The sequence below is a fragment of the Thiomicrorhabdus chilensis DSM 12352 genome (assembly GCF_000483485.1).
Taxonomy (GTDB): domain Bacteria; phylum Pseudomonadota; class Gammaproteobacteria; order Thiomicrospirales; family Thiomicrospiraceae; genus Thiomicrorhabdus; species Thiomicrorhabdus chilensis.
The window spans coordinates 624,072-739,414 of the sequence record NZ_KI519609.1; the positions used below are offsets into that span (position 1 = coordinate 624,072).

Here is a 115,343-nt window from a genome sequence, read left to right on the forward strand (position 1 = left end):
GCTCAGCATGACAAGAGGGGGGCTCAGCATGACAGTTGGTGAGGACTCAGCATGAAAAAAACGGTTAAGAATTTAAACAAATCTTTCACATTATTTGATTTTACAATTGTTATAAAAAACACAATTAAACCTTAAAACGAGAGTGTTCATGAAAATATTGTTTGCCACTTCGGAAGCGCATCCATTGATTAAAACCGGTGGATTGGCGGATGTTTCAGGGAGTTTGCCGGATGCGTTGGCGGCATTGAAGCATAAGGTGCGTCTGGTGTTGCCAGCTTATCGGGATGTGTTGCAAAAAGTACCGGCCAAGAGCGTGCGTAAGGTCGCTGAGTTTGAGGTGGGCGGATGCGGCCGGGAGTTTGTGGCGACCATTTTGCAGGTCAAGGCCGGTGGGGTGGAAGGTATCGATGTGCCGGTTTGGCTGGTGGATATTCCAGAATTGTTCGATCGCTCAGGTAACCCTTATCTGGCCGAGGATGGCACCGATTGGTGGGACAATGGCGAACGTTTTGGAGTGTTTTCCAAGGTGGTGACCGAGCTGGCGATGGACCGAGTCGGTTTGAAGTGGGTGGCCGATGTGGTGCATGTCAATGATTGGCAGACCGGCTTGGTGTCTGCCCTGTTGAGTATGGAAAAGAAACGTCCCAAAACCGTATTTACGGTGCATAACATGGCCTATCCGGGCAACTTTCCGCAGTCGTTGTTTGCGCAGTTGAAACTTCCCCCTTCCCTGTGGGGTATGGAAGGCGTCGAGTTCTGGGGGCATTTCTCCATGCTTAAGGCAGGCCTGCTCAAATCCGATTGGGTGACCACGGTGAGCCCGACCTATGCCAAGGAGATTTGTTTTCCGGAGTTTGCCTACGGTTTCGAAGGGGTGTTACAGAAACGTTTTGAAGAAGGCCGACTGATCGGGATTCTCAATGGCATTGACGAAGAAGTCTGGAACCCGGCAAAAGATGAATTGATCCACAAGAATTACTCGCTGGAAAAAGGTCGGGTGGCCAATAAAAAACGCAATAAGGCCTTTTTGTTAAACGAATTGTCGACCCTTAAAGGGTTGGATGAAAGCGCAATGACCAGCCAGATGGAAAATTGGCTGGAAGCACCGTTGATTGGTCTGGTGGGGCGTCTGGTGGAGCAGAAAGGCATCGATCTGGTGTTGCAAGTATTGCCGGATATGCTCGAACAGACCCAGGCCAATTTCGTGTTTGTCGGAAGTGGAAATAAGGCTTATGAAGCCGAGCTTTCCCGTTATGCCCAACAGTATGCCGATCGCATCTGGACCTATATCGGTTATTCCGAAAGGCTGGCTCATCAAGTGGAAGCGGGAGCGGATCTGTTTTTGATGCCGTCGCGTTTCGAACCTTGTGGGCTCAATCAAATGTATAGCTTGGCGTATGGCACGCCTCCGATTGTCCACCATACCGGCGGACTGGCAGACACCGTTGTCAATGCCACGGATGAACATTTAAAGCAGGGCACCGCTACTGGATTCGTGTTTTACGATCCCAGTCGTTATGCCTTGAAATCGACCTTATTACACGCTTTGCACCTGTTTGGCAAAAAGCGCAGCTGGCAACAGTTGCAGAAAAACGGCATGCAACAGAATTTTGGCTGGAAGGCCAGCGCAAAGCATTATGTGAAACTGTATTCAGAGGAAAAATGAGATGCCAAGTTCAATTGAAGCCAAACGCATGGAGCTGATCGCCGACATGTTGCAACATGTGGGCATGGAGAAAGAGGACATTGAGACCGATTTCCTGAAGTACCTGTGCCACACCCTGGGACGCAACATCAGCTCGGAAGACTATTACCTGTTCAAGGCGCTCTCCTATGCCACACGCGACCGTCTGATGACCCACTGGAAATGCACCTGGGAAGCCTACAACGCCAAGAAACTGAAAAAAGCCTACTATCTGTCGATGGAGTTTCTGATCGGGCGTTCCCTGACCAATAACCTGTTGAACCTAGGAATCGAAAATGAAACCGAACAGGCCATGTATGATCTGGGCTTGAGTCTGGAAGAGATTGAAGAGACCGAACGCGATGCCGGTTTAGGCAATGGTGGTTTGGGGCGTTTGGCGGCCTGCTTCATGGACAGCTGCGCCACCTTGCAGCTGCCGGTGATGGGTTACGGCTTGCGTTACGAGTACGGCATGTTCCGCCAAATCATCAAAAACGGGTATCAGGTTGAGGAACCCGATCACTGGCTGGGCATGGGGCCTTACCCGTGGGAAATTCAACGTGCCGAATACACCCAGGTGGTCAAATTCGGCGGCGAATCGCGCCAGTACATCGACCCGGTGACCGGAGAAAGAACGGCGCACTGGGAGCATGCCGAAGTGGTGCTGGCGGTGCCGTTTGACGTGCCGATTCCCGGTTTTAAAAACAGCACCGTCAACACCTTGCGCTTGTGGTCGGCGATGGCTCAGGAAGGGTTCAATCTTTCCGAATTCAACGCCGGTTCATACGATGAAGCCGTTGCCAGCAAAGCATCTGCCGAGAATATCACCATGGTGCTCTACCCGAACGACAGCAGTGAGAACGGCAAAGAACTGCGCTTGAAACAGCAGTATTTTTTGGTCTCCGCCAGTTTGCAGGATGTGGTTCACCAGTGGAAAAAACGTTACGGCAATTTCGACGATTTTGCCGAATACAATGCCTTTCAGTTAAACGATACTCATCCGAGTTTAGCGGTGGCCGAATTGATGCGTCTGTTGGTGGATAAGGAAAAACTTGGTTGGGAGGAGGCTTGGACGATCACCTCTAAAACCATGGCCTACACCAACCATACCTTGTTGCCCGAGGCGCTTGAAAAGTGGCCGGTGAGTCTGTTTTCAAGACTGTTGCCACGCCCGTTGGAAATCATTTACGAAATCAATCGTCGTTTTCTGATTGAAGTGGCGATGAAGTGGCCGGGCGATACCGATCGTCAGCGTCGTATGTCGATCATCGATGAGCACAATAATGTCAGTATGGCGTATTTGGCGATTATCGGCAGTCACTCCGTCAACGGCGTGGCCGCTTTGCATTCGCAACTGTTAAAAGACGGTTTGTTCAACGATTTTTACCAGTTGTGGCCGGAAAAATTCAACAACAAAACCAACGGCGTCACCCAGCGTCGCTGGTTGGCAGGATGCAATCCGGGCTTGCGTAGCCTTCTGAAAGAGCACATTGGCGAAGGCTGGATCACCCAGCTGACCGAACTCAAGAAGATCGAACCTCTGGCCGAGGATTCCGAATTCCAGAAGGCCTGGTATGAGGTTAAGCAGACCAATAAACAGCGTTTGGCGGATATGGTCAAAAAGGAGACCGGGGTCGAGTTGAATGTCGAGTCGATGTTTGATGTTCAGGTCAAGCGCATCCATGAGTACAAACGCCAGTTGTTGAATGTATTGCATGTGATTCATCTGTATTCGCGCATCAAACGCGGCGATGCCGAGAACTGGACCAATCGCAGCGTGATTTTTGGCGGCAAGGCCGCGCCGGGTTACGCCATGGCAAAACAGATCATCAAACTCATCAATAACGTCGCGGCGGTGGTTAACGCCGATCCGGATGTGGGGGACAAGTTGAAGGTGGTGTTTTTCCCCAATTACCGTGTCTCCGCTATGGAGGTGATCTGCCCGGGAACCGATCTGTCGGAACAGATCTCCACCGCCGGTAAGGAAGCGTCGGGAACCGGGAACATGAAGTTCATGATGAACGGGGCCCTCACTATCGGCACGCTGGACGGAGCCAATGTGGAGATTCACGAAGCGGTCGGCGACGAAAACTTCTTCCTGTTCGGTTTGCATACGCCGGATGTGGAAGCCTTGCGCGGCGAGTACCACCCGCAAAGCTACATTGATCAGAATTACGATTTGCAGGCGGTCATGGGCTTGTTGGAATCCGGGCACTTCAATCAGTTTGAACCGGGAATCTTCAATGAGATTATCCAGTCGATAAAAAGCCCGAGCGATCCGTGGATGACCTTGGCCGATTTCCAGAGTTACGTGACCGTTCAGGATGAGGCCGCACAGGCCTATCAGAATCGTCAAAACTGGGTGAAGAAAAGCATCATCAACTCCGCTCGTAGCGGCATCTTCTCCACCGACCGCACCATGCAGGAATACAATGAGGATATCTGGCATTTAACGCCCTTGACAGAAGAACAGTTGGATTCTTGTATGAGAGTATAAGGGTCAGACATCCAGAGTTTTATTCTATGTCACCCTGAGCTTGTCGAAGGGTCTCCAGCCGCCGTGCACACTATTGGAAGATGCTTCGTGAGGCTCAGAAAGACACGAATATTGTCATCCCGAGCGAAGTCGAGGGATCTCTAACCACCAGCAAGTGCCCTTGGAGTGCTCAGCATGCCGCTACTTTTCACTCTGAATAAATGCGTATTATTTTAATATCCGCCAAAAAACACACTTATGACATGGTATAATTTTCCACTTATATGTTTTAGACGGTTTTTGGAAGAAAGTGTATGTGCGGAATTGTAGGCGGAGTCGCTGAGAGAAACATTGTTCCCATTCTATTGGAAGGACTCAAAAGGCTGGAGTATCGCGGTTACGACTCCTCCGGTATCGCCATTTTGGATACAGAAGAGCAGATTCAGCGCATCCGTTCGCTGGGTAAAATCAAAAACCTCGAGCAAAAGATCAAGACAATAGATGCCAGCAATTTAGTGGCTAGGCGACGTGATGATCAAAACTTTCAAGGCAAGATAGGTATTGCCCACACTCGTTGGGCCACGCACGGTGTGCCTGCCGAAAACAATGCCCATCCTCACATCTGCAATAATCGGGTTGCCGTGGTGCATAACGGCATCATAGAAAACTACCAACAGCTCAAAACCCAACAGCTGGAACAGGGTTACCGCTTTACCTCGGAAACCGATACCGAAGTGGTGGCGCATTGCGTGCATCGTGAATTGGTTAATGTCATCAATAATATCACCCTGAGCAATACTACCTCTGTCAGCCCTAACGTTACCCCAACTGTCATCCCGAGCGAAGCCGAGGGATCTCCAACCGACAATACACAACAGCAAAAGATCCTTCGGCAAGCTCAGGATGACAGTGACCTACTATTACAGGCCGTAACCAATGCCCTAAAACACTTTGAAGGCGCTTATGCATTGGGTGTCGTCGCCACCGATGATCCAGATACCCTGATTGCGGCACGTAAAGGAAGCCCTTTGGTCATCGGAGTCGGAATCGGCGAACATTTCATCGCCTCCGATGTCTCCGCGCTTTTACCGGTGACGCAAAGCTTCATTTTTCTGGAAGAAGGGGATGTCGCCAAAATCACCCGTGAAGTGGTGACGATTTATGATGTCAATGGTGAGCAAGTGGAGCGTCCCGTCAAAATTTCCAACCTCACGGCTCATGCAGTCGAGTTGGGTGAGCACCGCCACTACATGCACAAAGAGATTTTCGAGCAACCGCAGGCGGTGATTGATACCTTGGAAGGGCGCATCACACAAGATCATGTTTTAGTGTCTGCATTCGGCTATGAAGCCGAGGCCATTTTCAAAACCATTCAACAAATCCAAATCATCGCCTGCGGCACCAGTTATCACTCCGGCTTGGTGGCCAAATACTGGTTCGAAGACATCGTTGGTGTACCGTGTCAGGTCGAAGTCGCCAGCGAATACCGCTACCGCAATCCCGTCATTCAAGACAATACCCTGTTTGTCACCATCAGCCAGTCCGGCGAAACGGCCGATACCTTGGCCGCTTTGCAACAGATCAAGCTGCTTAAGAAAGTCAAAAACATCCCAACCCTCACAATCTGCAACGTCCCGGAATCCAGTCTGACCCGTGAAAGCGATTTAACGTTCCTGACCCATGCCGGACCGGAAATCGGCGTGGCCTCCACCAAGGCGTTTACCACCCAGTTGGTAGCCCTATCTTTGTTGCTCACGGCGGTTGGTAAATCAATGAGTCTGATGTCAGAAGAACAAGAGCAGAAAATCGTGCACGGCCTGCAAAAACTACCAGGCCTGATCAGAAAGGCTTTGCAGCATGAAGAGAAGATCATTGAAATCGCCCAGTGTTTTGCTGAAAGGGAAAGTGCGTTGTTTCTAGGGCGCGGCACTATGTACCCCATTGCCATGGAAGGTGCGTTGAAACTCAAAGAAATCAGTTACATTCACGCCGAAGCCTATCCCGCAGGTGAACTCAAACACGGGCCTTTGGCCTTGATTGATGAGCACATCCCGGTGGTGACCATCGCGCCGCATGACGACCTGCTCGAAAAGCTCAAATCCAACCTGCAAGAAGTCAAAGCCCGCGGCGGCCAGATGATTGTGTTTGAGGATGAGCAATCCAATATCAGTTCTGAACCAGGGTTTAGGGTCATTAAGGCTACGACTAACGTAGGGCGTATCACCGCACCGATTACCTTCAACGTTCCATTGCAGCTACTGAGTTATCATGTTGCTTTGATTAAAGGTACAGATGTGGATCAGCCTAGAAATTTAGCGAAATCAGTAACGGTAGAATAAGTAGAGAATAATGAAGATATTAATAACAGGAACAGCAGGGTTCATAGGATTCCATCTTGCCAATAAACTTATCGCACGTGGTGATGAGGTTGTAGGTTTAGATGCGATTAATGATTACTACGATCAAAATGTTAAATATGGTCGCCTTGAGTTTGCAGGGATTGATCAATCTCAAATTGAATATAATAAGTTAGTTAAATCGTCTAAAAACCCAAACTATCGTTTTATTCAGCTTCAGTTAGAAGATAAAGAAAATCTCTATAAACTATTTGAAGCTGAAAAGTTTGACGCAGTATGTAATCTAGCGGCACAAGCTGGTGTGCGCTATTCAATTGAAAACCCAATGGCGTATATTGATGCCAATATTGTCGGTTTTATTAATATATTGGAAGCTTGTCGTCACTATGGTGTAAATAACTTGTCGTACGCATCCAGCTCCTCGGTTTATGGGTTAAATGAATCCTATCCTTTTTCGACATCAAATAATGTTGACCATCCAATGAGTTTGTATGCAGCTTCTAAAAAATCAAATGAGTTGATGGCGCATACCTATTCTCATTTATATGGGATTTCTACAACAGGTCTTCGGTTTTTTACTGTATATGGCCCTTGGGGTCGCCCAGATATGGCGTTGTTTTTATTCACCAAGGCAGCGCTTAAAGGTAAGCCCATTAAAGTTTTCAATAATGGTGAAATGCTTAGGGACTTCACTTATGTGGATGACATTGTAGAAGGCATCACTCGTGTGATTGATAATCCTGCACAGCCTAACACGGAATGGTCAGGCAATAATCCAGACCCTTCGACCTCTTCAGCGCCGTATAAGATATATAACATTGGTAATAATAATCCAGTAAAACTTATGGATTTTATAGAAGCGATTGAAAAGGCCTTAGGTAAAACGATTGAAAAGCAAATGCTCCCTCTTCAAGCCGGTGATGTGCCAGCAACTTATGCTAATGTTGATGATTTAGTTGAGAATTTGGGTTACAAACCAAGTACGCCAGTTCAACAGGGTATTGATAACTTTGTTGCCTGGTACAGAGATTTTTTTAAAGTTTAGTAAAAGTTATTTAAGATTGAATTAAGGAAACAGAATGTCTGACTATAAAATTGCAGTTATTGGTCTAGGTTATGTAGGTTTACCACTTGCCGTTGAATTTGCGAAAAAATATTCGACTATTGGTTTTGATATTGCACAGTGGCGAGTCGATGAGTTAAACCAAGGGCACGATCGAACTTTAGAGGTGGAAGACGATTATTTGGCAAAAGTTAATAAAGAGTGCGGCTTTAAATCTACTGCAAGTCTTGACGAAATCAAAGACTGCAATGTTTATGTTGTAACCGTTCCAACCCCGATTGATAAAAACAAACGACCAGATTTAACGCCTTTAATCAAAGCTTCTGAGTCGGTTGGTAAAGTGCTTAAAAAAGACGATATCGTCATTTACGAATCAACAGTTTACCCAGGCGCGACTGAAGAAGATTGTGTACCAGTATTAGAAGAATTCTCTGGATTAACATTCAATAAAGATTTTTATTGTGGTTATTCACCAGAACGAATCAATCCTGGCGACAAGGTGCACACGGTTACTAAAATCAAAAAAGTCACATCAGGCTCTACACCCGAAATTGGTTTGAAAGTAGACGCACTTTATAAAGAAGTCATTACAGCAGGCACGCATCTAGCACCAACCATGAAGGTTGCTGAGGCGGCTAAAGTCATTGAAAACTCTCAGCGTGATTTGAATATTGCCTTTGTAAATGAGCTGGCGGTTATCTTCAATAAGATGGGCATTGACACCAGTGCAGTTTTGGAAGCGGCGGGCACCAAGTGGAACTTTCTACCATTCAAACCAGGCCTAGTCGGTGGACACTGTATCGGGGTTGATCCATATTACCTGACCCACAAAGCACAAGAAATTGGGTATAACCCAGAGATTATCTTGGCTGGTCGTCGCCTGAACGACAATATGGGTGTTTATGTGGCTAACCAAGTTATTAAGTTGATGATTAAAAAAGGTCAGAAGATTGAAGGGGCTAAAGTCTTAGTGTTAGGGATTACTTTCAAAGAAGATTGTCCAGATATCCGTAACTCAAAAGTAATTGATGTCATTAATGAATTAAAAGATTTTGGTACACAAGTTGACATTTACGACCCTTGGGCTGAGGCAGATGAAGTTAAGGAAGAGTATGGTGTTGATCTCTTGGCCAAAACTGTTCAGCCAAATTATAAAGATTACCAGGCCATTGTTTTAGCCGTATCTCACAAAGAGTTTGAAAATATCTCTTTAACAAAGAATGATCACCAGGTGATTTATGACGTTAAAGGGTTTTTAGAAAGTGCAGATGCAAGGCTTTAATTTAATGGCAAGTAAAAAAGTTTTAGTCACCGGTGGCGCAGGCTTTATTGGTTCTGCCGTTATAAGGCATTTAATCGATGATACAGACCATTCGGTTGTTAATGTCGATAAACTTACCTACGCGGGGAATTTAGAGTCGCTTAACAGTGTTAGCGATAATCCACGGTATGCTTTTGAGCAAGTCGATATTTGTAATGGCGTAGAATTAAAGCGTGTATTTGCAGAATATCAGCCTGATGTGGTAATGCATCTGGCGGCAGAATCACACGTAGACCGTTCTATTGACGGCCCAGGTGAATTTATCCAAACCAATATCGTCGGAACCTACACTTTGTTGGAACAAGCACGAACCTATTGGATTCAACTCGAAGGCGACAAAAAGGCAAGCTTCCGCTTTCATCACATTTCTACCGACGAAGTATATGGTGACCTACCGCACCCGGAAGATGACATCCTGAGCGCTAACCCGGCTGTCATCCCGACCGAAGCGGAGGGATCTCTAGCCGGCAAAAACCTACCGCTTTTTACAGAAAAAACGGCCTATGCCCCTAGCTCACCTTACAGTGCCTCCAAGGCAGGCAGTGATCATTTAGTAAGAGCGTGGCAACGAACTTACGGCCTGCCAACCCTAGTCACCAACTGCTCAAACAACTACGGCCCATATCATTTTCCGGAGAAACTCGTTCCGTTAATGATTTTGAATGCTCTTGAAGGCAAGCCCCTGCCGGTTTATGGCAAAGGCAATCAAATCCGAGATTGGCTTTATGTCGAAGACCATGCCAGGGCACTGGTTCTCGTAGCCACACAAGGCAAAGTAGGCGAAACCTACAATATCGGTGGCCACAACGAAAAACAAAATATTGAAGTGGTCAAAACCATTTGCGATATTTTGGATGAACTGGTTCCACCTCAAAACGTCATCCCGAGCGAAGTCGAGGGATCTTCAAACGGTGCTAAGCCAATTAATTCTTATCAAGAATTGGTTACTTATGTAAGTGATCGCCCTGGCCATGATATGCGCTATGCCATTGATGCCAGCAAAATCCAACGCGAACTCGGCTGGACACCACAAGAGACCTTTGAATCCGGCATCCGTAAAACCGTGCAATGGTATTTAGACAACCAAGCCTGGTGCCAACATGTGCAAGACGGCAGTTATCAAAGACAAAGATTAGGAAGTAAACAATGAAAGGCATCATCCTAGCTGGAGGCAGCGGCACACGACTCTACCCCATTACTAAAGGTGTATCCAAACAGCTCCTGCCTATTTACGATAAACCGATGATCTACTATCCCATCTCGGTACTCATGTTGGCGGGGATTCAAGACATCCTGATTATCACTACACCTGAAGATCAAGCTGGATTCATCCGTATGCTTGGCGATGGTTCAGAATTTGGTATTAACCTAACTTATGCCGTGCAGCCAAGTCCGGATGGATTAGCCCAAGCTTTTACCATTGGCGAAGAGTTTATTGGCAATGACAGCGTATGCCTTGTTTTGGGTGACAACATATTTTGGGGCCAGGGGTTCACTCCAATTCTCAAACGTGCGGCACACCGTCAAACAGGTGCGACTGTTTTTGGGTATCAAGTAAAAGACCCAGAACGTTTTGGTGTAGTGGCTTTTGATGAAAACCAAAAAGCAATCAGCATTGAAGAAAAACCAGAAGAACCAAAATCCAACTTCGCTGTGACTGGACTGTACTTTTATGATAATGATGTCGTCGAAATGGCAAAAAATGTTAAGCCTTCTCACCGTGGTGAGCTAGAAATCACCACCATCAATCAAATGTACATGGAACGTGGTGATTTGAATGTTGAGTTGTTGGGGCGTGGTTTTGCCTGGCTAGATACCGGTACCCACGAAAGCTTGTTAGAAGCGGCCATGTTTGTTGAAACCATAGAAAAACGCCAAGGCTACAAAATCGCCTGTTTAGAGGAGATTGCATGGCGCAATGGATGGTTAAGCGATGAACAAGTTATGCAAACAGCCAAGGCACTTTCCAAAAACAGTTATGGGGAGTATTTAAGTGATTTGCTCAAAGGCGAACTAAAGTGATACCCGTCACTAAGTCTTATTTACCAAATAAAAAAAAATACAAAACTTATGTGGATCGTATTTACGAATCTGCCTGGTTAACCAATAACGGTTCTTTGTTAAGAGAGCTTGAACAGCGGTTGGCTGAATATTTAGGCGTAAAGCATTTGATCTGTGTGGCCAACGGGTCACTAGCCCTGCAATTAGCTTACAAGGCACTCGATTTAAAAGGTGAAGTCATTACCACGCCCTTTAGCTTTGCCGCCACCACCAGCACGCTGGCTTGGGAGGGCTTGACGCCAGTATTTGCTGATATTGACCCTAACACATTTAACCTTGATCCAAACAATATTGAGCCATTGATTACCAAAGACGCCAGCGCAATTGTACCGGTACATGTGTTTGGCAATCCTTGTCAGGTTGAAGTAATCCAAGCCATTGCCGATAAACACAACCTAAAAGTCATTTACGATGCCGCCCACGCCTTTGGCACAGACTATACCGACCAAAACGGCCATACCCAAAGCGTGCTCAACTACGGTGACATCAGCACCATTAGTTTTCACGCCACCAAACTCTTTCACACCATCGAAGGCGGGGCGGTCATTACCAATGACGATGACATCGCCAGAAAAGTCCGACTACTGATTAACTTTGGTATTACCGGTCCCACCACCATTGAATCGGTCGGCACAAATGCCAAAATGAACGAATTTGAAGCGGCAATGGGTTTATGCGTGCTCGATGAAATCGAGACCATCAAAAGCGAACGCCAACGAATATGGCAGACCTATCAACAACAATTATCAGGCTTGGTGCAATTCCAACAATGGAATCCAAAAAGCCAAAACAACCATGCCTATGCGCCCGTTTTATTTGAAAGCGAAGCACAACTGCTTCAAGTCGAAGCCAAGTTGAAAGAAAACAACATTCTCGCAAGACGCTACTTCTACCCAAGCTTAGATACATTAGATTACCTAAAAAATAACCAGGCCTGCTTAAACTCAAGAGATATTGCCAGTCGGATTTTATGTTTGCCTATTTATCCTAGCTTGTTAGTTGAGCAGCAACAAAAAGTCATAGATATTTTAAAGGGTGGGTTATGATCTGTTCAGTAATGCAGCCCTATTTATTCCCGTATATAGGTTATTACCAACTGGTACAGTCGGCAGATGTGTTTATTTTTTATGATGATGTTACATTTATTAAACAGAGTTATATAAATCGTAATTCAATTTTAGTAAATGGCAAACAACAGCGATTTACCCTCCCTGTACCAAAATTATCCTCAAATATTTTGATACAGGACTTACTTTATGGTCAGGATAGAAAAGTATTAAAATCCATTAAACAGTCCTATTCAAAAGCACCATTCTTTAAAGATGTATATCCAATTATTGAATGTGTGTTTAACCAGCAGAACCGGTCAATTAATCACGTAAATCGACTGAGCATAGAGTCGGTTTTTAAGTACTTAGGCGTTGAAAAGCAACTCTTTAATGCAAGTGAACTCGATTACAATAGAGAATTAGATAGGGCTGATAGGCTTATTGAATTGTGTAAGCACTTCGGTTGTAAAGAATATATCAATTCACCTGGTGGTCGTGAATTGTATGAACCTCAATACTTTACTGAACATGGTATTAAACTCGGGTTTATTGAAAATATGCAAACGCAATATCAACAATTAAAGTCTGATGAATTTGTACCTTATCTTTCAATAATTGATGTGTTAATGAATTGCAGTAAAGACCAAGTTATTGAAATGTTAAATAACTATGAAGTCTCACCAATCTAATGAGAAATAATTTAAAAGTGATTGTGGAATGAAAGAGTTAGGCGGTTATTTTGAATTAGAGCTGAATCAAGGCGAGCCTTATCATAAAAATGCGCTTGCCTTAAATAGTGCCCGAAATTGTTTTAAATACATTTTAAAAGCAAAGCAGCCTCCTAAAGTTTACATTCCGGCTTATTGTTGCGATAGTTTGATTGAGTCGCTGCAAGCTGAAAATATCGACTATGCGTTTTATCACATTAATGAACAATTTGAATTGCTTGATTTACCACAACTCAAACCGAACGAAAAACTACTTTATATCAATTACTTTGCGCTGAAATCAGAATACGTTAGAAATCTGCATTCGCAATATGGTGAGGCTTTGATTGTTGATAACACTCAAGCGTTTTTTGAAATGCCAATTCAAGGTGTCGATACCTTTTACAGCCCAAGAAAGTTTTTTGGGGTCGCTGATGGCGGTTATCTCTATACCGATAGGTTACTTGAACAAGACTTGGAGCAAGACCATTCCGCCAGTCGTTTTACCCAACTGCTAGGGCGCTATGAAAACACAGCTAGTGAGTTTTATAACCACTATCAAACATCAGAAAACGCACTCATTAACCAGCCGATTAAATGGATGTCTAAACTCACGCAAGGGATTCTAAAATCACTCGACTATAATAAAATCGCCCTAACTCGGCAACGCAATTTTTGGGCGTTAGAAGCATTTCTTGGTGAAAAAAATCAGTTTAAAGGCATTTGCTTAACTGACTTTGTGCCAATGGTCTATCCTTATTTAACGGACGATTTAAAGTTAAGAAGTCGCTTAATTGAAAATAAAATCTACATTGCAAAATATTGGATGGATGCGATAGAGCGAGTGAATGAACAAGAAAAGCATATGATTGAAAATGTCGTTTACCTACCGATTGATCAGCGCATCAAATTTAACGGGTTAAATAAGATAAAAAAGGTTGTGCAAAATGAAGCCATTTAGTGAATTGAAATCGAGTTATCGAATTTATTTGCGGGCATTTACCGTTGATGACGCTAAAACTACCCATGCTTGGCGTATTGACGATGAAGTGACCGAAACACTTGTTGGGCGGAAGTATTTTGTTTCGCCCGATTACGAAAAAAAATGGGTCAATGATGCCATTTTTTCACCCGGCAACAGTGTCAAACTGGCGGTCTGTTTTAAAGATACACATCAACATATAGGAAACGCCTATTTTGATAATGTTGATACCTTTAATCAAAATGCAATGTTCAGTTTATTGATTGGTGAAAAATCCTTTTGGGGTAAAGGGATAGGCACAGAGCTGACTATGCTGATGCTGAATTACGGTTTTTACGAAATGAACCTAAAGCGAATTTACTCTTATCAGTTGAAAGATAATATGGGTTCCATCAAGGTGCATGATAAATGTGGTTTTGTGCAAGAAGGTGTCTTACGAAAAGCAGTGTTTAAACACGGCGAACTCGTTGACTTAAATGTCATGGGGATTCTAAAAGAAGAGTTTGATCAAAAAGTCATGGCAATGCTCGAAGAGAAAGCTTGAAGTGCAAACTTTATTTCGATTTACTCCGCATAACACAGCTTATAAAGATGAGGTGATAACTCATCTGCGATTATGGTTCTCTAAGCCTGATGCCTTTAATGACCCCTTGGATTCAAGACTAGATTATCGTCAAGTGTATTATAAACAAGAGATTGAAGATTTTTGGCATGGTTTTTTGCAAAGCAAGCCAGATCATCCACAAACAATCGATGAAATATTGCAACGCTGGGCTAGTAATGCCAGTTTTGTTGAACAGCAGAATAAGGTCTTTAATCAGTTCCGAACCCAAATAGGGGTGTGTTGTTTTTCAGCATCACCCTGCAACATCTTGATGTGGTCGCATTACGCTAACAACCATAAAGGGATTGTTTACGAATTTAAGCCAGATTTATTTATGGATTCAACAACAAGCAGCTTTAAAGGTCATCCTCTAAAAGTCGATTATGCAGAAGATAATGAATACGATTTACTTTCTTATACGCTGACAGGCAAGCCCAAGCAAGACCAGTTTGTTACCGAGCAATTAACCAAAGCAAAAGATTGGGAATATGAACAAGAGTTTCGTTTCATTGACCTGAATGGAAATGGTAATAAATCGTTTAGAAAAGAGTCTTTAAAAACGATTGTTTTTGGTGCAAAAACGTCAACAGATGAAATTGCAAGAATACAGAACTTGTGCAGTCAACAAGGTTTAGACCATTTAGCATTTCAGCAAGCTATTTTTAAATCTGGTAAATTTGAACTTGAGTTGATTGACTTATAAAAACCACCAGGCCTGGCGGTTTTTGGATGTAAATGAGAAAAAATTGAAGCCCGTATCCCTAAAGAAAAACATTATTGCCTCTTATATCAGCCAAGCTTATGTGGTGTTAGTGGGTATTTTGGTATTGCCGTTTTACATTACCGAAATGGGCGCAGAGGCCTATGGCTTGGTGGGTTTTTTTGCTATGTTGCAAGCCATGTTTGGCTTGCTGGATTTAGGCTTAACCCCGACTATTGGGCGTGAAACGGCTCGATACCGCGCTGGGGTGCATAGCGATGTCATGTTTAGCCAGCTTTATCGTACGCTGAATTTGATTTTTATCGGCATCGCTCTATTAGGCGGTGGGGTTTTATTTTTATCCGCTGGGACGATTGCTGAAAAATGGCTCAATATCGAAGCGCTAACCTTGCAAGAAGTCGTATTTGCGCTGCAAGTGATGGCGATCAGTGTCGCTTTGCGTTGGATGACAGGGCTTTATCGTGGTGTGGTGACTGGAAGTGAACAGCTGGTATGGTTGAGCGGGTTTAATGTACTTATCGCTACCTTGCGTTTTTTACTGGTGTTTCCAGTCATGTGGTCATGGGGCGCAACCCCAACGGTGTTTTTTAGTTATCAACTGGGCGTGGCGTTATTAGAGTTTGTTGGGTTATGGCTAAAAGCCAATCAACTCAAACCCAAGCTTACCGCAGCACAAAAAGCGCAACTGGTGTGGTCGTTAAAGCCGATAAAACCTTATTTAACGTTTGCATTAAGCATAGCCTTGACCTCGGGCTTGTGGGTGGTCGTCACACAAACCGATAAATTGATTATGTCCAATTTATTAACGCTAGAAAACTACGGCTATTTCACGCTGGCGGTATTAGTAGCTAGTGGCATTATGATGATAGGTGGGCCAATTAGTGGTGCAATAATGCCAAGAATGGCAAAGCTAGAAGCAGAAGGTAAACGTGACGAATTAATAAAAGTGTATCGTAATGCCACCCAGATTATTACCGTCATCGCGGGTAGCGTCAGCATTATGCTTGTGGTTTTTGCAGAGCCGATTTTATATGTTTGGACAGGTGATCAAAAAATCGTTGAAACGGCCGCGCCGATTTTGCAACTCTATGCCGCAGGTTATGGGTTGATCGTTGTGGGAGCGTTTCCTTATTACCTGCAATATGCACTAGGTAAACTCAAGTTGCATATAATAGGAAGCTTGCTATTTATATTAATTCTGCTCCCTGTACTTTGGTATGCAACTGAGAAATATGGAATGGTTGGCGCTGGTTATGCATGGTTAATTGTTAATTTAATTTACTTTGTCATTTGGACAGCCGTTGTGCACATGGCTTATGCGCCAGGCTTGCATTTTAAGTGGCTAATAAACGACATTGCTAAACTTCTCGTCTTGCCAGTTAGTACTGCTTTGATATTAGCGACTATATTTATTGACACTAACCGATTAGTAATGTTGCTTGAACTTGCTGTGATTGGAGGAGTCATATTAATGATAGCAACTGTTTTTTCAGAAGAAATTAAAAGTAGATTTAAATTAAAGAGTTTATATGGAAGATAAAATTAAACTGAAAAAAGAAGCTGGTTGTATTGTCTTTTTAGGAGGCATGAATGCCATGCCTATGATGTATGCTCTTGAGCTAAAAACACTAGGTTATGAAGTTCTTTATATAGTAGACGCCCCCGCCTCGAACACATTAAGTAGACCTGAAAATCATTTTAAAGATATTGCTTACCCTTACCCTAAATGGATAATTGAGTATCAATTAAAATCGCAAATGCTTCTACCCATTTTTAGAGCATTTTTTGCAACTAATTTGAAAAAGAAAATTTTTAAAAAATGTAGCAAAGTGCAAGCAGTTTTTTTTAATGGGTTCTTTACTTCATTAATACCAGCATTCAACGATTGTCAAAATAGAATAGCTTTATCTCATGGTTCTGATTTAGATTCATGGGCCGATTTGGAAGGTCGTGAGAAACTGTCGAATCACTTTTATAAACAATCATTTTTCAAATATCTTCCTAAAAATTTGGCAAAGTATCTAATAAAAAAAGTTGTTAATAATCAATATCAGGGTTTTTTAAATGCCGAAAGAGTTATTTATTTTCCGCAGGGTTTTAATGCAAATGGTGACAGGGTTCTAAACTCGTTAACCAAAAAAGGCGTGAAATGCTTAGAACGGTATGATGCATCTTTTGAACCTTTAAAAGAACAGAAAAGAGGTATTAACGAAAACCCAGGCAAATTAGTCATTTTTTCAGGTGTTCGCTTTACCTTTAAGACCTTTACTGAAGGTAATGACGGTTACAGTAAAGGCAATGACATGATGATCGAGGGGCTTGCTAAATTTTACAAAAACTATCCAAATATAGAAATTCATTTTGTAGAAAAAGGGCCTGATGTAGGAATTGCTAAGAGCTTAATTAATACACTGGGTTTGGAAAAAGCAGTGATTTGGCATAAAGAAATGAAGTTTCTTGATTTGCTAAGGTTGTATAAAAAAAGTGATATTTGTTTTGACCAAGTTGGTAAACACTGGATTGGTGCTATTGGATTTTATGCTCTGTGGCTAGGCAAACCATTAATTGCTAACGACGAACTACCTGTGCAGCTTGGTGTTTGGCCTAAAGATAATCCAATATTATCTGCCAATACAGGTGATGCTGTTTTTAAGGCACTTGTTACCTTAGCTGAAGACGGAGTGAGACAAGAGTATTCAGTGCAATCAATGGATTTTGCAGAGAGATATTTGTCACCTCAGAAATTAATGGATCAACTTTTTGACTATGAGTTTTGAATTCCTTTTAAGTTTAAAGTTAGGATTTATAATTGCCAGTTTTTAATCAAGCAGCCAACTGTAATAAGTTAAGTGTGTATCTCAATTTTTTTGCAGTTTTTGCAATTTCAATTGCTTATGCTTTTGTGTTGGCCAACATTATCCCGATGGACGAATCAATAAAAGATAGGTTGAATTATCTAAATTATGCTGGTTCTTCCGAAATAGTCTTTTTAAGGTATTTATCAACAGGATACCTGCCAGTATTGATGAATGAGCCTTTATGGCTTTCTATTAATATAATTCTAAACCAGTTTTTTGAACCTGAAGCTACAGTTAGATTAATCATATTCTTTTCTGCATTTACAACGTCTTTTTTAATTTTAAAATCTAATCCAAGATACTTTCTATTCTTAATTTTTTTACTAATTTTTCCTCAGGTTATTGGCAAGTTTGTTGTGCATTTACGACAAGGTTTAGCAATAACTATATTTTTGCTTGCTTGGTTTACATTGAATAAGCAATTGCGTTGGTTCTTGCTTGCTATGACACCATTTATACACGCAAGTTTCTTTTTTGTCCTTTTGCTATATGGCTTCACATGGTTTTTAGAGAAGTTAAAGTTAGCACTTGATTTAAGAACTATTGCGGTTGTTATGCTTGGGTGCATGGTTGTTATAAGTCTCGGAGTTTTAGTGAGCTTTCTCGGTGCTAGGCAAGCTGAGATTTATGATTTTAATTCCACGGAAGTTAGTGGTTTAGGTTTTTTATTTTGGCTCGGTATTTTTGCTGTTTATTACAGTCAAGGCCGCAGTTTTGCCAAAAAGCATGTGTTTGCAATGTCAGCAATTGTCTTTTATTTAACTACATATTTTTTTATTGAAGTAACAGCTCGTATTTTTGAAAGTATGGTGATAATTGTTTTGTTAGCCAGTGTTGATCTTACTTCGTGGCGTAGAAAACTGTTTGTTACGACATTAATGGCATTTGTAGGTATAGCTTGGCTATTAAAATTAAGCGAACCCTGGTTAGGTTGGGGGGGAGGACTATAAATGAAATATATTTACACAATAGCCAGCTTAAATACACGGAGAGCTGAAAAAGTTTTATATCGTTTATTAGTTTCTTCAGGTTTTAAGGATGTCATTATTATTTCATTAACAACTAAAAGCGTTATTAGTCAGAAGATAGAAGAACAGAGATTTAAAGCACATGCTTTAAATCTAAAGGTGTCAGGAGATAAATGTCAAATTTTATAATTTCTTTAGATTTTGAAATGTTTTGGGGGGTTGTAGATTCTAAAACGATTAATAATTATTCCAATAATATCCTTGGGGTTAAATGTTCCTTGCCTAAAACCCTTACATTATTTCGTGAGTATCACATTAATGCAACTTGGGCGACGGTGGGTATGCTGATGTGTAATAATTTTAATGAGTGGGTAGATTATAAACCATCAGAACTGCCAAATTACACTAGATCATCATGTTCTACTTATGGTGTTCCAGATTGTTTTATAAAAGAATCTCCCGATCTTTTTTTTGCGCCAGATCTTGTTAACTTAATTTTAGATACAGAGGGGCAGGAACTCGCTAGTCATACTTATAGCCATTTTTTTTGTGGCGAACAAGGGGCTTCTGTTGAGGCGTTTAAAGTGGATTGTCAGATCCAAAGAGATGTTTTTTCAAAATATGATTTAACTCCTGAGTCGATTGTATTCCCTAGAAATCAAGTTACAGATGAATATGTTCAAGCTGCTAGTGAATTTGGATTAAAAACTTTTAGAGGAAATTCGCAGCACTGGGTATATAAAAAGGGCCACTTTGTTCCTTATGGGGGGTTAGGGAAAGTTATTAGGAAATTAGATAGCTATATTCCATTGACTGGCTTTAATAATTTTGTAACCAATACAACAACATATCCTATAAATGTTCCTGCGAGCCTGTTTTTTAGGCCTTCTGCATCATATTTATTGGATACATTACAAATTATGAGGATAAAGCGTTCTATGTTAGCCGCTGCAAAAACAGGTAAAAATTTTCATTTGTGGTGGCATCCCCATAATTTTGGCGTAAATATTGAGAGTAACCTATACAATTTAGAGGAAGTTTTAAAGTTTTATAAAAAACTTGAACATGAATATGGCATGCAATCAAAGTCAATGAAGGATGTTGCCAATGAGGAGTAAAGGGAAGGTTGTTGTCTTGGCTACTGATAGTATAACAACCCGTATGGTATTAAATGAACTTAATAATGAGTTTGAATTTTTATATGTTGCTTTTGAGAAACCAATATCAAGAAAACGGTTACTAAAAAAAAGGTTGGCTAAACTTGGCTTTTTAACTGTTTTAGGTCAATTAATCTTTATGGCCTATACATCGATTATCAAGTTTATTTCAAAGGCTCGAATCAACAGTTTAATTGGAGAGTCTGGTTTTTCCTATCAGCCGATTAATAAGTTTGATATTCAAATCTTTGATTCTGTAAACTCTGAAGCGTGTATTGAATGGGTCAAGCAAATTAAGCCTGATGTCGTAGTGTTGAACGGTACACGTATTGTCAGTTCTGATTTATTAAATTCATGTGATGCAACTTTCATTAATACTCATTGCGGAATAACACCAGCTTATCGTGGTGTTCATGGCGGGTATTGGGCTTTAGTAAATAACGATGCAAAAAATGCAGGCGTCACTATACATGTTGTAGATACAGGAATTGATACAGGAGATATAGTTTTTCAAAAAAATATAAAGGTGAGTAAGAGCGATAATTTTTTGATTTACCCTGTAAAACAATATATTGAAGGAATTCCTCTATTAAAAAAGGCAATAAGGTTGTGTTTGGCGGATCAGTTGAGAACGTTTAAAAGAGATGATTTAATTTCTAATCTTTGGTATCACCCTACCATATGGGAGTATTTTTACAATTTTATAAGGTTTAGGGTTAAGTGATGTTGAATATTTGTCATGTTTTAAGTGGTTTGAAAGTTGGCGGTGCTGAAATGATGCTGCTTAATTTGATTAAGAACTCTAGCAGTAATTTGTCACACTGTGTTTTGGTGCTTAGTCCTGAAGGTGATATGTTATCTCGTTTTGAAGCAATTGGAGTTTCTGTAATTGTTGTAGATTTTAAAAAACGACCAATTCATTCGTTTATACAGTTAGTAAAAATATTTTCAGAGGTAAAGCCTGACATTGTGCAAACTTGGCTTTATCATGCCGATTTATTGGGTGGTTTAGCGGCTAAATTGGCTGGGATTAAGCATATTATTTGGGGTATCCGTACAACCGAATTAAAAAAGGGGTCTTATATCACTGCTAGCATTCGCAAACTGTGCGCTTGGTTGTCTTATACCGTACCTTCTAAAATTGTTGTTGTGGCAGCAAAGTCCAAACGAAAGCATATTGAACTTGGATATGATGCATCTAAAATGTTGGTGATACCGAATGGTTTTAATGTTGAGGCATTTAATGCTTCATCTACAGATGATAATGAATTGAAACAAGCCTTTGGTATTTCAGAAAATGATTTGGTCATAGGTTGTGTGGGACGTTTATCACAAGTTAAAGGGCAGGATGTGTTTATTCAAGCCGCAGGTCTTGTGCTTGAGGGCTTTCCCGAAATTAAGTTCTTAATGGTGGGGCGAGGTTTAGAAAGTAACAATGAATCGGTTGTTTCAATGATTCGCCAATATGCAAATGACGACAACTTTATTCTATTGGGTGAGCGTTCGGATGTGCCGGTGTGTTTAAGTGCAATGAATATATTTTGTTTGCCTTCTCGTAGTGAGGGCTTCCCCAATGCTCTTGGTGAGGCGATGTTGGCGGGAGTTCCTTGTGTATCAACTGATGCAGGTGATGCATCCGTTTTAGGTGGTGCAGACGTGCCTATTGCAGAGGTGGATAATCCTGTGGATTTGGCGAACCAGTTAATTTATATGATAGAAAAAACGCCGCAAGAGCGGTATGAAATTGGGCAAAGATTACGCCAGCGCATTATTGATGAATACTCCATTGAAAAAATGGTTTCTCGCTATAACGAACTTTACAGCGAATTACAAAATCAAGATTTAAAAGGGCAAGCAAACTAATGTGCGGCATAGCAGGATTTTTAGGACAAGTTTCAACGCCGATTGACCGATTAACTTCTATGGCACAAGTCATCAGGCATCGTGGACCGGATGATAAAGGAGTATGGTTTGATGAAGGTATTGACATTGGTTTGGCGCACGCACGTTTGTCGATATTGGATTTGAGCCCGGCTGGTCATCAGCCGATGCAATCGGCATCCGAACGCTATGTGATGGTGTTTAATGGTGAAATTTATAATCATCATGCGCTTCGCTCTGAGCTTGAGTTGATTGCCTCTAGAGCCTGGCGCGGTCATTCAGATACGGAAACCTTACTTTCAGCCATTGAGCAATGGGGGTTAGAAGCGACACTTAAAAAAGCTAAAGGTATGTTTGCAATTGCTTTATGGGATAAACAAACTCAAACCTTGTCTTTAGCGCGTGACCGCATGGGTGAAAAACCGCTTTACTATGGTTGGATAAATGGTGTGTTTGTTTTTGCCTCTGAATTAAAGTCCCTGAAAACCTTGCCTGATTTTAATAACCCTATTAACCGCGATGCTTTGGCGTTGTATTTGCGTTACAGTTCGATACCTGCACCTTACTCTATTTATGAGAATGTTTATAAACTTGAGCCCGGTTGCGTTGTTTCTACCAGGCCAGGTGAAAATGAACTGAATAAAACCGTTTACTGGTCAACGGTTGATGTTGTGCAGAATGGTTGGAGGCAACCCTTTTCAGGTTCAGCGGATGAAGCGGCAAACCAACTAGAAACCAAGCTTAAAGAAGCGGTTGCTTTGCAAATGGAAGCGGATGTGCCTTTGGGTGCGTTTTTGTCTGGTGGTGTTGATTCCAGCACAATTGTCGCATTGATGCAGGCGCAGTCTAGCCAGAAAGTGAAAACCTTTTCCATTGGTTTTGACAATAAAGCCTATAACGAAGCGGAACACGCGCGTGCGGTGGCGAAGCATTTGGGTACAGAGCATTTCGATATGTATGTGTCTGGGCAAGATGCATTGGATGTGATTCCGCTCTTGCCGCAAATCTATGATGAGCCTTTTGCCGATTCGTCACAAATTCCAACCTATTTAGTTTCACAAATTGCTAAACAAAAAGTGACGGTTAGTTTGTCGGGCGATGCGGGCGATGAGTTGTTTGGTGGCTACAGTCGGTATGAGTTAGCCAATAACAGCTGGGGTAAACTGAATAAGATTCCTCACGCCATACGGCATGGTTTGGGGGCTGGTGTTGATCTTTTACCAGACAGTTTTTGGAAAGGGGTGTTTAGTCCGTTAGATGCGCTGAATAGTAAAAAAGCTAAACCCTTTTCTTATGGAGATAAATTTTTAAAAGCCAGTGCTTTATTAAGTTGTAAGAAGCGCCGCGATTTTTATCACAAAGGCTTTATGTCGCATAACTTGAATGTACAAGATTGGGTGTTGGGTGCAAAACTTTTGCCAACGCAGTTTGATGAAGTCGATTTTAGCCAGGCCTCTTTTTTGGAAGAGATGATGGCACTGGATATGGTGCATTATTTGCCTAACGATATTTTAACCAAGGTAGATCGTGCGGCGATGGCAGTTTCGTTAGAAACGCGTGTGCCTTTACTTGACTCGAATGTAATTGAGTTTGCCGCTTCGCTTCCGTTGGAATACAAAATTCGTGATGGTGTGGGTAAGTGGGTATTGAGAGAGGTGCTGTATAAATACGTGCCAAAGGATTTGATAGAGCGCCCCAAAATGGGCTTTGGAGTGCCTTTGGCTGAATGGTTGCGCGGGCCATTACGAGAGTGGGCGGAAACTTTGATTGATGAAAAACGATTGCATGAAGAAGGTTTTTTCAATGTTGCGCTTGTGCGTAAGAAGTGGCATGAACATTTAACTGGTAAGCGAAATTGGCCGTATCAGTTATGGGATGTGTTGATGTTTCAAGCGTGGTTGGAACAAAATAAATGACAACTATGCCAACCGTTTTATTTGTTGTGAATTGTCCAAAGTTTTTTATATCACATCGCTTACCAATTGCAAAGTCTTTGATAGAAAAAGGCCATGATGTTCATGTGGCTGCTTCTGGTGAAACTCTTCCTGTTTTTCAAGAAATGGGTATAAAATTTCATCACGTTAGCTTTTCACGCAAGGGTAAGAATCCTTTAAATGAATTGAGAGTTATTTGGCAGTTATTTCACTTGTTTAGGTCGTTGCACCCCGATCTTGTTCATTTGATTACAATTAAACCTTATTTATACGGAGGTGTTGCAGCTAAGTTGGCAAGAGTTCCAGGCGTGGTTTCTGCTGTTTCCGGGCTTGGGGTTGTTTTTATTTCATCAGGGATAAAAGCAAGGCTTTTAAGACTGGTTTTGTATCCTCTCTATCGATTAGCTTTTAGTCGTAAAAATCAATCGGTTATTTTTCAAAACCAGGATGATGCAAACCTATTAGTTGAATGGGGTGTGGTTCAGCCTGTAAAGGTCAAATTGATTCGTGGTTCTGGTGTGAATTTAAGTGCTTATCCATTTACAACTGAGCCAGCGGGCAAAACAGTTGTAACATTTGCAGCACGTTTGTTAGTAGACAAGGGTATAAGAGAATTTATTGCTGCTTCTCGTATGATTCATGATAGAGGTATACAGGCTGAATTCTGGGTTGTGGGTGACGTGGATGAAGGTAATCCTGCTTCTGTTACACAATTAGAGATGGACTCATGGCGTATGTTGCCTAATGTTAAGGTATTGGGTTTCCAAAGTGATATTGCTAACTTATATCAAAAATCTAATATAGTGTGTTTGCCCTCTTATAGAGAAGGTTTGCCAAAGTCTTTAGTTGAGGCAGCGGCTTGTGGGCGTGCAGTTGTCACGACTGATGTTCCGGGTTGTCGCGATGCCATTGAGCCTGGCGTGACAGGTGTAATTGTGCCTGTTCGTGATGCGGAGGCATTAGCGGATGCGATTCAAGATTTAATTGAAAACCCCGTGAAACGAAAAACTATGGGAAAAGCTGGTCGCGAACTAGCTGAGAAAGAATTTGCGATTGAAAGAGTCGTGGATGCGCATTTACAGATATATGATGAACTCTTAACCAAAGAGGCAGAAGTTTGAAAATTTTTTTGACGGGTGTAACTGGGTTTGTCGGTTCGGCTTTGTTGCAGCGTTTTGTTGCGGATGGTGTTGAGGTTAAGGCCTTGGTTCGCAATGAAGCAGCTGTGTTGTCGAACGGGGTTAAGAGGGTTGTTGGGGATTTGAGCGCCTTATCGTCTGCTGGAGATCCTTCGGCTTTGCCTCAGGATGACAGTAATGATTCGCACGGGATGACACTGCAAGATTGTGATGTGGTGGTGCATGCGGCGGCTCGTGCGCATATTATGCGCGATGAGGTGGCGGATCCTTTGGCGGAGTATCGCAAGGTGAATCGAGATGCGACTTTGGCTTTGGCTCGTTTGGCTGCTGAAGTTGGAGTTAAGCGGTTTGTGTTTGTCAGTTCGGTGAAGGTAAATGGTGAAGTGACCAGGCCTGGTCATTGTTTTTCACATACTGATGAACATGTACCTTCTGACCCCTACGGATTATCTAAGTATGAGGCGGAGCAGGGTTTATTGCAAATTGCACGCGAAACCAGCATGGTGGTAGTGATTATTCGTCCGCCGTTGGTCTATGGGCCGAATGTGAAAGGCAATTTTGCGTCGATGGTGAATTGGGTTAAAAAGGGTATTCCTTTACCGTTAGGTGCGGTTCATAATTTACGCTCTTTGGTGGCGCTGGATAATTTGGTGGACTTTATTGCTTTGTGTGCGGATCGTGAGCGTTCACCTAAAGCAGCGAATGAGGTGTTTTTGATTTCGGATGGAGAGGATGTGTCCACCAGCGATTTGTTACGAAAAGTGGCTAAAGCGTATGGAGTTAAGTCGCGCTTGTTGCCAGTTCCGGTCGGTTTAATGAAAGTTGCGGCTAAATTACTGGATAAAGGTGCGGTTGCAGATCGGTTGTTTGGTAATTTGCAGGTGGATAGTTCTAAAGCACGTGATTTGTTGGGTTGGCAACCCGTTATCACGATGGATGAGCAGTTGGCTAAGATGGCGGCGTTGGATAAGTCAAAGTAGAGAGTCTTAGGGCTGCATAGCGTCTGTCTGGAAGGGATTCTTTAACAAGCCAAGGTTGAAAATAACGCCGGCTGGAGATCCCTCCACTACGTGCCGCGAAGCAAATGCCCTCGGGGTAGTCGGGATGACAGGCTGACAGTGAGCTTTTGGGATGACAGTAATGGTTCGCTTTGAATGACAGAGATAGTTACGTTTGATTGGTGCATCCGTCCAACAAAATACAAAATAATTATAGGTAGATAGGTTGTGATTCGTTTTTTTGATGTGGTTTTTTCATTGTTTGGCCTGGTAGCAGGATTTCCTGTTTTGGTGATTTTGTTTGTAATCGGGTTATTTGACACGGGTTCCCCATTGTTTCGTCAGGAACGGGTTGGGCGTCATCAGAAACCGTTTACATTGGTGAAGTTTCGAACCATGAAAAAAGACACGGCCTCCGTCGCTTCGCATTTAGCAAATACGGCTTCAATCACCAAGTTTGGACATTTCTTGCGCCGCACTAAATTGGATGAATTGCCGCAATTGTGGAATGTGTTGAAAGGGGAAATGAGCCTGGTGGGGCCAAGACCTGGCCTGTTTAATCAGCCAGAGCTTACCGATGCGCGTTCGGCACAAGGAGTGTTTGATGTGCGCCCCGGCATTACCGGCTTGGCTCAAGTGAGTGAGATTGATATGTCTACTCCTGAGTTATTGGCAGAAACGGATGCCAAGATGATTGCCACTTTATCAATCAAGGATTACTTCAAGTATATTTTGATGACGGTTTTAGGCAAGGGTGCTGGGGATAGGGTTAATAACCAATAAAGCATATAGGCGCACATTCTGAGTAAGGTGTGACATTTTACTGGCCGCATTGTTTGAATGTGTATTTTGAAAAGCCGTTAGACTAAATTTTTTTATCATTTTTCATGTAAAATGTATTATCTGATTGTTTTTCATATTATGTAACGGGTTTTCATGAAAATTATTCCTCCCAGCGGTGCAGCACAGTTAGCGGGTTACAGTGAGCTGATTACGCGATATGCGTTGTCGGTTCCCTTGCCGGATCGTTTGTTTGCGATTGGGGGGAAGCATCGTGTGTGTACGGCGGATGAGTGGACGTTGCTTACGCCACGCCATAAACCGGCTGATTCGCTTTTTGGGCATTTGGTGTTTGCCCTGAAGTATGAGGGAATTCACCTTTGGGTTTTAAAAGCGTTGTTTGATGCGCTTGTTGGCCGTGAGGTTGAAGCATTGGTTTTATTGGAGCCAACCGGGGCTTATGCACGACGCATTTGGTTTTTGTATGAGTGGTTGACGGGTAACACTTTATCCCTGCCAGATACAGTGTCAGGCGGTTATGTGAATTTGGTCAATGACAAACTTCAATATGCCGGGCCAACACGTAAATGTAAACGTCAGCGCGTTAATAACAATCTCCCGGGGAATCGCAGGTTTTGTCCCTTAATTCGTAAAACCGATTTTTTGGAAAATTGGCGGCAAAGCGATTTATTGGATGAAACCCGGAAGACGGTTGGGCAATGTCACCCTGACGTATTGATGCGTGCAGCCAGTTTTTTGTTGTTGGCAGATTCCAAGGCGTCGTTTTCGATTGAGGGTGAGCAACCCCCTAAAAACCGTATTGCCCGTTGGGGTCAGGTAATTGGCATGGCTGGCCAACAGCCATTGTCTGTTGAGGAACTTGAGCGCTTACAGGGTTTGGTGCTTGCAGATCATCGGTTTGTAATACCGGGCTTGCGTGTTACAGGTGGCTTTGTAGGTTCGCATGACCGTGTGACGGGAATGCCGCTGCCAGAGCATATTTCAGCCAGACCGGAAGATTTGCCTGAATTGATGAGTGGTTTGCTGGAAACCTATACCCTCTTGAAGAGAGAAGGCTTTCCTCCGGTACTTTTGGCAGCCATGATTGCGTTTGGGTTTGTATTTATTCATCCGTTTGAAGATGGTAACGGGCGTTTGCATCGGTATTTGATTCATCATGTGTTGACGGAAACCGGGTTTGTGCCCAAAGGCTGGGTGTTTCCGGTCTCTGCTGTGATTCTGAAGCGGATAGTGCAATATCGTGAAGCGTTGCAAGCTTATTCCAAGCCACGTTTGGAGTTTGTTGACTGGTTTCCTACGCCTGACAATAATGTTTCTGTCATCAATGAAACCAAAGATCACTATCGCTATTTCGATGCAACCCGGCAGGCGGAGTTTTTAGTGGAGTGTGTGGTTGAGACCATTCGTGATGTGCTCCCTGAGGAAGTGGCTTATTTGCAAAAGTATGATACGTTTGTGGAATATGTGAATGACCGCATAGACATGCCGCAAAGAACGGTGGATCTGTTGTTGCGTTTTTTACAACAAAATCAAGGCGTGCTGTCTAAGCGAGCGTTAAATAATGAGTTTGCACAACTGCGGCCTGATGAAGTAGACGATATTGAAGGAAAGTATCAAATGTTGTTTCAATATACCAGTGAGAAGGGTCAACACTCAATATGAAAATCACACATTCACTATTGGGTTTACCCCGTTTATATAAACGCATGATCTCCATCTCTGTGGATGTGCTTGGTTTGTGCTTTGTGGCGATATTGGCGATTTGGTTGCGCTTTGGGGAATCGGTGTTTCCGGTCACCGATTATGTGCCGGCTATTTTTCTGTTGCCGTTGATTGCGTTGCCTGTCTTTATCACCCAAGGGCTGTACCGTGCGGTGATTCGTTACATTGGCCATAAGTTTGCCATAACCGTTTTGTCGTCCGTCTCATTGGTGTGTGTAATCTGGGCGGCGGCCATTTTTATGCTGGACTTGGCGTATCCTCGTTCTGCCATCGTCATTACTTGGTTGTTGGCGCTGTTTTATATTTCCGCAACGCGGATTTTGGCGCGTTGGTTATTGTCAGAAGGCATGATTAAAAAAGACTTGCTGGCCCGAAAGCGAGTGGTGATTTTTGGTGCGGGGTCTTCCGGCAAGCAGCTGTTAAGTGCCATCAGTAAGATTCCAGATTTGAAAGTCATTGGCTTTATTGATGATGACAAGAGTTTGCATAAACATGATATCGCTTCGGTGAGGGTCTATGCGCGTGATGACTTACAGGGTCTGATTGAGGACAACGCTGTCAGTGAGGTGTTTTTGGCGATTCCGTCCATGTCGGCTTCACGTCGAAAAGCCGTGCTGGAATGGTTGGAGCCTTATCCGGTGAAAGTGTCGACTTTACCGGCGATGGATGAGATTGTGGCTGGAAAGGTGTCGTTTTCCGATATCCGCGAGGTGGATATTGAGGATTTGTTAGGACGTGATCAGGTACCGCCCCAGCCGGAGCTTTTGTCTAAATGCATAACCAATCAGGTGGTGATGATTAGCGGTGCAGGCGGGTCGATCGGTTCGGAGCTGTGTCGTAAGGTGTTGCGACAATCTCCGAAAATTTTGGTGCTGTATGAGATGAGTGAGTTTGCCTTATACAGTATTGAACGAGAGCTAAGGCATTCAAATGAACTGGGTGAAACGCAGCTGGTTGGTGTGTTGGGCAGCGTGTTGGATGCGGCGAAGTTGCGCCGTATTATGGAGTGTTATGGCGTGAACACCATTTACCATGCCGCCGCCTATAAGCATGTGCCGATTGTGGAGCACAATATTCAGGAAGGCTTGATCAATAATGCGTTTGGAACTCATATCGCGGCCAAAACGGCGGGGCAATGTGGTGTGCAAAACTTTGTGTTGATTTCAACCGACAAGGCGGTGCGCCCCACTAATGTGATGGGTGCCAGTAAACGGCTGGCGGAAATGGCGCTGCAGGCGTTGCAGTTGGAATACCCGGATACGCGGTTTGTGATGGTGCGTTTTGGTAATGTGTTGGGCTCTTCCGGGTCGGTGATTCCGTTGTTTAGAAAGCAGATTGCCGACGGCGGGCCGGTGACGGTCACGCATAAGGAGATCACGCGGTATTTCATGACGATTCCCGAGGCGGCTTCTCTGGTAGTGCAGGCCGGTTCCATGGGCGTGGGCGGTGACGTTTTTGTTTTGGATATGGGCGAACCGGTCAAGATTGCCGATTTGGCCAAAAAAGTCATCAAGCTTTCTGGATTGGAGCTGATGGACGAGTCAGGCAATGGCGATATTGAAATTCAATATACTGGCTTGCGTCCCGGAGAAAAACTCTATGAAGAGTTGTTGATTGGGGAGAATGTCGACGGTACGGATCACCCCAGAATCATGAAAGCCCATGAAGAGTATTTGGCGTACGAATCCCTAATGGAAGAGTTCATTCAGCTTGAAGCTTCGTTGAATGACTATGACTATGATGCGGTGTTACAACAGCTGGCTAGAATAGTATCGGGCTTTGAGCATACCTCTGGGGTGGTGGATTATTTACAGTGTGGATTGTTAGAGGGAATCAGCAACCGTGAATAAGGAGGTTAAATGAAAAAGGCATTGCAAGATTGGATAAAGGCGAATCCTGAAAAGGGCGTACGAAGAGGCAAAGCAAGCCAATATGAGCCTTATCAGCAGGAGTTGAAAGTTCTGTTGGAACAAGGTTACTCTACTCAGAAAATAGCCAAATATCTTGAGGAAGTGGAAAAGGTACCTTTTAAAAAGAAAGAGGGTCAGAACGTGGTGACCTCATTAGGGACTTATTTAAGAGAATTGGCCAAACAACATAACATCAAACGCTCAGGGCGCAGACGTTCATAAAATCAATGGCCTGAAATCGTGTTTCAGCCAAGGAGAAATTTCTTTCTGCCCATTGGTAAGTTCGAAGGAACAGATACTTCTATAAGCTCAGCATGGCACTGAGTGGAGGTGCAGAATATGCGGCGAGGTACTTTGCTTATGGTTCAGGCAGTCCGTTCAATTTCTGTTTTGCTTGCATGCATATAAAGGTCTGCATAAAATGGCCCTTTTGGCGTATTTAGGTTTGAAATGTGACGAGTAGCTCAAGACAGCAAGTTAAGATTCTGGATTGTACTTTGCGGGACGGGGGATATTACACCTCTTGGGACTTTGACTCCCAACTCGTTCAAGACTATTTACAGGCAATGGCGGCTTTGAACGTCGGGTATGTGGAGGTTGGGTTTCGTTCTTTACAAAACTCAGGCTTTAAAGGAGCCTTCGCATATAGTACTGATGCCTTTTTACAGAGCTTGACCATTCCTAGTGAGTTAAATCACAAAATCGGCGTGATGGTTAACGGCTATGAACTGAGTGATCCCCCTACTCAACGACATGTATTGGAAAGGCTTTTCTTGCCTAAATCAGAGTCTCCCGTTTCATTGGTTCGAATCGCCTGCCATATTCATGAATTGGAGAGCTGTTTGCCTGCTACTCACTGGCTGCATGAACAGGGTTATCGGGTCGGGGTGAATATTATGCAGGTTTCCGACTGTTCGCCAGAAAAAATCTCCGGTTTGGCCAAGCAGGTGGCGGATTATCCGGTTGATGTGCTGTATTTTGCGGACAGTATGGGATCGCTTCAGGCTGAGCAGACACAAAAGATCGTTGACGCTTTGCGCGAAAACTGGGCTGGAGAACTGGGTATCCACACACACGATAATATGTGTATGGCGCTAGGCAATACGTTGAGCGCGGTAGAAAGTGGTGTGACCTGGGTCGATTGCACCGTGACTGGAATGGGGCGTGGTCCAGGTAATTTGCAAACCGAATATGCAGTGCTGGCTTTAGAAAAACATCTGGATTGCGAAGCCTCAAATCCGACGAAGTTATTGGGTTTGATTCGAGAACACTTTTCTTCTCTTAAAAACCAATATGGCTGGGGAACCAATCCCTATTATTATCTAGCCGGTGAGTATGGAATTCACCCCTCTTATGTGCAGGAAATGTTAGCGGACAGGCGTTATAGTGAAGAGGATATTTTAGCCGTACTTGAGCACTTGAAGATTGAAGGTGGGAAAAAGTTCAATTTGGGAACACTTGAGGCGGCTAGGCATTTTTATTCTGGGCTTCCTCGCGGCCAGTGGAATCCTAAATCGGAGATCGAAAACAGAGAGGTGTTGATTTTAGGGACGGGCCCAGGCGTTTCAAAGTACCGTCAAGCCCTTGAAGCTTTTGTAAGTAAACACCGACCTTTTGTCATCGCTTTGAATACGCAGCAGAATATTGATGAGAATCTCATCGATGTACGAGCGGCGTGTCATCCTGTGCGGCTTTTAGCGGATTGTCAGGAGCACCGCAAGTTGTCACAGCCTTTGGTGACGCCCGCATCGATGTTGCCCGAGGATGTGAAGCAAGAACTGAAAGGCAAAGAGTTGCTGGATTTTGGAATTTCGGTTGATACGGATGTGTTCGAGTTTAATGATTATTTTTGCATTTTGCCCAGTTCATTGGTGTTGGCTTATGCGTTAGCAATTGCCACCAGTGGCCATGCCAGTCGGATTTTATTGGCAGGTTTTGATGGTTATGACGCCGATGATCCGCGAAGAAAGGAAATTGATCGACTCTTTCAGCTTTATGCAATGGCACCGAACTCCCTTGAGGTGTTGGCCATTACCCCCACCCGATATGAGATCCCCGTCCAATCCGTTTATGCCTATGAGATAAAAATATGAGAACAATTGTAGTGATTCCGGCTCGATATGAGTCTTCCCGTTTTCCGGGAAAGCCTCTTGTGCATTTGTTAGGCAAACCTATGATTCTCTGGGTGGCTGAGCTGAGTGCAAAAGCAGTAGGCAAAGAGAATGTGTATGTCGCCACGGATGATGAGAGAATCTCAAATGTGGTGATAGAGGCAGGGTTTCAGTCGGTTATGACCAGTCAGAATGCGTTGACTGGCACGGATCGCTTGTCAGAAGTGGCGCAACAAATTGAAGCCGATATATACATTAATGTACAGGGGGATGAGCCTCTGGTTGATCCCGCAGATATTGTCAGGGTGATCGAGGAAAAGAAGCGCTACCCTGAAGAGGTTATCAATGGCTATAGCCCATTGTCTGAAAATGAAGACCCCATGTCTGTGAACATTCCAAAAGTGGTGTTTACTGAGAATCAACACTTGGTTTATATGTCCAGAATGGCTTTGCCGGGTTATAAAGACCAAAAAAATGCACCCCAACAATATTATAAACAGGTGTGCATATATGGTTTCAGTCGAGAAGAATTGATTCGTTATGGCGCGTTTGGCAGAAAAAGCGTTTTGGAGCAATCAGAGGACATTGAAATTATCCGTTTTCTGGAGTGGAGTCAACCAATTAGATTGGTTCGGACAAAGCCGGGAAGCTTAGCGGTTGATATTCCTGAGGACGTTTCCAAGGTGGAAGAGGCTTTAAGACGGGTTATTATTGATGAGAGTTGATGTTAAAAACTATCACAGTTTGGTGTTTGATTGCGATGGTGTCGTGTTAGATTCCAACCGCATTAAAACTCAAGCTTTTTACGATGCGGCTTTGATTTATGGCCAGGATGCCGCCCAGACACTGAAAGACTATCATGTTAAAAACGGTGGGATTTCACGTTATAAGAAGTTTGAATACTTTCTATCGGAAATTCTTGGTGGCCAGGTCAACCCAGATGATTTGAACCAATTGTTGCAGCGATTTGCGTCCGAGGTTAAAAAAGGGCTGCTGGGGAGTAAAGTCGCGTCCCGTTTGGACGAACTTCGTGACTATACTCAGCATGCGAATTGGTTGATTGTGTCAGGCGGTGACCAGACTGAACTCAGAGAAGCCTTTGTGCAGAAGGGCTTGGATAGTTTTTTTGATGGGGGCATTTTTGGTAGTCCTGATACCAAGGAACTGATTTTAGAGCGGGAGCTTGGGCAATCCAATATTGAAAAACCGGCTTTGTTTTTGGGTGACAGTAAATATGATTATGAGGCTGCCAGGCAGGCTGGTTTGGATTTTGTCTTCATTTCGGGTTGGACTGAAGTCGTTGACTGGGAAGCATGGTGTCAATCCAATCAAATACCGCATTATTCGTCACTTCAGACGCTGATAAGTTGATTCTTTTATGAATTCTGAGATTGATTTATATATTGTGAGCACGCCAAGACAATGGTGGATTGCGTGCGCTTTGGCGCGCCATTTCCAGCGTCCCGCGAGAATGCTGATTGATGATTGTTTTAATGGTGCCGAGGGGTATGCTCGTCTCACATCCAGTTGGAGTCAATGCCCATTTGACTCGGTTGAATTATTGAACGGTAAAAATACGTGGCTTGGTTTAAAAGGCGGAGCCAGGGCTTGGGAAAAGTTTTTGGAACCTGGAAAGCGCAAACATCAGATACGACATTTTCTATTGAATAATGTTGTTAAAACGCTTTTCACCTCCAGTGTGCGTGATTGGATGACGCAACTGGCTGTACATTGTCAGCCAAATATTCAGGTGTCTTATTTAGACGATGGAATACGCACCTACCAACAAGATATTCCCAAAAAACAGTCGTGCTTAAAAACAGTGCAAAAGAAATTGGCTCATGGCTTTTGGTATGGTTCTCCTCAGCCGTATTCTGAAATAGACTATTTAAGCCATGCTTATGTCTTTCATGCTCAGATGGTGAATTCGGATATTCGGGCGCTTCAAGTGGTTGAATTACAAAATAGCTGGTTTGTGGAACCTCAAATGCTTGAGTTGGCGCAGGCCTTACTCAAACAGCATGAGTTTGAAAGTTTTGTGACGGATCGTGACAATCAAAAAAATCTTATTTTGGCTTTTACCAAACTCAGTATTCTTGAACGTGACTGTGAGGATTTTGATTTAGACAGGTTCAAAAAACGCTTGTTGAAAGTGGTCAATAAAGCGGCTTCTGATGGACGGGTGATATGGGTGAAATATCACCCTCGGGAAGTCGCTGATGATATTTATGGCATAGCTAAAGAGGTTCCTCATGTCCATTTTATACCTGCCAGCATACCCTTTGATGTTTTGATTTCATTGCTGAATAAAGGGGATTCAATGATTGGTGAAATTTCGACGGTATTATTTGATGTCGCTTTAAGAAGACCTGATGTTAAGGTTTCTTCAGTTGATTGTTTACTTGGGAATGCCAAGTTATCGGCCCCCTTTCAGAAAGCGGGTGTGAATATGATTGAGTCTTTTTATGACTGAGCGCGCGAATTAATTATTATGTTGATTCCGTTAAATGTTCTGCAGATTATTCTGTTTTTTTCCTTATTCATTACCTTTTTGGGCTACATCCTTAGGTGGGTGTTTCCCGTTAATATCGAAATTTGGCTTGGTGTTCTTTTTTTATTTACACTTTATCTGATTGCAAAACGCGGTTACCAATCAATTTCAGTTCCGGTTCGCTTGTGGTTGGGTTTGATGGCCTTATTTTGGTCGTTTAATGTTTTATCGGCGTTATTTCATGATAGTGATATTGGTTATAGAACGCTGAGTTTGATCAGCACATACAGCACGATTTTGGGGTTTGCATCGGTCGCGGTGGCAATAAGTGTATTAAAGCCAAAAATTGATTTCTTCTGGTACCTGATTGCGGCGGGTGCGATTGGCGTTTTATTAGCATTTGGATTGGAGCTCAAAAATGTTGGCTGGGGTGCGCTTGAACAGGGGCATCGATTTGGCGGATATACCTCTCAACAGATCAGTTTTGGGGTGTTCGCGAATACTTTTTTTATTATTTTATTGGGTTCTTTTGTTTGGGCTTTTAATAAAGGTCATCTTTTCTTTTTGGTTTGGTTACTTTTGATTATTGCTGATTTTTGCATGATTATTGTTTCACAAAGCAGAAATGCCTGGCTTGGTTTGCCTGAAGCGGTGATAGTTTGGTCTGTTTATTATGGGTTTAAGCTGTATCAATCCGATGTGTCTTTCATTAAAAAGCTTATTGTTGCAATTTCTCCTATTGTGGTTGTGATGCTTTTGTTTTCGATGCAGCCACTCAAAAAAATTGTTGAACAAAGAGTGGGATTGGCTGTTACGGGTGTTGAAAATTATGTTTCCAGGGAAAGTTTTTATGGGAGTGTCGGTGCACGTTTAATGATGTATGAAGCCGGCTTTTCAGGTATTAAAGAGCATTTTTGGTTTGGAATGGGGACAGAGAATTTTCCATCTTTTGTTAAGCAAGAAACCAAACAGATAGCCCTTGAGAAGTTTGAAAAAAAATTTGGGGGGTATCAGTTCAGTTCAATTCATAATCAATTTTTGATGAGCTGGTTGATTCATGGTGTCTTTGCATTCATTATTGTATTGAGCTTTTTTGTTTTCATGTTCGTGTATTTTTATAGAGGGTTAAAGCGGTCCCCAGAAGATGATAAGCCGATATGGGTAGCAGGCTTGGTTTACAGTTTAGCGACCTTTATTTCCTTCCTGCCTGAATCAATGCTCCATAGCCTTTATAACTTCAGCCATTTCTTTATGGTTTCATCTATTCTGATCGCCTACACTTCAACGCTCAATAGGTCTTAACTTTAAACCTTTTGTAAATCTAACAATTAATACGCTATTCTAAGTCATCACTGGAGTGGTTCTTTATCACTCAGTACGTAAAACCCGTCCTTCAGGTCGGGGATATAAGTACAACAGGCGTAGCCTGTTTTAGATTGTGTCATTGATTGAATGTTGTTACAATAATCAAATGAAACAAACTATACGAAAAGCCTTTAAATTCCGACTCAATCCCAATTCTGACCAAGTGCAGAAGATGATTGAGTTTGCCGGTGCCAACCGGTTTGTGTGGAATAAGGCTTTAGCGATGAATTTGTTTCGGCTTGAACATAAACAGCCGATACTTTGGTATAGCGAATTCGCATTTTGGCTAAAGCTTTGGAAGTCCTCAGAAGATTATGGATTTCTAAAAACCGTTCACTCTCAGCCGTTACAGCAAGCATTAAAACAGCTTGAGCGTGGATTTAAAGATGGTTTTGATAAAAAACAGCCTTTAAAGCGAATTCCAACCTTTAAGCGTAAAGGTCAAAAAGACTCTTTCACCTATCCGCAAGGTTTTAAGGTGGATTCTGATAAGAATAAAGTATTTTTACCAAAAATTGGCTGGGTCAAATACCGCAATTCTCGACAAGTGATTGGTGATTTGAAAAACTGCACGGTATCAAGGCGCGGAGCGCATTGGTACGTGTCAATCCAGACCGAATATGAAGCGGATATAAAGTATCATGAATCCAGCAGTATGATTGGTATGGATATGGGGATTACCCGCTTTGCAACGCTATCGGATGGTTCGTATATCGAACCGTTAAACAGTTTTCGTAAGTTATCAAAGAAGTTGGCTTTTGAACAGCGTAAGCTGTCTAAGAAAGTTAAATTCTCTGCTAACTGGAAAAAGCAGAAACAAATCATTACACGACTGCATGAGCGTATTGCCAATGCGCGTTTAGACTTCTTGCACAAAACCTCAACCAACATCAGCAAAAGCCACGCAATGATCGTGGTTGAAGATTTAAAAGTAAGAAACATGTCTAAAAGTGCCAAGGGCAGTATTGAAGTTCATGGGAAAAATGTAAAAGCGAAATCCGGTCTTAACAAATCCATCCTTGACCAAGGCTGGGGAATGTTTGTGCAAATGCTTGAGTACAAGCAACAGTGGTCAGGAGGAGATGTCTTGAGGGTAAACCCTCAATACACCTCTCAAACCTGTCCAAACTGCAAACATGTTAGTCGTGACAACCGTAAAAGCCAACGTGCTTTTGCATGTACAGAGTGTGGATTTAAAGCCAATGCCGACTTGGTGGGTGCTTTGAATGTACTTGAGCGAGGACATCGCTTGTTAGCCTGTGGAGTTGAAACATTGGTTTCGACAATGAAGCAGGAACCAGTTGGTAGTAGTGATACACGCCAACTCTTAACAGCCTAGTGCTGTTAGGAATCCCCGTCCTTCAGGGCGGGGAGGATGTCAATGGTCTCCAGTACATTTGGCCTACGTCCCATTGAGTGTGCTCAAATTAAGACGGTCAAGGTTAAAGATGATCTTATTGGCATGAAGATTAAAAATGCAAAGCATACGGATGGTCGCTCTTTTGGTAAATATCGCACGATTCGGTTTCAGATAGTCGATGAAAAATCGGAGGAATTTGAAGCCCTTGGGGCGAGTTATAGATTGACCGCTTTGTTCAGTAATAAATCAAAAGTTGAGGCGGAACGATGGCTGAAGGGTGCGCGCAATTTTCTCAACCAGTTATATGCTAAAAATCGTGATTTGAAGAAACTCGCAAGGAAAAATCGGATTACCTTGTACAGCGGCAGGCATCAGTTCTCAGCCAATGCAAAACAAGCGGGTGTACCAGCGATTGAAATTGCAGCCATGATGGGGCATGGTTCGGATGAAACCCATGTGAAGAGTTATGGTAAAAGACGGGTTGGCAGCGGAAGGTTTACGATTCAAGCCGATCCGTTGGATGTGGAGCGAGTAGAGGAGAGGATGCAGGTTAAGCAAGATAATCAGTTTTCCCAACAATTAGGTCGCTGATGGGCTTGTTTTGTCTGTCATGCCAACCTGTAAGGAAGGAAGGGGGGGAACCCGTCGTGGCAATTCCCTAGGTCTAAGATTACACACCGAGTTTCACATAGGTTAGGAAGGTCAGTGTCACATCAGTGACCTAGTATGACAATTGAGCGAACTAGATTTGCATCTTTCTAAAATTTTGACTAAGATGGGTTTACGTAATTTTACATTGTGTAAAATGCGTACCTTGTTAACTAAGTATAGGAAATGATTATGTTTAGCAGAATGAGTGTGTTAATAGGTGCGATGCTGGTTTCGTTTAGTGTGTTGGCGAGTCCGGTGAATGTGAATAGTGCTGCTCCGGAAGAGATTGCGGCGGCTCTGAAAGGAATTGGGCCTTCTAAATCCATGGCGATTTCTGAGTATTGCAAGCAGAATAAGTGCTCTAAACCGGAAGACCTATTGAATGTGAAGGGCATTGGCGAGAAGACGTTGGAGAAGATCAAGGCGGATTTACGCTTTTAACGGTAAATCTTAACTTCTGGCTGTGAGGGCCGATGACGGACTTTATAAGAAAAGCAAGATGATGAACATTCAAAGATTACTGACCTCCGTTAGGAGATATCAAGGCCTGGTACTGATTCTAGGCCTTTTTTGTTTGTGGATGCTGGCCAGTGGAAGTGTCAAGGCGTTTGACCAAGAAGAAGGCATGGCTTCTAATGCCAATGAAATGGCGGGCGTTGTCCGTAAACCGGATTTGCTGTTGCTGAAATCTTATGATGAAAGCATGGAGGTGAACGGTTGGTTGATGAGTGAAAAACTGGATGGGGTCAGAGCTTACTGGGATGGAAAAAACTTGTGGAGCCGACAGGGTAATTTGTTTGCGGCACCGGAGTGGTTCACCGAGAATTTTCCACCGTTTGAGCTGGATGGCGAATTGTGGCTAGGGCGAGGACAGTTTGAGCAGACGGTTTCCATCGTGAATAAACATAGGCCGCATTCGGGTTGGCAAGCTATAACTTATCAGATTTTTGAGGTTCCTAATCAGGCAGGGGGATTGCTGGAGCGTTTGGCGATTTTACAGAGCTATCTACAGCACTTTCCCGCACCTTATGTGCGAATCATCGAACAGGTTCCGGTAAAGTCAGTCGAGCAGCTGCAGTTGCACCTGAAAGATCTGGTGGGTTTGGGGGCCGAAGGATTGGTGGTCAGAAATCCAAGCGCACCCTATCTGTCCGGTCGGTCTGATCAGGCACTTAAGGTCAAAATTAAACAAGATGCGGAATGTGTTGTGCGCGGCTATACCGAAGGTAAGGGAAAGTATATCGGGCAGGTGGGGGCGTTATTGTGTGAGATTGCACCGGGTCAATTTAAGCACTTAAGCAAGCCAGCTGACAGAGTGCTCAAGATCGGCAGCGGTTTGAGCGATCAGCAACGAGCCAATCCACCGGCAATTGGAACTTTGGTCACCTTTCAGTATATGGGATTGACCAGAAAAGGATTGCCGCGCTTTCCGGTGTTTTTAAGGGTGCGTTCAGATTTGAATTCTAATGAATTGTCCCACTGAGCCACAAGCAAAATGTCACACTGAGTCACCCCAAGGTGACTTCCACCGGCAGATGTCTTCAACTTTTAGCCCCGCATTCGATTCTTTAACAATGGCGATGATTTGGGTTTCGGTAAAAGAAATAGAAGGGTTGATTGGTTAGGTTTAATGTTTCCTTAAAATATGCATAGTAAATTAGATATAATCTAATTATCTTTGTTTATTTGTAGGTTTTTGAGTTATGGATGCGTTGTTATCCCCTTATGCAGGCCTGGTTGTCCAGTATTCGACGCTCTTGTCTGTGCTGTCCGATTACCAAGCGCCCAATTTTAAAATTCATCGGTGGCTGGATGAGGGGCAGTTAATTTCTCTTAAACGCGGACTTTATGCTGTGCCTGGGTCATCTGCGGGTGTGGCGCTTTCTTTGCCCTTGGTGGCGAATCATTTATATGGCCCTTCCTATGTGTCCATGGAGTTCATGTTGTCGCACTATGGGATGATTCCTGAGCGGGTGATGCAGGTGACCAGTGTGACCACGCGGCGTGGTAAGCATTTTGAGAATGGCTTGGGGCGATTTTCTTATCAGCGTGTCCCTCTGGTCTATTATGCCTTGGGTGTGGATTATGTAAAAGCGAATGAGCGCGTGGGTTATATGGTGGCGAGTCGTGAAAAGGCCTTGTGCGACTGGTTAGCGTTGACGCCGAATTTGAAAATTTATTCCACCAAGGGGTTGCGGGTGTTGTTGTTGGACGACATGCGTATGGATGAAGCTATTTTGAGTGACTTGGATGTGGATAAAGTGAAGCGTTTTTCGCAAGCCGGGTTTAAAACCCAACGCTTGCAGTGGCTTGGGCGTTTGTTGGCGGAGGGGGTGTGATGCTAGAGCAAATGTTAGGCCGATATACGACTCTAACCGAAACACAAAAGCAGCACGCCTTGCGTGAGGTGATGCAGGAGGTGGCGCTAGCCGGTTTGTATCGCGGTGGCTTTTTTGAAAAAGCCGCTTTTTATGGTGGAACCTGTTTGCGGATTTTTTACGATTTGCCGCGTTATTCCGAGGATTTGGATTTTTCGCTGCTGAAACCTCAGGCCGATTTTTCTTTGCAGCCGTATTTTGATGCGGTGGTGGCGGAGTTTGCCGCTTTGGGGCTTGATGTTTCGATTTCGCAAAAAAAGAAAACAGCTTCGACAGCGATTGAGTCTGCATTTTTAAAAAATGATACACAGATTGTGGTGCTGGATTTTTCCGGTGTGCAGGTGAAAATTAAATTTGAGGTGGATACACGTCCCCCTCTGGGCTTTAACACCGAAGAGCGTCTGCTGATTGAGCCTTTTTCTTTTTATGTGAAGTGCTTTAGCTTGCCGGATTTGTATGCGGGTAAGATGCATGCTTTGTTATTCCGCCAGTGGAAAAATCGGATCAAAGGGCGTGATTGGTTTGATTTTGAGTGGTATGTTCGCCGGAGTGCGGCCTTGAATTTGGCCCACTTTAATGAGCGGGCGATACAAAGTGGTGATTTAGTTGAGCCGGTTGATGAGCAGGGCTTTTTGCGGTTGCTGAAACAAAGGATTGGTGCAGTTGATTTTGAAAATGCCAAGTTAGATGCAGAGCGTTTTGTGAGCAATCCGCGTGTTCTGGATATTTGGTCACGTGATTATTTTATGGAGTTGGCACAGCGTGTAATCCCCCCGAAAAATAACCGGGATTAAAAGTAGAATTTTCTCGTAAAACAGGCAATTATAGCCAAAGCCGAAAAAGAAGTCGGAAAACTCGAGCCTTATGAGTTTGGTTAAGCACATTCTCCAAGCCCCCAATTTCAAAAAGGCTGTAAGAAAACTTCATCCGAATCAAAAAAAGGATTTAACTCAGATTATGCATGATGCCAAAGCATATTGATTCTTAACACCCAGTAAAAGACATATCGGATTTTTCAGGAACCGGCACTGGTGTATTCAAGGCACCAAAAATCTTTCCGCAAAAGATGTTTCGATTACGATAATAAACCGGAGTTTCGACAAGCATTAACTGTCTGACTCGTGGTGTATTCATCCAAAAAAGCGGCTCATCCAAAACAAGGCTTTCATTTTTCGTCCATTCAGGTGTCTCAACTTCGCAGATCTCAGCGATATGTTCAGCTAATCCTGCATAAAAAGCTGCAGACGCCTTCAGTTTTTCCGAATCAAGTACAGAAAAGTCTGGCGCGTCATTAATCAGCTCACTGGCTGGTCTGGAATATTTTACTGTTTGGAGTTTAAGGCCATCCAGGAATTCCTTGGTGGCCGTGGTAAGCCCTGCTTCATCGGTAATAATGCGCTCAAAAGAGGCTTTCAAGGTACGGATTTGCATGTTTTTTCCTTTTGTCTGAGTCGTCCAGTCTAACTTGTGACTATTTCCCGCCCGTCGCCTAACGGCTATGGGCGAGGCTTCTTGTTTCAACATCCGTAACACTCAAATAAATGATTGGATTACGTTGCATAACCGCCTTGGCTTAAAATCGATACGTTCTACAGACACATTTATTTCTCGGCTTTTATCAGTATGCTCGTCTTTTGAGTGAACATGGCCATGAATATTAAGGTTGCATTGTTCTCGCCTGTAGACTTCTTCCATGGCCTGTTTGGTATCTAAAGCCTTGCCACGCATGTATTCATCATCAGTGATAAGAGGGTAATGAGAAAACATAATTATTTTGCCACTAAACTCACGGATTAAAGCACTCGCCCATTCCGCTTTGCAGTGCAAATCACTCCCGTCCACACCGATAACAATATAAAGTTTTTCAGGATAATCTTGGGCAAACTGCTTGAGCTTATTGATCATGGGAATATCATGATTTCCCAAAAGCAAAATAATGCGTCCATTGAGCCGATTCAGTATATCCAGTCCCTTTTTACTTGAGAAGTCCCCTAAATGAATGACTAACTCACCTTCTTTAACAACGCTGTTCCAGTTTGAGACTAAAAACTCATCTGGGTCATCAAAACCAGCTTTTTGCATTTCTTCTAAACGAACAGGCTCATGCCTGTTGATATTTGCATGCTTGAAGTGTGTATCACTTACAATCCACGTTTCTTCGCTTACTTCACTCAACCAAGTCAATTTTTAATCTCCAAGATTTGTGGCTTATTCACGGGTTTATAATCTTCATTCAGAATCGTGCTCTTCAAAGCAACATATTCATTAGAATCATCTGGTAAGCCCTGATTTTAAAAGACACTTTTTTTAATTCATTTAGATTTGGCAAAGTGCTTAAAAAAAGTTCTTATCAGCTTTTTGTCATTGGATGGCTTTCAACTAGCCGGAAAACTTTAAAGTGCACATTATTTGTAGATGCTTCGACAGGCCCAGCAAAATGTTTGAGTCTTTACATTTCACTTAAGTAAAAGCTTTTTCAATATTAGAAATTGAAATTAGAAGGGTGTTTTCCTGTTCTGGCATTCGCTTAAATCCAAATTTTTCATAAAATTCGACTGCTTCGCTATCAAGGGCATGGACTAATACAGCTTTGACACCAACTTCATTAGCAACATTCAAACTCCTAAGTAACGCATCTTTAAGCAATCCTTTTCCTAATGAAAGACCTTTAAAGTTAGTGTCTATTGCCAGTCTCGCAAGAATAACAACAGGTATTGGATTAGGCATATTTCTCGCAATATTGGATGTTGCTTTACTCCGTTCTACTGCTCCCGAAGCAAGTGCATAATATCCTACTACTCTATCATTAGAGGTTATAACAAAGGTTCTTGAGCCACGGTTTGTTTGGTTTTTTAAGGCTTTAGCTTTTAGCCAATGATCAAGAGTTGTCTTCCCACAACTGAACTTCCTGGTATCGTGACGATCTGCTAACAATTCAGGCGGATTTATTACTCCCAAGGAGACTTCTCCGACAAAAGATTTTCTAGTTGAGCACTGTTTGGCAATGGCTTTTCAAGGATTTGTTCAAATTGGTCAAACGCCTTGTCATTGAGTAAAAACACTCTTTGGTTTAATAAAACTTCTTCCGCTTCTCGGCAGACCGTACTTAAAATAAAAGCGGTCCTATCCATTTTGAGAATTTCTGCGGCTTGGGAAATTAACGCCTTTTGCTCTGGAAGAACCCGCATATTAATTGGTAACTTTTGCATCATGATTTTAAGCCTCTAAATATTTTCCCTATATTGTATATCTAATAGATACACAGGGTAAAGTTTTAGCATTGAAATGCTTTGTTGATTAAAGCAGTTAATGGTGGCTATAAGACATAATTAGGTTTTGTTAATTTGTTGGCAGTGTGCGCAAGCCGGATTTGCTGTTGCTGAAACAGTCTAAATACTTTGTATGAGAGATTTCTGCTTTTTAATGAGCACTTTCTTCCTTTTAATGAGCACTTTCTTCCTTTTAATGAGCATTTTCTTCCTTTTAATGAGCATTTTCTTCCTTTTGTTTTATCGACAGTTGGTGTGCATCACAATCTTTGCCCTCTTTCCTGTATAAAAAGAAAAATAGCATTGAACAATCATATCTAAAGTTGTAATTTAGCAATCAAAGGCATTTGGTTTTGCGATGAATTTTATCTGACTGAAGTCATTGTAAAGGTCAGTCATAATCTTGAAGAGGGCAGTTCTTTTTTCCACTAAAGTCATGGAAAAATGGATGTTTTTGAACCTGATTTGAAAAGCGTTATTAAGCCCCTCTAAAGAGTGACTGGTTTTGGGGTTGTGTAACATAGGGAATAGGCCGACTTTTAGTGGTTAAATTTAGGCGCTCTAATTTTCAAAAAAATCACGCATAAATAGCCTAGTTCGATGTCTTCCAGAATGGCAAGGCAGTTCATCCACATCTTCAAAGACAGGGCCAGTCAACCGCTTTATGGTCAAGGTCATATTTTGCAAGTTCTGTAGGGGCTGCAACAATTAAGACATTGCGTAAAAGATTGTCCGTTCAGCATTGGTTTCAGTCAGGTTTGGACAAAAGAGTAGAAGTGTTGATTTTTGATTAATCGACTTGGTTCCGAAAGATGTACCAAGTCGAGTTTCTGAAAGTGGTTGCTAGGGTTAACTTTTCATAAACGCATCGATGCGATCCAGTGCGTTTACCAGATTTTCCATGCTGGTGGCAAACGAGATGCGTAGGTGTTTATCGGCTCCGAATCCGGAACCCGGTACAGCAGCGACTTGTTTCTCTTCCAATAACGCGGTGGCGAAGTCGGCGTCGGTCTCAAAGCCCTTAATATTCATGGCTTCGGAGATGTCCATAAAGGCATAGAATGCGCCGTCGGCATGAATGCAATTGAATCCTGGAATCTGGTTGACTCTTTCGACCACAAAGGTATGACGTTTCTTGAATTCCACCAACATGGTCTGAATGCAGTCTTGCGATCCGTTCAGTGCTTCCACCGAGGCCGCCTGAGAAATCGAACACGGATTGGAGGTGCTTTGCGATTGCACTTTGCGCATGCCGGTGATGATGTCCACCGGCCCGCCGGCATAGCCGATGCGCCAGCCGGTCATGGAATAGGCTTTGGAAACGCCGTTCATGACCACGGTACGATCGGTCAGTTCCGGACACACTTCCAGAATGTTGGTGAAAGGGGTGTTGCCCAGCAGGATGTGTTCGTACATGTCGTCGGACGCGATGATAATATTCGGATGCTGTTTGAGCACTTCCCCCAAGGCTTTCAATTCCTCAACGGTATAGACCGCGCCGGTTGGGTTGGATGGGCTGTTGATGACCACCATTTTGGTTTTTTCGGTAATGGCGTCGCTCAACTGTTGTGCGCTGATTTTAAAACCTTGCTCAATGCCTGCTTCGACAATCACCGGTTCTCCACCGGCCAGCAACGCCATGTCCGGGTAGGAGACCCAGTAAGGGGCAGGGATGACGACTTGGTCACCGTCGTTTAACACCGCTTGGCACAGGTTGAAGAAACTCTGCTTGCCACCGGATGAGACCAGAATCTGGTTGGCTTCGTAGTTCAAGTGGTTGTCGCGTTTGAACTTGGCTTGAATCGCTTCTTTCAATTCCGGTGTGCCATCCACCGCGGTATAGCGGGTTTGTCCGTTTTCAATCGCTCGTATTCCGGCCGCCTTGATGTGCTCCGGCGTATCAAAATCCGGCTCCCCGGCACCCAGACTGATGATGTCTTTGCCTGCACGTTTGAGTTCGGCGGCCTTGGCCGTGATCACTAAGGTTAAGGAAGGTTTTACTCGATTGACGCGATCAGATAGGGTTACCATGTAATGATTCTCTCGAAATAAGGTGGAGCTTGTATAATAGGGTGCTGAATTTTTGGCACTTAAAAGTATCGTGATGAGTCAGTTGGCCATCAATGGATACAATTTCATAAAGTTGTCATTTTACTGGATTTTGTGACGGTTTTTAAAGGATTTAACACGTTTTAATCGGTTTTAAAGGGATTTGTTGTGGCAAAAGCATTTGAATTGGTTTCGCAGTATCAACCGGCCGGGGATCAGCCGACCGCGATTGCCGAGTTGGTGGAGGGATTGGGTGATGGTGAGGCGTTTCAAACGCTGCTGGGGGTGACCGGATCGGGTAAGACCTTTACGGTGGCCAATGTCATCCAAACGGTGCAGCGTCCGACCATTATCTTGGCCCACAACAAAACGCTTGCCGCCCAGTTGTATGGTGAGATGAAAGGGTTTTTTCCGAACAACGCGGTGGAATATTTTGTCTCTTATTACGACTATTATCAGCCCGAAGCCTATGTGCCCGCTTCCGATACCTATATCGCCAAAGATTCTTCGGTCAACGAGCAGATCGAACAACTGCGTTTGTCGGCCACCAAAGCCTTGCTGGAGCGTGAGGATGTGATACTGATCGCCACCGTCTCCGCGATTTACGGTTTGGGGGATCCGGAGATGTACCTGAAAATGATTTTGCAGGTACGTCTGGGGGACAACATTGCCCAACGCGACATTCTGACGCGTTTGACTTCCATGCAATACAACCGCAACGACATCGAGTTGTGGCGCGGGACTTTCCGGGTGCGCGGTGATGTGATCGACGTGTTTCCCGCCGAGGCCGAGGAGTATGCGGTGCGCATCGAACTGTTTGACGATGAGGTAGAAAGCATCGCCTGGTTCGATCCTTTGACCGGTGAGGTGGTGGCGCGGCCGACACGGGTCACGGTTTACCCCAAATCGCATTACGTGACGCCGCGTGAACGCGTCATGGAAGCGGTGGAGCAGATTAAGGTCGAGCTAAAGGACCGCTTGGAACAGTTGCGTTCCATGCACAAGCTGGTCGAGGCGCAGCGTCTGGAAGAACGCACCAAGCTGGACATCGAGATGATGTTGGAGCTGGGTTACTGCACCGGAATCGAAAACTACTCGCGTTATCTGTCCGGTCGCGAGGCGGGATTGCCGCCGCCGACCTTGATGGATTACTTTCCTAAAAATTCCTTGCTGGTCATCGACGAAAGTCACGTCACCATTCCGCAAATCGGCGGTATGTACAAAGGCGACCGTTCGCGTAAAGAAAATCTGGTGGGCTACGGGTTCCGTCTGCCTTCGGCACTGGACAACCGGCCGTTGATGTTCGACGAGTTTGAACGTTTGATGCCGCAGGCGATTTTTGTGTCCGCCACGCCGGGCAAATACGAAGCCGAGCATTGTTCGCAGATGGTCGAACAGGTGGTGCGCCCGACAGGCCTGTTGGATCCCGAGATCGAAGTACGTCCGGCCTTGACGCAGGTGGACGATTTGTTGGGTGAAATCCGTCCGCGGGTCGAACTGAACCAGCGCATTCTGGTGACCACCTTGACCAAACGCATGGCGGAGAACCTGACCGAATACCTGGAAGACCACAATGTACGAGTACGCTATCTGCATTCCGACATCGACACGGTCGAGCGTATCGAGATCATCCGTGATTTGCGCCTGGGCGAGTTCGACGTGCTGGTGGGCATAAACCTGCTTCGAGAAGGGCTGGACATACCAGAGGTGGCATTGGTGGCGATTCTGGATGCCGACAAGGAAGGCTTTTTGCGTTCAGACCGTTCTTTGATTCAGACTATCGGTCGTGCCGCGCGTAATGTTGACGGTAAGGCCATTCTGTATGCCGACAAGATTACCAAATCGATGAAAAAAGCGATTGACGAGACCGAACGCCGTCGCGCCAAACAGATCGAGCATAACGAAAAACTCGGTATCACGCCGCAGGCTTTGAACAAGAAAGTCAGCGACATTCTTGAGGATTCGCCTTACGCCAGCAAATCCAGCCGGCCCGCCTCAGGCAAAAAAGCGGCTGAGGCGGATGGCTATTACAATCCGGAACTCAAACATCTGACACCGGCCGAGCTGGCAAGTCGCATCAAGAAACTGGAAAAAGAGATGTACAAAGCCGCCAAATCGCTGGATTTTGAAGAAGCCGCCTCGTTACGCGACCAGATCAAAACCCTGAAAAGCAGTATGGTCGGGGTGGGGGATTTGCGCTGAAAGGTTTTGCAGGAATGAGCAGGCCTGGTTAGGGGGGAGGCTCGGAGCCGTAAAAAACTGTCTCTCTGAACCGTAAATATTTCATCCCGACCGAAGTGGAGGGATCTCGAGCCGCCGTGCAAAACCTTAAGAGATGCTTCGACTACGCGCCGCGAAGCAAGTACTCTTGGGGTGCTCAGCATAACAGTAAACAGTTGCTTAGCATGACAGGGGGCAAGTCACTATTCTTCCGGGTCTTCCTTGACCTTGAACCCACCTTGGCTTGCGAGGTTGTTGATTTCCTGTTCGATTTTTTCCGGCAGCGGACGTTTGCTTTCCAGTTTGATTTTCAGGCGCAGGTTGTTCATCGAATCGGCATTGCGTAACGCCTCCTCGTAACTGATTTGGCCGTCTTCATAAAGATCAAACAAAGCCTTGTCGAAGGTCTGCATCTCCTGGTCCTCGGAGTCGGTCATCAGTTTTTTGATGCCGCTGATGTCGGCTTTGAAGATCAAATCCTGCATTCTGGGGGTGTTGATCATGATCTCCACTGCCGCGACCCGGCCGCCGTTTAAACTGGGGATCAGGCGTTGAGAGACGATGGCGCGCAGGTTCAAAGACAAGTCCATCAATACATGGTTGCGCTGAATCGGCGGGAAGAAGTTGATGATGCGATCTAAAGCCTGGTTGGTGTTGTTGGCGTGCAGGGTCGACATACACAGGTGACCGGTTTCGGCAAAGGCCACGGCGTGGTTCATGGTGTCGTCGGAGCGGATCTCACCGATGAGGATGACGTCGGGTGCCTGACGCAGGGTGTTTTTCAAGGCAGCATCGTAACTGTCGGTATCCACGCCCACTTCACGCTGGGTGACAATGCATTTTTTGTGGGAGTGCACGAATTCGATCGGGTCTTCAATGGTGATGATGTGGCCGTCAGCCGCTTGGTTGCGCAAATCGATCAGGCTCGCGAGCGTGGTGGATTTACCGGAGCCGGTTCCCCCGACAATCAGAATCAACCCACGTTTGGTCATCACCAGTTCTTTCAGGATTGGAGGCAGGTTCAAATCTTCGAATTTGGGGATTTCGGTATGCACCGAGCGAATCACCATGCCCGGCGTGCCGCGCTGTACGAATACGTTGACACGGTAGCGTGCAGTTCCGTGAATATGGTAAGCGAAGTTGCATTCGTTGGTGTTTTGGAACTGAGCCAGCTGTTCGGAGTTCATAATGGCAAAAGCCAATTCACTGACCATGGCCGGTGTCATCTTCTCCTGCGTCAGCGGCTCGAGTTCACCGTCTTTTTTCATCACGGCCGGAGAGCCGGCGGTAATGAACAGATCCGACCCTCCCTGTTTCGAGAAGTAGGTCAGTAGCTTGTGAAGGTCTTCTTTGATTGCGCTGGACATGGGAGACTCCTGTTAATCCATTAAGCCATGAAACTTTCTTTGTGAACCGCCTTGGTGCGTGCGGTCTCCAACGAGATGGTGTGTTCGCCAACCAGACGTTTCAAATCCTGATCCAGGGTCTGCATGCCGAGTTTATTGGAGGTTTGAATGGTGGAGTACATTTGCGCCACCTTGTCTTCGCGAATCAGGTTGCGGATCGCCGCCGAGCCGAGCATGATTTCATGCGCGGCTACTCGCCCGCCCTCGGTTTTCTTGAGCAGTGTCTGTGAGATGACGGCTTTCAGGGATTCGGACAGCATGGCACGTACCATGGATTTTTCATTGGCCGGAAATACGTCGATGATACGGTCGATGGTTTTAGCGGCTGAACTGGTGTGCAGGGTGCCGAATACCAAGTGTCCGGTTTCGGCAGCGGTCAACGCAAGGCGAATGGTTTCCAGGTCTCGCATTTCCCCCACCAAAATAATGTCCGGATCTTCCCTCAAAGCGGCGCGCAGAGCATTGGTGAAACTGTGGGTGTCGCGGTGCACTTCACGCTGATTCACCAGGCAACGTTTGGACTGATGCACGAATTCGATCGGGTCTTCGATGGTCAGAATGTGGGCGTTTTTGCGTTCGTTGAGGTAGTCGACCATCGCCGCCAGGGTGGTGGATTTACCCGAACCGGTCGGTCCGGTCACCAAGACGATGCCGCGCGGCGTTTCGGAAATTTGTTTGAAAATTTCCGGTGCATTCAAGTCTTCAAGTGTCAAAATCTCACTGGGAATGGTTCGGAAGACCGCGCCCATGCCTCGGTTCTGGATGAATACATTAGTACGGAAACGTGCAATATTGGTCAATTCGAACGAGAAATCCAATTCATGGTGTTCTTCAAAGGTTTTACGTTGCTCGTCATCCATGATGTCATAGATCATTTTGTGGATGGCTTCCGCCTCAAGTGCCGGGGTATCCAGGCGTTTGATGTCGCCGTCCAAGCGAATCATCGGCGGCAGGCCTGCTGAAAGATGTAAGTCAGACGCGCCTTGGGTGGCACTGAATTCGAGAAGCTCGGTAATATCCATTTTGGTGTCCTTGCAACGGTGACAAAGTTAAGCTCGGTAAAAATCATTATAGTGAAGATTGTTCACAAATAGAATGCTAATAAGCCCTTAATGATGAAGGGGTTAATAAAAAGGCTCGAATTGGCTCATTAGGATAGTGCTTTGGGAACCTTAAAAATATAGTAGAATTACGGTCATGAAACATCGTAGCCTTTGATTTAAAGGCATTGCCACATTATCGAGTTTAGGAAAGTTTATGAGTCAACCATCACCCTCCGCCCATTCAGCATCAACAGGCGCTGCACCAATGCAATCTGGACAATCGTTTGAGAATGACGAAATTGACCTGTTTGAACTGTGGAACGGTTTGGTTCAGGAGAAGTGGACGATTGTTTTGAGTTTTGTGGCCGCGGTAATTTTGGCAGGCCTGTATGCCTTTACGGCCACGCCGGTGTATAAATCAACGGCTTACTTTTTGCCTCCGACCGTAGAGGACGTTCAGGAAATGAACGCTTTGAACCTGTTGACAGACAAATCATTTTATCAACCGCCGGAAGTGTATGAGAATTTTATTGAACACCTGAAGTCCCGTGATGTCAGCCAGGCGATTTTCAATCGCTTCAATTTGGTGGAGTTGTATGTTCAGGAGTTGGAACAGGTTGATGAATCTCAGAAGGTTGCGGTGTTGAACCGCGCATTCGATCAGTTTTCGAAAAGCATCGGTGTCAACCTGCCTAAGAAAAACGCCAGCGGCAATCAGGTTTCGGTTGACCTGTCGCTTGAACGCAGCCCGCAGGAGACCGCCGATATTCTCAATGCCTTGATCGCGTTGGCTCAAGAAAAGACTGCCCATCAGTTTTTTAAAGACATTCAATCTGAAATGAGTATTCGTCAGCAACGCCTCCATGATCAGGTCGCCAGCTTGCGCAAGATTGAAAAAGAGCGTCGATTGGATCGCGTGGTACAGCTTCAAGAAGCCGCCAATATCGCACGTTCATTGGATTTGAAGGAGCCGATGATGTCTGCGCCTCAGGTTAATATCGTTAATATGGAAGGGGGCAAGAGCCAAGGGATGCCTCTGTATTACCTAGGTTACCAACTGCTTGAGGCCGAGCTCAGTGCCTTGAAATCCAGAGAGAACGATGACCCTTTCATTGGAGAGTTACGCGGCCTGCAACAAAAGCTTTCCGAGTTGCAGGAGCTTAAGCTGGATATTAAGAAATTCGGAGTGGTCACGGTTGACCAGTTCGCTTTGCCGGCGGCGAAACCGATCAAACCCAAAAAAGCCCTGATTCTGGCAGTCGGCGGTGTACTTGGTTTGATGTTGGGTGTGTTTGTGGCTTTGATTCGTCGCGCAGTCAAGAACCGCAAGATGGAGCAGAAAGCATTGCCAACCGTTTGATTTCTTGGTTTGTAGGCATGAAAAAAACCGGCTCTAAGGCCGGTTTTTTGTTGGAGGATACATGGTTTGTTGTTCTCGACTGTTAAAGGCTCTTCGGATAACGCAGTGCAGAACCTTGTAAGATGCTTCGACAAGCTCAGCATGACAGCGTGTGGGTTCAAGACAGGTGAGGGTTCAGCATAAAAGCGAAGTTTGGATGACAATCGCTTTCAATCAAAACCGATTTTATGAACTTTGGGTTCGATGCCTTTGGCTTTGTAAGCTTTCCAGCGTTCGCGTCCCATCTGCACCAGGTAATCGGTTTGATCGAGAATCTCGATGGTGCGTTGATAGCTTTCAAACGTTTGCGGAAAGAGCGGGTGCAGGTTGATCAATACATCCTTACATGGCCGCTCGATTTGTTCGCCATAAAGCTGAATCGGTGCGGGCAGTTCGCCTTGCACGCTGTGTACGATGAAGCTGTGAGGTTGAAAATCCCACAGGGTCAAATCATAGCGCAGGGCTTCCTGCTCGTTTTCAAAACGCACGTCCGCCTGACGTTTTTCCGATTGGATTTTATTCAGCAGCTTGCTTAAAAAGCGTTCACGCTTTTCCGGCGCGGTGCTGTTCAGAACATAAAACAGCACGTCTTTTGGCGGTGCTTCAGCATCTTGTTGCACATCAGTGTCCAAAGTCATCGAAATCCATTAGCCCGCTTGAGTCAGCAGGTATTGAACCACGGCAGGAACCGGACGTCCGGTGGCTCCTTTATTATCACCGCTGACCCAGGCGGTTCCGGCAATATCCAGGTGCGCCCAAGTGACGTCTTTGGTGAAACGCGCCAGGAACTGACCGGCGGTGATGGTACCGCCGGCGCGTCCGCCGATATTGGCCATGTCCGCGAAATTGGATTTGAGTTGTTCGTCCCACTCTTCACCCAGCGGCATTTGCCAGAAGCGGTCATAGGTTTCCAGGCCGGCCTGCAGAAGATCGTCCGCAATGGTCTGGTCGTTGGCCATGAGTCCGGAAACATGGTTGCCTAAGGCAATGATGCAGGCACCGGTCAAGGTGGCCATATCGATGATTTTGGCCGGTTGGTAAGTTTGCTGAACATAAGTCAGGGCGTCACACAGAATCAAACGACCTTCAGCATCAGTATTGAGAATTTCGATGGTCTGACCGGACAGCGAGGTGACCACATCGCCGGGTTTGATGGCGTTGCCTGAAGGCATGTTTTCGGTTGCCGGAATGACCGCGACCACGTTCATTTTGGGTTTCAGTTCCCCCAAGGCTTTGAATACGCCCAAAACGGTTGCGGCACCGCCCATATCGTATTTCATTTCGTCCATGCCGGCACCCGGTTTAAGGGAGATTCCGCCAGTATCGAAAGTCACGCCTTTGCCCACCAAGGCAATTGGAGCTTCATCGCCTGCACCTTTATAGGATAGACAGATCATTTTAGGCGGGGTGATGCTGCCTTGGGCAACGGCCATGAAGGAGCCCATGCCCATCTCCAGCATCTGCTCGCGTTCAAGAATATTGGCCTCAAATCCGTAGGTTTTGCCCAGTTCAATGGCCGTATCAGCCAGGTGAGCAGGGGTGCAGAAGTTGCTTGGCATGTTTGCCAGATCCTGGGTCAAAGCCATGCCCAAGGCGGTGGCCTGTCCCTGTTCAACAGCGGACCGGTTTTCTGGGGTCTCTTCAGCGGCAAAAATCATGGCGTTCAACTTTGGGTCTTTAGGATGGTGTTCGCCGCGGCTTTCATGAGCGTAGTCGTAAAAACTCTGCTGGAAAACCTGGGCGTTCTGACGAACTGACCAGGCCTGCGGTTTGTCAGCCGGTTGAACCAGAACCAAGGCGTTGTACACGGTTTGCGCACCGCTGTTTTCAATAGCACTGGCCGCCGCCTTGATGGCACTCAAGTAGGATTTGAAAGTCAGTTCTTCAGCTTTGCCCAGACCCACCAGGAAAACGCGTTTGGAGGTCTTGTCAAACGGCTGCATTACCATCAGGGTTTTGCCGGCTTTACCCGTAAAGTCGGCGTTTTCGTTAAGTTCTGAAACCAAGGTGCTCAAGGTCTTGTCTGGATCGATTCCCTGACAGGTCTCGGCCAGTTTGCCGTCTGCAAAGACTGGAAGAACCAAGGTGTCGTAGGAGTTGGTAGAAGCGGCTGGATTGAAGCTAAAAGAAATTCGTTTCATCGTGATAAAAAGCCTTTTTTAAGAGTTATTCATGACTTTGTTTCGTATAATGAGAGCGTTCGTCAAACAACCTTATGGATAAAACAGGCACAATCTTGTTGTGTGAAGCGGTTATTTGAACGATAAGTTCATTCATACGGACGACCAGGCCTGCTGATTTTGAAAGCTTTGCAGTTATGCGCTTTTAAAAAGCCCGGTGTTCACGCAGTCTTTGCGTTTAATTTTAATAATTCTACCATTTTAATGTTTCAGGGGATGGTTTTGCGAATTCTCGATCGATATTTGTTAAAAGAGTTGTTTGCGACCTTTTTTGCGGTGCTGGCGGTGCTGTTGCTGATTACCTTCGGAACGGAAACCACCAAACTTCTGGCGCTGGCGGTGGAAGGCAAGTTACCGTCCTCGGTGGTGTTTCAGGTATTGTTGCTGAAGATTCCACCGGCGCTGGAAATCATTCTGCCTTTGGTGGCGCTGCTGAGTGTGATGCTGGCGGTGGGGCGGCTCTACCAGGATCATGAGATGGTGGTGATGAGCAGTTGCGGCATCTCGCCGCGTTATTTCCAAAAGATTATTTTCTGGTTTTTGTTGCCGTTTGCACTTCTGACCGCGTCCATTACTTTGTATGTCACCCCATTGAGTTATGAGAAAGAGACCCAATTGATCATGGAGGCGCAGACCAGTGCGCCCTTTGCCGGACTGGTCTCCGGAAAGTTCAATGAATTGCCCAACAAGAAGGGCGTATTGTACGCCCGCAAAATAGAGGCGGATGGGCAGATGCTTGATGTGTGGATTCAGTACCGGGGGCAAGAGCGTGATCTGGTGTTGACGGCACCGCAGGGGCGTTTTGAGTGGATCAACGAGCGCTTGGCGTTGGTGTTGTTGAACGGTAAAAGTTATGAAGGTCTGCACGCCAACAAAGAGAGTCTGACGGTGCAGCATTTTGAACGTTTTGAGGGCTATCTCCCCGAACTGGAAGCGGCTACCCGTCAGAAGTCCAAAGGTATTTGGGCTCCGACTTCGGTTTTGCTCCAATCGGATAAGTTGGAGGATCAGGCCTTGTTGCAATGGCGGCTGGTGTTGCCTGTGAGTGTGCTGGTGTTGGGCTTGTTGGGATTGAAGCTAAGTAAAACCGGGCCTCGCCAAGGGCGTTTCGCCAAACTGTTCATCGCGATTGTACTTTATGTGATTTACAACCAGCTGTTGGTGACCGCCAGAGATGGGGTGTCTAGCGGAGGGATTCCGCTTTATGTCGGCTTATGGCCGATTCCGTTGCTGTTTTTATGGTATGCCTTGTTTGCCTCTTCTGGCAGTCTAAGTTTGGGGCGCTTCAAGAGATCGAAGACCGCAAAACTAGGGGGCGAGGCATGAACCGGATTGAACGTTATTTGGGGCAGGTGGTGTTTACCCACACTCTGCTGGTGCTGTTGGTCTTACTGGTAATTCTGGGCTTTTCGGAATTCATGATTCAGGTCGGCAAACTCACCGAAGAATACACCTTGGCCAAAGGCGCTTTATACACACTGTTGAAATTACCGGTGTATGCCTATGAAATTTTTCCGGTGGCTTTGCTGATTGGTACCTTGATGGGCCTAGGCGCGCTGGCGAATCAATCCGAATTGACGGTATTGCGTGTCACCGGCTGGTCGATAGGGCGCATTCTCTGGGCGGTGCTGAAAACCGCCATGCTGATGTGGCTGGTGATGGCCTTGTTGGGCGAGTTTGTGGCCCCTGCAAGCGAAGCCTATTCCAAAAAGGTTCGCGGAGAGGCTTTGCAAAAAGGGTTCTCGATCGGCAGTGGCAGCGGGTTTTGGCTTAAAGACCCCGAGCGTTACATTCATGTCGGCCAGGTGATCTCTCCAGTTGAATTGCGCAATGTATCGATTTACCGCCAGCAGGATGGCGAGATACAGCAGTTTTTGCAGGCAAGAAAGGCATTGTATGAACAGGGACAGTGGGTGTTGTCGGGCATCCGCCAACAATCCATCGCCTTTATCGGCGCGGAGTATGAAAGTTCTGAAAATCGCCCAGAAGGCAATGAACAATCGCTTAAACCGCAAGAGACCAAGTTGCCCTTGCTGGACTGGCAACTGACCAAAATTCAACGTCAGAATGCCGATTTTCCGCTGGAGCCGCAGGTGTTGGAGAGTTTGAGCATTGAAACCCGTTACATGAGTTTGACCGACTTGTATGGTTACATCGGATTTTTGAAGCAAAATGAGCTGGATGCCGAGGAGTACCAACTTGCTTTCTGGCGCAAGCTGGCCATGCCGTTGGTGGTAATGGGCATGATCGCCATAGTGTTTCCGCTGATTTTCGGTTCCCAGCGACAGGTCAGCATGGGGCAACGTGTGTTTGTGGGCATCTTGATCGGCATGGGCTTTCATTTGCTGAACCAGATGTTCGGCAACCTGAGTGTGGTCTATCAATTGCCCGCCGCCTTGGGTGCGTTTTTGCCGGCGGTATTGATGCTGCTGATAGCGACGCTTTGGCTCAAGCGGGTTCGCTGATCCTGACAATAACGTTAGGACGCGAGTTAGGGAAAAGTCAGTTTGAGACGAAAAATTGAGTCCAACTAGGACATGATTTGCGCAAAACGAACAGGCCTGTCCATTTTGCCGCTGGAATTTTCAGAGGCTGTGTTGGCTAGTCGACAGTGAATAACTATTCATCGACCAGTTGTTCGATGCGGTAGACTCCCTGTTTGCCTCCGAGTTTTTGCGCCAGATAAGGCAGGGCGTTTTGCATCTGCGCCATCAATGTCCAGGGCGGGTTCACCAAAATCATACCGCTGGACGTCATGCCCCTTTGTTGGGTGTCCGCCTCCAGTCCCAATTCGAAAACCTGAATGTTGCGAATGCCGCTGTTTTGGATGGCATTGAGCATTTTCGCAATCTGCTGACGCTGCACCACCGGATACCAAATGGCATAGGTGCCAGTGGCGAAGCGTTGATGGCAGGCTTTCAATACCTCCACCACACGGTCGTAGTCGGTTTTAACCTCATAAGGCGGGTCAATCAACACCAGCCCGCGGCGTTCTTTGGGCGGCATGGCTCCAATCGCGGTTTGAAAGCCGTCCTGGTTGAATACCTTGATGCGGCGATCCTGTTTGAAATTGGCCTGTAGGGTCTGCTGTTCGCGCGGATGCAGTTCACACAGCGACAGACGGTCGTGCTCACGTAGCAAGTGGCTGGCAAACCAAGGCGATCCGGGATAGTGGCTCAATCTTGTTTTTGAGTTTGAGCAGGCCTGTTGAAACTGTCTGACATTTTCTACATAGTCCGCCACAATACCCGGCAGATCGGTTTCTTGCCACAGGCGGGCGATGCCGTTTTCAAATTCGCAGTTCTTTTGCGCTTCGGAAGCGTCCAGTTCGAATCCGCCGGGGCCGGAATGGGTGTCCAGATAAAACACCGGTTTGGATTTTTGGGTCAGGTATTGCAGGGTATGAACCAGTACCGTGTGCTTGAGAACGTCGGCGAAATTGCCGGCATGAAAAGAGTGAAGATAACTCAGCATGTTGAATCCAAAGCCCCGTGTGAATGTGCAATAAGCCATTGCAGTGGTTGAAAAACCGTATTATAGCGAGCAAATGAAGGATATCGAAGCAAAAAGACCTGAAGTCAAATAGTTCAGCTGGGTGAGTTTTATTTGGGGTTGGGCATGACAGGCTAGCGTCTTGTCATGCCAAGATTTGCATAAGGTTATTTGAGTTTTGCAATAGCACTGCGGGTGGTTTGGGTTTTAATGTTTTTGGTGCGGTCCACCAAATCCTGCATTTGGCTTTCCATTTCCAGATTGGCCGAACTCATCTGTTCGACCAGTGCGGCATTTTGTTGGGTGTTTTGATCCATGCTTCTGACCGCCTGATTGATCTGGTTGATGCCGGCGGATTGTTCTTGCGAGAGGTTGCGGATTTCGCCCACCATCGAGGTGACCTCATCCACTTGGGTGACGATTTGGTTGAGCATGTGGTTGGATTCGTTTGAGAGTTCGGATCCTTTGCTGATCAAATGGGTGGTTTCGTTGATGAGTCCGCTGATCTCCTTGGCTGCATCCGCCGATTTTTGCGCCAGCGCTCGTACCTCACCCGCCACCACCGCAAAACCGCGGCCATGCTCGCCGGCACGGGCTGCTTCCACTGCGGCATTCAAGGCCAGCAGGTTGGTTTGAAACGCAATGCTGTCGATCAGGCTGACAATCTCGGTGATTTTGGAGCTCGACTGATTGATCTCCTCAATCGCATTACGTGTCTGCTGCATGACGTCAGAACCTTTTTGAGCCACGGTTTTGGTGAGCTGGGATTTTTCATCGGCCAATTGGGCGTTATGCAAGGAGTTCTCGACGGTGGCCGCAATCTCTTCCATGGAGGCGGCGGTTTCTTCGATGGACGCCGCCTGGCTTTGGGTGCGGTGATTCAAATCTGCATTGCCGGTCGAGATCTGGTTGACGTTGGCCAAGGTGGTGTTGGCCTTGTCCTTAATGCCTTCAAATTGCTCCGACAGGTTATTGATGGATTGGTTGATAATGTCTTGCAGGCGTTTCAAGTCACCGTCAAACTGTCCGTTCACCTGAGTGGTCAAATCCCCTTCGAGCAAGGAGGTTAGACTGTCGCTGAATAAGCCCAGCCCCTGATTTAAACTCGACAGCGTTTGGTTTAGGTTGTCTTTCAGCGATTTCAGTTCACCGGCCGCTTCGGACTCTATTTGCGCAGAAAAATCAGAACGCGCCATGTGTTCAACGGCCTGGTTTATCTCGCTGACCACGTTGCTCAGAGTGGCTTTGGTTTCCAATGCATTGTCCAAGGCCTGTTTGAATCCACCCAGAGCGGTGGTGTTGTGCTCGATGTCGCGTTTCAGGTCGCCCGACTTCAACGCATCCAGAGAGTTGTTCAACACGGCCATCACATCCTGCAGATTGCTGGCGGTGGCGTTCACATTCTGTTTTAGGTTTTCCAGGTCGCCGGTAAACTCGCTCTCAATTTGATTGTTGAATTCGCCCTTGGCGATGGATTGCATGATGAGGTTGATTTCGCGAACCGCATTGCCCACGCTTTTAAGCAAATGGTTCAAAGCTTTAACATTGGATTCGTTAGGATGCAATTCTACTTGAATCGAGAAGTCGCCGGTTTGAGCCACTCGGTTGATGGCCTCGGCGGTGGCATCGGCCACCTGTTCGTCTTTTTTCATCAGCAGGCTGTAATAGATCAACACCGCCGATTCGATCACCACAAACAGAGCATGCAAAAAGGTGATGCTCCAGCTGCAGTCGTAGTTGAACAGCATCACCGGCATGCCGCCGATTACCACATCGTTCAACTGCAAATAGGTCAACAACAGGTGATGCACCGCCCCGACCGCGGCTGCGGTGACCACCACCAGCCAATCCTTGAATATCAGTAAAAAGGCCAGCCCCACAAATATGTGGAAGTGCATTTCAATGCGTCCCAGCTGGGTTTGGATCAGCGAGGCCGAAAGCAACATGACCAAAATACCCGCAACGATTCCGAAGCCACGCGTTCCTTTCAGCAGTGAATAGGAGACGAGGGTGAGCACTCCAATCAATCCGGCCGAGGCAAGCGCAAAGTTTTCCGTTCCATATCCGATTGGAGCCACAAAGGCCAAAACCGGAAGATGTGCCAGCAATAGCCAAAACACTTTTTTGTCGACAGACAGTCGGCGATTATTTTGTGCGGTATTCATGATGTTTCTTACCTTATTAATGGTTCGTGTTCAGTTTTCTAAGTTGGGTTAAATCTTCAATGATGTAGTCATAACGCAAATGCATATTGGGGTACATCACTCTAAGTTTCCCGGTGGGATCAATCAAAAACAAAGTTCCCGGGTGTTCAATTTCATAATCCTCGGCGGTGGCGATGTTTCTGTCGGGGAAAAACGCCGCATTGTACAAAGTGGCAATAGACTGAACCTGTTTGATTGAGTCACTTCTCAAGGCGTAAAAGTTGGAACCGAATTGGTTGAAGTAAGCATCTAGCATCTCATCCGAGTCGCGTTGCGGATCCATGGTCACAAAGATGAAGTCGATGTCTTGTTCCGCAGTTTGGTGGTGGATGTTGAACATCACCCCGACTTGGTTGTGACAGACTTCATCGCAATTTAAATAGCCAAAATACAAAAAAACATAGTTTCCCCGGTGCTGTGCCAGCGAATGAGGCTGGCCAGCCGTGTCTTTAAACTCAAAAGGTTTGGCTTCTTGGTTCAGGCTGTGTCCGTACAAGTCGTCATCTTGTATCCAACTGAACACAAAGGGCAGGGACAGCAACAGACTAAGACTCAAGAATACTAGACCGTAGGTTTGGACTTTATTCACCTTTTGTTCGCCTGATCCGTAATTTTTGTATAGCTATTGTACATGTTTTATTTCGTTTTGTATTGGTTTGTCTTTTTTGTACTCTCATCAAATGGGTTTTCAGCACATGGGCGTGAATCTTAGAGTGTTTTTATGGCTTGTCAAAGTACTTTCTTATTAGATTTATGGGGTTCCTTTCATGTTTAATATTATTTTTCTTAAAAAGAATAAATAATTCTTGAAAAGCAATTGACCTTCTGTAAAATGTGAAACAAAGTTGCTTTAAAGGAATAAAGATGAGTGCTTCTTATGTGTTAACCGTTTCCTGTCCTGACCAGATTGGTATTGTGTCTCAGGTCTCTACGTTTTTGGCCGATCATCAGTGCATGATTTCAGAGGCCAACCATCACGCCGACGAAGAGTTGGGCATGTTTTTCATGCGTAATGAGATTTCCAGCCTGAATATGACCGAAGAGCTTTTCAAGCTGAAGTTCTCGGAGATTGCCGAACGTTTTGATATGCAATGGAAACTCTCGTCGGGTACCCAGAAAAAGCGCGTCATCATCATGGTCAGTAAACAGGATCATTGCCTGTATGACCTGCTTTACCGTTGGAAATCAGGGGAGATGGATTACGAGATTCCATGCGTGATTTCCAATCACACCGATTTGAAGGGCTTGGTTGAATGGCACGGGATTCCTTATGTACACATTCCAGTCACACCAGACAATAAAACACAGGCTTTTTCCGAAGTGGTCAAGTGGGTGGAGCATTATGAGGCGGATACGATTGTGTTGGCGCGTTACATGCAAATCATTCCGCCGGACTTATGCCGCAAATATCCCGGGCAGATCATCAATATCCATCACAGCTTTTTGCCTTCTTTTATTGGAGCCAAACCTTATCACCAAGCGTTTGAGCGCGGTGTGAAACTGATTGGTGCCACCTGCCATTATGTCACCGAAGACTTGGACGCGGGACCGATCATCGAGCAGGAGGTGCGACGTGTCTCCCATAGCGAGTCGGCGGATGAAATGGTGGTGCTCGGCAAGGACGTTGAAAAAAACGCGCTGGCGCGCGGTCTTAAATTTCACTTGGAAGACCGTGTGCTTTTGAGTGGCAATAAAACCATCGTATTCGCTTAGGAGATCACCATGCCGTTACGTTTGCTTAAATATGCTTGGAAAAGTCCGGAAGAAGAGTTGCGTTTCTTCCCGCAAGAAAAGCCGTTAGAAAAAGAGTATGACGTCGTCATTATCGGCGGGGGCGGTCATGGAATGGCGTGTGCCTATTATCTGGCCAAAGAACACGGTATCACCAATGTGGCGGTGCTTGAACAGGGCTATATCGGTGGCGGAAATACCGGGCGTAACACCACCATTGTGCGTTCCAACTATCTAACTTCCGAAGGGGTCAAATTCTATGACGAGAGTTTGAAACTGTTTGATGACCTGAGTGAAGATTTTGATTTGAATATTTTTTACTCCACCCGCGGACACTACACTATGGCGCATACCGATAGCGCCATGCGCACCATGCGCTGGCGTGCGGAAGTGAATAAACACCACGGCATCGACAGTGAGGTGGTGGATGTGGAAACGATTCAAAAAGACATTCCCTACATGGATGTGGAGTGTAACGGCCAGCACCCGGTGATGGGCGCTTTATATCATGCACCGGGTTCCGTCGCACGACATGATGCGGTGGCCTGGGGTTACGCTCGTGGCGCGCAGATGCGAGGGGTGGAGATTCATCAGAAAACCCAGGTGACCGACATCAAAACTGCGTCTGGAAAGGTGGTGGGCGTGGAGACCAACCGCGGTTTCATCAAAGCGAAAAAGGTCATCTCCATGGTGGCGGGCTCTTCTCCCCGAATCACTAATATGCTCGACATCAAAACACCGATCGAGGTGTTTCCATTGCAGTCCTGTGTGACCGAACCGGTCAAGCCGTTTATGAATACCATTGTGGTTTCCGGCAGCCTTCATGTCTATGTCAGCCAATCGTCGCGCGGCGAACTGGTAATGGGGGCGTCGGTGGATCCGGCGGAATTGCACTCAACCCGTTCAACGTTGGATTTTGTGGAGGGCTTGACCGACCAGATGATGGATTTGTTTCCGTTCACCAGTCGCCTCAAGATCATGCGTCAGTGGGCCGGAATGAGTGATATCACGCCGGATTTTGCGCCGATTATGGGCAAGACTCAGATTGACGGTTTTTACCTCGACAGCGGTTGGGGAACTTGGGGGTTCAAGGCCACGCCAATCAGCGGCAAGACCATGGCCTATACGGTTGCGACCGACACCACTCATGAACTGATCAAACCGTTCAGCCTGGATCGGTTTGAGAGGTTCAATCTGGTTGGAGAGAAAGGTGCGGCTTCGGTCGGACATTAAGGAGACGTTATGAAATTTATTGATTGTCCACCGATCGGAAGACGGGCCTTAAGCGAGTTTGTCTACGGCGGTCTTGTGAAGCATGAACCCGACCATGAAAACGTTTCGGAAAGCGTTTGGGCGGAACACGTTTTTTACCGACACAGTCATCCGCAAATTCAAAAAGAGTGGTGGTATCACCGACCTACCGGCATGTGGTTTTTCTTTGAGAGAGATACCTTAACGGATGTCATCCATCACGTCAGTGTTGCAACCAAGGGATATGCAAATGAAGCTTAGATTGGAAAAACAGCCTCTGGAATGGATCGATCGGTCACAATCCCTTACCTTTAAAATCGAAGGCGAATCCATCCCCGCTTTTAAGGGGGATGTCATCTCAAGTGCGCTCTGGGCCAAAGGTCTTAAAGTGATGGGAAGAAGCTTTAAATATCATCGTCGTCGCGGTCTGTTGAGCTTGGCCAACCACGATATCAACGCCCTGTTCCAATCGGTCGATTATCCGAATATCCGTGGGGATGTGGTGTCGGCGGAAGACGGTCTCAGCCTGACAGCCGTCAACACCTTTGGCAATCTAACCCGGGATGCGGGCTCCTTGGTCGAATCGATCGCAAAGTTTTTGCCGGTTGGATTTTATTACCGTGCGTTCTATTCACCCAAATTTCTATTCCCCAAATGGGAGTCTCTGATTCGCCATATGGCGGGTTTAGGGAAAGTCGATACGAATTGGACAGAAGAGCGCAAGCACAAGCGTTATCACTACTGCGATGTGGCAGTGATTGGTGCCGGTCCGGCCGGGATGAGTGCGGCGATTGAGGCCGCCAAAAACGGGGTTGATGTGTGTTTGATCGACGAGAACCCTTTCATTGGCGGGTCTTTGGATTATCAATATGTCAACGAGTCCAGTCTTGAAAGCGTTCGCGACAACTTAAATCAGACCATCGAAGAGATGCCCAATATCACGGTGATTTCTTCGGCCTATGTGGCCGGATACTATGGCGACAAGTGGTTGGCGGTGAACACGCAAAGCGGATTGATTAAGCTGTCGGCTTTGTCGGTGGTGGTGGCGACCGGGGTGTTTGAACAACCTGCGGTATTTAGAAATAACGATTTGCCTGGTGTGATGAATGCCAGCGCCGCGCAACGTCTGATAGCTCGCTATGGGGTGGCACCGTGTGGTGAGGCGGTGATTCTGACGTCCAATCCTGAAGGGTATCGCGCCGCTTTGGATCTCCGTAAAGCAGGAATTCAGGTATTGGCGGTATTGGATACGGGGCGTCCCAGTCATGACTGGTATGAGCAGGTCAGCGATTTGGGCATTCCGGTTTATAAAGAGATTCAGTCCATTGAAGCACATGGCAAAAAACAACTCCATGCTGTCACCTTTCAGGTTAATGGCTTGTCGCATACCTTGGACTGCGACGGCTTGTTGATGAGTGTGGGTTGGGCTCCGGCAGGTGCACCGTTATATCAAGCGGGTGGGAAATTCTCTTACGATGAAAAGGTGCAGCAACTTTTGCCTAAAACCCTGCCGCAAGGGGTGTTTGCATGCGGTCGTATCAACGGCGTGTTCGATATTTATGATCAGTTTAAGGATGGAAAACAGACCGGTCTGAATGCAGCAGAATATGCTTTGAATCAGACACTGAGTCCATGTGACGTCCTAAAGTCTCCGACGCCACACTCGCATTCTTATCCGATTTGGGATCACCCCAAAGGCAAGGCCTTTGTCGATTTTGATGAGGACGTTCAGTTGAAAGACCTGAAAGGTGCGATTGCGCAAGGTTTCGACAATATAGAGCTGATGAAACGCTTTTCAACCATCGGCATGGGGCCCAGCCAAGGCAAACACAGCAATATGAACGGCATTCGCATTCTCGCCAAGTTAACCGGAAAAAGCATCGACCAAACCGGGTCGACCACCGCACGACCGATGTTCCATCCAACCCCCGTTTCTCACCTGGGCGGCATGCGTTTCAGGCCTGAGCGTCAAACCGCGCTGCATCATCTGCATGTGGGATCCCAAGCCAAATTCATGGAAGCGGGCAACTGGTTGAGACCCGAATATTATCAAAGCGATCTAAATCGACAGGCCTGTATCGAGGCCGAAGTCTTGGCGGTGCGGGAATCAGCAGGCCTGATCGATGTCTCCACCTTGGGGAAAATGGAAGTATTTGGTCCGGATGCGGCGAATTTGATGGATCGACTCTACACCATGACGATGTCGAATATGAAAGTCGGAGCCAGCCGTTATGCGGTGATGGTGGACGATACCGGCGTGATTATCGACGACGGTGTGGCGGTGCGTTATTCGGAAAATCATTTTTACGTGACCACCACAACCAGCAGTTCGGATTCGGCTTATCGCTTGATGCAGAAAAAAATCGTCGAATGGGGCTTGGATGCCACGGTCTTGAACCGCACCGGGCAACTTGCTGCGATGAACCTGGCCGGCCCCAATAGCCGTAAAATTCTGGCGCAGTTGACGGATTTGGATTTGAGCAATGAGGCTTTCCCTTATCTGGCCATGCGACAAACTCAGGTTTTGGGCTTTGATGCGACCCTGATCCGTGTTGGCTTTGTGGGTGAGCTGGGCTATGAAATCCATTTGAACGCCTCTGATGCCGTGCCAGTCTGGCAAGCGCTGATGGCTGAAGGAGCGGAATTTGGCATTCAACCGTTTGGGGTGGAAGCTCAGCGTCTGCTGCGGCTGGAGAAGGGGCACATTATTGTCGGTCAGGACACCGACGGTTTGATGAATCCGTTCGAGGCCGGCATGCCTTGGTCGGTTCACCTGAAAAAACCGTTTTTCATCGGCAAGCCCAGTTTGGCCAAACTCAAAAGCTTGCAGAAACGCAAACTGGTCGGATTTGAACTGCTGGTTGAACCTTCCAACGGGGATTCTGACGAGTCTCCATTGGAGTCGAACCTGATCATCGAATCCGGAGACATTGCCGGACGCGTGACCAGCGTTGCCTGGAGTCCGAATTTGGATAAAACCATCGGTTTGGCGGATGTCACGATGGAGCATGTAGAGCTGGATAAGCTTATCCATATCAAACTAACCAGCGGTGCTTTGATTGAAGCCAAGGTGGTGCCCTTGCCTTTTTACGATCCGGATGGCAAACGACAGCGTCCTGAGGAACTGCTGGAAGGAGACGTAGCATGAGCATTCAACTGCAAAGCTCTAGTTTAGAACATTTAACCGTTTTAAGAGGCAAGAACCTGTCCGGTCTGGTGCAAAGCCTGACGGGCTCGGTTCCAGCCTTGTTCCACTATCAGAAGTTCGAGAACCGGGGGTTTATTGCCAACCTGGGCAGCGAAGAATTTCTGATCAATTTGGCTGATTTCCATCGAGACCAGCTTGAATCAGATCAATACGCATTCCAACGGGGGGATGTGGTGATTTCCATATCAGGTCAATGGCGTGAATTGATGTCTGAAGTCTGTATTTATGATTTCAGGCAGGCCTGTCCTGGTGAATTTTTAATGGTTTTGGTTGCCGGAGTGTCTGTCTGGATGCTGATTCCGGAAGCGACCGAGACGTTGGTAATGGGATGTGACCCGACTTACGGGCACTACCTGTTTAAAACGCTTGAACACCAAAAAAACACCTCCCCTTTTCTAAATCACGGAGTGCAAAAATGACCTTAGAAGAAGCAAAACAATTCCTCGCCGACAATGACGTGAAATACATCCTGGCGCAGTTTGTTGACATACACGGCGTGGCCAAGACCAAATCCGTTCCGGCGAGTTGTCTGGAAGACATCGTGACCTCCGGTGCCGGGTTTGCCGGGTTTGCGGTTTGGGGGCTGGGTCTGGAACCACATCAAAGCGACTATATGGCCAAAGCGGATCTGAGCACCTTGACTTTGGTTCCGTGGCAACCGGGCTATGCACGCATCGCGTGCACCGGACACGTCAATGGCCAACCTTATGAATACGATTCACGTCACATCATGCTGCAGCAGATCGAGCGTCTGTCGCAAAAGGGCTGGACCTTGAATACTGGCATCGAGCCGGAGTTCAGTCTGTTGAGAAAAGACGACAACGGCCAGATGGTGCCGTTCGACGAAACGGACGTGTTGGATAAACCTTGCTATGACTATAAAGGCATGTCGCGCTCACGTGAGTTTTTGGAAAAGTTCGTTGATTCGTTGCAGCAGGTCGGGTTTGACGTCTATCAGATTGACCATGAGGACGCTAATGGCCAGTTCGAGATCAATTATACCTACAGCGACGCCAAAACCTCCGCCGACCGCATCACTTTCGTGCGCATGGCGGGCAGCGAAATTGCCAATGAAATGGGCATGACCTGTTCGTTCATGCCCAAGCCGAATTCCTCCAGAACCGGCAACGGCTTTCATTATCACCTGTCGGTCACCGATCCGGAGGGGCGTAATTTGTTTGCCGATGATAGTGATGCCAATAACCTGGGTTTGTCTGAAATGGCCTATCACTTTTTGGGCGGCTTGATTCACCACGCCAAAGCCTTGTGCGCCTTTTCCGCACCCACCGTCAACTCCTATAAACGTTTGGTGGTCGGTCGGTCTTTGTCAGGAGCCACCTGGGCTCCGGCATTCATCAGTTACGGCGACAACAACCGCACGGCGATGGTGCGGGTACCCTACGGGCGTTTGGAATTCCGGTTGCCCGATTCCGGATCCAATGCCTACCTGGTGACCGCCGCGATTATCGCGGCGGGATTGGACGGGGTGGAGAAGAAACTCGACCCCGGCACGCCTAAAAACATCAACCATTACAAACTGTCTTTCAAAGAATTGGAGGATTTGGGCATTGAAACCTTGCCGCAGTCTTTATCGGAAGCCATCAACGAATTGGAAAAAAGCAGCCTGTTTCACGAGCAGTTTGGGGAGGCGTTTGTTAAAGAGTTTATCGATATCAAACGTATGGAATGGGTTGAGTACCAACGACATGTTTCGGATTGGGAAATTGACCGTTATGTGGAATTCTTTTAAGGAGAGAAATTATGTGCGGAATAGTCGGACTCTATTTGAAAAATGCCGAGCTTGAAAGCCAGCTTGGTGAACTGTTTGAACCCATGTTGATTGCCATGACGGATCGCGGACCGGATAGCGCCGGCTTTGCCATCTATGGTGATGAAGTGGAAGAGGGCATGGTGAAATTAACCCTGCAACACGAAGATGCCAACTACCACTGGCATCAGCTGGCCGGACAGCTGGAAGAAGAGTTCAACACCCCGGTTTCGGTGTTGCACAATGCCAATGCGGCGGTGTTCAAGCTAAAAGGGGAAGAGTCTGCCGTCAGGGAAGCGATTGTCGATTATGCACCCGATGTCAGCATCATGAGCGTGGGGCGTTCCATTGAGATTCTAAAATCGATTGGATTGCCCAAAGAGATTGCCGCCAAGTTTAATCTTAAAGGCATGAAGGGATCGCACATCATCGGCCATACCCGTATGGCGACCGAAAGCGGCGTATCCATGGAAGGCTCGCACCCTTTTACCACCGGCATGGATTTGTGTCTGGTGCATAACGGTTCCTTGTCCAACCACAACCGCCTGCGTGAAGAGTTGAAAGCCAAAGGAATTGTGTTTGAAACCGAAAACGATTCGGAAGTGGCCGCAGGCTATCTGACCTGGCGCTTGAAAGAGGGAGCCACCGTTAAAGAGGCTTTGGAAGGTGCGATTGAGGACTTGGACGGATTCTTCACCTTTACGGTGGGAACCAAAGACGGTTTTGCCGTGGTGCGTGATCCGATTGCCTGCAAACCGGCGGTGATTGCCGAAACCGACGATTATGTGGCCATGGCCTCCGAGTACCACGCCTTATCCACCTTGCCCGGAATTGAACAGGCCAAACTTTGGGAACCGGATCCCGGCAAAGTGTATTTCTGGGGCAAAGAGTAAACGTTTAAGAATGAATGTGAAGGAATGGTTATGGAATTCGATTTAAAAAAACAGACGGTCAGAGAACTTAATCAGGCGTTGCATGATTTGCCGAAAGATTCGACAGAATCCGTCGTGGTCAATGGCATGAGCGGCGATCATAACGTATGTGTGGGCATGGATCAGCCGGTTGATATTACCCTCAACGGCCATGCCGGTTATTACTGTGCGGGCATGAACAAGTCGGCCAATATTACGGTGCTGGGCAATGTCGGCCAAGGGGTTGCGGAAAACATGATGTCCGGCAAGGTTCATGTGAAGGGAAATGCCAGTCAGTCGGCGGCGGCAACCGCGCATGGCGGATTGTTGGTGGTGGACGGCGATGCTGCGGCCCGTTGCGGCATTTCGATGAAAGGCGTCAATATTGTGGTCAAAGGTTCCGTGGGGCATATGAGTGCGTTCATGGGGCAGTCGGGTTGCATGGTGGTGTGTGGTGACGCCGGCGAGGCACTGGGCGATTCTTTGTACGAAGCGCATCTTTACGTTAAGGGTAAAGTGGCCTCTTTAGGGGCGGATTGCATTGAGAAGGAGATGCGTCCGGAACATATCGAAGAGTTGCAGGCCTTGCTGGATGAAGCCGGTTGTGAAGATAAGCCGGAAGAGTTTACCCGTTATGGTTCGGCTCGCCAGCTGTATACCTTCAAAGTTGATAATGCGTCAGCGTATTAACTCAGCCAATTAAACATTGAGAAAAGGAGTCTATCATGACTGATAAGCAACCAGGATTGATTGAATCGGCGACGTTCAGCCGAGATGTGATTAATGAGATTCAACGCGCTGCAGACACCGGTATTTATGATATCCGCGGCTTTGGGGCCAAAAGAAAGGTGCCACATTTTGACGACTTGCTGTTTTTGGGGGCGAGTATGTCGCGTTATCCTTTGGAGGGTTATCGTGAAAAGTGCGGCACTGACGTGACACTTGGCACCCGTTTTGCGAAAAACCCGATCAAGCTGGATACGGTGGTGACGATTGCAGGCATGAGTTTTGGTGCCTTATCCGCCAACGCCAAAGAGGCTTTGGGACGCGGCGCAAACCTGGCTGGAACCTCTACCACTACCGGAGACGGGGGCATGACGCCTGAAGAGCGTAAAACCTCTAAAACCTTGGTTTATCAGTACCTGCCTTCGCGTTACGGCATGAATCCGGATGATCTTCGCAAGGCCGATGCCATTGAAGTGGTCTTGGGGCAAGGTGCCAAGCCCGGCGGAGGCGGTATGTTGTTGGGTCAGAAGATCTCGGACCGTGTCGCACACATGCGAAACTTGCCAAAAGGAATCGACCAACGCAGTGCCTGCCGTCATCCAGACTGGACAGGACCGGATGATCTGGCGATCAAGATTCAGGAATTGCGCGAGATAACCGACTGGAATGTGCCGATTTACATTAAGATCGGAGCGACCCGTACTTATTACGATGTGAAGTTGGCAGTGAAGGCCGGGGCCGATGTAATCGTATTGGACGGCATGCAGGGCGGTACGGCCGCCACCCAAGATGTATTTATCGAGCATGTGGGCATTCCCACCATGGCAGCTTTGCCTCAAGCAGTGCGTGCGTTGCAGGAGATGGGCATGCACCGTAAGGTTCAGTTGATCGTGTCGGGCGGAATCCGCAGCGGAGCCGATGTGGCCAAGTGTATGGCGCTGGGAGCGGACGCGGTGGCGATAGGAACCGCGGCTTTAGTCGCATTGGGTTGTAACCACCCTAAATGGGACGAGGAATATCAGAAGATCGGTTCGGCAGCCGGTTATTATGACGATTATCATGAAGGTAAATGTCCGGCGGGTATTTCCACTCAGGACGAGGAACTGGCGTCGCGTCTGGATCCTGAGGATGCAGGACGTCGCTTGGCGAACTATTTGCATGTACTGACGCTGGAGGCGCAAACCTTGGCCAGAGCCTGCGGGAAATCGCATCTTCACAATCTGGAACCGGAAGATTTGGTGGCCTTGAATGTGGAAGCGGCTGCCATGGCGGGTGTGCCATTGGCCGGAACGGACTGGATTCCAGGTAAGCAGGGGTATTCATAACGTCATGCACGCTCAAGTTATTGATGGTAAGGCGGTTTCACAAACAGTCAAGGACCAGGTCAGACAGAAAGTGTTGCTGCGCAAATCCCAGGGTCTGAGGGCTCCGGGTCTGGCGGTGATTTTGATTGGTGACGATCCGGCTTCCTCTGTTTATGTCAACAGCAAGAAAAAGGCCTGCGAACAGGCAGGCCTGGTGTCCAAGTCTTGGCATTGGCCCAGCACGGCGACACAACCCGAGCTGTTGGACTTGATCAAGCAACTGAATGAGGATGCGTCAATTGACGGCATTCTGGTTCAGTTACCTTTACCCGAACAGTTCGATGCGGAAACGGTTATAGAAGCGATTCATCCGCATAAGGATGTGGATGGGTTTCATCCCTATAATATCGGGCGTTTGACGGTGCGTATGCCGACTCTAAGACCGTGTACGCCTTACGGCTGCATGAATTTACTGAATCATTACGACCTGTCTGTTAAAGGCAAGCATGCGGTGATTGTCGGGGCCTCGAATATCGTGGGTCGTCCGATGTCGTTGGAGCTTATGTTGGCTGGAGCCACCACCACGGTTTGTCATCGCTTTACCACCGACCTGAAAACCCATGTGGGCATGGCCGATATTTTGGTCAGCGCTGTGGGCAAACCCAACTTCATCCCTGCGGATTGGATTAAGCCGGGAGCCATTGTCATCGATGTCGGAATCAACCGTTTGCCGGATGGTTCCTTGACGGGGGATGTTGATCCCCGTGCCAGAGACGTAGCCGCTTATGTGACCCCGGTTCCCGGAGGAGTCGGGCCCATGACGATTGCGATCTTGTTGCAAAACACCCTGAAAGCCTGTGAGATTCATGACCTGAATTCCGTTTAATTGCATCCGCTTGAGCGGGCAATAAAGCCAGCTAGGTTTCGGTTTAGGATTGAACGTGGGGATATGTTCAAGAACTGGCTTAAGTTATGATTCTGATGGGAAAAAAGCATTTTGAAGTGCCGCTGACTTTGTCGAGCGGCTTTTTTGTTGGGAAGACAAGAGGCTATTAAAGCATTGGTTTTGGCTTTACGGTCAGCGGATTAGCGGGAATTGAACACACTTTAGAGGGTTGAAAATGAAGATTCTGATATTGCAGCATACCGCCACCGAAGGGGCCGGTATGGTTTTGGACTGGTGTGCACAAAAGGGGGCGGAGGTATCCTATATTAACTTGTATGAATCCCATCCACGGTTTGATCTGGATGAACCCGTTCAACTGCTGGTCGTGCTGGGTGGCCCTATGAGCGTCAATGATGAAAACGATTATCCCTGGCTTAAAGCCGAAAAGTGCTTTATCCGCCAGTGTCTTGAAGCATCGATACCTATTTTGGGACTGTGTTTGGGCGCGCAACTGATTGCATCGGCATTGGGCTCTCAGGTCGTGGCGAACTCGGAATCCGAAATTGGCTGGCATGAGATTGAAGGGCTGGCCAATCAAACGGACGTTTTCCCATTGCCCGCTTGCATGCCGGTGTTTCATTGGCACGGTGAGACATTTGAATTACCACCCCATTCGATTCGTCTGGCAAAAAGTGCTGCCTGTGAAAATCAGGGTTTTCAATTGGGTGACAAGGTGATTGGGTTGCAGTTTCATCCCGAAATCACTGTGGACACGATTGAGACGTGGATTGCGGATGCCAGTGAATCGCTTAAGCCTTCAAGCTATGTGCAAACCCCTGATGAGATGCGGGCTCAAGCCCAAACGTATCTTCCTGATTCGAAAGCGCTGTTGTTTGAAGTGTTGGATTATCTAGTGAAGTAGACGCAAAGGTGAATAGGCAAAAGCGTATTCACTGCTTTATCTCTCACACCCTCCCGCGTTTAATTCATTCTTCTGTTCAATTCAATCCCGTCTGGTTTTTCTTTTTTTGAAAATGAACAGGCCTGTTCATTTTGCTTACAATGATTTGGAAAAAACCCCCAGTCGGGTTTGATTGAACGCCTGTTTGCGGTAAAACTCAATCGCCGCCTCATTCTCTAAATCGTAGACCAGTTGCGCGCGGCTGCAGCCGGCCTTTTGACAGCATTCTATGATCTGATTCAGCAGTTGCTGACCAATGCCTTGGCTTCGGTACTTTTGGTCGATGACCAGATCCTCGATCCACGCCGATTTGTTGCCGGTTGCGGTGGAGTAGACCCATTGAGCGGTGCCCATACCAATCACCCGGTCTTGTTCATTGGTTGCCACTTTGCAGACACAATCGACACTCTGGATGATGTGTGCTAATGCCGTCTGGTGTTTTTGGGCATCAAATTCAAAGTCGGCTTCAATGGAAAAGAGCTGTTTCAAGAGGTCGGTCATGGCGTTCAGGTCGGAGGAGTTCGCATCCCGTATGTTCATAAAGTTCTCCTTTTATTATTCTATAGCCAATAAAAAAGGCCGCGAGTGCGGCCTTTTTATCTTAAACGGATCGTGAATTATGACTTGTGGTCAAATTCAGGGTAGGCTTCCATGCCACACTCTTTCATATCCATACCTTCCATCTCTTCTTCCTCAGTAGGACGAAGACCCATTGTCTTATCAATGATGTATAGAACAATGATTGAGGCGATGAACATCCAAGCGAAGGTAGCAACCGTACCGACCAACTGACCGAAGAAAGTTGCATCCGCATTGCTGAATAGTACCGCGAAGATACCCCAGATACCGGCTGTACCGTGTACAGAGATGGCACCCACAGGATCGTCCAGTTTCATTTTGTCCATGAACACGACAGACAATACGACAATCAGACCACCGATGGCACCGATGAACATGGCCAAACCTGGAGTAGGCGCAAGCGGTTCTGCGGTAATGGAAACCAGACCGGCTAGAGCACCGTTGAGCACCATGGTCAAATCGGTTTTACCAAACATGAACTTACTTAATAACGCCGCTGCAATCATACCCGCTGCGGCGGCTGCATTGGTGTTGACGAAAATCGCCGCAACTGCATTGGCTTCATCGACGTTTGAAACCATCAGTTCCGAACCACCGTTGAAACCGAACCAGCCCATCCACAGGATAAACATACCCAATGTCGCCATTGGCAGGTTGGCACCTGGAATCGGGTGAACTTCACCGTTAGGTCCGTATTTACCTTTACGCGCACCAACCATGATGACGGCTGCCAATGCGGCGGCTGCACCTGCCATGTGAACCACAACAGAACCGGCGAAATCCTGGAAGCCAAGCTGGTCTAACCAACCGCCGCCCCATTTCCAGTAACCTTCCATAGGGTAAATCACAGACGTCATGACTACTGCGAAAACAAGGAAAGGCCAAAGCTTCATGCGCTCAGCAATCGCACCCGATACAATCGACATGGTGGCCGCTGCAAATACCGCCTGGAAAATGAAATCAGACATGCCTGAGTAGTAAGGCGCACCTTCACCACCGGCAATCACCGCTTCCACCGTATTGTCCGCACCCAAGAAGAAGCTTAGGTCAGGTAGGTAGGCGCTGATTGGATCGCCCGGATACATCACGTTGTAACCCACAATCAGGTACATCGTACAAGCCACACTGTAGAGCAGTGCGTTTTTAGTTAGTATTTCAACTGTATTTTTACTACGAACAAGGCCCGCTTCCAGCATCGCGAAACCGGCAGCCATCCACATGACAAGTACAGCGCTCATTAAAAAATAAAACGTATCCAAAGCGTAGGATAGTTGTAAAAAATTCCCTTCCATAATCTACTCCATCTTAAAAGTTATAGTGCATCGTCGCCTGTTTCCGAGGTGCGGATACGGATAACTTCTTCTAATGGCAAAATGAAAATTTTGCCATCGCCAATTTTGCCTGTTTTGGCCTGTTCAACAATAAGCGCAACCACTCTATCTACCATCTCGTCAGCTATCGCTATTTCTAACGATACCTTAGGAACAAAAGAAATTTCGTATTCCGCTCCTCTGTAGATTTCATGCTGGCCTTTTTGACGTCCATAACCCTTTACTTCGGAAACAGTCAGACCAAAATCGCCTAGCTCTGAAAGAGATTCTCGAACACTGTCTAGTTTGTAAGGATTAATGACCGCTTTAATTAGTTTCATATCGCGAGCCCCCTCAAAAGAAATTGAAAAGAACCAAACCGCACAAAATTTCAGCAGTTTGGTTCAAAGTTGGTATGGAACAAATACCAGCAAGGGTAAAGATAGTTTAATGCCAGGAATAAAAAGTTAATTCAAATCATTGGCTTAGGTGAAAATGGGAAGGGTTATTTCTTTTTAGGAAATAAAGTTGCACCAATAGTAGTGGAGATGGGAGTTATTCTGGTGCGTTCTGGTCGTAAAAAATGATGTTTAGAAAGCGAATAGGCACTTCGATGAGCTCTTCCGGGCCATGCGAAATTCTGGCGTCATAGGTCAAGGAGTCGCCAGGCTTCATATGATAGGTTTGCTTGCCATGGCGATAAATCAGCTCGCCTTCCAGAAGGTGCATGAACACCTTACCCTCATGGCTGAAGGTTGGAAAGACTTCGCTTTTATTGTCCAGCGAGATTAAAAAAGGTTCAAATAGCTTTTTGGGCCCGTGGTCGTAAGCAAGCAAGTGGTAGGTGTGACCTACCTTGGTGCCTCTGCGAACCACCTCCAGTTTTTCCTCTGATCGTACAAGCTGTGCACCGCCTTCCTCGGAATCGAACTCCCTGAAGAATGACGAGATAGGCACACCTAATGCTCTGGAGATTTTCAGCAATGAATCCAAGCTGGGAGAAACCTGTCCGTTTTCGATCTTGCTCAACATGCCGCGGCTGATGCCTGATTGTTCGGCAATATCCGCAATGGTCAGGCCTTGCTTCTTACGCGCAGTGTTGATGATTTTTCCAATATGCAGATCTAGGGTTTGGTGTTCTTTTATGCTCATAGCTGTCTTGTAAATACCATGTAAGTGAAGTCAATAAAGGACTGAATGAAACCTAAATTACGTGGGTAATTATACAGGGTTAGAGTGTGTTACAGCTAGTGATTCGATAGAAACGGCAGCTTGCCATGAGAAGTGGGAGAGGTATAAATAAAAAACCCCAAGCTTATTGAATAGGCTTGGGGTTTGAATATGGCTCCCGATGCTGGACTCGAACCAGCGACATACGGATTAACAGTCCGGTGTTCTACCAACTGAACTAATCGGGATTAGTAGACCAAGCTTGTCGCTTGATGAGTGCGTATTATAGGGAAAATTTTGGGCTCTGCAACCCCTTTTTATAAAAAGTTTTCATTTTTATGACGCTTTAAAAACAGGCTTGCCCGGTTTTGTCCCAATGTTGAAAAAAATGGCTACATAAACTGTCATTTGTACAGCGATTCAAGCCCTTTTAAGGGCCTTAGACAGGTTTAGACTGAGGCGTCTTTCCATTCAAGGTTACGAAGGCGTTGAATGTGGCCATTCCGATCCCAGTGGAATAAATACAACCATTCATTGTCGATCAGGTTTCTGACCGCTTCATGCTCTTTTGCCACCCGTTCAATGGCTTCTTTGGGGGCGTCGATGTAGACGCTCAGACGCAGAGGTTCGTGCATCCAGTTTTCACCATCGTGCAGGGATTGCATGGGTAAGCCGATTCTTAAATCTCCCCCGTTGCCTTCAAATACGCCGATGCCGCCATCCACTACATTATGCAGAACCTTGTTGCCGCTTCCGTAGATGTGGTTGTCACAAACGGATGCATAATATTGAAGGTTGATCCAGTTGGTGACCACCATTGGGGCGGTCATGATCAGGGTGAGCAGACTGTTGTCTGTATCCTGCTCATAATCGTAATCGTGCAGGAAGGTGCGCCCCTCGAAATCCAGGCCGCGGGTTCGCGATCTGGGAGCCACGATGAATGCGGCGTTATTGGAAAGCCCCCATTCCGGACGTACCTGGGACCAGTCCTTGGCGCGACGCTTGATGGATTGGTGCAGGGCTTGACCGTGCAGATGGGTTAAGCCGAGTCGGGTGGCTCTTTCCTGACGTGCCAAAGTCGTGGCCTGTTCTAACCAGCATTGCAGCTCGTTAGGGACTTGATCTATTCCGTAGCAGGTAAACTCATCGGTGGTGGTGTTGTGCATGGCGGCAATGAACTGGGTGTCTTCCGGGATAGTCATCCCTTGATTCACCAGGCCTTGTCGAACCTGGGGGTCATTGAGCAAGTAGGCCAGTACCCTGACGTTGACTTCACCGGTTTGTCCGCCGCAGGCACCGCAGTCGAGACCGGCAGCATGCGGATTGTTGCAACTGCTGCTGCCGTGACCCACCAGCATGACGTGTTTGGCCAGATTCTTATCCAGCCCCATCGCCTTGAGAATTCCGGCGGCCAGTTCGACTTTCTGCTGCAGGCTGACCGGTTCGCCATCCTGACTCAACTCAAAATCATCCTGCATGGGCAGATTGTTGATCGGATGTGCATGTTCTTCTGGAAACAGGCTGTTGCGTAACAGTTTGAAGGCATACATCAGCCCAACGGATTCGACCATGCTGAAGGTGGCTGGAGGAGCATTCCCCCATTCGATCCAGCGGGCTTTTTTGTTAAGTTTTTGCTCGGTGGCGATCAGCGTGGTCGATTCGGTGATCGGACGAACACGAATTGCAGATTTGAGCAGGCCTGGTAGCTGAGGTCTGGCAACCTCGCTTCCAGTTGGCTGAAATTCGATTGGCAGTCCAAAGAAACCGGCAAAACCTAGGGTTTCAATGTCGGGATGCTGAGCCTCGAGCGCTCGGCGCATGACTTCCGATCGAACATCGATGCAGAAAGCCGCCTGAAGCAGGGGCTGGCTTTCGGTTTGGGTTTTCTTGGCGGAAGAGACGTGTTGCAATTGTTGATGCAATTGCGATTGATAGGCGATTTCCGCCGCACGTTGCCAAACCCATGCCTTGCTTTGTGATTCCTTGTGGGTCTCAATCAACTTGGGCAGGATAGTCAGTTGATGACGCCACATGACTTTGAGTTCGTTGAAAACGGAACGGTCACTGTTTTTTTGATGACGCCACAGCACCCATTCCCAGGCCATGCGAATGGCCAGAAAGTCGAGCATGAGCTGGTTGTCATGTTGCTGAAGACCATCCTGCCATTTCAGATAGGCGACCCAAGAAGCCCAGCCGTTTACGTCCATCAAAAGCGCGTGGCTATAGTCGCCAATCTGGTGTGCGGGCACACCCAAGCCAGCCAAGGCTTCGGCCAGCAAGTCTTCGGCGCTGTCGGGCAAATCAAGAAATTGCTCTGTCAGGCCGTTTTCGGCCATGAGTATTTCGATACCTTTGTCTGAACGAGTCGAGGCCAGCCAGCTGGAATAAAGTCCTTGATAGGTATTGGCATAGGATTCTGAAAGCGGTTTTTCGCGAAAAAAGTCCGCACAGAATTGACTGATCTGATGGGTGATTTCATCGCGCCAGGCCATTTTATACTTGCGGTCACGCCCGCTATCAACGAAGTCGCTGACGTTATGCCAGTGAGTATATTCGTCATCTTCCAGTAGGTAGCGTTCCAAGGATTCCACACTTAGATCGGCATCCACTTCTTGAGCCGCCTGGCTGAGGTGTTGTGGCTGCAGGCTTTCCATCCAGACAGACTGATAATAGGATTTGGGCATCAAGCAGTTGACCTGTGTCAATGCGGTCAGCTTGGCGGACACGTCACTGAAATGGTGATGGCGCATTTCCCACCAAGGGTTGACTGCAATCAACTCGTCCAGCGGCCAGGTGGGAGCGATGCGTTCACACGCTTGTCTAAGCTGTGTTATTTGAGATTCGTTCAAGTGTGGCGCAAGTGCTTGCGCCTGTGAAGCAAGTTGAGCGGATGTCATTTGATTAACTCCTCTTTTGGAATCTGCAATTTTTTGGGCTTGAAACGAACCGGAAGACGTGTGGGGTAGATTCGCAAGTTCAATCGCGTAACCCATTCATCCAGATAGAAGCCGGCATAAAATGCGCGCCAAACTCTGGTCATGGCAGGTCTGTTGGCGTGGTAGCGTAATAAGATATAGCCGATGAAGAAACCGATCAGCAATACCGCGACCCAAAGATCGCCCGCCCAGCCCACACTGGTGGTCATCGAGGAGGCAATCCAGTGAGCGCCGGTTTTTTCGAGGCTGTAAATCACCAGAAGCACCGCGGCAAGACCAAGCATGGAAACAATTGAAGCTTGATTTAAACGACTTTTTCTTTCTGCCAGCAACAGCGTCAGGGCGATGGCGAACAGTAGCCATGGACTGTAAGGTTCAGGCAGGTTCATGACCCAGATCAGGCCAATGACCAAGGCAATTGACAGCAGGCCTGCCAGGATCCAATCAGTGGTTGTTGGGGGTTGAGCTTTGGCCAGGCGACGTTTCATGGTGGATTCCACCTCGGATCCGGAATTTAAGAAGGCGTAGGCTTTGTAGCAGGAGTGGGCCACTAGATGCAGTAGTGCCAATTCAAAGAGTCCTAAAGCACATTCCACCAGCATTAAACCCATTTGCGACATGGTAGACCAAGCCAGCCTGACTTTGACGGTGGCACGAGTCATCATCACCAATGCAGCCAGTACGGTCGTGAGTCCACCTATAACCAGCAATAGCCATTGTGCCGAGTTGGAAAGCATGATTAAAGGGGCGAAGATAATCATCAAAAAACCGCCCAAGTTGATGATCCCCGCATGCAGTAAGGCGGAAACAGGTGTGGGGGCTTCAACGACTTGAATGAGCCAGCCATGCAGGGGCAATTGGGCACATTTTATTAGAGCAGCCATGGCCAAGAGTGTCGCCGCAAACTGGTCAAGATAACTCAGTTCTTTTGCAACGCTTAAGGTTTGGTAGATGTCGCTTATCAACCAGGTTTGATGTTGATAATAGAGCAGAAACATTCCGCCTAATAAACAAGCTTCCGCCAAACGGGCGAAAATGTATTTCTTGTGCGCTGCCAATACCGCTCTTTGACGCTCCGGGTAGAAAATCAGCAAACGGTGAAGGCTGATGCTGATCGAAATCCATGCGAGCATCATGAGAAGCATATGGTTGCTGATGACAACCAGGGTCACACTTCCCAGTGTGAGAAGCAGCCAACGTAAATATCGACGTTCTTCTTCGCGGTTTCCCACCATGTAAGCGCTGGAGTAGCGTATGTTGACAAAGGCAATGAAACTGATTAATCCAAGCATCACCAGGCTGACCGGAGAGTGGGTGATCCAGGTCATGTTTTTGCTTAAGGTAAGGCTGTCCATAACGGTCAGAGTGCCCAGAATGATAGAGATTGCTAAAGCCAGCAAACTGATATTCATGGCTAAACGCCAGTTTGCACGTCGCTCATTGGTTAAAGCCGTAATAAAGAATAACAGTGGAATCGCCAGCAAAAGCAGCGACCCAATCCATTGACTGTCCATAATGTTTTCCCTTTGATCCCTTTATTGCCTGTGGCTCTACCCTATGAAATCGAAATTTCAGGAGTTGGGGTGGCAGTAGGCACTGTGCGCTTAGGCTTAAATTTTCGGTGGATAAAGTAATCGCAACAATAAGGCGATTGCTTGCAAACTTAAACATCATGGTAAGAAATACCCAGGATAAAGAAAAATTGGTAATTCCTATGTGAGCCATAGAGTGGCAGGCATGTGATGGACGACACCCTAAATTACATGCTTTGAATCAGTGGAGATTAATTGACGCGGTCGCAGAATGTTTAACGGCTGTATTAATTCTGATAATTAATTTGTGTTTACGGAATTTTGCCTTTAAAGTTCGTTTTAATTCCATTTTTATTTATGTAGGTATTTACAGTTGTATTGCTCCTCTGCCCTGAAAAAGAAACATAAACCCCAACCTCCTCTTTTACGTCAGTCGGTCATTGCTTTGGCATTGATCTCGATCAGTCAATCACCCATGGCTGAAGACAGGCTTGAGTTCAAGTCTCAAACCGTTTATGGCGCAACCGGCTTATTGACCATTCCAACTGCGGATGTCATGGACTATGGCAATGTTTCAATGAGCTATAACAATTTTTTGAATCCGGAATACCAATCTTTAGATAACCGTGAAGCGCAGAACTTTTTGTTTGGTGTGGGCGTATTTCCTGGGCTGGAATTGTTTGGGCGGTTGGCCGAAGTACATGAGAAGGGTTATCAGACCCATACCTATGGCAATTTTGATAGTCGAGATTTGATTGGTAATGTGAAATATAAATTGCCTTTGCCGTCCAGTTGGCCTTCTTTTGCAGTGGGAATTCAGGATGCGGCAGGTTTGGCTGTAAAAGAAAGGCGTTATTATGCGACTTCAACATTTCATAGCCGATTTGTCGACGCGACTTTAGGTTATGCCCAAAAAGCCTTGGACTCGCGCCATGATGAGATGCTGGATGGTGTATTTGCAGGCCTGGATGTAAAAGTAAGTTCGTTTGCAAAAATTCAAGCAGAGCATGACGGTTTGGAGCAACGTGCCGGAGTCGCCTTTAACTGGGATCAACCTTTTGGTTGGGATATGAACTTGATGGCCTCAAGTGTTTTGTATTCCTCTCTGGAAGATGAAGATCCCAGTTTCTCTATTGGTTTAAATATACCTTTGGGTCGAGCCTCGTCTAGCAAAAATGACTCGCCTGATTATAAAGCCGAACAAGCGAGTCAGACGGAATATATCTCTGATAACTCTAGCCAGAAAACGGCTTATATAGCCCAAATGTCTGGGGCTGAAGTGTCTTCTGTAGAGCGCCAAAATGCAGAAAAAACCGTATTGAATAGATTGGAAAGTGAATTTGCATTGTTTCCCGGAAATGAAGTTATTAATTCTGAAATTTACACTGAACAGGGCAATGTGGATGAACAGCTTATGTCTTGGGCGGAAGGCTTTAAAGCTAAATTGATTGAGGCAGGGTTTGAGCATTTAACCTTCTCTTACGATCCAAACGCTTCGACTTTGTATCTTTCATATCAGAATCGTGCTTATGCACATGGCGAGTTTGCCGCACTTAAAGCTTTAATGACAGAGCTTAAAAACCAGTCCGGAATTGAGCGATTCAAGCATATAGAAATTCTGACCGTTAAAGAAGGGCAGCCGCTTATGGCCTTGTCGGTTGAGGTTGACTGGTTGTTGGAAAATGAAAAAGGTATAAGTAAGTCACCGACGTCAACGCAGTTTAGGGTGCAGTTCGCGAATCAGTTTCATCATAAGGGCCGTATATTGGCCTCATCAGGCAAGCAGGAGTGGCTGGACATAGAAGTTTCGCCTGCGTTTAAGGCTTTCTATGGTCATGAATATGATATTTGGGATTATTCACTGGCTTTAAGAACCAATTTCAAGGTTCCGTTATGGCAAGGTGCTAATGCCAGTCTGGTGCATGAAATGCCGGTTGCCCACAGCTATAATTTCAATGACGGCGAGGTGTTCGACGACAGTCGTCATGAAAGTCGTTGGAGTGAACTGATGTTGCACCAAACAATCCAGCCTCTGCCAAGTCTTTTGAACACCACTTCGGTAGGGCGTTTGCATGTTTATGATCGTCCTTATAATGCCTTGATCAACACCACTCGCTGGTATGGCTGGGGCGGTCAGCATCAGTTTTACGCGCAGTTTGGGAAACTGTACGGCGAACTTTATGGGCCTAATGATTACCGTCTTGCCGATCGTGAGATTGAGGTGTTGGGATATGAGTATTTGTGGAGCTCTTTGAACTTGGCCTTGAACTATGAGTATGGTCAATATTATGAGCAGGATCTTTCCAGCAAGGTGACGCTCAAGTCCTTTTTGGGAGATACCACGGTCAATCTTCAATATGTCCAATCGGACTTAGGCTGGTCTAAAGTCGGCGTAGGCATCAGCTTCCCGTTTTGGGGGCAAAAGAAAATTGAATTGGGGCCGGTGTCGATCTCCGGTGATCAAAATTGGACGCATCAAATCGTCACCACGGTGGATGATCCATCTGGAGAAGGTCGTAACCTAACCAGCGCCAATGCCAACTATGTTAATGTCGGTTTGAATCCTTGGATTTCTCAAACCTTGCATCAGGAAGGAATGCAGCATGGGCGTTTCACGCCGGATTACATTCAAAAACATGTCGATTATTTGCTGAATTGAAGTAATGCATTGCTTAATAAAGAATTTTTGCGTGTGTTTGCGTAAATAGAATTGACAAAATAAATTGTAAAAGGTGTAATTTCATAGAATTTGAATGGTTTTGTGGTTGCAGACAAATGCGGCTATGAACAGACTTAATGAAAGAGGAAAAATCATGAAGGCAAAGAAGATAGTATTGGCCATGTTTGCATCGGCCGCGATTGCGAGTATGACTGGGTGTTTTAGCAGTAGCAGTAGCAGTAGTTCAGATCCGGATACGACTACAGAAAGTGGTTCTGTTGTTGACTGGTACATTGAAGGGGCGTTTGTATTTGCCGATTTCAATGATAATGGCGTTTACGATGCAGCTTCAGATGTGGCCGCAGAGGCTCTAACGGATGCGAATGGTGATTTCACTCTTAATATTCCAAGTTCTATGGGATCGGATTATGTGATCGTTTCCCAGGGTGGTACGGATACGGCAACCGGAACGCCGTTCAATGGTGTGCTTAAGGCTGCCCCAGGCGCAACAGCCGTTACTCCTATCTCAACTCTAGTTCAGACAGTAGGTGATGAAGCGCTGGTACGTTCTTTCTTGGGATTGAGTGCGGATGCGGATCTGTCTGCTGACCCGGCAACCAGCACGGAGCTGTTTGCGGCTTCTCAGCAAATCGTTTACTTGGTGTCTGCGCTTGCGGGACTGGTTGATTTGGCTACGATCGAACCTGCAGGTGTGGATGATCAGTTATTGACCTACTCCAACAGTGTGGTTGAAGCATTGTCAGCTTTGATTGCCGGTGGTGCGACGACTTTAGATGCCACTTTGATTGAAAATACAATTCAGGCCGTAGCCACAGATTTGACAGGGGCAGCAACTGATTTTGATGCACTTTTCAGTAAGACAACCACTATTCTTAATAAAGTTGATGATATTGGCGATGATGCATTGCTACTAACTGAAGTGACGGTTGCCGGAGCTACGTCAATCCAGGATGACGTTGATAATTTTGTTGATAATATCGATGATACTGTGCCAGGCGGTTTGGTACCGGTAGCAGTTGATGCAACAGAGTATTTGGATAACGATGACGTGGACTACATCACAGGTGTAACCGGTACGGAAACAATTTAAGAATTGTTTTACACAAAAAAAAACCTCCTTCGGGAGGTTTTTTTTTGTGTAAAACCAGCTTTTAAGTAGGTTTTTTAATAAAAATATGCTTATATAATTTGCTTATTCTAAATAATAAAAACGAATATTTTGGAGATGGGATTGGTGGTGTGTTTGGCTTTGAAAAAAATAAGGCAATCGAATTGGTTGCTGATGTTGGTTTTTTTAAGTTTGCTGAGTGGGGTGGCGAGTGCTTCTACTCCCGACTTGAAGCAGATTGAACTGTTTCAATCTTTGCCCAAAGCCCAACAGCAAAAATTGCTTGAGTCCCAAGGGCTCAGTCGGGATCTGTTGAATCCCATTGCACCAGAACAAAGCGAATTGGAACCCGTTAAAGATACGGTTCAACCTCTTTCTTTTGATAAAGAAAAGGGCTTGGAGGATTCAGCATGGCAAAGTAAATCAGAAGGTTTTGATGAAACCTCACTAAAACTCAAGCGATTCGGTTCCGAATTGTTTGCAGGTAAGCCCACCACTTTTGCCCCCGTGAATGATATTCCGGTTCCGACCGATTATGTGTTGGGGCCTGGCGATCAGCTGAAGGTTCAATTGTTTGGAGCCAAGAATCATGTTTATGAGTTGGTGATTGACCGTAACGGCCAAGTCAATTTTCCAGAAATTGGCCCGGTCAATTTGGCCGGTTTGAGTTTTTCTGAAGCCAAAGTGGCGTTATCTAAGCGTGTTGAAAACCTAGGTATGGGGGTGAATGCTAGTATCACGATGGGCAATTTGCGCTCATTCCGGATTTTTGTCATGGGAGAGTCCAGAACTCCGGGGTCCTATTTGGTGAGCGGCATGGCGACGATGACTCATGCGCTGTATGTAAGTGGCGGAATATCCGACATCGGAACCTATCGCAACATTCAATTGAAGCGAAAAGGAAGGCTTATCGCGAGTTTGGATCTGTATGATCTTCTGGTGAAGGGGGATAGTCAGGATGATGTACGGCTGCAACCGGGCGATACCGTTTTTATTCCGACGGCTGGAAGTTTGATTTCCCTTCGAGGAGAAGTGAGCAGGCCTGGTATTTATGAACTGAAAAACGAAAGCCGTCTGGAGAGCCTTCTTGCTCTTGCTGGTGGCCTTAAAGCGACCGCCTACAAGAAAGATGTTTTGGTGACTCGCATTGCAAAGAATGGCTTAGCCAACGTTAAAAGCATCGATTTGAGTACCAAACAAGGAATGCGTTCTCTATTGCACAATGGTGATGAGATTGACGTGAAACGTGTCTCTGAGGATTTGAATAACGCGATAGATGTGGTTGGTGAGGTGACGCACCCTGGAACCTATTCCTGGTCGGAAGGGCTTTCTTTGGGGCGTCTTTTGAATGGTTATCGTGATTTTAAGCGTCAAGCCGACCTGGGTTATCAGATCATTCTCCGTCAGAAACAAATCGGCAGCGCTTATGAAGTCATTACTACTGATTGGTCGAAAATTCATCAGGGGCGTCATGAGGATGTTTTGCTGTGGCCTCAAGATCAGATATTCATATTGAATCGTGACGACAGTGATTTGCGTCGAGAATTCATTGATTTGGTATTGGAAAAACTCCAACAGCAGGCAACCAAAGAAAATGTGTCTAATGTGGTTTCTGTGAGTGGAATGGTGCGTTTTCCGGGTTCCTATCCGTTAGGGAAAGCTGACCGCATTCAAGACCTTATTCGTGCCGCAGGCGGCTTAAGAGAACAGGCAATGCTGAATGGCACGGATTTGGTGCGTTATGAAGTGGCCGAGGGTGAAAAAAGGGAAGTGGAACGTATCCATTTCAATTTGGATTTGGCGATGCAGGGCGATAGCCAGAATAACTTTCTTTTACAGCCTTTTGATCAATTAAGCATCAAGCAGGTGTCGGACTGGTCTGATGCGGCACAGCAGGTCACAATTAAAGGCGAAGTCCGCTATCCCGGTACCTTTACGGTTTCTCCCGGAGAAACGCTGGCCTCAGTGATTGAGCGTGCCGGAGGCTTTACCGAGTGGGCGGCCCCTGAAAACACGGTGTTCACGCGTGAGCAGTTAAAGGTTCAGGAGGAACGTGAGTTAGCTCAGCTGGCCATAGAGCTTGAGAAAAACCTCTTGTTGGCGGCGCGTCGCGATGCCGGAATCATGGAGAAGGATACCGGGCCGGCGATGATAGCCATGGGGCAGGCTTTGATTGATAAGATCAAGCAGACGCCGGCCATCGGACGACTGGTTGTCGGTTTCGATCCTGATAAGTCTAAGCGTTATGCGTCGACCATGGCGGTAGAGATGCGGGATGGTGATGTGCTTTATGTGCCTAAACGTTCCGACGAAGTGGTGATTATGGGTGAGGTGTCGCGAACCATTTCGGTGATACATGAAGAGGGCAAACGTGCGACCGAATACATTGCCATGAGCGGTGGTTTGAGTAAACGTGCTGATGCGAGTTCGATTTACGTTGTACACGGTGACGGGGCCATTGACCGACTTGAGCTGGGTTGGTTCAGCACAGACGAACATCTTAAAATCCTGCCTGGGGACACCATTGTGGTGCCAATGGATGTGGAAAGCATCAATCCGATTATAACTTGGACTAATGTATCCAAAATATTGGCTAACTTCGCGGTTTCCGCCGCTACCTTGAAAACGATTGGGGTGTTTGATTGATGAGTCACCACCAGAATACACATGAGAGAGTCAATCAGTCGGAAGGAGTAAGACTAACTGCTGCTGACATGGATGATGAAATCGATTTGGCTGAATTGTTTTCGGTTTTGGCAAGACGTAAATGGTTCATTTTTCTATTTAGTTTTGCCGCAATGCTTTTTGCAGCTTTGATTGCCTTGCAGCTCCCTAATCAGTATCAGGCTAAGGTGCTTATGGTGCCGGTCAATACCGGGTCATCAGGTGGCCTGTCAGGTCTAGCTTCCAAATACGGTGGTTTAGCAAGCATGGCCGGTATCGATCTGCCTTCTTCACAGGGAGACCTTAGTCAGCAGGCTATCAGTGTGTTGAAGTCCAGAAAATTTATTAATGATTTTATTGTCTCTAATAAACTTAAGCCTGTTCTATTTTATGAAAGCTGGGATCAAGAGCGCCAGGCTTGGAAAGAAAAAAAACCAGGCTTGATTGATGAAGTCAAAGCTTCACTGGGGTTGCCTGATTCCAATCCGGTTAATTATGCTGGGCAAGAGTCGCTTACGCCGGGTGAGCCCTCTTTATGGAAAGCCTATAAGCTGTTTGATAAGGAGGTGATGAGTGTCAGTGAAGACAAGAAAAGTTCGGCTATCACCCTCTCGATTCAGTGGTATGACCCGGTTAAGGCTCGTGATTGGGCAAACCAGATTGTGGATGATTTGAATGAAAGGCTTCGCAATGAAACCATCGAAAGTTCAGAACGTACCATCAAGTATCTTAAAGAGCAGATTCAGCAGACCAATTTATTGGAGTTGCGTGAAATTTTATTTGGCTTGATTGAAGAGCATGTTAAAAACATTACGCTTGCAAAAACTCATGCCGAGTATGTTTTCAAGGTGATTGATCCTGCTGTGGTACCGGAAGAGAAATCTAAACCTAAAAGAGGCTTGATGGTCGCTGTAGCTTTTGTTCTGGGGTTGATGTTATCCATTTTTATTGTGTTGATTCAGAATTGGAGAGCGAATTTAAGCCAGCCTAAATAACTATTCCTCCTAAGTTTCTAACCTCAAAAACCGCAGTGGAAGTAAATTCCCTGCGGTTTTTTCCTTTGTCCGCTCTGGCTTTCTCATCCACGGTTAAAAAAACTGTCATTACTCGGTCATTTTTCTTTCAAACAAGCGCCGTATAGTGGTTTGAATGGATACGAATCGACTCATTCTCGCTTTTCTTCGTCATGGTGAATACCACCAGAGCTTGAGCACGCCCAGTGCTTTTCAACCTTATCCACTGACCGATGGCGGTCGGCTGCAGTCGGTTTCAGCGGCTCAGCAAATAATTGCGTTTGCCGAGCATCAAGCATTGTCAATCCATCCTGTCATTCACAGTTCCAACCTGCTTAGGGCTTGGCAAACCGCCGATGTTATCGCACAAAACCTTGCCTTTAAGGCATTGATTCCAGAACGGAAAGTGGAGTCTGACGCTCAATTGAATGAGCGCTCTGTCGGGGCTTTGGCCAACCTGACCTTGAGTCAGATCGAAACGGTTGTGAAAAACGACCCTCGACATAATCCTTTGCCCGAGGGGTGGAAGTCTGACAGTGCGTTTTGTTTGCCGGTTGATGGCGCTGAATCATTGCTGCAGGCGGGTCAAAGAGTAGCCGATTTTATCGAATCGCAATGCATTTCGTTGTTGTCCGAGCAGGATGAGGATTGTCTTAAAATCATGGTCGGGCATGGCGCGGCCTTTCGTCATGCCGCTTATTTGATGGGACTGTTGTCGTTTGAACAGGTCTCCCGCTATTCGATGCACCACGCTTCTCCGATCTATTTTGAATTGACTCTGGGCGCAAATCATTCCGTTTCTTGGCGGCACTTGGCCGGTGACTGGAAGCTCAGGTATACCGATTCAAACGATTCTCAACCAATCCTTATTGATTAAACAAGGAAAACATGATGCATTCGATGTTACAAAGTTCTATTGAATGGAAGCCTGAATTTGACTTTAAGGTGCCGGTTGATAACTGGATGGCACCCCAAAAAGACACCTACTTCTTTTGCGATTTGCATGCGGATGCTGAGGCTTTTTTGCGTTCCTTGAAACTCAGTGGGTTGGTTGCCGAAACAAGCAGTCTGGAATCCGTCAAATTGACCGCTAACGGTCACAACGGAAAGGTTGTCATCGGTGGCGATTGCTTTGATAAGGGTCCCAGTAATCTTGCGCTTTTTAGGCTGATTGGAGCCCTTAGAGCGTCCGGTCTTGACCTGGTCTTGTTGGCTGGAAATCATGACATTCGAATTTACGCAGGCCTGTTGGCAATGAATTTCATGGATGATGTGCGTCAATGCCATTTTTTTGTCCGCATGGGACGTAAAACTGCCAAATTGTTTGCCGAGATTTTTCAGCAGTATTGTCAAGGAGAGTCCATTCTTGAGAAGTCGGACGAACAGATTGAAGCGGAATTGTTTCCTACTCAGGAATGGTTTGAACATTTTCCGGAGTATGCATCCGGCTTTATGACGGAGAAAAAGATTCGAAAAGAGATTAAGCAGATCCGCAAAAAGCGTGACGATTTTATGCAGGCCTGTCAGGAATACGGATTGAGTTTGCAGCAGGTTTATCTGGCTGCGCGTAAAGCCAAATCTCTGTTTGTCGATAAACAGGGTGAGTTCAGTTGGTTCTTCAATGAATTAGATCTGATGCATGTCTCAGGCAGTTATGTGTTCAGTCATGCCGGTTTGGATGATCGCATGGCTTGTCGATTGGTGAATGAGGGTAGTGAAGCTTTGAATGTGGAGTTCCGCCAGCAACTGTCTCAGGGGCGGATATTCCAAATGTACTACAGCGAATTTGGCAATGTGTTCCGAACCAAATACCGGGAAAACGATTGGCCGCTGACGGAGGCCGGAACCCAGTGTCTGCGTGATCATCACTTATTTGCGATTGTGAACGGGCATCGAAGCCATGAGGCCGGCCAGCAACTGTTTGTGCGATATGGCATGCTGAACTTTGAATGCGATACCCAGCTCAATGCCAATTGTCGTCAAAAAGCGAATATGCCAGTGCCAGGAGAAGCGGTGACCATATTCAGTTCTGATGGTTTAGTTTCCGGGCTGAGTGGCGATTTTCCGGCGATAAAACGTTTTCACCCTAATCAGTTGAAGTCTTGAGCTCTGACACTGGAGTAGCATATAGAAGTGAGGCCTAAAATATTGCAAGGTTTTGCTTTTAATAGCATGATCGGTAGTAATTAGAAAAAAATGGGAGGTATATTCTCAATTCGGAGAGGTATGTATTAAATGGTTTTGAATTGATATATGAGGATTGGTACGACCGAGTGGATTCGAACCACCGACCCCCACCATGTCAAGGTGGTGCTCTAACCAACTGAGCTACGGTCGTACAATAGAAGGGTATTTTTAAGTCGAGAACTTAAAAATGGTACCAGTGGGCGGACTCGAACCGCCACGCTATCACTAGCATCGGATTTTGAATCCGACGTGTCTACCAATTTCACCACACTGGCTTTGTAGTGCGGGGCGGATTATAGATTTAACCGCTTTGCCTGTCAAGTCTCCTGCCGAGAATAAATCACTTTTATTGGATTTAACTATCAAATCGTTGTGCAAACGGGAGTCAGGCCTAAACAAGCTATCGAGTTTATTAGTGGCTTGATAAAAAAATGTGTTTTGACCTTTTGATAAGGTTTCTTAATAATCCACATTCACAAATTTTTATGAGTTAGTCCGCTTTGAAGAGAAATAGTTGATGGCGATATTGAAGAGTCTTGATTACAGGGAAAGGTGGGTCATTTACGTCAGGTCGGTTTTGCTGGCTATGCTGTTGATCATGCCGTTTGCCTATATACAGTTCAGCCAGGTGCAGGCGCACATGGAGTGGTCGTATTTTATTATGCCCGCTTTGGCCTCGTTGTTTGTGGCGCTGCTGCTGATTAAGATCAAGCTGTTGCAGTCGGATATGGAACGTAAGAGTTCGTTGTTCAAAGCTGCAGTGGATTTCAGTCTGGAATTCACCTATGTTCGCTCGGTAAAGGGCGAGTATGAATATGTGTCGCCTGCGGTACTGGAGATGACCGGTTATACACAGGATGAATTTTATGCCAAGCCCAGCTTTATGGATTCTATTATCCATCCGGATGATCGGGATTTGTGGCATGGCCATGTACACCACGTTAACAGTAATGGCGAGGCGGAAAATATTGAGTTACGGATTGTCACCAAAAGTGGGGCGATTCGATGGATACAGCATTTGTGCGGCCCGGTACATAATAAAAAGGGCAAAGTCATCAGTATCCGTTCCACCAATATCGATATTACGGAGCGCCGCCTGACCGACGACAAGCTCAAGAAAATGGGCTTTTATGACCCCTTAACCAATTTGCCAAACCGACGCTATATTTCGGATTATCTGGCCGATTTGATTTTGAACGATCACACCGAAGAGGAGAGCCATGAGTTTGCGGTCATGTTCCTGGATTTGAACCGCTTTAAATACGTGAACGACGCTCACGGCCATACCGTTGGCGATAAGTTGCTCAAACAGGTCGCTCAGCGTTTTCAGAACAGCTGCATGAGCACCAATAACGGAGTGATAAGCCGCTTTGGTGGCGACGAGTTCGTCATTATCAAAACCGGAGATGTGTCGGTAGAGGCGATCCAGGATTGCGTGATGCAGATGAACCAGATGCTGGAAGAGCCTTTTGTTGTCCAAGGACACAACTTGAGTGTCGGCGGCAGTGTTGGGGTGGCCGTCTATCCGCATGACGGCATGGATTCGGAAATCTTGATCAAGAATGCCGATGCGGCGATGTTTCAGGCCAAGAATCAGGGCTTGACGATGAAGTTCTTTTCGCAGGAAATGGCCGAGCACGCCTCTAATATGGTGGGCTTGCAGACCCAGCTGAAAAATGCCTTGCATGATGGCTTGATTCAGCCGCATTATCAGCCTTTGGTGGATATGAAAACCGGGCAGACCATCGGGGTTGAGGTATTGGCCCGTTGGATCAATGTCGACGGCAGTCAGGCTCCTTCGCCCGGTGTGTTTATTCCGGTTTCGGAGGAAACGGGGCTGATATGGTCGCTGAGCGAAGTCATGATTTCACAGGCGGGACGACAGATCAAAAAATGGCAGGAGCAGGGTATTAATATGAAATACTCCATCAATGTCTCCGCCCGGCAGTTCGCGGACGATAACTTCTGTAACCAGGCCATTAACCAATTTAAGCGTTTGGGTGTCGACTCCTCTTCCGTGCAGATAGAGCTGACCGAAACGGTATTGTTGAACAATATTGAGCGCAGTATCGAAAAAATCCACCAGTTGAAGGCCGAAGGTTTTTCCATCGCCTTAGATGATTTTGGAACCGGCTTTGCCTCTTTGCACTATTTAACGCAATTCCCGCTGGATACCTTGAAGGTTGATCGTGCTTTTGTGGTCAATATACTCGAAGACAAACGCCAGTATGCGATCGCACGTTCCATTATCAATCTGGCGCACGATCTTGATTTAGTGGTGGTGGCCGAAGGCATTGAAACCGAAGAGCAGCGCCAATTATTGGCCGACTTGGGGTGTGATATCGGTCAGGGTTATCTGTTCAGTCGCCCGGTCGCGCCTGAAAAAATTTCCTTAAGCCATATTGGTGGTCCCGACAGTTACATCCCTTTTGGTGCGGTCATTCAATAGGCTGTGTTGAATTCGGTTTCGATAAAATGAGCAGGCCTGGTGGCTCGATTTTTCCCTTTTGGCGGCCGATATTGGCTAAGCGCTTGAAAACGGGTGGGAATTGAGCGAAAATACCGGGCTTTATTTATGGACGCCGGTACGCTTTGAGATTCCTTCGAAGTGGCGAATTTCCCTCGTGAAAAGACAAGACTTTTTCTTTGATTTACCTGAAGCATTGATTGCCCAACAGCCGGCCGCCCAGCGCCGAGACAGTCGATTGCTCGTTTTAAACCCCAATGTCGAGCCCGAACAAAGCCTGGTTGATGGCCAGTTCCCCGATCTGCTGAACTATCTAAACGCCGATGATTTGCTGGTGTTCAATAACACCAAAGTGATTCCCGCGCGCCTTTATGGCCAGAAGTCGAGTGGTGGCAAGGTGGAGTTGCTGATTGAGCGAGTGGTAGATCAAAATACCCTTTTGAGCCATGTGCGTTCCAGCAATGCCCCGAAAGCCGGTGCAGTCCTGACCATAGAAGGGTCGTTTGACGTTGAAGTGCTGGGGCGCGAGGGTGCGTTGTTTGTCTTAAAAGTGCTGTCCGAGCAAAGTGCTTTGGATTTGATTGAAGCGCACGGCCATATGCCGTTACCGCCGTACATCGAACGTGAAGATGCGGTCGAAGACAAAGAGCGCTATCAAACAGTTTATTCTGCCAAGCCCGGCGCGGTGGCAGCCCCAACAGCCGGGTTGCATTTTGATGAAGCGTTGTTGGAGGAGATTCAATCCAAAGGCGTGCAGCTTGGTTTTGTGACCCTTCATGTCGGCGCAGGTACTTTTAAGCCGGTTCAGGTGGATGATATTTCCGAACACGTGATGCATTCCGAGTATCTTGAGGTGGATGCGGAATTGGTAGAGAAAATTCGCCAGACTCGTGCTAAAGGCGGGCGGGTGTTTGCTGTGGGGACCACCAGTGTGCGCTGTTTGGAGAGTGCCACCCGTTTCAGTTCCAGTGGTGAAATTGAACCCTACCAGGGTGAAACCGATATTTTTATTACGCCGGGTTATGAGTTCAAACAGGTTGATGGCCTGCTCACCAATTTTCATCTGCCCGAGTCCACTTTGATTATGCTGGTATCGGCTCTGGCTGGTTATGAACATACCATGCACGCTTACGCCCATGCGGTCGAGCAACAATATCGTTTTTTCAGCTATGGTGATGCCATGCTGATTTTACCCAAACAACCGGTCGCTTAGACAGCCTGACCAGTAAGGAAATCCGATGGAATTTGAGTTAGATAATATGGATGGACGGGCTCGTCGAGGCCGATTAAAATTTGAGCGCGGGATCGTTGAAACCCCAGCGTTTATGCCGGTGGGAACCTACGGATCGGTAAAAGGCATGACGCCCGAAGAGGTCAAGGCAACCGGCGCGCAAATCATTTTGGGCAATACCTTCCATCTGGCGTTGCGTCCGGGAACGGATATCATCGAACTGCATGGCGATCTACACGACTTTACTCATTGGGATGGGCCGATTCTAACCGATTCCGGCGGCTTTCAGGTCTTCAGTTTGGGCAAGATGCGCAAAATCAAGGAAGAGGGCGTCACCTTCAATAGTCCGGTTGACGGTGCCAAGATTTTCATGGGGCCGGAAGAATCGATGGAAGTTCAGCGAAAACTCGGTTCCGACATAGTGATGATCTTTGATGAATGTACGCCGTATCCCGCCAGTCATGAGGTGGCAAAAGAGTCGATGCAGCTTTCGATGCGTTGGGCAAAGCGTTCCAAGGAGGCGCATGGCGACAATCCGGCCGCCTTGTTCGGCATCGTTCAGGGGGGGATGTATGAAGATCTGCGCATCGAGTCGATAGATGGTTTGAAACAGATCGGTTTTGATGGTTATGCCATTGGCGGCCTGTCGGTGGGCGAGCCTAAAGAAGAAATGATGGCGACCTTGGATTACACCGAGCCGCATATGCCCAAGGATAAACCGCGTTATTTGATGGGCGTCGGTAAACCTGAAGATATTGTCGAGGCGGTGCGTCGCGGGGTGGATATGTTCGATTGCGTCATTCCGACCCGCAATGCGCGTAACGGCTTTTTGTTCACCTCCGAGGGGGTGGTCAAGATTCGCAACGCCAAGCACAAGATCAGCCTGTTGCCCTTGGATCCGCAGTGTGATTGTTATACTTGCCAGAACTATACACGTTCGTATTTACACCATTTGGACAAGTGTCATGAAATTCAGGGTGCACGTTTGAACACCATTCACAATTTACATTATTACCAGACGTTGATGAGCGGCTTGCGCCAAGCGATTGCCGATAATCAATTGGATGCATTTGTTGAGGACTTTTATGCCGGAATCGGGCAGACGGTTCCTGTCCTATAAAGCCGGCTTTGATAGGGTGTGCGATTTTATTCATAAAAAATGAGCAGGCCTGGTGAATTTTAGCAGATTTTTACTATCAGCTGTGCCACAATATGGCCACAGCAAAGCGCTTTAAGCTTTGAATGTTATTTATTTAGGAGAGGAAGAATATGAGTTTTTTTATTAGTGATGCAATGGCAGAAGGCACGGCAGCGGCTCAAGGTGGCGGCTGGGAAGGATTGATTCCTTTGGTTTTGTTGTTTGTGGTGTTTTATTTCCTATTGATTCGTCCTCAGCAGAAAAAAGTCAAAGAGCATAAGGCTCTGGTTGCGGCCATTAAAAAAGGTGACGAAGTGGTTACTTACGGCGGTTTAGGCGGCAAGGTACGTGAATTGAGCGAAACCTTCTGCGACATCGAAATCGCGGACAATGTCGTGGTTAAAATAGAACGTCAGAATATTTCGCGTTTGTTGCCAAAAGGTACCTTGAAAGGCGAATAATCGTTGCAGTTCAAACAAAGGGGCATCAGGCCCCTTTTGTTGTTTCATAATCCTTAAAAACTGGATTCCAAAAATGTTTCAAACACAGCAGAAAGTGATTGCCAATCGTTATCCGGCGTGGAAATACCTATTGTTGGTATTGGTGACGGTGATCGGTTTAGTTTACGCCATGCCAAACTTGTTTGGCGATGACCCCGCGGTACAGATTTCGCCAGCAAAATCGGTGATTTTCAATGACGAAACCGAGCAGCAGGTTTCACAAATTCTCTCTCAGGCCAATTTGGCGGTGAAAACATCGGTATTCGAAAACGGCAAATTTTTGATTCGTTTTGAAAACACCGAAGATCAGCTTAAGGCCAAATCCTTATTGAAAGAAAGTTTGGGGCGCAGCGCGGTTGTGGCATTGAACCTGGCTCCGGCTACGCCGGACTTTTTGCGTGCCTTGGGTGCCGAGCCCATGTACCTTGGTTTGGACTTGCGCGGCGGGGTTCACTTTTTAATGGATGTGGACATGGATGCGGCTGTTGAGAAAGCCTATCTGCGTTATGAGGATGAAGTAAAGGGCGTATTGCGTGAGAACAAAATCCGCTACCTCAGTGCCGATTACGAAGAGGAGGCGCTGTGGGTCAAGTTCCGCGATCTTGAAACCATGCAGGCCGGCTTGGCTTTGCTTCAGCGTGAATATGCTGATGAGTTGACGGCACTTGAAAAGACCGATACTGCGTCCCCGATGGTCTCATTGAACTTGTCGTCAAGTGCCATCGCCGAGACCAAGAAGTTTGCTCTACAGCAGAACATTACCACTTTGCGTAACCGTATCAACGAACTGGGTGTCGCCGAACCGGTCATCCAGCAGCAGGGCGACCGCCGAATTGTTGTGCAGTTGCCGGGTGTGCAGGATACCGCCCGCGCCAAAGAGATTTTGGGTGCGACAGCGACGCTGGAATTCCGTTTGGTTGAGGAGCGTGGGGATGCGTTCCGAGCGGAAGAAACTGGTTATGCACCGCACGGCTCTAAACTCTATAAGTTCCGCGATGGTACGCCTTTATTGCTGAAGCGCAGTGTCATCGTCAGTGGTGAAAATGTCATCAATGCTCAGTCGGGCATCGATCCTCAGCAAGGCTCTTCAATGGTCAACGTCACCTTGGACGGAGCCGGTGGGCGCAAGATGCTGGCGACCACCAAAGAGAACGTCGGCAATCGCATGGCGGTGGTTTATATCGAAAACCGCGTCGAGACCATCGAGCAAGATGGTGACAAGGTCAAAAAACGTATCACCACCAAAGATGTGATTAATGCGGCGGTGATTCGCGGACAGTTCGCCAACCGCTTCCAGATTACCGGATTGGATTCGCCTCAGGAAGCTCAGGATTTGGCGTTACTGCTGCGTGCCGGTGCTTTGGCGGCTCCTATGGAAATCGTTGAAGAACGTACCGTTGGGCCTAGTTTGGGGCAGGACAATATCAACCAAGGTTTCATGTCGGTCGTTGTCGGTTTCATTTTGGTTCTGATCGTGATGGCCTGGCGTTACAAAACATTCGGCATGGTCGCCAATTTGGCTCTGACCTTGAATTTGGTGGTGATTGTCGCGGTCTTATCGATGCTGCAAGCCACCTTGACCTTGCCCGGGATTGCCGGGATCGTCCTGACCGTGGGGATGGCGGTGGATGCCAATGTGCTGATTTTTGAGCGTATTCGCGAAGAGTTGCGCAACAGCTCCATTCAGACGGCGATTTACTCCGGTTACGAAAAGGCGTTTGTGACCATTGCCGATGCCAACATCACCACCTTGTTGGCGGCGATTGTTCTATTCAGTTTTGGTACCGGACCAATCAAGGGCTTCGCCATTACCTTGTCGATCGGGATTTTGACTTCGATGTTTACCGCCATTTTGGGAACACGCGCCATCATCAATACGATGTACGGCAACAAACGTGTTGAAAAACTCTCTATTTAGGATGCTGGCATGAGTGAAATGACGATGGAAAAACAGATTGATTTTATGGGCAAACGCCAGCTCGCCTTGGTGTTTTCGGCCTTTTTGATTATCGCCTCCTTTGCGGGCTTGTGGGTCAAGGGGTTAAACTTTGGTATCGATTTTACCGGCGGTACCTTGATCGAACTTTCCTATCCGCAATCCGTGGATTTGGCCGAGGTGCGTAACGATTTGGCGGATGCAGGTTACGATGAAGCGGTAGCACAGCATTTTGGTTCGGCAACCGATGTGCTGATCCGTATCGCACCGCGAGAAGGAATGAATTCGGCACAGCTGAGTAACCAAGTGATGGATGCGTTAGAAGCCAGCACGGAGGAGTCGATTACTTTGCGACGCGTTGAGTTTGTCGGTCCGCAGGTAGGCGACGAATTGACCGAAGACGGGGCCCTGGCGGTGCTTTATGCATTGATAGGGGTGCTGATCTATGTGGCTTTACGTTTCGAGTGGCGCTTTTCGGTCGGGTCGGTCGCGGCGCTGGTGCATGATGTGGTCATCACTTTGGGGGTTTTCGCCTGGACGCAGACACAGTTCGACTTGACGGTATTGGCGGCCATCCTCGCGGTCATCGGTTATTCCTTGAACGACACCATTGTGGTGTTTGACCGGGTGCGCGAAAATTTCCGCACCATGCGCGAGGGCGAGCCGGTGGAAGTCACCAATGTGGCGGTCAACCAAATGCTATCGCGTACCATCATGACCTCCTTGACCACCTTGCTGGTGCTGCTGGCGCTGTTTTTTCTGGGGGGTGAAATCATCCACGGATTTGCGTTGGCCTTGATTGTCGGTGTGGTGGTCGGGACCTATTCTTCGACCTATGTGGCCAGTGCCATTGCACTTGTGATGGGTGTGTCCAAAGAAGACTTGATGAAAGCTCCTAAAGAGGGCGTTGATAACGAGCAGGAAGAGGCCGAATTGCAGCGATTATTCCTGGAACAGGAAGCCAAACGCGAAGCACGTGAGCTGGCAAAGGCGCATCGTTCGGGTAAAAAGACAGATACCGAAGACGAACAATAGCAAAATCAGCAGGCCTGGTGATGGGATGTCGCTAGGGATTGGCCAGACAAGGAATTTGTCTGGCTTTTTTATTTGAGAGAAATGAAATGTCGTTACAGTTAGAAACCAGTAAACGCAGAACCTTTGCGATTATTTCCCACCCGGATGCGGGTAAGACCACGGTCACTGAAAAGTTGCTTTTATATGGTGGTGCGATTCAGATGGCCGGAGCGGTCAAAAGCCGAAAGACCGACCGTGCGGCCACGTCGGACTGGATGAAAATGGAGCAGGAACGCGGAATCTCGGTGGCTTCATCGGTGATGCAGTTCCCCTATAAAAATGTCATGATGAACCTGTTGGATACTCCGGGTCACGAAGACTTCTCGGAAGATACCTACCGCACCTTGACGGCAGTGGATTCGGCTTTGATGGTCATTGACGTTGCCAAAGGGGTCGAGGATCGAACCATCAAGTTGATGGAGGTGTGCCGCCTGCGTGATACCCCGATTCTGACCTTTATCAACAAGCTTGACCGTGAAGGGCGTGATCCGATCGATCTGATGGACGAAGTGGAAGACATTTTGAAAATCAACTGTGCTCCGATGACGTGGCCGATTGGCATGGGTAAACGCTTCAAGGGCATCTACCACCTTTATAGCGATACCATTCGTCTGTTTGCGCAAGCAGACGGCCAGCGTGCTGGAGAAGGGGAGTTGATTAAGGGGTTGGAAAACGCCCGACTCGACGAGTTGATTGGTGCTCAGGCCGAGGAACTGCGTGAAGAGATCGAATTGGTGCGCGGTGCCAGCCATGAATTTGAACTGGATGCCTTTCTTAAAGGTGAATTGACTCCGGTGTTTTTCGGATCGGCGGTCAATAACTTTGGTTTGCAGGAGTTGTTGGACGGCTTCGCCCAGTATGCGCCGCCACCGAAAGACCGTGCTACCGAGACGAGGATTGTTAAGGCGGATGAGGATAAACTGACCGGCTTCATTTTCAAGATTCAGGCTAATATGGACCCTCAACACCGCGACCGTGTGGCCTTTATGCGCATCGTTTCCGGAAAATACGAGAAGGGCATGAAGCTCAAACATGTGCGTATCGGCAAGGATGTCAAAATCGCCAAGGCGATCACCTTCTTGGCGAATAAACGCGAGCAGGCGGAAACGGCTTATCCGGGTGACATTATCGGTTTGCATAACCACGGCACCATCAAGATCGGCGACACCTTTACCGAAGGTGAGAGTTTGAAGTTCACCGGCATTCCGAACTTTGCTCCGGAGCTTTTCCGACGTGCTCAACTTAAAGATCCGATGAAGATGAAAGCTTTGCAGAAAGGCTTGACGCAACTATCGGAAGAGGGGGCGACTCAGTTGTTCCGCCCAATCGCCAATAACGATCTGATTCTGGGTGCGGTGGGGATACTGCAGTTTGAAGTAGTAGCGCAGCGTTTGAAGGATGAATATAACGTCAGCTGTATTTTCGAACCGGTCAATGTCAATACCGCACGCTGGGTGGTGGGTGATAAGGCTGAAATCGACAAATTCCTGTCCAAGGTGCGTGACAATGTCGCTTATGATGCGGCCGACCAGCTGGTCTATATCGCTCCGACCCGCGTTAATCTCTCATTGACCGAAGAGCGCTGGCCGAATCTGCAGTTTGTGGCGACCCGCGAACACTGATTGTAAGGGTCAGTGACGTAAAAAGCCCCGTAAGAATTGAATTTCTTACGGGGCTTTTGGTTTGAGGCTTTCTGAAAAATCGATAGGCCTGTTAATGACCAGGCCTGTCGGTTTTGAAAGGCCTAAATTTCGCTAATCAGGAAGGTCACTCGACGGTTTTGGCGTTTGCCTTCCGGGGTGCTGTTGCTGGCGATAGGGCGTTCTTCACCGTAGCCATAAGTTTGAATGCGCTGGCTGGCAATGCCGTTGTTCATCAGGTGTAAAGCCACGCCTTTGGCACGGTTCTCGGACAGCTGTTGATTATAAGCGTTTGATCCGTCTGAGTCGGTGTGCCCTTCAATATGCACACGAGTGTTAGGGTGGTTGTTCATGGTTTTAATGATTGGGCTTAAACGGCTCAGTTCATATGGATCCAACTCGGCAGAACCCGAACGGAAATTGACGTTTTGTACACTGACCTGGATGTATTCCTGATCGCCGATTTTAACCGCATCCACTTGCGTGTTGGGGTCATTGGCGGTGCCTGCATTGACTTCATCATAAACGGCACGTGCGGTGATCCCGGTGATGGCTCCCACCGCAACTTTACCGACGTTATTGTCAACACCCAAAGCATTCGCAGCAAGCATGCCGCCAATCCCGGCGGCCACGGTCAGGATGTTCTTTTCCTGTTCACGCTCTTCAGGAGTTTTGTATGGGCTGCTTGAGCACGCCGATAACAGGCTGATGGCCGTCGTCGCGGCGATGGTGGTTAAGAGTTTGGTGTTCATAATGCCCTCCAAGTTTAGGGTAGTGACCCGATACAGTATCGAGTGTGATTGTTCATACTTCTATTTATAAGGGAATTTTGCAAATATGCAAGTCATAAGAGAGTTTCTCAATTCTGTTTAAAGACTTGTCGATATGGGTGAGCGTAAATCGTAGGTTTTTTGAGAATGAGCAGGCCTGTTCATTTTAGTTGTCGTCATCCCTGCGGGCATTAAAGCAGGACGATGGTGGCGAGTCCAAGGAAAACGAAAAAGCCCAAAGAATCGGTGACGGTGGTGAGCATAAGGCCCGAAGCCAAAGCCGGGTCAATACGCATGCGTTGCAGCATCAAAGGAATGCTTGCGCCAGCCAGAGCCGCCGCAAGTAAGTTGATGAGCATGGCTGAGGCGAAAATAAGACTCAAGGCCAAATCCTGGAACCAGAGCATCACCGCCAAACCGGTCAAACACGCCCAAATGATGCCATTGAGTGCACCGACGCTGGTTTCCTTGATTAATAGGGAGCGACTGTTCTGGCTGCCGAGTTTTCCGGTGGCCAATGCACGAATGACGATGGTTGAGGTTTGGGTTCCGGCGATGCCGCCCATGCTGGCGATGATCGGCATTAACACCGCTAAGGCGACGATTTTTTCAATCGAGGCATCAAACAAGCCAATGACAATCGAAGCGAAAATGGCGGTTAGAAGATTGATACCCAGCCAGAAAGTTCGGCGTTTTGCGGCACGCGTGGCGGGGGCAAAGATATCTTCGTCCTCGTTCAGACCCGCACTGATCATCTGCGCGTGTTCTCCTTCCTCACGAATGATATCGACCACGTCATCGATGGTGATACGCCCCAGGATCTGATTGTGGTCGCTGACCACCGCAATGGAGATCAGATCATGCTTTTCGAAAACTTGCGCCACTTCTTTTTCAGGCGTGAAGGCACGAATCGTCGGTTTGTTGGTGTCCAGTAGCTCGGACACCAGCGTATCCGGATCGTGGGTCAAAAGGTCGTTGATCTTCAGGGTGCCGACATAAAAGTCTTCGCGGTCGCGCACAAATAAGTCAACCGTCGAGGTTGGCAAGGTGCCGAGTTTGCGTAAATAGCGTAATACCACATCCAGAGTGACGTCGGCACGAACCGAGATGAAGTCGGTGCTCATCAAACCACCAGCGGTGTCGTCCGGATAGGAGAGGGCCATTTCAACCGCCGTTCGGTTTTCCTCGTTCAGGGAGTCTAGCAGGGTTTGCTGGTTCTCATCATTGAGCGATTGCGCAATGTCGGCAATGTCATCGGTTTCCAGGTTCTCGGTGATTTCGGTGATTTCGTGCGGTTCAAGCTGTTCCAACAGGCTGGCACGTACTTCGTCATTGGTGTGCGCGAGGATTTCCCCTTGCACTTCGGCACCGACTTCTCCCCATAGGAAATGGCGTCCCTTGGGCGGCATGGATTCCAGCAGCTCGGCGATGTCTTCGGCAACCAGCTGGGAAAGCAGGGGCTGGATCTGAGAAAAGTTTTGATCTTGAACGGCAGCAAGGAGTTGCTCGGTGACTTGAGCTTTATCAATGACAGTATTACTTTGTACCATTGCGCCTCCCTGAATGCGTGAATTAACTTGAAGATTCGATAAAGCCTATTGTAGCAGGCCTGTATAACAAGTTAATGAAAAATTAATGGAGGCAATGTGCAGAATCTAAATAAAAAAAACGCCCGAATATTCGGGCGTTTTGTGACCAGTCTCTGAGAAATCTGGTTTGAGTCGCTCTGGTTGAGAATTAAGCTTCTTCAACCATGTTTTTTACACCACCTGATTTTTGTTTGTGGTCACTCATTTTTTCTTTGTGTTTGATGATTTGGCGATCCAGTTTGTCGATCAAGCCGTCAATTGAGGCATACATGTCATCGGTTTCATTTTGTGCAAATAAATCAGCACCTGAAGCGTGAACGGTTGCTTCGGCTTTCTGCTGCTGTTTCTCAACGGTCAAAATAACATGTACATTGGTCACATGATCAAAATGACGCTCTAATTTTCCCATTTTTTCGGTAACGTAGTCACGAAGTGCATCCGTTACGTCTACGTGGTGACCGGTAATATTAATTTGCATTATATCGCTCCTTTATCTTTGTAATGCGATGTCGATTATTTGTTTAAACTGCCTTATTTATTCTGGCAACTGAGTGCGTTTTGTTAGAAAAGACAATTTATTTTAATCGATTTCAGTATAACACCAACCGCTTTGAAATCCGTATTTATTCATCTAAAAAAGCCATCATCCACTTACAGAAGCGGAAGGGGGGGATTTGGATTTTTCCGTCCTTACGTGAAGTCTTCCCCGAGGTAGACACGTTTGACTTCACTGTGATTGAGCACGTCTTCGGGTTTGCCGGAGGCCAGTATGGTTCCGGCATGCAGGATGTAGGCGTAGTCACATACCCCAAGGGTTTCGCGCACATTGTGATCGGTAATCAAGACGCCAATCCCCTTTTCCTTTAGGTGCAGAATAATGCTTTGGATGTCTTTGACGGAAATGGGATCCACGCCGGCAAAAGGTTCGTCCAGTAAAATGAACTTGGGCTCCATGGCCAAGGCTCGGGCGATTTCAACGCGACGGCGTTCCCCGCCGGAAAGGGCTTGTCCGGGTTGTTCGAGAATATGGCCGATTTGCAAGTCGTCAATCAGGTGTTCAAGGATCAGATTGCGTTCATCCAATGTGAGTTCGGGGCGCATTTCCAGGATGGCGCGGATATTTTCTTCCACGCTGAGCTTACGGAATACCGAGGCCTCTTGGGGCAAATAGCCAATACCGCGACGGGCGCGTTCGTGTATGGGCATCTGGCTGATCTCTTCGTTGCCAAGATAGATTTGGCCACCGTCATTGCTGACCAATCCAGTCATCATGTAAAAGGTGGTGGTTTTGCCCGCGCCATTCGGGCCAAGCAGTCCCACAACCTGACCGTTGTAGACATCCAGGTCCACAGAGGTCACGACCTGACGTTTTTTGTAGCTTTTTGCGAGGTTACGTGCGTAGAAGTGAGACAAGGGTCAAGTTCCTATTTGGGTGAGTTTTCAACTTTTTTTTCAGGCATCAGGGTGACCGAGACGCGTTTTTTCTCTTCAGGCGTGCTGTTAGCCTGTAGGGTTTTATTTTGCATGTCGTAAAACAGTTCCGGGCCGGTGATGAGGTTTTTTCCGGGTTGTTCGACTTTGGCGTCACCGGTCAATAAGACGGTTTTTTCAGCAGCTCGGTAGTCGATTCGGTTGGCTCGGCCTTTGATCCACGACTGTTCTTGAACATCGAATCGTTTGAAGGTGGCGGGCGCTCCGTCGACCTCGATCCATTCCACTTCACGCTGAGGATGGTGGATAGTCATTTTGTCGCCTTTGAGCGTTAAGCTTCCCTGGATCACTTCAACCTTTCCGGTGTAGATGCTGATCCCTTTCAGGTCTTGAATGTCGAGGCTGTCCGCTGTGATGTGGATCGGTTGTTCTTCATCCGGAGTTTGAGCTTGTTGGGCCTGGGTCGAAAGACCGGTCAGCGATAAGCTGATGCACAGCAGAGGTAATAATAATGACTTTAAATGAGGCATAGGGTCTCGCTTTTAGTTTTCCGTAGAGGGCATGTAGTGACCTTTGACATTGGATAACAGTTGAAACTGCCTGGTTTGCAGGTTGGCCTGGAGGCCGGTTCCACTGGTCGTGCCGTTCGCTTGGGTGATCACAACCTCTCGGTGACTGTTGATCTCTTCTGTGTTGGAATTATAAGTGATGAATTCGGTTGTTAAGGTTTTATTTTGGCTGTCTGTTTTGATGGTTAAGTATGGTTGGTCAAATTGAGTGATGATGACCTGACCTGCAAGTTCAAGTACGGAATCCGCACGGGTTTTCCCTTGTTGGCTGCGGATGACAAGCGTCTGTTCCGGCTGGCTGATGACAATGCGTGGTTGGCTCAGTTGACTGGTTTGATTGGCTTCCTGATAAAACACGCTGTCGGCTTGGGTGATGGTGTTTTGTTTGGATTGGGTTTTATCGAACTGCCAGGTGGTGCTGTTGAAGAGCTGCCAGCTGTAGTCGGTCGATTTCAGTGAGGAATCCAGCAGGGCCGATTGCTGGGTGGTTTGTTGGAAACTGATCCATAAAGCGAGGGCCGCCAGAATAAGAGCAAATAAAATGAATCGACCGCTAAACATTGATTCTTCCTGCTGACCGTGAGGTCGGGTGGTTTAAATCATTAGTATATTAGTCAGAGGCTTTCGCGTAAATAAAAATCCATGTGTCCTTGCCAGGTGCCTTGTGCTTTCATAATGAGTTCACACATTTCACGCACGCATCCCTGGCCGCCGTTGAAACTGGAAATGTGGTCGACTCGAGATTTGACTTCCGGATCTCCGTCGGCGGGGGTGGCCGACAGGCCGACTCGAGTCAGGATCGGTAAGTCAAGGATGTCGTCGCCGATATAGGCCACTTCATCAAAACCGATATCCAAGGTTTCCATCAATTGCAAAAAGGTCGGCAACTTGTCCGGCACGCCCTGATACAGGTGTTTGACCTTCAAGTCGCGCATGCGGTTGGCCACCAGTTGGGATTTTCGGCCGGTAATGATGCCGATTTCAACGGAGGATTTTTGCAGCATTACCATGCCGTGGCCATCACGGGTGTAAAAAGATTTGAGCTCTTCGCCACTGTCACTGTAATACAGAAAATTGTTGGTCATGACGCCGTCCACATCCAAGAGCAGTAATTTGATCTTTTTGGCTTTTTCTATGATGGGGCTGGGGACGTTCATGTGATACCTCGGGTTCTAAGTTTGGGTGCTAAAGTTAGGCGCTGGTGGAACGAATGTAAAGCGTAAACAGATAAGTGACAAAAGCCAATGTCAGCAACACCCCTTTGGGTTTGCTGATGACGGCGTGGCCTTTGCGGGGAAGTGCCAGTAATAACATGGCCAGAGTGAAACCGATCATCACCGGTATGTCTTCCTTTAGAACCGAAGGTTCCAAAACCGAAGGCGCGAGCAGGCCAGGCACAGCAAGAACCGCCAGAATGTTGAACAGGTTTGAGCCGACGATATTACCAATCATCAGGTCGGCTTCGTTTTTGCGCGCGGCCGCAATCGCCGCCGCCAGCTCCGGAAGACTGGTGCCGATGGCGATGATGGTCAGGCCGATGATGACTTCCGGCACCTGGAAATGATGGGCGATTTCTACGGCTCCCCATACCATCAATTTGGCACTGATCATCAGAATGATCAGGCCGACAACCAGCATTAACAAAGACTTGTTGAGCGTAAAAGCCGGCATGGAGTCGACCACTTGGCTGGTTTCGCTAACCAATGGATCTTGAGGATCCACAGCTTTGTTTACTTTGATCATCCAGACCATGACCAGGATGAGCGCACTCACCAGAATGAGACCGTCGATAAACCCTAGAGTTCCGTCTAATAGCAGTAGATAGACCCCAACTGAAATAGCTAGCAATACCGGAAGTTCTCGTTTGATGAGGGAGGATTTGATGGCGATGGGGGCAAGTATGGCAGTGAATCCGAGCACCAGGCCGATATTGGCAATGTTGGAACCGATGGCGTTACCGACAGCCAGTCCGGGACTGTTGTCTAAGGAGGCGAGTGTGGCAACCACGACCTCTGGCATGGAGGTTCCAAAGCCCAGCACAACTACCCCGATTACCAGCGGAGAGATGGACAGATGGGTTGCCGTCGAGGCTGAACCATCAATGAACACATCCGAACTCCATACTAAAAAAGCAAGACCGATTATGAGTGCTAATCCGGGGATTAAAAGGGATATTGCCATAGTTACATCTTTCGTTTTTTCTTCAGTAGTAGCAATGTATTATAACCAATGAATCAAATGATGATAAAATTTTTTTATGGATGGTTGAAAGTCTGTTTCAGGTGTTAAAATTCTCCTCCTATTATCTATCGGTACGGAATGGCGAAAGGTTGAGAAGCATGTTGGATAATTTGCAGATTGGAACCTACGGCTGGTCTCATCAGGATTGGCGAGGAAGTTTTTATCCTCAGGATTTGCCAGAAGAGTGGGAGTTGGATTTTTACAACAATGCTTTTCATGTCGTCTTGGTGCCGTTAGACCAGTGGATAGCCTGGCAGGATGATGAGGTGGCTGAGTGCATTGATGCCGTGGATGAGAATTTTCGTTTTTACCTGCAGCTTGAAAGTGAACTGAATGCAGAAGGGCATAAGCAACTTGGCAAACTTAAATCGGGCTTGCAGGGTTTGTTGGGTGGTCTAGTGGTGTTTTCGGAATCCTGGTTGCCGGAAACTTCCATTCAGGGGGTGCCGGTCAGCTTGATCTCAAAGCAGTTGCGACTTCCTGGATGGCAACTTCGACTGGGAGAGAATCAGCTTTCCGGCCATGCTTTTGGCTACATCGACGAATTGAAGCAAGACGGCAAGTGGCAAGCTTCTATGCTTCAGGATTTCATGCAGAGTTTGCCGGGCGATTTGTCAGGTGCCCCCTTTTTTATTGGAGGGGAATCCATTAATATGGCTCAAGTTGCCAATTTGAAGGTGGTGGCTGAGGTTCTGGGTTACTGAGTTTGGACGGGCCTGGATGAGGTTTTCGTCAATTATGTTTTTAGTCAGCGTGGCAAGCATTAAAAAGCCGGTTTTAAAATGAGCAGGCCTGGTGTAGACCGATGATCGGTTTACCAAAAAGGTAGAAATCTTTGGAAAAGGATAGGAAAAGGTTGTGAGTGGAGAAAAGATGCAAGCGGAAACGCTGATTGAGATTCAGAACCTGAGTTTTTCCAGAGGGTCGAGAAAGATTTTCGACGACTTGAATTTGTCGATCCCAAAAGGCAAGGTGACCGCCATAATGGGGCCGAGTGGAACCGGAAAAACAACGCTTTTAAAGTTGATCGCCGGACAGCTTCGACCTGATACGGGTACCATTTTGGTGGAGGGGCAAAATGTCCATAAACTCAGGCGCGCCAAGCTTTATGAGCTGCGTCAGAAAATGGGCATGTTGTTTCAGACCGGCGCTTTGCTGACGGATTTGAATGTGTTTGACAATGTCGCTTTTCCTTTGCGCGAGCATACCCAGTTGCCTGAATCGTTGATCTATCCTCTGGTATTGATGAAATTGCAGGCGGTCGGCCTGCAAGGAGCCCGTCATTTAATGCCTTCGGAGCTTTCTGGTGGTATGTCCAGACGTGTGGCCTTGGCGCGAGGTATTGCCCTGGATCCGGAAATGATTTTTTACGACGAGCCTTTTGTCGGTCAGGATCCGATTACCATGGGGGTTCTAGTGGAATTGATCCGCAAGTTGAACGACAGTCTTGGGCTGACCAGTGTTGTCGTGTCGCATGATGTTAATGAAGTACTCTCCATTGCCGATTTTGTTTGTGTGCTCTCCGAGGGGAAAATCATTGCCCAGGGGGCGCGTGATGAGATTTTGGAAAGCGATTCGGCTTACGTCAGGCAGTTCCTTGACGGTTTGCCGGATGGGCCGGTTCCTTTCCATTACTCGGATGAGACCTATCAGCAGGCTATGGCCAGTGGAGCGTCTAAATGATGCCGCTAATTGATTCCTTCTTTTCGCGACTTGCCCTTTTGGGTGAGCGTTTCATCGCGCTCCTTTCCGGTTTGGGTAGAATGGCGTTTTTTATGGCAGCCGTTTTGCCGGTTATTCCTTATGCGTTCTATCGTTTCGGTTTGTTGATGAAGCAGGTCTATGTGGCCGGGGTTTTGTCATTGCCGATTATTTTGACGGCGGGATTGTTTGTCGGCATGGTGCTGACCTTGCAGGGGTATAATGTCTTGGTCGACTATAACTCTGAAGAGGCGGTGGGAACCATGACCGCTCTTTCATTGTTGAGAGAACTAGGACCGGTGGTCGCGGCTCTGTTGTTTGCCGGGCGTGCCGGGTCGGCGCTGACGGCCGAGATTGGTTTGATGCGCTCTACCGAGCAGCTTTCGGCTTTGGAAATGATGGCTGTGGACCCTCTTAAATTTATCTTCGCGCCGCGATTCGCCGCCGCTTTCATTACCTTGCCAATGCTTTCGTTACTGTTTATCGCGATGGGGATTTTAGGCGGTTATATGGTGGGAGTCGGCTGGCTCGGTGTTGACGAGGGGTCTTTTTGGTCGCAGATGCAAAGCTCAGTTGATTGGCGTGAAGATGTGATGAACGGCGTTATCAAGTCGGTTGCGTTTGCCTTTTTGATTGCGCTGGTGGCGTTGTTTCAGGGATACGATGCCATGCCGACTTCGGAAGGTGTGAGTAACGCAACCACGCGCACCGTGGTGCATTCGTCTTTGGGTGTGCTGGGCTTAGACTTTATTTTAACCACTTTGATGTTCAGTTAAGAACGTGATAGAAAAAGGAATCGTGACATGAAACGGCAACTAAAAGTAGAAATCTGGGTCGGAGCATTTGTATTGATGACTCTGCTTTCATTGGTGGTGATTGCCTTTCAGGTGAGCAATTTCAGTACTTGGAAAGAGAAGCCGAGTTACCAGGTTTCCGGTCTGTTCAATAATATCGGCGGGCTTAAGGTTCGTGCACCGGTTAAAATCAGTGGTGTGGTTGTTGGCCGAGTCGTCGGCATCAGCGTCGATCCAAGAACCTATCAAGCTCGTGTTTCGATGACGGTTTTTAAAGAGTTTGACGATTTGCCCATTGATACTTCCGGTGCGATTTTGACCTCCGGATTGCTTGGGGATCAGTACATCGGCTTGATGCCGGGTGCGGATGAGGAATTTTTAAAGGATGGCGATCAGTTGGATTTGACCCAGTCGGCACTGGTTCTGGAAGATTTGATTGGCCAGTTCTTAGTGAAATTCAGTGAGGGAGAATAAGAAAATGTGTAAGAGTAGAGCGAACGTTCCGGCTCTGTTTGTTCAGGCCTTTTTCAGTGTTGTCTTGATGGCCATGGTGGCATCCATTCAGGCGAACAATTCCATCCCCCAAGATGATCCCGAGAAAATGATTTCACATCTGTCTGAAACCATTATCGAGGCGTTGAATGATCAGAGGGCCGAGTTGGAGGGCAATCCCGCTAAGATTAAGGCATTTGCAAAAACCTATGTATTGCCTTATGTGGATACTCCGAAAATGGCACGATATGTGATGGGGCGCTACTGGAGAACCACCACCCAAGAACAGCAGGAAGCCTTTGTAGATGAGTTTACCACCACCTTGTTGCGTTCCTATTCGCAAAGCCTGTTGAAACTTAAGATTACCAGCGTGTCGGTCCGGCCGAAAATTGAAGAGAAGCCTGGTCGAGTGACGGTTTCATCGGAAGTGGTGCAGGCCGATGGCAATAAAACTGATGTCATTTACCGTGCCTATCTCGACAAGAAAAACCAAAAATGGATGGTTTATGATGTCACAGTGGAAGGGGTGAGCATGTTGTTGAATTATCGAAAAACCTACGATTCTGAATTCTCCAGATCGGGCGTAGACGCGGTGATTGCAGCCATGAAAGAGAAAAACAAAGAATTCAATGGAGTGCCTAATGGCTCTGTTTAAAAAGCCCATCGCCAAGGTGCCTTTGAAATGGAAAGAGGGTGGCGTGCTGGTGTTGCCGGCGGTGGTCAATGTGGAAACCGTTCCGGCAATTTTGCAGCAGGTGCAGCGCGATCAGCGCCAGCCTATGGGCATTGACTTTTCAGAAGTGACTCAGGCGGATAGTGTCGCTCTTGCCATGCTGTTGTCGTGGCAGACGCAGACGGAAAATTCTTTGAAAGTCGAGTCGCTACCCGCTGAATTGAATACCTTGATTCAGCTTTATGATTTGGAAACCGTGCTCCAGTCATAGCCTAATTCTCAAAGCTCTGTTTTATTCACCTTATCGAGCTTTTGGTGGGTCTGGTCCTTTATCCTTTTCCGGAAAATTTACAATAATCATCACGAATTACGGCCGAAATCCAGTTGGAATCGAGTCGTCTCTAAGGGTATGAAATCACTATGTCATCAGCGGTAAGCTTTCAGCAAGTCACCAAACATTACGGGTCGTTCGAGGCTCTGAAAGGCATCAGTTTTGATGTCGAAGAAGGTTCCTTTTTTGGGCTTTTAGGGCCGAATGGTGCCGGCAAGTCGACCTTGATTAATGCCATGTCCGGCCTGTTGGTGCCGACATCCGGCCACATTAAAGTGCATGGAGAGGATGTCGTTCATGACTACCGTAAGACGAGACGGGCTTTGGGTTTGGTGCCGCAAGAGTTAATAGCGGATCCTTTTTTTACCATTAGGCAATTGCTTGAGCTCCAGTCCGGTTACTTTGGAATCAGAGGGCCTGAACAGAGTAAATGGATCAATGAGTTGCTGGAGCGCCTGGCTTTGAGCGATAAAGCCAATTCGATTACCAATGAGTTGTCCGGAGGAATGAAAAGGCGCGTGCTGATCGCCATGGCTCTGGTGCATAAACCGCGGGTTTTGGTCTTGGATGAACCGACAGCTGGGGTGGATGTCGACCTTAGGCACACCTTGTGGGAATTTACCAAGGAGTTGCATCAAAAGGGACATACCATTATTTTGACCACGCATTACCTTGAAGAAGCCGAGGCGTTGTGTGAAAAAGTCGCCATTATGCAACATGGAGAAGTCAAAGCGCTGGATACCACCAGTGAGCTTTTAGCATGTCACCCGTTTCGTTATGTGCGTGTTTCCGTGGAAGATGAAACTCAGCCTTTGAGTGAGGCGTTGAAATCCAAGCTGGTCGAATCCGACGCGAGCGGATATTTGTTCAAACTGGAAAAACAGCAGAGCATGTCGGATATGTTGGGTATGCTGCATCAGAGCGGATTGGATGTGAAAGATATTCGCAGCCGCGATGCGTCATTGGAAGAGGTGTTTATGAATTTAACAGGGGCGGCGCAGTCATGATGGAGTTTAATTTTTCAGGATGTTGGGCACTGTTCGTCAAGGAAGTTAGGCGTTTTTATTCGGTCGCGGTTCAGACGGTTTTTGCGCCGGTGGTCTCGACTTTACTCTATCTATTGGTGTTCGGTCAGGTGATCGATACCCAGATAGAAGTGTTTAGCGGCTTGAGTTACAGTCAGTTCCTGATTCCCGGCTTGGTGATGATGGCTATTTTGCAGAACGCCTTTTCAAATACTTCTTCGAGTTTGATTCAATCGAAAATGCACGGCAATTTGACGTTTGCATTGTTAAGCCCCATTTCACCTTTTGAGTTTTATCTGGCTTTTGTCGGCGCATCCGTCATTCGTGGTTTGGCCGTTGGTTTGGGTATTTTGGTGATAGGGGTGTTTGGATTCGGTTTGACCTTTAACGCGCCTGCCTGGATTTTGCTGTTTGCGGTTCTCAGTGCCGCCATGATGGGGGGGCTGGGCATGTTGGCAGGCATCTTGTCGGACAAGTATGACCATCTAGCGGCGTTCCAGAATTTCATTATCATGCCGCTGACCTTTTTAAGCGGTGTGTTTTATTCGATTCACGCTTTGCCTGAGGTCTGGCAGGATGTGTCGCACTTCAATCCATTCTTCTATATGGTGGATGGGTTCCGTTATGGATTTTTTGAGCAATCCGACGTATCGGTGAATTTGAGTTTATCGGTCACGGTTGCTTTCTTGGTGTTAATCTCGGCGATAAATCTGATTTTATTGAACAAAGGCGTTAAAATACGCAAATAAATTTTTGGAAGAAAGTAATGTCCCCAGACAAGATTAGAGAGATGATACAAGAGGCTATTCCCGGTAGCCAAGTAGAGATGTCAGGCGCAGACTGTAATTTTGCAGTGACGGTGACCAGTGCTGAATTTGAAGGCAAATCCCCGATTCAGAGACATCGAATGGTGAATGATGTGTTTAAAACTCAGTTTGAGACAGGTGAATTGCATGCCTTGTCGATCAAGACTAAGGTTCAATAAGTTCACATTAAATTGAGTTTTTAAGTTAATAGATATGGATAAATTAGTTATAACGAATCGCGGCCAGCTGCATGGCTCGGTTGAAGTGTCAGGCTCTAAGAACGCTGCCTTGCCAATATTGATGGGATGCTTGTTGGCGGAGACACCGGTTTCGTTGTCGAATGTGCCGCATCTCAAGGATGTCACCACGACCATCCAGCTTCTTGCCTCAATGGGGGTGGAAGTGATGTTCGATGAGCATTTGAATATTGAGATCAATGCCGCCAATATTACGGTCAAAGAAGCTGAGTACGATTTGGTTAAAACCATGCGCGCTTCGATTCTGGTGTTGGGGCCTTTGCTGGCGCGTTTTGGTGAAGCCAAGGTGTCCCTCCCGGGTGGCTGTGCCATCGGGTCGCGTCCGGTGAATATTCATATCGAAGGCATGCAGAAAATGGGAGCTGACATTCAGGTTGAACAAGGCTATATCCTTGCCAAGGCGAAACGCCTCCAGGGTGCCGACATTACCATGAATCCCGTGACCGTAACCGGGACTGAAAACTTATTGATGGCCGCCGTGCTCGCGGAAGGGACGACCTACCTGAGAAATGCAGCACGTGAACCCGAAGTGGTTGACTTGGCCGAGTTTTTAAACGCGATGGGTGCCAAAATCTCCGGAATCGGCACGGATGTGCTAGTGGTCGAGGGTGTTGACTCGCTCAAAGGCGTGCCTTATGAAGTGATTCCGGACAGAATTGAGGCGGGTACCTATCTGGCGGCTGCGGCGATCACCCATAGCCGGGTAACCGTGACCAAGGCCAACCCCAAGCATTTGACCGCAGTATTGGAAAAATTCGAGGAAGCCGGGGCGTTGATTGAAAGCACGGAAGATACGATTACACTGGATATGCGCAATCGTGAGCTCAAGCCGGTGAATATCGTGACCGATCCTTATCCGTTATTTCCAACTGATATGCAGGCGCAGTTTTTATTAATGAATGCCTTGGCGGACGGGGAATCCACTATACAGGAAACGATTTTTGAGAACCGTTTCATGCATGTCTCCGAGTTGATCCGTATGGGAGCCGATATCCGTGTGGATGGCAACACCGCTTACATCAAAGGGGTCAAGCAGTTGCATGGTGCACCGGTCATGGCAACCGACCTGAGAGCATCGGCAAGCCTTATTTTGGCAGGCCTGGTGGCGGAAGGGGAGACAGTCGTCAATCGTGTTTATCATATTGATCGCGGTTACGAATTGATTGAAGAAAAATTTCACAAGTTGGGCGCGCATATCTATCGTTTGACCAACTGAAGCCTTACCCATATTTAATACCCGAATTTTAATTTAAAGTGACTGAATACGTTATGAAGCAACCATTAACCATCGCGCTTTCTAAAGGCCGAATTTACCAAGATACCGTTCCATTGCTGGAGGCAGCGGGGATCCGTCCTTTGGAAGATCCAAGCAAAAGCCGTAAGTTAATCATCCCGACCAATCATGATCATGTCAGGTTGTTGATTGTTCGCGCCACCGATGCGCCAACCTATGTGGCCCATGGCGCGGCGGATATCGGGGTGGCTGGTAAAGATGTATTGATGGAGGCTCCCGCCGATAACTTGTATGAACTGTTGGATCTTCAGATTGCCAAATGTAAATTGATGGTGGCCGGTCCCGAAGTTGAAAAACCGCACGGTCACCGACTTAAGATTGCAACTAAATACCTGAAGTCCGCCCAGGCGTATTATGCCCAGAAGGGCGAGCAGGTGGATTTAATCAAACTGTACGGTTCCATGGAGATTGCCCCTTTGATCGACTTGGCGGATCGTATTGTTGATTTGGTGGATACCGGAAATACATTGCGTGCAAACGGGTTGGTGCCGATGGAGCATATTGCGGACATCAGCTCTCGAATGATTGTCAATCAGCATGCGTATAAAACCAAGTTTGAACAGATTAATGAAATAGTAAAACAATTCCAAACAGTGATAGAGAGTCAAAATGCTTAATATTCGTCGTTTATCTGCTAACGCAGCAGGCTTCAGAGAAGAGTTAGATACACTTTTGGCATGGGAGACTGTGTCCAATGATTCGGTTAACGATATTGTCAAGGAAGTGGTGAATAATGTACGCACCCAAGGTGATGCGGCACTGTTGGAATACACAGAGCGTTTCGACCGCTTGGCGCTTAAGAGTGGTGCCGAACTTGAAATTCCAATGGAAAGAATCCAAAAAGCACTTCAGACCATTCCCGCTGAGCAACGTGAGGCACTGGAGTTGTCGGCGGAGCGAGTCAAGGCGTATCACCAGAAACAGGTGACCGAGTCTTGGAATTATACGGAAGCCGATGGCACCATGCTGGGCCAGCAAGTCACTCCTTTGGACAGTGTGGGCCTATATGTTCCCGGCGGTAAAGCGGCCTATCCTTCATCCGTGATCATGAACGCCATTCCAGCCAAGGTGGCAGGTGTGGAAACTTTGATCATGGTGGTGCCGACTCCGGACGGTGAGGTCAACGACATGGTATTGGCCGCCGCCGCGATTTGTGATGTGGATCGCGTCTTTACATTGGGAGGCGCGCAAGCTGTGGCGGCTCTGGCTTATGGTACGCAAACCGTTCCGGCGGTAGATAAGATCGTTGGGCCGGGTAATATTTTTGTCGCGACCGCCAAACGCATGGTGTTTGGTACCGTGGGCATCGATATGATCGCCGGACCGTCCGAGATTCTGGTTTATTGTGACGGCAAGACCAATCCGGATTGGATCGCCGTTGACCTGTTTTCACAAGCCGAGCATGATGAAGATGCTCAGTCCATTCTGGTGACTCAGGATGCCGAGTT

Annotated in this window: 103 protein-coding genes and 3 tRNA genes (1 of these 106 only partly in view); 77 read left to right on the forward strand and 29 right to left on the reverse strand. The window is 46.8% G+C overall.

Annotated features, from left to right (window positions below):
* Window positions 1-148 precede the first annotated feature (148 nt).
* The 37 genes from glgA (at window position 149) to B076_RS0103140 (ending at window position 41,543) form a co-directional block, all read left to right on the forward strand.
* Complete coding sequence (gene glgA, locus B076_RS0102960) at window positions 149-1,666, forward strand: glycogen synthase GlgA (protein ID WP_028485991.1); 1,518 nt, start codon at window positions 149-151, stop codon at window positions 1,664-1,666.
* A 1-nt stretch (window position 1,667) separates the two neighbouring features.
* On the forward strand, window positions 1,668-4,181 hold the full coding sequence (locus B076_RS11970; RefSeq protein ID WP_038150373.1) for a glycogen/starch/alpha-glucan phosphorylase: 2,514 nt from the start codon (window positions 1,668-1,670) through the stop codon (window positions 4,179-4,181).
* A gap of 293 nt (window positions 4,182-4,474) precedes the next feature.
* Window positions 4,475-6,499: a glutamine--fructose-6-phosphate transaminase (isomerizing) gene (gene glmS / locus B076_RS0102970; RefSeq protein ID WP_028485992.1), complete on the forward strand. Its 2,025-nt coding sequence runs from the start codon at window positions 4,475-4,477 to the stop codon at window positions 6,497-6,499.
* A 10-nt stretch (window positions 6,500-6,509) separates the two neighbouring features.
* Window positions 6,510-7,562 carry an NAD-dependent epimerase gene (locus tag B076_RS0102975; RefSeq protein WP_028485993.1) on the forward strand — a complete coding sequence of 351 codons (1,053 nt, stop codon included), beginning with the start codon at window positions 6,510-6,512 and terminating at the stop codon, window positions 7,560-7,562.
* Between the two features lie 34 nt (window positions 7,563-7,596).
* On the forward strand, window positions 7,597-8,862 hold the full coding sequence (locus tag B076_RS0102980; protein ID WP_028485994.1) for a nucleotide sugar dehydrogenase: 1,266 nt from the start codon (window positions 7,597-7,599) through the stop codon (window positions 8,860-8,862).
* Window positions 8,863-8,866: 4 nt separating this feature from the next.
* On the forward strand, window positions 8,867-10,051 hold the full coding sequence (locus tag B076_RS0102985) for a dTDP-glucose 4,6-dehydratase (protein ID WP_038150712.1): 1,185 nt from the start codon (window positions 8,867-8,869) through the stop codon (window positions 10,049-10,051).
* Complete coding sequence (rfbA, locus tag B076_RS0102990) at window positions 10,048-10,923, forward strand: glucose-1-phosphate thymidylyltransferase RfbA (RefSeq protein ID WP_028485996.1); 876 nt, start codon at window positions 10,048-10,050, stop codon at window positions 10,921-10,923. The genes B076_RS0102985 and rfbA overlap by 4 nt, the downstream gene beginning before the upstream one ends.
* Entirely contained in the window at window positions 10,920-12,008 is a 1,089-nt protein-coding gene (locus B076_RS0102995) for a DegT/DnrJ/EryC1/StrS family aminotransferase (protein WP_028485997.1), read from the forward strand. Before rfbA ends, B076_RS0102995 begins: the two co-directional genes overlap by 4 nt.
* The gene (locus tag B076_RS0103000) at window positions 12,005-12,700 is read left to right on the forward strand and encodes a WbqC family protein (protein ID WP_028485998.1); all 696 of its coding nucleotides are present in this window, start codon (window positions 12,005-12,007) and stop codon (window positions 12,698-12,700) included. Before B076_RS0102995 ends, B076_RS0103000 begins: the two co-directional genes overlap by 4 nt.
* A gap of 28 nt (window positions 12,701-12,728) precedes the next feature.
* Entirely contained in the window at window positions 12,729-13,679 is a 951-nt protein-coding gene (locus B076_RS0103005) for a hypothetical protein (protein WP_028485999.1), read from the forward strand.
* Entirely contained in the window at window positions 13,666-14,244 is a 579-nt protein-coding gene (locus B076_RS0103010) for a GNAT family N-acetyltransferase (protein WP_028486000.1), read from the forward strand. Before B076_RS0103005 ends, B076_RS0103010 begins: the two co-directional genes overlap by 14 nt.
* A gap of 1 nt (window position 14,245) precedes the next feature.
* Entirely contained in the window at window positions 14,246-15,007 is a 762-nt protein-coding gene (locus B076_RS0103015; protein WP_038150374.1) for a DUF2971 domain-containing protein, read from the forward strand.
* Window positions 14,997-16,565: an oligosaccharide flippase family protein gene (locus tag B076_RS0103020; protein ID WP_211230176.1), complete on the forward strand. Its 1,569-nt coding sequence runs from the start codon at window positions 14,997-14,999 to the stop codon at window positions 16,563-16,565. The genes B076_RS0103015 and B076_RS0103020 overlap by 11 nt, the downstream gene beginning before the upstream one ends.
* Window positions 16,555-17,802, forward strand: coding sequence for a glycosyltransferase family protein (locus B076_RS0103025; RefSeq protein WP_028486003.1), 1,248 nt, complete (start codon window positions 16,555-16,557; stop codon window positions 17,800-17,802). Before B076_RS0103020 ends, B076_RS0103025 begins: the two co-directional genes overlap by 11 nt.
* Before the next feature lie 32 nt (window positions 17,803-17,834).
* Window positions 17,835-18,833 carry an EpsG family protein gene (locus tag B076_RS0103030; protein WP_157753497.1) on the forward strand — a complete coding sequence of 333 codons (999 nt, stop codon included), beginning with the start codon at window positions 17,835-17,837 and terminating at the stop codon, window positions 18,831-18,833.
* Window positions 18,834-19,040 carry a hypothetical protein gene (locus B076_RS13245; protein WP_028486005.1) on the forward strand — a complete coding sequence of 69 codons (207 nt, stop codon included), beginning with the start codon at window positions 18,834-18,836 and terminating at the stop codon, window positions 19,038-19,040.
* Window positions 19,025-19,969: a polysaccharide deacetylase family protein gene (locus B076_RS11975; protein ID WP_038150714.1), complete on the forward strand. Its 945-nt coding sequence runs from the start codon at window positions 19,025-19,027 to the stop codon at window positions 19,967-19,969. Before B076_RS13245 ends, B076_RS11975 begins: the two co-directional genes overlap by 16 nt.
* A 16-nt stretch (window positions 19,970-19,985) precedes the next feature.
* Entirely contained in the window at window positions 19,986-20,732 is a 747-nt protein-coding gene (locus B076_RS0103045) for a formyl transferase (protein WP_157753498.1), read from the forward strand.
* Window positions 20,732-21,871, forward strand: coding sequence for a glycosyltransferase family 4 protein (locus tag B076_RS0103050; RefSeq protein WP_038150375.1), 1,140 nt, complete (start codon window positions 20,732-20,734; stop codon window positions 21,869-21,871). Before B076_RS0103045 ends, B076_RS0103050 begins: the two co-directional genes overlap by 1 nt.
* Entirely contained in the window at window positions 21,871-23,805 is a 1,935-nt protein-coding gene (gene asnB / locus B076_RS0103055) for an asparagine synthase (glutamine-hydrolyzing) (protein WP_028486008.1), read from the forward strand. The genes B076_RS0103050 and asnB overlap by 1 nt, the downstream gene beginning before the upstream one ends.
* A complete protein-coding gene (locus B076_RS0103060; protein ID WP_211230177.1) occupies window positions 23,802-24,944 on the forward strand; it encodes a glycosyltransferase family 4 protein in 1,143 nt (380 codons plus the stop codon). The genes asnB and B076_RS0103060 overlap by 4 nt, the downstream gene beginning before the upstream one ends.
* Window positions 24,941-25,942, forward strand: a complete 1,002-nt coding sequence (locus B076_RS0103065) for a UDP-glucose 4-epimerase family protein (RefSeq protein WP_028486010.1) — start codon at window positions 24,941-24,943, stop codon at window positions 25,940-25,942. The genes B076_RS0103060 and B076_RS0103065 overlap by 4 nt, the downstream gene beginning before the upstream one ends.
* Before the next feature lie 264 nt (window positions 25,943-26,206).
* Entirely contained in the window at window positions 26,207-26,743 is a 537-nt protein-coding gene (locus tag B076_RS0103070; RefSeq protein WP_281168958.1) for a sugar transferase, read from the forward strand.
* Between the two features lie 153 nt (window positions 26,744-26,896).
* Entirely contained in the window at window positions 26,897-28,423 is a 1,527-nt protein-coding gene (locus B076_RS11980) for a Fic family protein (protein ID WP_096777337.1), read from the forward strand.
* Window positions 28,420-30,333, forward strand: a complete 1,914-nt coding sequence (locus tag B076_RS11985) for a polysaccharide biosynthesis protein (RefSeq protein ID WP_038150376.1) — start codon at window positions 28,420-28,422, stop codon at window positions 30,331-30,333. Before B076_RS11980 ends, B076_RS11985 begins: the two co-directional genes overlap by 4 nt.
* 9 nt (window positions 30,334-30,342) lie before the next feature.
* The gene (locus B076_RS0103085; RefSeq protein WP_028486012.1) at window positions 30,343-30,615 is read left to right on the forward strand and encodes a hypothetical protein; all 273 of its coding nucleotides are present in this window, start codon (window positions 30,343-30,345) and stop codon (window positions 30,613-30,615) included.
* A 230-nt stretch (window positions 30,616-30,845) separates the two neighbouring features.
* Window positions 30,846-32,486: an aldolase catalytic domain-containing protein gene (locus B076_RS0103090; RefSeq protein WP_028486013.1), complete on the forward strand. Its 1,641-nt coding sequence runs from the start codon at window positions 30,846-30,848 to the stop codon at window positions 32,484-32,486.
* Window positions 32,483-33,229: a 3-deoxy-manno-octulosonate cytidylyltransferase gene (locus B076_RS0103095; RefSeq protein WP_028486014.1), complete on the forward strand. Its 747-nt coding sequence runs from the start codon at window positions 32,483-32,485 to the stop codon at window positions 33,227-33,229. The genes B076_RS0103090 and B076_RS0103095 overlap by 4 nt, the downstream gene beginning before the upstream one ends.
* Entirely contained in the window at window positions 33,219-33,875 is a 657-nt protein-coding gene (locus tag B076_RS0103100) for an HAD family hydrolase (protein WP_028486015.1), read from the forward strand. The genes B076_RS0103095 and B076_RS0103100 overlap by 11 nt, the downstream gene beginning before the upstream one ends.
* Window positions 33,876-33,882: 7 nt before the next feature.
* Complete coding sequence (locus tag B076_RS0103105; RefSeq protein WP_157753499.1) at window positions 33,883-34,977, forward strand: polysialyltransferase family glycosyltransferase; 1,095 nt, start codon at window positions 33,883-33,885, stop codon at window positions 34,975-34,977.
* 18 nt (window positions 34,978-34,995) lie between these two features.
* A complete protein-coding gene (locus B076_RS0103110) occupies window positions 34,996-36,297 on the forward strand; it encodes an O-antigen ligase family protein (protein ID WP_028486017.1) in 1,302 nt (433 codons plus the stop codon).
* 169 nt (window positions 36,298-36,466) lie between these two features.
* Window positions 36,467-37,699 (forward strand): RNA-guided endonuclease InsQ/TnpB family protein, encoded by a 1,233-nt coding sequence (locus B076_RS0103115; protein WP_028486018.1) that lies wholly within the window; start codon window positions 36,467-36,469, stop codon window positions 37,697-37,699.
* Between the two features lie 36 nt (window positions 37,700-37,735).
* Window positions 37,736-38,311 carry a site-specific integrase gene (locus B076_RS0103120; RefSeq protein ID WP_028486019.1) on the forward strand — a complete coding sequence of 192 codons (576 nt, stop codon included), beginning with the start codon at window positions 37,736-37,738 and terminating at the stop codon, window positions 38,309-38,311.
* A 249-nt stretch (window positions 38,312-38,560) separates the two neighbouring features.
* Window positions 38,561-38,812 (forward strand): ComEA family DNA-binding protein, encoded by a 252-nt coding sequence (locus tag B076_RS0103125; RefSeq protein WP_028486020.1) that lies wholly within the window; start codon window positions 38,561-38,563, stop codon window positions 38,810-38,812.
* A gap of 58 nt (window positions 38,813-38,870) precedes the next feature.
* Complete coding sequence (locus B076_RS0103130) at window positions 38,871-39,854, forward strand: DNA ligase (RefSeq protein ID WP_245566305.1); 984 nt, start codon at window positions 38,871-38,873, stop codon at window positions 39,852-39,854.
* A 220-nt stretch (window positions 39,855-40,074) separates the two neighbouring features.
* Window positions 40,075-40,710, forward strand: coding sequence for a type IV toxin-antitoxin system AbiEi family antitoxin domain-containing protein (locus B076_RS13330; RefSeq protein ID WP_051347144.1), 636 nt, complete (start codon window positions 40,075-40,077; stop codon window positions 40,708-40,710).
* Entirely contained in the window at window positions 40,710-41,543 is an 834-nt protein-coding gene (locus B076_RS0103140) for a nucleotidyl transferase AbiEii/AbiGii toxin family protein (protein WP_028486022.1), read from the forward strand. The genes B076_RS13330 and B076_RS0103140 overlap by 1 nt, the downstream gene beginning before the upstream one ends.
* 190 nt (window positions 41,544-41,733) lie before the next feature.
* Here the strand turns inward: B076_RS0103140 and B076_RS0103150 are convergent, their stop codons facing one another.
* The 5 genes from B076_RS0103150 to B076_RS0103180 form a co-directional block, all read right to left on the reverse strand.
* The gene (locus B076_RS0103150) at window positions 41,734-42,180 is read right to left on the reverse strand and encodes a hypothetical protein (RefSeq protein ID WP_157753501.1); all 447 of its coding nucleotides are present in this window, start codon (window positions 42,178-42,180) and stop codon (window positions 41,734-41,736) included.
* 102 nt (window positions 42,181-42,282) lie between these two features.
* On the reverse strand, window positions 42,283-42,933 hold the full coding sequence (locus B076_RS12940; protein ID WP_084205698.1) for a metallophosphoesterase family protein: 651 nt from the start codon (window positions 42,931-42,933) through the stop codon (window positions 42,283-42,285).
* A 276-nt stretch (window positions 42,934-43,209) separates the two neighbouring features.
* The gene (locus tag B076_RS0103160; RefSeq protein WP_028486024.1) at window positions 43,210-43,707 is read right to left on the reverse strand and encodes a GNAT family N-acetyltransferase; all 498 of its coding nucleotides are present in this window, start codon (window positions 43,705-43,707) and stop codon (window positions 43,210-43,212) included.
* Window positions 43,698-43,961, reverse strand: a complete 264-nt coding sequence (locus B076_RS0103165) for a type II toxin-antitoxin system TacA family antitoxin (protein ID WP_028486025.1) — start codon at window positions 43,959-43,961, stop codon at window positions 43,698-43,700. Before B076_RS0103165 ends, B076_RS0103160 begins: the two co-directional genes overlap by 10 nt.
* 906 nt (window positions 43,962-44,867) lie before the next feature.
* A complete protein-coding gene (locus B076_RS0103180; RefSeq protein WP_028486027.1) occupies window positions 44,868-46,049 on the reverse strand; it encodes a pyridoxal phosphate-dependent aminotransferase in 1,182 nt (393 codons plus the stop codon).
* Window positions 46,050-46,235: 186 nt separating this feature from the next.
* Here B076_RS0103180 and uvrB point away from each other — a divergent pair, with 186 nt between their 5' ends.
* A complete protein-coding gene (gene uvrB, locus B076_RS0103185) occupies window positions 46,236-48,269 on the forward strand; it encodes an excinuclease ABC subunit UvrB (RefSeq protein ID WP_028486028.1) in 2,034 nt (677 codons plus the stop codon).
* Between the two features lie 221 nt (window positions 48,270-48,490).
* On the opposite strand, the gene B076_RS0103190 is transcribed toward uvrB, so the two are convergent.
* Together B076_RS0103190 and B076_RS0103195 are read right to left on the reverse strand one after the other, a co-directional pair.
* Entirely contained in the window at window positions 48,491-49,654 is a 1,164-nt protein-coding gene (locus B076_RS0103190; RefSeq protein WP_028486029.1) for a PilT/PilU family type 4a pilus ATPase, read from the reverse strand.
* Window positions 49,655-49,674: 20 nt separating this feature from the next.
* Window positions 49,675-50,715, reverse strand: coding sequence for a type IV pilus twitching motility protein PilT (locus tag B076_RS0103195; RefSeq protein WP_028486030.1), 1,041 nt, complete (start codon window positions 50,713-50,715; stop codon window positions 49,675-49,677).
* Between the two features lie 286 nt (window positions 50,716-51,001).
* Between B076_RS0103195 and B076_RS0103200 the strand changes: the two genes are divergently transcribed.
* Window positions 51,002-52,096, forward strand: coding sequence for an LPS O-antigen chain length determinant protein WzzB (locus B076_RS0103200; protein WP_028486031.1), 1,095 nt, complete (start codon window positions 51,002-51,004; stop codon window positions 52,094-52,096).
* A gap of 209 nt (window positions 52,097-52,305) precedes the next feature.
* Here B076_RS0103200 and B076_RS0103205 read toward each other — a convergent pair whose 3' ends face one another.
* Window positions 52,306-52,773, reverse strand: a complete 468-nt coding sequence (locus B076_RS0103205; RefSeq protein WP_028486032.1) for a DNA polymerase III subunit chi — start codon at window positions 52,771-52,773, stop codon at window positions 52,306-52,308.
* A 9-nt stretch (window positions 52,774-52,782) separates the two neighbouring features.
* The gene (locus tag B076_RS0103210) at window positions 52,783-54,276 is read right to left on the reverse strand and encodes a leucyl aminopeptidase (protein WP_028486033.1); all 1,494 of its coding nucleotides are present in this window, start codon (window positions 54,274-54,276) and stop codon (window positions 52,783-52,785) included.
* Window positions 54,277-54,531: 255 nt separating this feature from the next.
* Here B076_RS0103210 and lptF point away from each other — a divergent pair, with 255 nt between their 5' ends.
* Both lptF and lptG read left to right on the forward strand, forming a co-directional pair.
* Window positions 54,532-55,641, forward strand: a complete 1,110-nt coding sequence (gene lptF, locus B076_RS12000; RefSeq protein ID WP_051347345.1) for an LPS export ABC transporter permease LptF — start codon at window positions 54,532-54,534, stop codon at window positions 55,639-55,641.
* Complete coding sequence (gene lptG, locus B076_RS0103220) at window positions 55,638-56,780, forward strand: LPS export ABC transporter permease LptG (RefSeq protein ID WP_028486034.1); 1,143 nt, start codon at window positions 55,638-55,640, stop codon at window positions 56,778-56,780. Before lptF ends, lptG begins: the two co-directional genes overlap by 4 nt.
* A gap of 154 nt (window positions 56,781-56,934) precedes the next feature.
* On the opposite strand, the gene B076_RS0103225 is transcribed toward lptG, so the two are convergent.
* From B076_RS0103225 to B076_RS0103235, 3 genes are all read right to left on the reverse strand, one after another.
* Entirely contained in the window at window positions 56,935-57,789 is an 855-nt protein-coding gene (locus B076_RS0103225) for a 23S rRNA (adenine(2030)-N(6))-methyltransferase RlmJ (protein WP_028486035.1), read from the reverse strand.
* A 185-nt stretch (window positions 57,790-57,974) separates the two neighbouring features.
* A complete protein-coding gene (locus B076_RS12945) occupies window positions 57,975-59,972 on the reverse strand; it encodes a methyl-accepting chemotaxis protein (RefSeq protein ID WP_051347146.1) in 1,998 nt (665 codons plus the stop codon).
* A 16-nt stretch (window positions 59,973-59,988) separates the two neighbouring features.
* The gene (locus B076_RS0103235; protein WP_028486036.1) at window positions 59,989-60,600 is read right to left on the reverse strand and encodes an SCO family protein; all 612 of its coding nucleotides are present in this window, start codon (window positions 60,598-60,600) and stop codon (window positions 59,989-59,991) included.
* A gap of 275 nt (window positions 60,601-60,875) precedes the next feature.
* Here B076_RS0103235 and purU point away from each other — a divergent pair, with 275 nt between their 5' ends.
* From purU to B076_RS0103290, 11 genes are all read left to right on the forward strand, one after another.
* Entirely contained in the window at window positions 60,876-61,724 is an 849-nt protein-coding gene (purU, locus tag B076_RS0103240; protein WP_028486037.1) for a formyltetrahydrofolate deformylase, read from the forward strand.
* Between the two features lie 9 nt (window positions 61,725-61,733).
* On the forward strand, window positions 61,734-62,975 hold the full coding sequence (locus tag B076_RS0103245) for an FAD-dependent oxidoreductase (RefSeq protein WP_028486038.1): 1,242 nt from the start codon (window positions 61,734-61,736) through the stop codon (window positions 62,973-62,975).
* Between the two features lie 9 nt (window positions 62,976-62,984).
* On the forward strand, window positions 62,985-63,254 hold the full coding sequence (locus B076_RS0103250) for a sarcosine oxidase subunit delta (protein ID WP_028486039.1): 270 nt from the start codon (window positions 62,985-62,987) through the stop codon (window positions 63,252-63,254).
* Window positions 63,244-66,141, forward strand: a complete 2,898-nt coding sequence (locus tag B076_RS0103255; protein ID WP_028486040.1) for an FAD-dependent oxidoreductase — start codon at window positions 63,244-63,246, stop codon at window positions 66,139-66,141. The genes B076_RS0103250 and B076_RS0103255 overlap by 11 nt, the downstream gene beginning before the upstream one ends.
* On the forward strand, window positions 66,138-66,620 hold the full coding sequence (locus B076_RS12950) for a hypothetical protein (protein WP_051347147.1): 483 nt from the start codon (window positions 66,138-66,140) through the stop codon (window positions 66,618-66,620). Before B076_RS0103255 ends, B076_RS12950 begins: the two co-directional genes overlap by 4 nt.
* Window positions 66,617-67,951 (forward strand): type III glutamate--ammonia ligase, encoded by a 1,335-nt coding sequence (glnT, locus tag B076_RS0103265; RefSeq protein ID WP_028486041.1) that lies wholly within the window; start codon window positions 66,617-66,619, stop codon window positions 67,949-67,951. Before B076_RS12950 ends, glnT begins: the two co-directional genes overlap by 4 nt.
* A gap of 11 nt (window positions 67,952-67,962) precedes the next feature.
* Window positions 67,963-68,862, forward strand: coding sequence for a class II glutamine amidotransferase (locus B076_RS0103270; protein ID WP_028486042.1), 900 nt, complete (start codon window positions 67,963-67,965; stop codon window positions 68,860-68,862).
* Between the two features lie 30 nt (window positions 68,863-68,892).
* Window positions 68,893-69,570, forward strand: coding sequence for a GltB/FmdC/FwdC-like GXGXG domain-containing protein (locus B076_RS0103275; protein ID WP_051347346.1), 678 nt, complete (start codon window positions 68,893-68,895; stop codon window positions 69,568-69,570).
* Window positions 69,571-69,605: 35 nt separating this feature from the next.
* Window positions 69,606-70,931, forward strand: coding sequence for an FMN-binding glutamate synthase family protein (locus B076_RS0103280; RefSeq protein WP_028486044.1), 1,326 nt, complete (start codon window positions 69,606-69,608; stop codon window positions 70,929-70,931).
* A 4-nt stretch (window positions 70,932-70,935) separates the two neighbouring features.
* Window positions 70,936-71,796: a bifunctional methylenetetrahydrofolate dehydrogenase/methenyltetrahydrofolate cyclohydrolase FolD gene (gene folD, locus B076_RS0103285; RefSeq protein WP_028486045.1), complete on the forward strand. Its 861-nt coding sequence runs from the start codon at window positions 70,936-70,938 to the stop codon at window positions 71,794-71,796.
* Between the two features lie 235 nt (window positions 71,797-72,031).
* Entirely contained in the window at window positions 72,032-72,718 is a 687-nt protein-coding gene (locus B076_RS0103290; RefSeq protein ID WP_028486046.1) for a type 1 glutamine amidotransferase, read from the forward strand.
* A gap of 135 nt (window positions 72,719-72,853) precedes the next feature.
* On the opposite strand, the gene B076_RS0103295 is transcribed toward B076_RS0103290, so the two are convergent.
* The 7 genes from B076_RS0103295 to B076_RS0103325 all read right to left on the reverse strand — a co-directional run bounded on the left by B076_RS0103295 (window position 72,854) and on the right by B076_RS0103325 (window position 80,266).
* Complete coding sequence (locus B076_RS0103295; protein WP_028486047.1) at window positions 72,854-73,297, reverse strand: GNAT family N-acetyltransferase; 444 nt, start codon at window positions 73,295-73,297, stop codon at window positions 72,854-72,856.
* Window positions 73,298-73,374: 77 nt separating this feature from the next.
* On the reverse strand, window positions 73,375-74,628 hold the full coding sequence (locus B076_RS0103300; RefSeq protein ID WP_028486048.1) for an ammonium transporter: 1,254 nt from the start codon (window positions 74,626-74,628) through the stop codon (window positions 73,375-73,377).
* A gap of 20 nt (window positions 74,629-74,648) precedes the next feature.
* Entirely contained in the window at window positions 74,649-74,987 is a 339-nt protein-coding gene (locus B076_RS0103305; protein ID WP_028486049.1) for a P-II family nitrogen regulator, read from the reverse strand.
* A 214-nt stretch (window positions 74,988-75,201) separates the two neighbouring features.
* Window positions 75,202-75,798: a helix-turn-helix domain-containing protein gene (locus B076_RS0103310; RefSeq protein ID WP_028486050.1), complete on the reverse strand. Its 597-nt coding sequence runs from the start codon at window positions 75,796-75,798 to the stop codon at window positions 75,202-75,204.
* Between the two features lie 190 nt (window positions 75,799-75,988).
* Window positions 75,989-76,064 (reverse strand) — tRNA-Asn (locus B076_RS0103315).
* 201 nt (window positions 76,065-76,265) lie between these two features.
* Window positions 76,266-78,713, reverse strand: a complete 2,448-nt coding sequence (locus B076_RS0103320) for a YbcC family protein (protein WP_028486051.1) — start codon at window positions 78,711-78,713, stop codon at window positions 76,266-76,268.
* Window positions 78,710-80,266 carry an NADH-quinone oxidoreductase subunit L gene (locus B076_RS0103325; protein WP_028486052.1) on the reverse strand — a complete coding sequence of 519 codons (1,557 nt, stop codon included), beginning with the start codon at window positions 80,264-80,266 and terminating at the stop codon, window positions 78,710-78,712. Before B076_RS0103325 ends, B076_RS0103320 begins: the two co-directional genes overlap by 4 nt.
* A 391-nt stretch (window positions 80,267-80,657) precedes the next feature.
* Here B076_RS0103325 and B076_RS0103330 point away from each other — a divergent pair, with 391 nt between their 5' ends.
* The 6 genes from B076_RS0103330 to B076_RS12025 all read left to right on the forward strand — a co-directional run bounded on the left by B076_RS0103330 (window position 80,658) and on the right by B076_RS12025 (window position 89,855).
* Window positions 80,658-82,943, forward strand: coding sequence for a YjbH domain-containing protein (locus B076_RS0103330; protein WP_028486053.1), 2,286 nt, complete (start codon window positions 80,658-80,660; stop codon window positions 82,941-82,943).
* Between the two features lie 154 nt (window positions 82,944-83,097).
* Entirely contained in the window at window positions 83,098-84,054 is a 957-nt protein-coding gene (locus tag B076_RS0103335; protein ID WP_157753502.1) for a hypothetical protein, read from the forward strand.
* Window positions 84,055-84,246: 192 nt separating this feature from the next.
* Entirely contained in the window at window positions 84,247-86,718 is a 2,472-nt protein-coding gene (locus tag B076_RS0103340) for an SLBB domain-containing protein (RefSeq protein WP_169721403.1), read from the forward strand.
* Entirely contained in the window at window positions 86,718-87,731 is a 1,014-nt protein-coding gene (locus B076_RS12015; protein WP_084205700.1) for a Wzz/FepE/Etk N-terminal domain-containing protein, read from the forward strand. The genes B076_RS0103340 and B076_RS12015 overlap by 1 nt, the downstream gene beginning before the upstream one ends.
* Window positions 87,732-87,885: 154 nt before the next feature.
* Entirely contained in the window at window positions 87,886-88,626 is a 741-nt protein-coding gene (locus B076_RS12020) for a histidine phosphatase family protein (RefSeq protein WP_038150381.1), read from the forward strand.
* Window positions 88,627-88,640: 14 nt separating this feature from the next.
* A complete protein-coding gene (locus tag B076_RS12025) occupies window positions 88,641-89,855 on the forward strand; it encodes a metallophosphoesterase family protein (RefSeq protein WP_245566306.1) in 1,215 nt (404 codons plus the stop codon).
* A 155-nt stretch (window positions 89,856-90,010) separates the two neighbouring features.
* Here the strand turns inward: B076_RS12025 and B076_RS0103365 are convergent.
* Window positions 90,011-90,087: transfer RNA gene (locus B076_RS0103365), tRNA-Val, on the reverse strand.
* A 37-nt stretch (window positions 90,088-90,124) separates the two neighbouring features.
* Window positions 90,125-90,211, reverse strand: a tRNA-Leu gene (locus tag B076_RS0103370).
* A 242-nt stretch (window positions 90,212-90,453) separates the two neighbouring features.
* Between B076_RS0103370 and B076_RS0103375 the strand changes: the two genes are divergently transcribed.
* The 7 genes from B076_RS0103375 (at window position 90,454) to B076_RS0103405 (ending at window position 99,904) form a co-directional block, all read left to right on the forward strand.
* A complete protein-coding gene (locus tag B076_RS0103375) occupies window positions 90,454-92,385 on the forward strand; it encodes a putative bifunctional diguanylate cyclase/phosphodiesterase (protein ID WP_028486056.1) in 1,932 nt (643 codons plus the stop codon).
* A gap of 175 nt (window positions 92,386-92,560) precedes the next feature.
* Window positions 92,561-93,616: a tRNA preQ1(34) S-adenosylmethionine ribosyltransferase-isomerase QueA gene (queA, locus tag B076_RS0103380; protein ID WP_028486057.1), complete on the forward strand. Its 1,056-nt coding sequence runs from the start codon at window positions 92,561-92,563 to the stop codon at window positions 93,614-93,616.
* Window positions 93,617-93,641: 25 nt separating this feature from the next.
* Entirely contained in the window at window positions 93,642-94,754 is a 1,113-nt protein-coding gene (gene tgt, locus B076_RS0103385) for a tRNA guanosine(34) transglycosylase Tgt (protein WP_028486058.1), read from the forward strand.
* Between the two features lie 149 nt (window positions 94,755-94,903).
* On the forward strand, window positions 94,904-95,233 hold the full coding sequence (yajC, locus tag B076_RS0103390; RefSeq protein WP_028486059.1) for a preprotein translocase subunit YajC: 330 nt from the start codon (window positions 94,904-94,906) through the stop codon (window positions 95,231-95,233).
* A 73-nt stretch (window positions 95,234-95,306) separates the two neighbouring features.
* A complete protein-coding gene (gene secD, locus B076_RS0103395) occupies window positions 95,307-97,190 on the forward strand; it encodes a protein translocase subunit SecD (protein WP_028486060.1) in 1,884 nt (627 codons plus the stop codon).
* 9 nt (window positions 97,191-97,199) lie between these two features.
* Window positions 97,200-98,243, forward strand: a complete 1,044-nt coding sequence (secF, locus tag B076_RS12030) for a protein translocase subunit SecF (protein WP_038150382.1) — start codon at window positions 97,200-97,202, stop codon at window positions 98,241-98,243.
* An 86-nt stretch (window positions 98,244-98,329) separates the two neighbouring features.
* A complete protein-coding gene (locus B076_RS0103405) occupies window positions 98,330-99,904 on the forward strand; it encodes a peptide chain release factor 3 (protein WP_028486061.1) in 1,575 nt (524 codons plus the stop codon).
* Window positions 99,905-100,026: 122 nt separating this feature from the next.
* On the opposite strand, the gene B076_RS12035 is transcribed toward B076_RS0103405, so the two are convergent.
* The 8 genes from B076_RS12035 to B076_RS0103445 all read right to left on the reverse strand — a co-directional run bounded on the left by B076_RS12035 (window position 100,027) and on the right by B076_RS0103445 (window position 106,462).
* Window positions 100,027-100,674: an OmpA family protein gene (locus tag B076_RS12035; protein WP_051347149.1), complete on the reverse strand. Its 648-nt coding sequence runs from the start codon at window positions 100,672-100,674 to the stop codon at window positions 100,027-100,029.
* A gap of 209 nt (window positions 100,675-100,883) precedes the next feature.
* On the reverse strand, window positions 100,884-102,242 hold the full coding sequence (mgtE, locus tag B076_RS0103415) for a magnesium transporter (protein WP_028486062.1): 1,359 nt from the start codon (window positions 102,240-102,242) through the stop codon (window positions 100,884-100,886).
* Window positions 102,243-102,429: 187 nt separating this feature from the next.
* Window positions 102,430-102,759 carry a ribosome hibernation-promoting factor, HPF/YfiA family gene (gene hpf / locus B076_RS0103420; RefSeq protein WP_028486063.1) on the reverse strand — a complete coding sequence of 110 codons (330 nt, stop codon included), beginning with the start codon at window positions 102,757-102,759 and terminating at the stop codon, window positions 102,430-102,432.
* 212 nt (window positions 102,760-102,971) lie between these two features.
* The gene (gene lptB / locus B076_RS0103425) at window positions 102,972-103,694 is read right to left on the reverse strand and encodes an LPS export ABC transporter ATP-binding protein (RefSeq protein WP_028486064.1); all 723 of its coding nucleotides are present in this window, start codon (window positions 103,692-103,694) and stop codon (window positions 102,972-102,974) included.
* Between the two features lie 11 nt (window positions 103,695-103,705).
* The gene (gene lptA / locus B076_RS0103430) at window positions 103,706-104,242 is read right to left on the reverse strand and encodes a lipopolysaccharide transport periplasmic protein LptA (protein ID WP_028486065.1); all 537 of its coding nucleotides are present in this window, start codon (window positions 104,240-104,242) and stop codon (window positions 103,706-103,708) included.
* Window positions 104,243-104,254: 12 nt separating this feature from the next.
* Window positions 104,255-104,842: an LPS export ABC transporter periplasmic protein LptC gene (gene lptC / locus B076_RS0103435; RefSeq protein WP_028486066.1), complete on the reverse strand. Its 588-nt coding sequence runs from the start codon at window positions 104,840-104,842 to the stop codon at window positions 104,255-104,257.
* A gap of 53 nt (window positions 104,843-104,895) precedes the next feature.
* On the reverse strand, window positions 104,896-105,438 hold the full coding sequence (locus tag B076_RS0103440; RefSeq protein ID WP_028486067.1) for a KdsC family phosphatase: 543 nt from the start codon (window positions 105,436-105,438) through the stop codon (window positions 104,896-104,898).
* A gap of 34 nt (window positions 105,439-105,472) precedes the next feature.
* A complete protein-coding gene (locus tag B076_RS0103445) occupies window positions 105,473-106,462 on the reverse strand; it encodes a calcium/sodium antiporter (RefSeq protein WP_028486068.1) in 990 nt (329 codons plus the stop codon).
* A gap of 158 nt (window positions 106,463-106,620) precedes the next feature.
* On the opposite strand from B076_RS0103445, the gene B076_RS0103450 reads away from it, so the two are divergent.
* The 12 genes from B076_RS0103450 to hisD form a co-directional block, all read left to right on the forward strand.
* Window positions 106,621-107,226, forward strand: coding sequence for a DUF72 domain-containing protein (locus tag B076_RS0103450; RefSeq protein WP_157753504.1), 606 nt, complete (start codon window positions 106,621-106,623; stop codon window positions 107,224-107,226).
* Between the two features lie 169 nt (window positions 107,227-107,395).
* Window positions 107,396-108,205: an ABC transporter ATP-binding protein gene (locus tag B076_RS0103455; RefSeq protein WP_028486070.1), complete on the forward strand. Its 810-nt coding sequence runs from the start codon at window positions 107,396-107,398 to the stop codon at window positions 108,203-108,205.
* Window positions 108,205-108,999, forward strand: coding sequence for a lipid asymmetry maintenance ABC transporter permease subunit MlaE (gene mlaE, locus B076_RS0103460; RefSeq protein ID WP_038150733.1), 795 nt, complete (start codon window positions 108,205-108,207; stop codon window positions 108,997-108,999). Before B076_RS0103455 ends, mlaE begins: the two co-directional genes overlap by 1 nt.
* Window positions 109,000-109,026: 27 nt before the next feature.
* Window positions 109,027-109,491 (forward strand): outer membrane lipid asymmetry maintenance protein MlaD, encoded by a 465-nt coding sequence (gene mlaD / locus B076_RS0103465; protein ID WP_028486072.1) that lies wholly within the window; start codon window positions 109,027-109,029, stop codon window positions 109,489-109,491.
* Window positions 109,492-109,495: 4 nt separating this feature from the next.
* Window positions 109,496-110,164: an MlaC/ttg2D family ABC transporter substrate-binding protein gene (locus B076_RS0103470; RefSeq protein WP_051347150.1), complete on the forward strand. Its 669-nt coding sequence runs from the start codon at window positions 109,496-109,498 to the stop codon at window positions 110,162-110,164.
* The gene (locus B076_RS0103475; RefSeq protein WP_038150384.1) at window positions 110,151-110,453 is read left to right on the forward strand and encodes an STAS domain-containing protein; all 303 of its coding nucleotides are present in this window, start codon (window positions 110,151-110,153) and stop codon (window positions 110,451-110,453) included. The genes B076_RS0103470 and B076_RS0103475 overlap by 14 nt, the downstream gene beginning before the upstream one ends.
* Before the next feature lie 149 nt (window positions 110,454-110,602).
* Window positions 110,603-111,520 carry an ABC transporter ATP-binding protein gene (locus B076_RS0103480; RefSeq protein WP_211230178.1) on the forward strand — a complete coding sequence of 306 codons (918 nt, stop codon included), beginning with the start codon at window positions 110,603-110,605 and terminating at the stop codon, window positions 111,518-111,520.
* On the forward strand, window positions 111,517-112,287 hold the full coding sequence (locus B076_RS0103485) for an ABC transporter permease (protein ID WP_245566308.1): 771 nt from the start codon (window positions 111,517-111,519) through the stop codon (window positions 112,285-112,287). Before B076_RS0103480 ends, B076_RS0103485 begins: the two co-directional genes overlap by 4 nt.
* A 17-nt stretch (window positions 112,288-112,304) precedes the next feature.
* Window positions 112,305-112,523 (forward strand): BolA family protein, encoded by a 219-nt coding sequence (locus B076_RS0103490; RefSeq protein ID WP_028486077.1) that lies wholly within the window; start codon window positions 112,305-112,307, stop codon window positions 112,521-112,523.
* A gap of 34 nt (window positions 112,524-112,557) precedes the next feature.
* A complete protein-coding gene (murA, locus tag B076_RS0103495; RefSeq protein ID WP_028486078.1) occupies window positions 112,558-113,817 on the forward strand; it encodes a UDP-N-acetylglucosamine 1-carboxyvinyltransferase in 1,260 nt (419 codons plus the stop codon).
* A gap of 53 nt (window positions 113,818-113,870) precedes the next feature.
* Entirely contained in the window at window positions 113,871-114,512 is a 642-nt protein-coding gene (hisG, locus tag B076_RS0103500; RefSeq protein ID WP_028486079.1) for an ATP phosphoribosyltransferase, read from the forward strand.
* A protein-coding gene (gene hisD, locus B076_RS0103505; RefSeq protein WP_028486080.1) for a histidinol dehydrogenase crosses the window boundary here: on the forward strand, window positions 114,505-115,343 show its 5' portion. It continues 463 nt past the right edge of the window; 839 of the gene's 1,302 nt are visible here — the first part of the coding sequence; it begins with the start codon at window positions 114,505-114,507; the stop codon falls past the right edge of the window. The genes hisG and hisD overlap by 8 nt, the downstream gene beginning before the upstream one ends.

Excerpts from the sequence above, each read along its gene's own strand:
- B076_RS11970 (WP_038150373.1), top strand. The coding sequence starts at position 1,668 with ATGCCAAGTTCAATTGAAGCCAAACGCATGGAGCTGATCGCCGACATG.
- B076_RS0102975 (WP_028485993.1), top strand. The coding sequence starts at position 6,510 with ATGAAGATATTAATAACAGGAACAGCAGGGTTCATAGGATTCCATCTT.
- B076_RS13245 (WP_028486005.1), top strand. The coding sequence starts at position 18,834 with ATGAAATATATTTACACAATAGCCAGCTTAAATACACGGAGAGCTGAA.
- B076_RS0103010 (WP_028486000.1), top strand. The coding sequence starts at position 13,666 with ATGAAGCCATTTAGTGAATTGAAATCGAGTTATCGAATTTATTTGCGG.
- murA (WP_028486078.1), top strand. The coding sequence starts at position 112,558 with ATGGATAAATTAGTTATAACGAATCGCGGCCAGCTGCATGGCTCGGTT.
- B076_RS0103210 (WP_028486033.1), bottom strand. The coding sequence starts at position 54,276 with ATGAAACGAATTTCTTTTAGCTTCAATCCAGCCGCTTCTACCAACTCC.
- B076_RS0103005 (WP_028485999.1), top strand. The coding sequence starts at position 12,729 with ATGAAAGAGTTAGGCGGTTATTTTGAATTAGAGCTGAATCAAGGCGAG.
- B076_RS0103280 (WP_028486044.1), top strand. The coding sequence starts at position 69,606 with ATGACTGATAAGCAACCAGGATTGATTGAATCGGCGACGTTCAGCCGA.
- yajC (WP_028486059.1), top strand. The coding sequence starts at position 94,904 with ATGAGTTTTTTTATTAGTGATGCAATGGCAGAAGGCACGGCAGCGGCT.
- B076_RS12945 (WP_051347146.1), bottom strand. The coding sequence starts at position 59,972 with ATGAATACCGCACAAAATAATCGCCGACTGTCTGTCGACAAAAAAGTG.
- B076_RS0102985 (WP_038150712.1), top strand. The coding sequence starts at position 8,867 with ATGGCAAGTAAAAAAGTTTTAGTCACCGGTGGCGCAGGCTTTATTGGT.
- B076_RS0103060 (WP_211230177.1), top strand. The coding sequence starts at position 23,802 with ATGACAACTATGCCAACCGTTTTATTTGTTGTGAATTGTCCAAAGTTT.
- B076_RS0103130 (WP_245566305.1), top strand. The coding sequence starts at position 38,871 with ATGATGAACATTCAAAGATTACTGACCTCCGTTAGGAGATATCAAGGC.
- B076_RS0103195 (WP_028486030.1), bottom strand. The coding sequence starts at position 50,715 with ATGGATATTACCGAGCTTCTCGAATTCAGTGCCACCCAAGGCGCGTCT.
- glnT (WP_028486041.1), top strand. The coding sequence starts at position 66,617 with ATGACCTTAGAAGAAGCAAAACAATTCCTCGCCGACAATGACGTGAAA.
- B076_RS0103485 (WP_245566308.1), top strand. The coding sequence starts at position 111,517 with ATGATGGAGTTTAATTTTTCAGGATGTTGGGCACTGTTCGTCAAGGAA.
- B076_RS0103300 (WP_028486048.1), bottom strand. The coding sequence starts at position 74,628 with ATGGAAGGGAATTTTTTACAACTATCCTACGCTTTGGATACGTTTTAT.
- B076_RS0103140 (WP_028486022.1), top strand. The coding sequence starts at position 40,710 with ATGCTAGAGCAAATGTTAGGCCGATATACGACTCTAACCGAAACACAA.
- B076_RS0103050 (WP_038150375.1), top strand. The coding sequence starts at position 20,732 with ATGTTGAATATTTGTCATGTTTTAAGTGGTTTGAAAGTTGGCGGTGCT.
- B076_RS0103470 (WP_051347150.1), top strand. The coding sequence starts at position 109,496 with ATGTGTAAGAGTAGAGCGAACGTTCCGGCTCTGTTTGTTCAGGCCTTT.
- secF (WP_038150382.1), top strand. The coding sequence starts at position 97,200 with ATGAGTGAAATGACGATGGAAAAACAGATTGATTTTATGGGCAAACGC.
- B076_RS0103120 (WP_028486019.1), top strand. The coding sequence starts at position 37,736 with ATGTCAATGGTCTCCAGTACATTTGGCCTACGTCCCATTGAGTGTGCT.
- B076_RS0103335 (WP_157753502.1), top strand. The coding sequence starts at position 83,098 with ATGAAGGCAAAGAAGATAGTATTGGCCATGTTTGCATCGGCCGCGATT.
- B076_RS0103200 (WP_028486031.1), top strand. The coding sequence starts at position 51,002 with ATGCAATCTGGACAATCGTTTGAGAATGACGAAATTGACCTGTTTGAA.
- B076_RS0103295 (WP_028486047.1), bottom strand. The coding sequence starts at position 73,297 with ATGAACATACGGGATGCGAACTCCTCCGACCTGAACGCCATGACCGAC.
- B076_RS0103270 (WP_028486042.1), top strand. The coding sequence starts at position 67,963 with ATGTGCGGAATAGTCGGACTCTATTTGAAAAATGCCGAGCTTGAAAGC.
- B076_RS0103340 (WP_169721403.1), top strand. The coding sequence starts at position 84,247 with ATGTTGGTTTTTTTAAGTTTGCTGAGTGGGGTGGCGAGTGCTTCTACT.
- B076_RS0103250 (WP_028486039.1), top strand. The coding sequence starts at position 62,985 with ATGAAATTTATTGATTGTCCACCGATCGGAAGACGGGCCTTAAGCGAG.
- B076_RS0103320 (WP_028486051.1), bottom strand. The coding sequence starts at position 78,713 with ATGACATCCGCTCAACTTGCTTCACAGGCGCAAGCACTTGCGCCACAC.
- mlaD (WP_028486072.1), top strand. The coding sequence starts at position 109,027 with ATGAAACGGCAACTAAAAGTAGAAATCTGGGTCGGAGCATTTGTATTG.
- asnB (WP_028486008.1), top strand. The coding sequence starts at position 21,871 with ATGTGCGGCATAGCAGGATTTTTAGGACAAGTTTCAACGCCGATTGAC.
- lptA (WP_028486065.1), bottom strand. The coding sequence starts at position 104,242 with ATGCCTCATTTAAAGTCATTATTATTACCTCTGCTGTGCATCAGCTTA.
- purU (WP_028486037.1), top strand. The coding sequence starts at position 60,876 with ATGAGTGCTTCTTATGTGTTAACCGTTTCCTGTCCTGACCAGATTGGT.
- B076_RS0103325 (WP_028486052.1), bottom strand. The coding sequence starts at position 80,266 with ATGGACAGTCAATGGATTGGGTCGCTGCTTTTGCTGGCGATTCCACTG.
- B076_RS11975 (WP_038150714.1), top strand. The coding sequence starts at position 19,025 with ATGTCAAATTTTATAATTTCTTTAGATTTTGAAATGTTTTGGGGGGTT.
- B076_RS0103205 (WP_028486032.1), bottom strand. The coding sequence starts at position 52,773 with ATGACTTTGGACACTGATGTGCAACAAGATGCTGAAGCACCGCCAAAA.
- B076_RS0103475 (WP_038150384.1), top strand. The coding sequence starts at position 110,151 with ATGGCTCTGTTTAAAAAGCCCATCGCCAAGGTGCCTTTGAAATGGAAA.
- glmS (WP_028485992.1), top strand. The coding sequence starts at position 4,475 with ATGTGCGGAATTGTAGGCGGAGTCGCTGAGAGAAACATTGTTCCCATT.
- secD (WP_028486060.1), top strand. The coding sequence starts at position 95,307 with ATGTTTCAAACACAGCAGAAAGTGATTGCCAATCGTTATCCGGCGTGG.
- B076_RS12020 (WP_038150381.1), top strand. The coding sequence starts at position 87,886 with ATGGATACGAATCGACTCATTCTCGCTTTTCTTCGTCATGGTGAATAC.
- lptF (WP_051347345.1), top strand. The coding sequence starts at position 54,532 with ATGGTTTTGCGAATTCTCGATCGATATTTGTTAAAAGAGTTGTTTGCG.
- B076_RS0103245 (WP_028486038.1), top strand. The coding sequence starts at position 61,734 with ATGCCGTTACGTTTGCTTAAATATGCTTGGAAAAGTCCGGAAGAAGAG.
- B076_RS12950 (WP_051347147.1), top strand. The coding sequence starts at position 66,138 with ATGAGCATTCAACTGCAAAGCTCTAGTTTAGAACATTTAACCGTTTTA.
- B076_RS0103455 (WP_028486070.1), top strand. The coding sequence starts at position 107,396 with ATGCAAGCGGAAACGCTGATTGAGATTCAGAACCTGAGTTTTTCCAGA.
- tgt (WP_028486058.1), top strand. The coding sequence starts at position 93,642 with ATGGAATTTGAGTTAGATAATATGGATGGACGGGCTCGTCGAGGCCGA.
- B076_RS0103275 (WP_051347346.1), top strand. The coding sequence starts at position 68,893 with ATGGAATTCGATTTAAAAAAACAGACGGTCAGAGAACTTAATCAGGCG.
- B076_RS0103025 (WP_028486003.1), top strand. The coding sequence starts at position 16,555 with ATGGAAGATAAAATTAAACTGAAAAAAGAAGCTGGTTGTATTGTCTTT.
- B076_RS12015 (WP_084205700.1), top strand. The coding sequence starts at position 86,718 with ATGAGTCACCACCAGAATACACATGAGAGAGTCAATCAGTCGGAAGGA.
- B076_RS0103255 (WP_028486040.1), top strand. The coding sequence starts at position 63,244 with ATGAAGCTTAGATTGGAAAAACAGCCTCTGGAATGGATCGATCGGTCA.
- B076_RS0103190 (WP_028486029.1), bottom strand. The coding sequence starts at position 49,654 with ATGTCCAGCGCAATCAAAGAAGACCTTCACAAGCTACTGACCTACTTC.
- hisG (WP_028486079.1), top strand. The coding sequence starts at position 113,871 with ATGAAGCAACCATTAACCATCGCGCTTTCTAAAGGCCGAATTTACCAA.
- B076_RS0103310 (WP_028486050.1), bottom strand. The coding sequence starts at position 75,798 with ATGAGCATAAAAGAACACCAAACCCTAGATCTGCATATTGGAAAAATC.
- B076_RS0103440 (WP_028486067.1), bottom strand. The coding sequence starts at position 105,438 with ATGAACGTCCCCAGCCCCATCATAGAAAAAGCCAAAAAGATCAAATTA.
- folD (WP_028486045.1), top strand. The coding sequence starts at position 70,936 with ATGCACGCTCAAGTTATTGATGGTAAGGCGGTTTCACAAACAGTCAAG.
- B076_RS0103450 (WP_157753504.1), top strand. The coding sequence starts at position 106,621 with ATGTTGGATAATTTGCAGATTGGAACCTACGGCTGGTCTCATCAGGAT.
- mlaE (WP_038150733.1), top strand. The coding sequence starts at position 108,205 with ATGCCGCTAATTGATTCCTTCTTTTCGCGACTTGCCCTTTTGGGTGAG.
- B076_RS0103150 (WP_157753501.1), bottom strand. The coding sequence starts at position 42,180 with ATGCAAATCCGTACCTTGAAAGCCTCTTTTGAGCGCATTATTACCGAT.
- B076_RS0103100 (WP_028486015.1), top strand. The coding sequence starts at position 33,219 with ATGAGAGTTGATGTTAAAAACTATCACAGTTTGGTGTTTGATTGCGAT.
- B076_RS11985 (WP_038150376.1), top strand. The coding sequence starts at position 28,420 with ATGAAAATCACACATTCACTATTGGGTTTACCCCGTTTATATAAACGC.
- B076_RS0103165 (WP_028486025.1), bottom strand. The coding sequence starts at position 43,961 with ATGATGCAAAAGTTACCAATTAATATGCGGGTTCTTCCAGAGCAAAAG.
- B076_RS0103125 (WP_028486020.1), top strand. The coding sequence starts at position 38,561 with ATGTTTAGCAGAATGAGTGTGTTAATAGGTGCGATGCTGGTTTCGTTT.
- B076_RS12025 (WP_245566306.1), top strand. The coding sequence starts at position 88,641 with ATGCATTCGATGTTACAAAGTTCTATTGAATGGAAGCCTGAATTTGAC.
- B076_RS0103180 (WP_028486027.1), bottom strand. The coding sequence starts at position 46,049 with ATGGTAACCCTATCTGATCGCGTCAATCGAGTAAAACCTTCCTTAACC.
- lptG (WP_028486034.1), top strand. The coding sequence starts at position 55,638 with ATGAACCGGATTGAACGTTATTTGGGGCAGGTGGTGTTTACCCACACT.
- B076_RS0103110 (WP_028486017.1), top strand. The coding sequence starts at position 34,996 with ATGTTGATTCCGTTAAATGTTCTGCAGATTATTCTGTTTTTTTCCTTA.
- B076_RS0103105 (WP_157753499.1), top strand. The coding sequence starts at position 33,883 with ATGAATTCTGAGATTGATTTATATATTGTGAGCACGCCAAGACAATGG.
- mgtE (WP_028486062.1), bottom strand. The coding sequence starts at position 102,242 with ATGGTACAAAGTAATACTGTCATTGATAAAGCTCAAGTCACCGAGCAA.
- B076_RS0103445 (WP_028486068.1), bottom strand. The coding sequence starts at position 106,462 with ATGGCAATATCCCTTTTAATCCCCGGATTAGCACTCATAATCGGTCTT.
- B076_RS0103095 (WP_028486014.1), top strand. The coding sequence starts at position 32,483 with ATGAGAACAATTGTAGTGATTCCGGCTCGATATGAGTCTTCCCGTTTT.
- B076_RS0103305 (WP_028486049.1), bottom strand. The coding sequence starts at position 74,987 with ATGAAACTAATTAAAGCGGTCATTAATCCTTACAAACTAGACAGTGTT.
- lptC (WP_028486066.1), bottom strand. The coding sequence starts at position 104,842 with ATGTTTAGCGGTCGATTCATTTTATTTGCTCTTATTCTGGCGGCCCTC.
- B076_RS0103375 (WP_028486056.1), top strand. The coding sequence starts at position 90,454 with ATGGCGATATTGAAGAGTCTTGATTACAGGGAAAGGTGGGTCATTTAC.
- B076_RS0103480 (WP_211230178.1), top strand. The coding sequence starts at position 110,603 with ATGTCATCAGCGGTAAGCTTTCAGCAAGTCACCAAACATTACGGGTCG.
- B076_RS0103490 (WP_028486077.1), top strand. The coding sequence starts at position 112,305 with ATGTCCCCAGACAAGATTAGAGAGATGATACAAGAGGCTATTCCCGGT.
- B076_RS0103115 (WP_028486018.1), top strand. The coding sequence starts at position 36,467 with ATGAAACAAACTATACGAAAAGCCTTTAAATTCCGACTCAATCCCAAT.
- B076_RS0102980 (WP_028485994.1), top strand. The coding sequence starts at position 7,597 with ATGTCTGACTATAAAATTGCAGTTATTGGTCTAGGTTATGTAGGTTTA.
- glgA (WP_028485991.1), top strand. The coding sequence starts at position 149 with ATGAAAATATTGTTTGCCACTTCGGAAGCGCATCCATTGATTAAAACC.
- B076_RS0103000 (WP_028485998.1), top strand. The coding sequence starts at position 12,005 with ATGATCTGTTCAGTAATGCAGCCCTATTTATTCCCGTATATAGGTTAT.
- B076_RS0103225 (WP_028486035.1), bottom strand. The coding sequence starts at position 57,789 with ATGCTGAGTTATCTTCACTCTTTTCATGCCGGCAATTTCGCCGACGTT.
- hpf (WP_028486063.1), bottom strand. The coding sequence starts at position 102,759 with ATGCAAATTAATATTACCGGTCACCACGTAGACGTAACGGATGCACTT.
- B076_RS13330 (WP_051347144.1), top strand. The coding sequence starts at position 40,075 with ATGGATGCGTTGTTATCCCCTTATGCAGGCCTGGTTGTCCAGTATTCG.
- B076_RS0103290 (WP_028486046.1), top strand. The coding sequence starts at position 72,032 with ATGAAGATTCTGATATTGCAGCATACCGCCACCGAAGGGGCCGGTATG.
- rfbA (WP_028485996.1), top strand. The coding sequence starts at position 10,048 with ATGAAAGGCATCATCCTAGCTGGAGGCAGCGGCACACGACTCTACCCC.
- B076_RS0103085 (WP_028486012.1), top strand. The coding sequence starts at position 30,343 with ATGAAAAAGGCATTGCAAGATTGGATAAAGGCGAATCCTGAAAAGGGC.
- B076_RS11980 (WP_096777337.1), top strand. The coding sequence starts at position 26,897 with ATGAAAATTATTCCTCCCAGCGGTGCAGCACAGTTAGCGGGTTACAGT.
- B076_RS0103405 (WP_028486061.1), top strand. The coding sequence starts at position 98,330 with ATGTCGTTACAGTTAGAAACCAGTAAACGCAGAACCTTTGCGATTATT.
- B076_RS12035 (WP_051347149.1), bottom strand. The coding sequence starts at position 100,674 with ATGAACACCAAACTCTTAACCACCATCGCCGCGACGACGGCCATCAGC.